This is a genomic window from Pseudoalteromonas rubra (assembly GCF_001482385.1).
In the GTDB taxonomy this organism is placed as follows: Bacteria; Pseudomonadota; Gammaproteobacteria; order Enterobacterales; family Alteromonadaceae; genus Pseudoalteromonas; species Pseudoalteromonas ardens.
The window spans coordinates 690,920-806,262 of record NZ_CP013611.1; the positions used below are offsets into that span (position 1 = coordinate 690,920).

The 115,343-nt window shown below is 46.6% G+C and carries 103 protein-coding genes, 4 tRNA genes and 2 pseudogenes (2 of these 109 running past the window's edge); 46 read left to right on the forward strand and 63 right to left on the reverse strand.

What is annotated here, in order from left to right; translation table 11 throughout:
- Positions 1-59, forward strand: the final stretch of a protein-coding gene (locus AT705_RS03070) for a putative manganese transporter (protein WP_058795447.1). Its footprint begins 1,108 nt before the window's first position; 59 of the gene's 1,167 nt are visible here — the last part of the coding sequence; its start codon lies off the left edge, out of view; its stop codon occupies positions 57-59.
- 472 nt (positions 60-531) lie between these two features.
- Here AT705_RS03070 and rmf read toward each other — a convergent pair whose 3' ends face one another.
- The 7 genes from rmf to lrp all read right to left on the reverse strand — a co-directional run bounded on the left by rmf (position 532) and on the right by lrp (position 8,123).
- Positions 532-702 carry a ribosome modulation factor gene (gene rmf / locus AT705_RS03075; protein ID WP_049864454.1) on the reverse strand — a complete coding sequence of 57 codons (171 nt, stop codon included), beginning with the start codon at positions 700-702 and terminating at the stop codon, positions 532-534.
- Between the two features lie 518 nt (positions 703-1,220).
- Positions 1,221-2,510 (reverse strand): serine--tRNA ligase, encoded by a 1,290-nt coding sequence (serS, locus tag AT705_RS03080; protein WP_010384605.1) that lies wholly within the window; start codon positions 2,508-2,510, stop codon positions 1,221-1,223.
- Positions 2,511-2,521: 11 nt separating this feature from the next.
- Positions 2,522-2,908: a fluoride efflux transporter CrcB gene (gene crcB, locus AT705_RS03085; RefSeq protein ID WP_417711866.1), complete on the reverse strand. Its 387-nt coding sequence runs from the start codon at positions 2,906-2,908 to the stop codon at positions 2,522-2,524.
- Positions 2,908-4,260, reverse strand: coding sequence for a replication-associated recombination protein A (locus AT705_RS03090; protein ID WP_058795448.1), 1,353 nt, complete (start codon positions 4,258-4,260; stop codon positions 2,908-2,910). Before AT705_RS03090 ends, crcB begins: the two co-directional genes overlap by 1 nt.
- Positions 4,253-4,906 carry an outer membrane lipoprotein chaperone LolA gene (gene lolA, locus AT705_RS03095; protein ID WP_058795449.1) on the reverse strand — a complete coding sequence of 218 codons (654 nt, stop codon included), beginning with the start codon at positions 4,904-4,906 and terminating at the stop codon, positions 4,253-4,255. Before lolA ends, AT705_RS03090 begins: the two co-directional genes overlap by 8 nt.
- A complete protein-coding gene (locus AT705_RS03100; protein WP_058795450.1) occupies positions 4,906-7,575 on the reverse strand; it encodes a DNA translocase FtsK 4TM domain-containing protein in 2,670 nt (889 codons plus the stop codon). Before AT705_RS03100 ends, lolA begins: the two co-directional genes overlap by 1 nt.
- Positions 7,576-7,643: 68 nt before the next feature.
- Positions 7,644-8,123, reverse strand: a complete 480-nt coding sequence (gene lrp, locus AT705_RS03105) for a leucine-responsive transcriptional regulator Lrp (protein ID WP_010384600.1) — start codon at positions 8,121-8,123, stop codon at positions 7,644-7,646.
- Positions 8,124-8,261: 138 nt separating this feature from the next.
- Between lrp and ald the strand changes: the two genes are divergently transcribed.
- From ald to AT705_RS25155, 10 genes are all read left to right on the forward strand, one after another.
- Positions 8,262-9,383, forward strand: coding sequence for an alanine dehydrogenase (gene ald / locus AT705_RS03110; RefSeq protein WP_058795451.1), 1,122 nt, complete (start codon positions 8,262-8,264; stop codon positions 9,381-9,383).
- 136 nt (positions 9,384-9,519) lie between these two features.
- A complete protein-coding gene (locus AT705_RS03115; RefSeq protein ID WP_058795452.1) occupies positions 9,520-10,356 on the forward strand; it encodes an HDOD domain-containing protein in 837 nt (278 codons plus the stop codon).
- Positions 10,357-10,527: 171 nt separating this feature from the next.
- Positions 10,528-12,402 carry a methyl-accepting chemotaxis protein gene (locus AT705_RS03120; protein ID WP_058795453.1) on the forward strand — a complete coding sequence of 625 codons (1,875 nt, stop codon included), beginning with the start codon at positions 10,528-10,530 and terminating at the stop codon, positions 12,400-12,402.
- Between the two features lie 85 nt (positions 12,403-12,487).
- Positions 12,488-13,081, forward strand: coding sequence for a PilZ domain-containing protein (locus AT705_RS03125; RefSeq protein ID WP_058795454.1), 594 nt, complete (start codon positions 12,488-12,490; stop codon positions 13,079-13,081).
- A 54-nt stretch (positions 13,082-13,135) separates the two neighbouring features.
- Complete coding sequence (locus AT705_RS03130; RefSeq protein ID WP_058797893.1) at positions 13,136-14,179, forward strand: agmatine deiminase family protein; 1,044 nt, start codon at positions 13,136-13,138, stop codon at positions 14,177-14,179.
- 5 nt (positions 14,180-14,184) lie between these two features.
- On the forward strand, positions 14,185-15,075 hold the full coding sequence (locus AT705_RS03135) for a carbon-nitrogen hydrolase (protein WP_058795455.1): 891 nt from the start codon (positions 14,185-14,187) through the stop codon (positions 15,073-15,075).
- Positions 15,076-15,190: 115 nt separating this feature from the next.
- Positions 15,191-18,664 carry a transcription-repair coupling factor gene (gene mfd, locus AT705_RS03140; RefSeq protein WP_058795456.1) on the forward strand — a complete coding sequence of 1,158 codons (3,474 nt, stop codon included), beginning with the start codon at positions 15,191-15,193 and terminating at the stop codon, positions 18,662-18,664.
- Complete coding sequence (locus AT705_RS03145; protein WP_058795457.1) at positions 18,661-19,506, forward strand: CsiV family protein; 846 nt, start codon at positions 18,661-18,663, stop codon at positions 19,504-19,506. Before mfd ends, AT705_RS03145 begins: the two co-directional genes overlap by 4 nt.
- Positions 19,507-19,517: 11 nt before the next feature.
- Entirely contained in the window at positions 19,518-19,766 is a 249-nt protein-coding gene (locus tag AT705_RS03150; protein WP_058795458.1) for a hypothetical protein, read from the forward strand.
- 215 nt (positions 19,767-19,981) lie between these two features.
- Positions 19,982-20,149, forward strand: a complete 168-nt coding sequence (locus tag AT705_RS25155) for a hypothetical protein (RefSeq protein WP_157576642.1) — start codon at positions 19,982-19,984, stop codon at positions 20,147-20,149.
- A 272-nt stretch (positions 20,150-20,421) separates the two neighbouring features.
- On the opposite strand, the gene AT705_RS03155 is transcribed toward AT705_RS25155, so the two are convergent.
- Together AT705_RS03155 and AT705_RS03160 are read right to left on the reverse strand one after the other, a co-directional pair.
- Positions 20,422-20,949 carry an efflux RND transporter periplasmic adaptor subunit gene (locus AT705_RS03155; RefSeq protein WP_237113774.1) on the reverse strand — a complete coding sequence of 176 codons (528 nt, stop codon included), beginning with the start codon at positions 20,947-20,949 and terminating at the stop codon, positions 20,422-20,424.
- Positions 20,950-21,024: 75 nt separating this feature from the next.
- On the reverse strand, positions 21,025-21,564 hold the full coding sequence (locus AT705_RS03160) for a GNAT family N-acetyltransferase (protein ID WP_058795460.1): 540 nt from the start codon (positions 21,562-21,564) through the stop codon (positions 21,025-21,027).
- Positions 21,565-21,664: 100 nt separating this feature from the next.
- On the opposite strand from AT705_RS03160, the gene AT705_RS03165 reads away from it, so the two are divergent.
- A complete protein-coding gene (locus AT705_RS03165; RefSeq protein ID WP_049865994.1) occupies positions 21,665-21,868 on the forward strand; it encodes a hypothetical protein in 204 nt (67 codons plus the stop codon).
- Positions 21,869-21,931: 63 nt separating this feature from the next.
- Here AT705_RS03165 and AT705_RS03170 read toward each other — a convergent pair whose 3' ends face one another.
- The 13 genes and pseudogenes from AT705_RS03170 to bioB form a co-directional block, all read right to left on the reverse strand.
- Entirely contained in the window at positions 21,932-22,276 is a 345-nt protein-coding gene (locus AT705_RS03170; RefSeq protein ID WP_157576644.1) for a hypothetical protein, read from the reverse strand.
- A 7-nt stretch (positions 22,277-22,283) separates the two neighbouring features.
- Positions 22,284-22,712, reverse strand: coding sequence for a hypothetical protein (locus tag AT705_RS03175; protein ID WP_157576646.1), 429 nt, complete (start codon positions 22,710-22,712; stop codon positions 22,284-22,286).
- A 163-nt stretch (positions 22,713-22,875) separates the two neighbouring features.
- Complete coding sequence (locus AT705_RS03180; protein WP_058795463.1) at positions 22,876-23,151, reverse strand: hypothetical protein; 276 nt, start codon at positions 23,149-23,151, stop codon at positions 22,876-22,878.
- Between the two features lie 207 nt (positions 23,152-23,358).
- Complete coding sequence (locus tag AT705_RS03185) at positions 23,359-23,763, reverse strand: DUF3574 domain-containing protein (protein WP_058795464.1); 405 nt, start codon at positions 23,761-23,763, stop codon at positions 23,359-23,361.
- A 140-nt stretch (positions 23,764-23,903) separates the two neighbouring features.
- Entirely contained in the window at positions 23,904-24,248 is a 345-nt protein-coding gene (locus AT705_RS03190) for a 2OG-Fe(II) oxygenase (RefSeq protein ID WP_058795465.1), read from the reverse strand.
- A gap of 52 nt (positions 24,249-24,300) precedes the next feature.
- A complete protein-coding gene (locus AT705_RS24785; RefSeq protein ID WP_237113775.1) occupies positions 24,301-24,456 on the reverse strand; it encodes a hypothetical protein in 156 nt (51 codons plus the stop codon).
- A gap of 33 nt (positions 24,457-24,489) precedes the next feature.
- Positions 24,490-24,708 carry a DUF7661 family protein gene (locus tag AT705_RS03195; protein WP_058795466.1) on the reverse strand — a complete coding sequence of 73 codons (219 nt, stop codon included), beginning with the start codon at positions 24,706-24,708 and terminating at the stop codon, positions 24,490-24,492.
- 68 nt (positions 24,709-24,776) lie between these two features.
- Positions 24,777-25,022, reverse strand: a pseudogene (locus tag AT705_RS25560) (Rho-binding antiterminator).
- Positions 25,023-25,026: 4 nt separating this feature from the next.
- Positions 25,027-25,452: a hypothetical protein gene (locus tag AT705_RS03200; RefSeq protein ID WP_157576648.1), complete on the reverse strand. Its 426-nt coding sequence runs from the start codon at positions 25,450-25,452 to the stop codon at positions 25,027-25,029.
- Between the two features lie 5 nt (positions 25,453-25,457).
- Complete coding sequence (gene bioD / locus AT705_RS03205) at positions 25,458-26,153, reverse strand: dethiobiotin synthase (RefSeq protein ID WP_058795468.1); 696 nt, start codon at positions 26,151-26,153, stop codon at positions 25,458-25,460.
- Entirely contained in the window at positions 26,150-26,905 is a 756-nt protein-coding gene (locus tag AT705_RS03210) for a methyltransferase domain-containing protein (RefSeq protein WP_058795469.1), read from the reverse strand. The genes bioD and AT705_RS03210 overlap by 4 nt, the downstream gene beginning before the upstream one ends.
- Positions 26,902-28,035, reverse strand: a complete 1,134-nt coding sequence (locus AT705_RS03215; RefSeq protein ID WP_058795470.1) for an aminotransferase class I/II-fold pyridoxal phosphate-dependent enzyme — start codon at positions 28,033-28,035, stop codon at positions 26,902-26,904. The genes AT705_RS03210 and AT705_RS03215 overlap by 4 nt, the downstream gene beginning before the upstream one ends.
- Complete coding sequence (bioB, locus tag AT705_RS03220) at positions 28,036-29,079, reverse strand: biotin synthase BioB (RefSeq protein WP_058795471.1); 1,044 nt, start codon at positions 29,077-29,079, stop codon at positions 28,036-28,038.
- Positions 29,080-29,193: 114 nt separating this feature from the next.
- Here bioB and bioA point away from each other — a divergent pair, with 114 nt between their 5' ends.
- A complete protein-coding gene (gene bioA, locus AT705_RS03225) occupies positions 29,194-30,483 on the forward strand; it encodes an adenosylmethionine--8-amino-7-oxononanoate transaminase (protein ID WP_058795472.1) in 1,290 nt (429 codons plus the stop codon).
- A gap of 173 nt (positions 30,484-30,656) precedes the next feature.
- On the forward strand, positions 30,657-31,994 hold the full coding sequence (locus AT705_RS03230) for a KamA family radical SAM protein (protein ID WP_010384549.1): 1,338 nt from the start codon (positions 30,657-30,659) through the stop codon (positions 31,992-31,994).
- A 68-nt stretch (positions 31,995-32,062) separates the two neighbouring features.
- Here the strand turns inward: AT705_RS03230 and AT705_RS03235 are convergent, their stop codons facing one another.
- The gene (locus tag AT705_RS03235; protein WP_010384547.1) at positions 32,063-32,497 is read right to left on the reverse strand and encodes an AAA family ATPase; all 435 of its coding nucleotides are present in this window, start codon (positions 32,495-32,497) and stop codon (positions 32,063-32,065) included.
- A gap of 361 nt (positions 32,498-32,858) precedes the next feature.
- Here AT705_RS03235 and asnS point away from each other — a divergent pair, with 361 nt between their 5' ends.
- Positions 32,859-34,256, forward strand: coding sequence for an asparagine--tRNA ligase (gene asnS / locus AT705_RS03240; RefSeq protein WP_010384545.1), 1,398 nt, complete (start codon positions 32,859-32,861; stop codon positions 34,254-34,256).
- A 53-nt stretch (positions 34,257-34,309) separates the two neighbouring features.
- Here the strand turns inward: asnS and AT705_RS03245 are convergent, their stop codons facing one another.
- A complete protein-coding gene (locus AT705_RS03245; RefSeq protein ID WP_058795473.1) occupies positions 34,310-35,530 on the reverse strand; it encodes a glycoside hydrolase family 18 protein in 1,221 nt (406 codons plus the stop codon).
- Between the two features lie 147 nt (positions 35,531-35,677).
- Positions 35,678-35,929 carry a cytochrome P460 family protein gene (locus AT705_RS24795; protein ID WP_167551972.1) on the reverse strand — a complete coding sequence of 84 codons (252 nt, stop codon included), beginning with the start codon at positions 35,927-35,929 and terminating at the stop codon, positions 35,678-35,680.
- A 137-nt stretch (positions 35,930-36,066) separates the two neighbouring features.
- Here AT705_RS24795 and AT705_RS24800 point away from each other — a divergent pair.
- Positions 36,067-36,985, forward strand: a pseudogene (locus tag AT705_RS24800) (helix-turn-helix domain-containing protein).
- 138 nt (positions 36,986-37,123) lie between these two features.
- Here AT705_RS24800 and AT705_RS03270 read toward each other — a convergent pair.
- The 16 genes from AT705_RS03270 to gyrA all read right to left on the reverse strand — a co-directional run bounded on the left by AT705_RS03270 (position 37,124) and on the right by gyrA (position 51,233).
- Positions 37,124-37,432 carry a hypothetical protein gene (locus AT705_RS03270; RefSeq protein ID WP_058795478.1) on the reverse strand — a complete coding sequence of 103 codons (309 nt, stop codon included), beginning with the start codon at positions 37,430-37,432 and terminating at the stop codon, positions 37,124-37,126.
- A gap of 57 nt (positions 37,433-37,489) precedes the next feature.
- Positions 37,490-38,107 carry an FKBP-type peptidyl-prolyl cis-trans isomerase gene (locus AT705_RS03275; RefSeq protein WP_058795479.1) on the reverse strand — a complete coding sequence of 206 codons (618 nt, stop codon included), beginning with the start codon at positions 38,105-38,107 and terminating at the stop codon, positions 37,490-37,492.
- Positions 38,108-38,274: 167 nt separating this feature from the next.
- Positions 38,275-38,649 (reverse strand): hypothetical protein, encoded by a 375-nt coding sequence (locus AT705_RS03280; protein WP_058795480.1) that lies wholly within the window; start codon positions 38,647-38,649, stop codon positions 38,275-38,277.
- A 51-nt stretch (positions 38,650-38,700) separates the two neighbouring features.
- Positions 38,701-38,791, reverse strand: a tRNA-Ser gene (locus AT705_RS03285).
- A gap of 131 nt (positions 38,792-38,922) precedes the next feature.
- Entirely contained in the window at positions 38,923-39,294 is a 372-nt protein-coding gene (locus tag AT705_RS03290; protein ID WP_058795481.1) for a hypothetical protein, read from the reverse strand.
- 184 nt (positions 39,295-39,478) lie between these two features.
- Positions 39,479-39,916, reverse strand: coding sequence for a nucleoside deaminase (locus AT705_RS03295; protein WP_058795482.1), 438 nt, complete (start codon positions 39,914-39,916; stop codon positions 39,479-39,481).
- Positions 39,917-40,209: 293 nt separating this feature from the next.
- The gene (locus tag AT705_RS03300; protein WP_049865353.1) at positions 40,210-40,623 is read right to left on the reverse strand and encodes a hypothetical protein; all 414 of its coding nucleotides are present in this window, start codon (positions 40,621-40,623) and stop codon (positions 40,210-40,212) included.
- Between the two features lie 222 nt (positions 40,624-40,845).
- Positions 40,846-41,556 (reverse strand): orotidine-5'-phosphate decarboxylase, encoded by a 711-nt coding sequence (gene pyrF / locus AT705_RS03305; protein WP_058795483.1) that lies wholly within the window; start codon positions 41,554-41,556, stop codon positions 40,846-40,848.
- Between the two features lie 35 nt (positions 41,557-41,591).
- A complete protein-coding gene (gene lapB / locus AT705_RS03310) occupies positions 41,592-42,755 on the reverse strand; it encodes a lipopolysaccharide assembly protein LapB (RefSeq protein WP_058795484.1) in 1,164 nt (387 codons plus the stop codon).
- Positions 42,752-42,976, reverse strand: a complete 225-nt coding sequence (locus AT705_RS26055) for a lipopolysaccharide assembly protein LapA domain-containing protein (RefSeq protein WP_420492115.1) — start codon at positions 42,974-42,976, stop codon at positions 42,752-42,754. The genes lapB and AT705_RS26055 overlap by 4 nt, the downstream gene beginning before the upstream one ends.
- Positions 42,977-43,030: 54 nt before the next feature.
- Positions 43,031-43,321 (reverse strand): integration host factor subunit beta, encoded by a 291-nt coding sequence (gene ihfB, locus AT705_RS03320; RefSeq protein ID WP_010384523.1) that lies wholly within the window; start codon positions 43,319-43,321, stop codon positions 43,031-43,033.
- A gap of 58 nt (positions 43,322-43,379) precedes the next feature.
- The gene (gene rpsA, locus AT705_RS03325; RefSeq protein ID WP_010384522.1) at positions 43,380-45,047 is read right to left on the reverse strand and encodes a 30S ribosomal protein S1; all 1,668 of its coding nucleotides are present in this window, start codon (positions 45,045-45,047) and stop codon (positions 43,380-43,382) included.
- 94 nt (positions 45,048-45,141) lie between these two features.
- Complete coding sequence (cmk, locus tag AT705_RS03330; protein WP_058795486.1) at positions 45,142-45,849, reverse strand: (d)CMP kinase; 708 nt, start codon at positions 45,847-45,849, stop codon at positions 45,142-45,144.
- Between the two features lie 214 nt (positions 45,850-46,063).
- Positions 46,064-47,341, reverse strand: coding sequence for a 3-phosphoshikimate 1-carboxyvinyltransferase (aroA, locus tag AT705_RS03335; protein ID WP_058795487.1), 1,278 nt, complete (start codon positions 47,339-47,341; stop codon positions 46,064-46,066).
- Positions 47,341-48,423, reverse strand: coding sequence for a 3-phosphoserine/phosphohydroxythreonine transaminase (serC, locus tag AT705_RS03340; protein ID WP_058795488.1), 1,083 nt, complete (start codon positions 48,421-48,423; stop codon positions 47,341-47,343). The genes aroA and serC overlap by 1 nt, the downstream gene beginning before the upstream one ends.
- A 146-nt stretch (positions 48,424-48,569) precedes the next feature.
- On the reverse strand, positions 48,570-51,233 hold the full coding sequence (gyrA, locus tag AT705_RS03345) for a DNA topoisomerase (ATP-hydrolyzing) subunit A (RefSeq protein WP_058795489.1): 2,664 nt from the start codon (positions 51,231-51,233) through the stop codon (positions 48,570-48,572).
- A 182-nt stretch (positions 51,234-51,415) separates the two neighbouring features.
- On the opposite strand from gyrA, the gene ubiG reads away from it, so the two are divergent.
- From ubiG to yfaE, 5 genes are all read left to right on the forward strand, one after another.
- Positions 51,416-52,126, forward strand: coding sequence for a bifunctional 2-polyprenyl-6-hydroxyphenol methylase/3-demethylubiquinol 3-O-methyltransferase UbiG (ubiG, locus tag AT705_RS03350; protein WP_058795490.1), 711 nt, complete (start codon positions 51,416-51,418; stop codon positions 52,124-52,126).
- Positions 52,123-52,770: an HAD family hydrolase gene (locus AT705_RS03355; protein WP_058795491.1), complete on the forward strand. Its 648-nt coding sequence runs from the start codon at positions 52,123-52,125 to the stop codon at positions 52,768-52,770. The genes ubiG and AT705_RS03355 overlap by 4 nt, the downstream gene beginning before the upstream one ends.
- 366 nt (positions 52,771-53,136) lie before the next feature.
- A complete protein-coding gene (nrdA, locus tag AT705_RS03360) occupies positions 53,137-55,422 on the forward strand; it encodes a class 1a ribonucleoside-diphosphate reductase subunit alpha (protein ID WP_058795492.1) in 2,286 nt (761 codons plus the stop codon).
- Between the two features lie 51 nt (positions 55,423-55,473).
- Positions 55,474-56,604, forward strand: a complete 1,131-nt coding sequence (nrdB, locus tag AT705_RS03365; RefSeq protein WP_058795493.1) for a class Ia ribonucleoside-diphosphate reductase subunit beta — start codon at positions 55,474-55,476, stop codon at positions 56,602-56,604.
- Positions 56,604-56,876 carry a class I ribonucleotide reductase maintenance protein YfaE gene (yfaE, locus tag AT705_RS03370; RefSeq protein WP_058795494.1) on the forward strand — a complete coding sequence of 91 codons (273 nt, stop codon included), beginning with the start codon at positions 56,604-56,606 and terminating at the stop codon, positions 56,874-56,876. The genes nrdB and yfaE overlap by 1 nt, the downstream gene beginning before the upstream one ends.
- Here the strand turns inward: yfaE and AT705_RS03375 are convergent.
- Positions 56,868-57,392, reverse strand: coding sequence for a YaeQ family protein (locus tag AT705_RS03375; RefSeq protein WP_058795495.1), 525 nt, complete (start codon positions 57,390-57,392; stop codon positions 56,868-56,870). The genes yfaE and AT705_RS03375 overlap by 9 nt on opposite strands.
- Positions 57,393-57,533: 141 nt before the next feature.
- On the opposite strand from AT705_RS03375, the gene AT705_RS03380 reads away from it, so the two are divergent.
- Positions 57,534-60,080 carry a TonB-dependent receptor gene (locus AT705_RS03380; protein ID WP_058795496.1) on the forward strand — a complete coding sequence of 849 codons (2,547 nt, stop codon included), beginning with the start codon at positions 57,534-57,536 and terminating at the stop codon, positions 60,078-60,080.
- Positions 60,081-60,337: 257 nt separating this feature from the next.
- Here AT705_RS03380 and AT705_RS03385 read toward each other — a convergent pair whose 3' ends face one another.
- The 3 genes from AT705_RS03385 to AT705_RS03395 all read right to left on the reverse strand — a co-directional run bounded on the left by AT705_RS03385 (position 60,338) and on the right by AT705_RS03395 (position 63,774).
- Entirely contained in the window at positions 60,338-60,886 is a 549-nt protein-coding gene (locus tag AT705_RS03385; RefSeq protein ID WP_058795497.1) for an NAD(P)H nitroreductase, read from the reverse strand.
- An 82-nt stretch (positions 60,887-60,968) separates the two neighbouring features.
- Entirely contained in the window at positions 60,969-61,670 is a 702-nt protein-coding gene (locus AT705_RS03390) for an HvfX family Cu-binding RiPP maturation protein (RefSeq protein ID WP_058795498.1), read from the reverse strand.
- A 142-nt stretch (positions 61,671-61,812) separates the two neighbouring features.
- On the reverse strand, positions 61,813-63,774 hold the full coding sequence (locus AT705_RS03395) for an FAD-dependent oxidoreductase (RefSeq protein ID WP_058795499.1): 1,962 nt from the start codon (positions 63,772-63,774) through the stop codon (positions 61,813-61,815).
- A 241-nt stretch (positions 63,775-64,015) separates the two neighbouring features.
- On the opposite strand from AT705_RS03395, the gene sppA reads away from it, so the two are divergent.
- A complete protein-coding gene (gene sppA, locus AT705_RS03400) occupies positions 64,016-65,887 on the forward strand; it encodes a signal peptide peptidase SppA (protein WP_082669058.1) in 1,872 nt (623 codons plus the stop codon).
- A gap of 89 nt (positions 65,888-65,976) precedes the next feature.
- Positions 65,977-66,987: an asparaginase gene (gene ansA / locus AT705_RS03405; protein WP_058795501.1), complete on the forward strand. Its 1,011-nt coding sequence runs from the start codon at positions 65,977-65,979 to the stop codon at positions 66,985-66,987.
- 68 nt (positions 66,988-67,055) lie between these two features.
- Here ansA and gndA read toward each other — a convergent pair whose 3' ends face one another.
- Positions 67,056-68,429 (reverse strand): NADP-dependent phosphogluconate dehydrogenase, encoded by a 1,374-nt coding sequence (gndA, locus tag AT705_RS03410; protein ID WP_058795502.1) that lies wholly within the window; start codon positions 68,427-68,429, stop codon positions 67,056-67,058.
- A gap of 319 nt (positions 68,430-68,748) precedes the next feature.
- Between gndA and pyk the strand changes: the two genes are divergently transcribed.
- Positions 68,749-70,182, forward strand: coding sequence for a pyruvate kinase (pyk, locus tag AT705_RS03415; protein ID WP_058795503.1), 1,434 nt, complete (start codon positions 68,749-68,751; stop codon positions 70,180-70,182).
- Between the two features lie 69 nt (positions 70,183-70,251).
- Here pyk and AT705_RS03420 read toward each other — a convergent pair whose 3' ends face one another.
- The 4 genes from AT705_RS03420 to AT705_RS03435 form a co-directional block, all read right to left on the reverse strand.
- The gene (locus AT705_RS03420) at positions 70,252-71,076 is read right to left on the reverse strand and encodes a LytR/AlgR family response regulator transcription factor (RefSeq protein ID WP_049864693.1); all 825 of its coding nucleotides are present in this window, start codon (positions 71,074-71,076) and stop codon (positions 70,252-70,254) included.
- Positions 71,077-71,080: 4 nt separating this feature from the next.
- A complete protein-coding gene (locus AT705_RS03425; protein WP_049864692.1) occupies positions 71,081-72,151 on the reverse strand; it encodes a sensor histidine kinase in 1,071 nt (356 codons plus the stop codon).
- Between the two features lie 164 nt (positions 72,152-72,315).
- A complete protein-coding gene (locus AT705_RS03430; protein ID WP_058795504.1) occupies positions 72,316-73,560 on the reverse strand; it encodes an amidohydrolase family protein in 1,245 nt (414 codons plus the stop codon).
- Between the two features lie 10 nt (positions 73,561-73,570).
- Complete coding sequence (locus tag AT705_RS03435; protein ID WP_049864690.1) at positions 73,571-74,953, reverse strand: amidohydrolase; 1,383 nt, start codon at positions 74,951-74,953, stop codon at positions 73,571-73,573.
- A gap of 617 nt (positions 74,954-75,570) precedes the next feature.
- On the opposite strand from AT705_RS03435, the gene AT705_RS03440 reads away from it, so the two are divergent.
- Positions 75,571-75,930 carry a DUF3718 domain-containing protein gene (locus AT705_RS03440; RefSeq protein WP_058795505.1) on the forward strand — a complete coding sequence of 120 codons (360 nt, stop codon included), beginning with the start codon at positions 75,571-75,573 and terminating at the stop codon, positions 75,928-75,930.
- Between the two features lie 104 nt (positions 75,931-76,034).
- Here AT705_RS03440 and AT705_RS03445 read toward each other — a convergent pair whose 3' ends face one another.
- Positions 76,035-76,727, reverse strand: a complete 693-nt coding sequence (locus AT705_RS03445) for a hypothetical protein (protein ID WP_058795506.1) — start codon at positions 76,725-76,727, stop codon at positions 76,035-76,037.
- 135 nt (positions 76,728-76,862) lie between these two features.
- On the opposite strand from AT705_RS03445, the gene AT705_RS03450 reads away from it, so the two are divergent.
- Both AT705_RS03450 and AT705_RS03455 read left to right on the forward strand, forming a co-directional pair.
- The gene (locus AT705_RS03450; protein WP_058795507.1) at positions 76,863-77,717 is read left to right on the forward strand and encodes a fructosamine kinase family protein; all 855 of its coding nucleotides are present in this window, start codon (positions 76,863-76,865) and stop codon (positions 77,715-77,717) included.
- Between the two features lie 78 nt (positions 77,718-77,795).
- Complete coding sequence (locus tag AT705_RS03455) at positions 77,796-77,999, forward strand: CPXCG motif-containing cysteine-rich protein (RefSeq protein WP_010384490.1); 204 nt, start codon at positions 77,796-77,798, stop codon at positions 77,997-77,999.
- 155 nt (positions 78,000-78,154) lie between these two features.
- Here the strand turns inward: AT705_RS03455 and AT705_RS03460 are convergent, their stop codons facing one another.
- Positions 78,155-78,796, reverse strand: coding sequence for a riboflavin synthase (locus AT705_RS03460; RefSeq protein WP_058797894.1), 642 nt, complete (start codon positions 78,794-78,796; stop codon positions 78,155-78,157).
- Between the two features lie 138 nt (positions 78,797-78,934).
- On the opposite strand from AT705_RS03460, the gene AT705_RS03465 reads away from it, so the two are divergent.
- From AT705_RS03465 to AT705_RS03495, 7 genes are all read left to right on the forward strand, one after another.
- On the forward strand, positions 78,935-80,290 hold the full coding sequence (locus AT705_RS03465) for an MATE family efflux transporter (RefSeq protein WP_058795508.1): 1,356 nt from the start codon (positions 78,935-78,937) through the stop codon (positions 80,288-80,290).
- Positions 80,262-81,251: a DUF3080 family protein gene (locus AT705_RS03470; RefSeq protein WP_058795509.1), complete on the forward strand. Its 990-nt coding sequence runs from the start codon at positions 80,262-80,264 to the stop codon at positions 81,249-81,251. The genes AT705_RS03465 and AT705_RS03470 overlap by 29 nt, the downstream gene beginning before the upstream one ends.
- A gap of 126 nt (positions 81,252-81,377) precedes the next feature.
- A tRNA-Val gene (locus tag AT705_RS03475) sits at positions 81,378-81,454 on the forward strand.
- Between the two features lie 41 nt (positions 81,455-81,495).
- Positions 81,496-81,572: transfer RNA gene (locus AT705_RS03480), tRNA-Val, on the forward strand.
- Positions 81,573-81,613: 41 nt separating this feature from the next.
- Positions 81,614-81,690 (forward strand) — tRNA-Val (locus tag AT705_RS03485).
- Positions 81,691-82,307: 617 nt separating this feature from the next.
- The gene (locus AT705_RS03490; protein WP_058795510.1) at positions 82,308-83,504 is read left to right on the forward strand and encodes a sugar ABC transporter substrate-binding protein; all 1,197 of its coding nucleotides are present in this window, start codon (positions 82,308-82,310) and stop codon (positions 83,502-83,504) included.
- Positions 83,476-85,698, forward strand: a complete 2,223-nt coding sequence (locus AT705_RS03495; RefSeq protein ID WP_058795511.1) for an ATP-binding protein — start codon at positions 83,476-83,478, stop codon at positions 85,696-85,698. The genes AT705_RS03490 and AT705_RS03495 overlap by 29 nt, the downstream gene beginning before the upstream one ends.
- Positions 85,699-86,016: 318 nt before the next feature.
- Here AT705_RS03495 and AT705_RS03500 read toward each other — a convergent pair whose 3' ends face one another.
- Positions 86,017-86,763, reverse strand: coding sequence for a type 1 glutamine amidotransferase domain-containing protein (locus AT705_RS03500; protein ID WP_082668905.1), 747 nt, complete (start codon positions 86,761-86,763; stop codon positions 86,017-86,019).
- Between the two features lie 290 nt (positions 86,764-87,053).
- Here AT705_RS03500 and AT705_RS03505 point away from each other — a divergent pair, with 290 nt between their 5' ends.
- From AT705_RS03505 to AT705_RS03520, 4 genes are all read left to right on the forward strand, one after another.
- Complete coding sequence (locus AT705_RS03505; RefSeq protein WP_058795513.1) at positions 87,054-89,132, forward strand: winged helix-turn-helix domain-containing protein; 2,079 nt, start codon at positions 87,054-87,056, stop codon at positions 89,130-89,132.
- Between the two features lie 197 nt (positions 89,133-89,329).
- The gene (locus AT705_RS03510; RefSeq protein WP_058795514.1) at positions 89,330-90,601 is read left to right on the forward strand and encodes an efflux RND transporter periplasmic adaptor subunit; all 1,272 of its coding nucleotides are present in this window, start codon (positions 89,330-89,332) and stop codon (positions 90,599-90,601) included.
- A 12-nt stretch (positions 90,602-90,613) separates the two neighbouring features.
- On the forward strand, positions 90,614-91,330 hold the full coding sequence (locus AT705_RS03515) for an ABC transporter ATP-binding protein (protein ID WP_058795515.1): 717 nt from the start codon (positions 90,614-90,616) through the stop codon (positions 91,328-91,330).
- Complete coding sequence (locus AT705_RS03520) at positions 91,323-93,737, forward strand: ABC transporter permease (protein WP_058795516.1); 2,415 nt, start codon at positions 91,323-91,325, stop codon at positions 93,735-93,737. Before AT705_RS03515 ends, AT705_RS03520 begins: the two co-directional genes overlap by 8 nt.
- 47 nt (positions 93,738-93,784) lie before the next feature.
- On the opposite strand, the gene AT705_RS03525 is transcribed toward AT705_RS03520, so the two are convergent.
- The 4 genes from AT705_RS03525 to AT705_RS03540 all read right to left on the reverse strand — a co-directional run bounded on the left by AT705_RS03525 (position 93,785) and on the right by AT705_RS03540 (position 98,399).
- Positions 93,785-95,341, reverse strand: a complete 1,557-nt coding sequence (locus AT705_RS03525; RefSeq protein WP_058795517.1) for a SulP family inorganic anion transporter — start codon at positions 95,339-95,341, stop codon at positions 93,785-93,787.
- 112 nt (positions 95,342-95,453) lie between these two features.
- Positions 95,454-95,912 (reverse strand): Lrp/AsnC family transcriptional regulator, encoded by a 459-nt coding sequence (locus tag AT705_RS03530; RefSeq protein WP_010387187.1) that lies wholly within the window; start codon positions 95,910-95,912, stop codon positions 95,454-95,456.
- Positions 95,913-95,966: 54 nt separating this feature from the next.
- Complete coding sequence (locus AT705_RS03535) at positions 95,967-96,608, reverse strand: MBL fold metallo-hydrolase (RefSeq protein WP_049865654.1); 642 nt, start codon at positions 96,606-96,608, stop codon at positions 95,967-95,969.
- The gene (locus AT705_RS03540) at positions 96,609-98,399 is read right to left on the reverse strand and encodes a M14 family metallopeptidase (RefSeq protein WP_058795518.1); all 1,791 of its coding nucleotides are present in this window, start codon (positions 98,397-98,399) and stop codon (positions 96,609-96,611) included. It lies immediately after the preceding gene.
- A 141-nt stretch (positions 98,400-98,540) separates the two neighbouring features.
- Between AT705_RS03540 and AT705_RS03545 the strand changes: the two genes are divergently transcribed.
- Positions 98,541-99,371, forward strand: a complete 831-nt coding sequence (locus AT705_RS03545; protein WP_058795519.1) for an SDR family oxidoreductase — start codon at positions 98,541-98,543, stop codon at positions 99,369-99,371.
- Positions 99,372-99,428: 57 nt separating this feature from the next.
- Here AT705_RS03545 and rplT read toward each other — a convergent pair whose 3' ends face one another.
- The 4 genes from rplT to thrS all read right to left on the reverse strand — a co-directional run bounded on the left by rplT (position 99,429) and on the right by thrS (position 102,755).
- A complete protein-coding gene (gene rplT / locus AT705_RS03550) occupies positions 99,429-99,788 on the reverse strand; it encodes a 50S ribosomal protein L20 (protein WP_010387194.1) in 360 nt (119 codons plus the stop codon).
- 15 nt (positions 99,789-99,803) lie between these two features.
- Positions 99,804-100,004, reverse strand: a complete 201-nt coding sequence (gene rpmI, locus AT705_RS03555; protein ID WP_010387195.1) for a 50S ribosomal protein L35 — start codon at positions 100,002-100,004, stop codon at positions 99,804-99,806.
- Positions 100,005-100,208: 204 nt separating this feature from the next.
- Positions 100,209-100,772 (reverse strand): translation initiation factor IF-3, encoded by a 564-nt coding sequence (infC, locus tag AT705_RS03560; protein WP_010387196.1) that lies wholly within the window; start codon positions 100,770-100,772, stop codon positions 100,209-100,211.
- 72 nt (positions 100,773-100,844) lie between these two features.
- The gene (gene thrS / locus AT705_RS03565; protein WP_058795520.1) at positions 100,845-102,755 is read right to left on the reverse strand and encodes a threonine--tRNA ligase; all 1,911 of its coding nucleotides are present in this window, start codon (positions 102,753-102,755) and stop codon (positions 100,845-100,847) included.
- Between the two features lie 237 nt (positions 102,756-102,992).
- On the opposite strand from thrS, the gene AT705_RS03570 reads away from it, so the two are divergent.
- The 3 genes from AT705_RS03570 (at position 102,993) to AT705_RS03580 (ending at position 106,588) form a co-directional block, all read left to right on the forward strand.
- On the forward strand, positions 102,993-103,997 hold the full coding sequence (locus AT705_RS03570; RefSeq protein ID WP_058797895.1) for an endonuclease/exonuclease/phosphatase family protein: 1,005 nt from the start codon (positions 102,993-102,995) through the stop codon (positions 103,995-103,997).
- Positions 103,998-104,072: 75 nt separating this feature from the next.
- The gene (locus tag AT705_RS03575) at positions 104,073-104,534 is read left to right on the forward strand and encodes a DUF3010 family protein (protein WP_058795521.1); all 462 of its coding nucleotides are present in this window, start codon (positions 104,073-104,075) and stop codon (positions 104,532-104,534) included.
- Positions 104,535-104,743: 209 nt separating this feature from the next.
- Positions 104,744-106,588: an ABC transporter ATP-binding protein gene (locus AT705_RS03580; protein WP_058795522.1), complete on the forward strand. Its 1,845-nt coding sequence runs from the start codon at positions 104,744-104,746 to the stop codon at positions 106,586-106,588.
- A 16-nt stretch (positions 106,589-106,604) separates the two neighbouring features.
- Here the strand turns inward: AT705_RS03580 and AT705_RS03585 are convergent, their stop codons facing one another.
- Positions 106,605-107,219 (reverse strand): TetR/AcrR family transcriptional regulator, encoded by a 615-nt coding sequence (locus tag AT705_RS03585; RefSeq protein WP_058797896.1) that lies wholly within the window; start codon positions 107,217-107,219, stop codon positions 106,605-106,607.
- A gap of 460 nt (positions 107,220-107,679) precedes the next feature.
- Between AT705_RS03585 and AT705_RS03590 the strand changes: the two genes are divergently transcribed.
- The 3 genes from AT705_RS03590 to AT705_RS03600 all read left to right on the forward strand — a co-directional run bounded on the left by AT705_RS03590 (position 107,680) and on the right by AT705_RS03600 (position 114,034).
- The gene (locus AT705_RS03590; RefSeq protein WP_058795523.1) at positions 107,680-108,855 is read left to right on the forward strand and encodes an efflux RND transporter periplasmic adaptor subunit; all 1,176 of its coding nucleotides are present in this window, start codon (positions 107,680-107,682) and stop codon (positions 108,853-108,855) included.
- 4 nt (positions 108,856-108,859) lie between these two features.
- On the forward strand, positions 108,860-112,033 hold the full coding sequence (locus AT705_RS03595) for an efflux RND transporter permease subunit (protein WP_058795524.1): 3,174 nt from the start codon (positions 108,860-108,862) through the stop codon (positions 112,031-112,033).
- 297 nt (positions 112,034-112,330) lie between these two features.
- Positions 112,331-114,034: an AMP-binding protein gene (locus AT705_RS03600; RefSeq protein WP_058795525.1), complete on the forward strand. Its 1,704-nt coding sequence runs from the start codon at positions 112,331-112,333 to the stop codon at positions 114,032-114,034.
- A 61-nt stretch (positions 114,035-114,095) separates the two neighbouring features.
- Here AT705_RS03600 and AT705_RS03605 read toward each other — a convergent pair whose 3' ends face one another.
- On the reverse strand, positions 114,096-115,343 hold the 3' portion of the coding sequence (locus AT705_RS03605; RefSeq protein ID WP_237113776.1) for a flavin monoamine oxidase family protein. It continues 174 nt past the right edge of the window; only the last 1,248 of its 1,422 coding nucleotides appear in the window; the start codon falls outside the window, past its right edge; it ends in the stop codon at positions 114,096-114,098.

Below are 115,343 nucleotides of genomic sequence, written 5' to 3' on the forward strand. Positions count from 1 at the left end.
ACTCAGCCATACCGGCACTTTTTGTGGGTTATGGGCTATATTACTTTGCCAGCTTGTAATTACTCGCGCCTTGCCCATTAGATTTGATAGACGGCACCCTGTGGTGCCTTGTCGAACGTATGCTCCCAAAGATCCCTGTCCTTTGCCTTGACTTAATGCAATCTCAGCGCCGCTGGGTTGGCATTCAATGCATATAGCCTTTACCCCTACTCCAACACTTCGGTTCATTGCTCTCTAGACGACTCCACAATCATGGTAATGAACTGCCTTATAACTTACACGCAAATTTACCCTAGTTTTGGCTATCATGGCTTCAGATCACAGGTGTATTGTAGACACTTTGCCCTGTTAACAGCGGTAAAGAGCGTTATGAAATTAACGCAGAGTAATACCTAGTCTAAACACGCTATTTTGAGGTCAATAAGGTGCAACGATACAAGAAGAGGTTAGTAGAAGGTCTTAACTACAAAAAAACAAAGCCCCATCGGAGGGGCTTTCGACCTTGCTTAGTCATTAGATATTTATAGGAATTTAGGTTTTGTACATGTTGCGGTTATCAATGGCTTCTCGCCAACCCCCCAACCATTCTGATCTGTGCTCTATTTGCTGATATGGACATAAATCTTTGGACCGACCCGCTAAACCTGCTTTGAATCCCTGGGCATGTGCTCTTTCTAAACGGTCTCTTTTCTGTCTCTTCATAGGTAAATTCCTCACCTTTCATATTTTTCGAGTTGCTTTCGTCTTAACGACATCCACATTTAATAAATAGTTAATAAATTCGTAAATATCAATCCGTACGAAACACGACAGGGTCCTCTGTACGCTTTGATTCAGTGCTTCGCCGCAGGCTGCCTAGCAGCCGATAGCTCGAATTTCATCTAACTACTAACATTTTTACTATTGCATATGGTTAAACAACGGCCGACTGTGAACGCGCTTTTTCGCCAGACACACGTCGACTAATTCAGGATTGGCCAAACCTTCAAAAACAATAAATCATATATCGTTTTCACATGCAACAAGCGAACGATGACTAGCAAGTAACAAACATGGGGAAAGGGAAAATTAATGCAGCAAACGAGAAAGCAAATTAAAAAACAATCTGACCAAGGTAAAATATTAGATTATTCATTAATAAATTGACGTAAAAAAACATTCATTAATTTGTAATAAAAAAGACCGCTAGAATGCGGCCTTAGATCAACACGTTAAGCGCTTTACTGGATTTTCTCAAGACCACCCATGTATGGCCTCAATACAGTTGGTACGACAATAGAGCCATCTGCTTGTTGATAGTTTTCCAATATTGCGACCAAAGTACGGCCAATCGCCAAACCTGAACCATTTAGTGTATGCAGCAACTCAGGCTTTTTCTCACCTGCACGGCGGAAACGCGCTTGCATGCGGCGCGCCTGGAAGTCCTGCATGTTTGAACAAGAAGAAATTTCACGGTAAGTGTTTTGCGCAGGCAACCAAACTTCAAGGTCATAAGTTTTTGCCGCACCAAAGCCCATGTCGCCGGTGCACAAGACGACTTTACGATAAGGCAGCTCCAGTGCCTGCAAAATGCCTTCTGCATGGCCTGTCAGCTCTTCCAGCGCAGCCATTGAGTCTTCAGGCTTAACCAGCTGTACTAATTCTACTTTATCGAACTGATGCTGACGGATAAGACCACGTGTGTCACGACCATAACTGCCCGCTTCACTTCTGAAACATGGCGTATACGCAGTCATGCGAACTGGTAACTCTTTTTCGTCGAAAATCTCGTCGCGCGCGCAGTTGGTCAGAGGTACTTCAGCAGTAGGGATCAGGCTGTAACCGTCCTGATCTTCGCTTAACGCTTCCGTATGAAACAAATCTTCAGCAAACTTAGGCAACTGTCCCGTGCCGTACAAGCTTGCTTTGTTGACCAAGTAAGGCACACACATTTCGGTATAGCCGTTTTGGTCTGTATGCGTATCCAGCATAAATTGCGACAATGCACGGTTAAGACGAGCAATACCACCACGCATTACTGTAAAGCGAGAGCCGCTGAGCTTAACGCCCGTTTCAAAATCCAGGCCCTTGCCCAACGCTTCACCCAGGTCAACGTGATCTTTAACTTCAAAGTCAAACGCTTTTGGCTCGCCCCATTTGCTCACCTCAACGTTTTCGCTTTCATCAGCGCCAACAGGTACATCTTCAGCAGGTAAGTTAGGTAAGGTGGCAGCAATATCTTGCAGCTGAGCCAATACTTCATCCTGCTCTGTTTTTGCGGCACTTAGCTGGTCACCCAGATCAGCAACGGCATCCAGTAATGGCTGAACGTCTTCACCTTTTGCTTTGGCCTGGCCTATCGCTTTGGAACGGCTGTTACGCTCACTTTGCAGTTCCTGCGTTTTGGTCTGAAGTGTTTTTCGTTTTTCTTCCAGCGCGTTAATAGCAGCCACATCGAGCTCAAAGCCACGCTTCTTCAAACGCTCTGCTGCTTCCTCAATGTCCTGACGTAAATACTTTGCATCTAACATAGTTTATTCTTTTAACCTTTTTGCATGACTAAGCACAGGCCTATCCAGGCCATGAAAATACACATCACGACATTCAACACTATATTCAGTACCATTTTCATTATCTGGCCTTGCTGAAGTAACAGCAAAGAATCCATAGAAAAGGTAGAAAATGTCGTTAAAGCACCCAAGAAGCCAATCCCGACCAAACTTTTAGCCGGAGATACTTCAATGATCTGCTTATCAATTAATCCGTAGAGAATGCCCATCAACAGTGAACCCAGAATATTAACGGTCAACGTACCAAAAGGGAATCCCTTACCCAAGAGTTTTAAGGTGATATCACTAATAAAAAAGCGCAGGCAGGCGCCAAATGCGCCACCGGTTGCAATCATCAGGTAAGTTTTAATCAAATCCATCAGTGATTATCTTCGTCTTGATAGCGTTTCTGAACACTTTGTTCATTCAAAGAACGCAAGTAACGGAGTTTTTCGGAAATTTGTTTTTCTAACCCTCTGTCACAGGGCTCATAGTAGCGACGCTGCTGTATCTCCGCTGGAAAGTAACATTCACCGGCGGCAAACGCCCCCGGTTCATTGTGTGCATATCGATACTCCTCACCAAAGCCGAGTTCTTTCATCAGCTTGGTGGGTGCATTACGCAGGTGCTCTGGCACCGGGAAGTCAGGATCGCTGGCGGCATCCTGCTTAGCCTGATTGAACGCCATGTAGACGGCATTACTTTTAGCCGAACTGGCCAGATAAATCGTTGCCTGCGCTATGGCCCGCTCTCCTTCGCTGGGGCCAACCCGGTGATAAATATCCCAGGCATTCAACGCCACTTGCATGGCACGAGGATCGGCATTGCCTATGTCTTCGGTCGCAATTGCCAGTAACCGTCTGGCTACATAGAGTGGATCGCCACCACCGGCAAGGATCCGACAATACCAGTACAACGCGGCATCCGGGTCGCTGCCCCGCACAGATTTATGAAATGCCGAGATCAGGTCGTAATAAATATCGCCACCCTTATCGTATTTCGCAAGGTGCGACGGTAAGACTTGTTTTAGCACTGCTTCATCGATTAACACTTGCCCTTCACCATTGGCACCCAGATCAGTGGCTTGCTCAAGCAGATTGAGCGCTTTTCTGGCATCGCCATCCGCAGCACGAGACAATGCATCTATCACGGCATCATCCAGTGTAATTTGCAGGCTTCCAAGCTCGCTGTCCTGCGCCAGTGCCTGACGCAATACCTGAGTAAGCTCGTCAAGGCTAAGCGGCTTTAGCGTATAAACGCGCGCACGGGATAAAATCGCATTGTTCAGGGCAAATGAAGGGTTCTCAGTGGTCGCGCCGATAAAGATAAAAGTGCCGTCCTCGATATGTGGCAAGAAGGCATCCTGCTGTGACTTATTGAATCGATGAACTTCATCGACAAACAAAATCGTGCGAGTGCTACTTTGACTCAGACGATTCTTCGCATCGAGCACTTGCTCACGGATCTCCTTCACACCTGCTGTAACCGCAGATAATTTGCACAGTTGTGCATTGGCATGGTGTGCGATGATCTCAGCAAGCGTGGTTTTACCCACGCCGGGAGGCCCCCACAAAATCAAGCTATGGCAACGCCCCTGAGCAATGGCCCGACGCAACGGACTGTCAGCACCAAGAATATGACTTTGACCAATATAGCCATCTAAGTTGGACGGGCGCATTCTCGCCGCCAAAGGCCTGACATCGGGCGCAAAATCAAAACCCAGGTTAGTCACTTTGTGTCTGGTCGTCGACGACCACCCCTTCAGGGATCACAAACTTAAATTGGTCGGCATCCACCGGACCATTTATCTGCGCATCGCTGAACTTAAAGCTGGAAATCTGACCTGAAGAATCTGTGACGTTCAACTGGCCAATTTTCAGACCGCTGTCAGCAAACAAAACATCCAACCGCTCCACCTGAGCACCGGATTGAATAGGCTCGATACGATAGCCGCCAGAAATTTCTGACACCTGATACTTCTGCCATTGCTTTGGGTCTTGTGTCGTCAGCAACACAAATGGCGTTGTATCTATCAGACCAAGTGTATTAAGGATAGTTGCTTGCTCAGCAAAGCTGTCAAAATAAACCGTACGAAGCCCATCTGAAACCAGCAAAGTTTCATCGGGCTCATTCTGTTGCCAGCGTATTTTAGCGGGATATTGCAGTACTATTTCACCCTTACCGGATTGGATAAGGTGTCCGTCCTGATCAATCACACTTTGCTCAAACTCGGCCCGGAAGCTCTCCAGTGCTTTTAACTTATCTTTCAAAGACTGTGCAGCAACACTCTCTGTTTGCGCTTCATTCGCTTGTGTTGCATATACTGCCGGATTAGCCCCGACTATACATAAAGCCAGAATAAGTGGTTGTAACTTCATTAATTCGCTCCACCTTTAGGCACCAGTACTTCTCTGGCACCATTGTGCCCTGGCGCACTCACGACGCCGGACATTTCCATTTGTTCAACCAGGCGAGCCGCGCGGTTATAACCTACGCGTAACTTACGCTGAACGCTAGACACAGAAACCTTACCAGTTTCAATGACAAACGCCACAGCTTCATCGTAGAGTGGATCTGACTCCTCGTCTTCCCCCTCACTTGCCTCACCTGGCAGTAAAATATCTTCTGTGGCTTCACCACACAATATGTCATCGATATAGTTGGGTTTACCACGGACTTTCCAGTCACTGACGACCGCATGCACCTCATGATCATCAACAAATGCGCCATGAACACGTATCGGTACACTGGTGCCTGGTGGTAGATACAACATGTCACCCATACCCAACAGGTTTTCAGCACCTTGTTGGTCCAGTATGGTACGCGAGTCGATTTTACTCGATACCTGGAACGCCATTCGGGTTGGAATATTGGCCTTGATCAGGCCAGTAATCACATCCACCGAAGGGCGCTGCGTCGCTAGCACAAGGTGGATCCCTGCTGCACGCGCTTTTTGCGCGATACGGGCAATTAACTCTTCCACTTTTTTGCCCACAATCATCATCATGTCGGCAAATTCATCGATCACAACAACAATACTCGGCAGCTTATCCAGCTCTTCGGGTTCGTCTGCCATGCCGTCCGTGTCTTTGAACAAGGGATCCAGAATTGGATAGCCGGCTTCTTTTGCATCCAGGATCTTCTGGTTGTAGCCCTTCAGATTTCGTACGCCAAGCGCTGACATCAGCTTGTAACGACGTTCCATTTCGCCCACACACCAACGCAACGCATTGGCTGCTTCTTTCATGTCCGTGACCACTTCACACAATAAATGCGGAATGCCCTCATACACCGATAATTCAAGCATTTTAGGGTCAATCATAATCATGCGTACGTCTTCAGGTGGCGATTTGTACAACAAGCTTAAGATCATAACATTAACGCCGACTGACTTACCTGATCCAGTTGTACCGGCGACAAGTAAGTGAGGCATTTTGGCCAAATCGGCCACCACCGGCTGCCCGGCAATGTCTTTGCCCAGTACCATCGTCAGTGGCGAAGCATTCTGCTCAAACTTAGGGGCGTTTATCACCTCTGATAAACGCACGATTTCTCGATTTTTATTTGGTAGTTCCAGACCCACAAAAGTCTTGCCCGGAATAACTTCAACCACACGCACACTAACAGCTGACAGAGAACGCGCCAAATCTTTTGCAAGGCCTGTGATCTTAGCGACTTTAATCCCTGGCGCCAGATCCAGCTCAAAGCGCGTAACAACCGGGCCCGGATAAACCCCCATAACCTTAGCCTGAATATTGAAATCCAATAGTTTTGACTCAACTAGACGAGATACTGCTTCGAGCTCTTCTTCGGAGATCGGGTTTTTCGCTTTATCTGGTCTGTCTAACAAATCGAGTGACGGCAAAGGATCTTTCGGAGGTTCAGCTTCCAATAAAGCTTCAAATTGCTCTTTGGCGCTTGGTGGTGGCTGATAACCCGATGTAGGCTTTTCTTTAGGTTTTAATGGCCGTGCGGGTGATACCACTTTGGTTTCAACGGGCGCAGGTGTATCGTCCAGTGCATTCAGCGCCGCTACCGTATCAAACGCTTCATCGTCGACCGCAGAGAAATTGATTTCCTGCTCAAGAATGTCATCCAGTTCATCGAACACACTGGGTGCTACGGCGATGTCATCGTCATTAGCCAGCGCTAAATCGCTTGCCTCAGAGTGACGTATCTCAGGCTCAGGCAAAGACGCAGGTTTTGCGCCAAACAACTTATCTTTCAGCTTTTGGGGCTTACTCTTGTTGGACTGTTGTAGGGCATCCGAAACATGCTCGACCGTATCAGACGTTGTGGCCTCAACCCCATCTTCAATGATATGCTCAATGGGTTCGACTTCAACTTGCGCAGCTGCTTGATTGTGCTCTGTACTTTCGACCGGCGCAGCATCGTTCAGCAGATCAGCGTCTTTGCTATCTTCATTACCATCATTTAGTGTGACAGCTGCCTTGGGTTCGCTACGATGTTTTATTTTGGCGAAACACCATTTACAGAATGCAACTACTTTCTCGCCAATATAGTCGACAAATTCAACCCAGGATACCCCTGTCAACAGTGTCAGGCCCGCAAAGAAAAAGCATAATAATAAGATTGTGGTTCCTGTAAAGTTAAATGCAGGCATCATGGCACTGGCGACCACATCCCCCACTACCCCACCGGAAGAAAAGCTATAAATATCGTCAAAATTGATGCTGCTGATGGCGCTAGCTGATGTGATAAACAAAGTTCCGCCTATCAGTCTCAGTCCCAAAGTTGTGTAGTCTAGCTGCAGTAGTTTGTGTGGTTTTTTGAACAACAGATAGCCAAACAACTGAATGACTGCCGGCACTAAAAATGCCAGCCAGCCAAAACTGAGTAATAAAATATCAGCAACCCAGGCACCAGCTGCACCTGTGATATTGTTTACCTTGATAAACTCGCCTGTTTGCGTCCAGGCTGGGTCTGCCGGGTCAAAACTGATAAGTGCGCACAGCGTAAATATCGCTGCCGCGGTGCTGACGATCAGGCCAGTCTCCAGCAGGCGCTGAATACCATTTAAGCGCATTATGTAATACCTAAATACTGTTTCGTTAATTCTAACATGACTTTTTGCACACCTTAGCAAGAATTTCCCTAGGGTGCACAAGGTTTTATCACTTCGCCTTGCTCCCCTTTTACTTCTTCCATTACAACATAGGTACGACTTTCACTAATGCTGGGTAATTTTAAAAGTATCTCACCTAAAACGCCGCGATACTCAGACATATCCGTTACCCGGGTTTTTAACAGGTAGTCAAAGTTACCTGACACAAGGTGACATTCGATAATTTCATCATGTTGCTTTACAGCCTGATTAAACTGATCGAATACATCAGGCGAATTTTTATTGACGGTGACCTCAACGAATACCAACAAGCCCTGACCCAGTTTCACCGGGTCAACAACGGCCTTATATCCTTTTATATAGCCTTCGCGTTCAAGTTTTTTTACCCGCTCCAGACAAGGCGTAGCGCTCAGCCCTATTCGTCTGGCTAATTCTACATTAGAAATTCGTCCGTCTTTTTGCAGTTCAACTAAAATCTTTCTATCGGTTCTGTCTAACTGAGTATGCATGATAAGTTTTATATCCTGAATATTTACTTAATACAGTATTATCAACTAATCATTATACTAAAAAAGGTAGGACATACTAGCAAACCATATCTATAATGGTCGAAAATTTTACCCCGTTCTTAATTGAGGCGAATTGTTATGATTATTGGTGTACCTAAAGAGATAAAAAACCACGAGTACCGTGTTGGTATGGTTCCAGCGAGTGTTCGTGAACTGATTAATCACGGCCACCAGGTAATAGTTGAAACAAATGCAGGTATCGGCATTGGTTTCACTGACGAAGATTATGTTCAGGTTGGTGCAGAAATCCGTGACACAGCGGCACAGGTTTTCGAGCAAGCTGACATGATCGTTAAAGTAAAAGAGCCACAGGCTGTTGAGCGCGCAATGCTACGTGAAGACCAAATTCTATTCACTTACTTGCACCTTGCACCTGATTTGCCTCAGACAGAAGATCTGGTTAAGAGCGGCGCAATCTGTATCGCATACGAAACGGTTACTGACAACCGTGGTGGTTTACCATTATTAGCACCTATGTCAGAAGTTGCTGGTCGTATGTCAATCCAGGCAGGTGCGCAGGCACTTGAAAAGTCAAACCTGGGTCGCGGCATGCTATTAGGTGGCGTACCAGGTGTTGAACCAGCGAAAGTTGTTGTGATCGGTGGTGGTATGGTTGGCCGTAACGCAGCACAAATGGCTGTTGGTATGGGTGCTGACGTAACAATCCTTGATCGTAACATCGACGTTCTGCGTAGCCTAAACGCACAGTTTGGCAGCCAGGCTAAAGTTATCTACTCAACAGTTGATGCGCTAGAGAAGCACGTTGTTGAAGCCGACCTAGTGATCGGTGGTGTTCTAATTCCAGGCGCAGCTGCTCCTAAATTAGTTACAGCTGAGCACATCAAAGCAATGAAGCCTGGTGCAGCAATCGTTGACGTTGCTATCGACCAGGGTGGTTGTATCGCAACTTCTAAAGCAACAACACACGCAGAACCAACTTACATCGTTGACGATGTTGTTCACTATTGTGTAGCAAACATGCCAGGCGCAGTACCACGCACTTCTACGTTTGCTTTGAACAACGCAACACTGCCTTACATCATCAAGCTTGCAAACCAGGGCTACAAAGAGGCGCTATTGTCTGACGAGCACTTCCTGAATGGTCTGAACGTTATTAAGGGTCAGATCACATGTAAAGAAGTCGCTGAAGGCTTTAATATGGAATACGTTGAAGCACGTGCAGCGCTTGCCAACGCATAATTAAACACTTGGTGTTTACAAAGCCTCGCTTATGCGGGGCTTTTTGCTTTTTTTACTCCAGGTGCGAAGAGAGTTGCCTGTACCGCTTTTTATTGTCTATCTTTTTATAATAGTCAGGTAGTAAAGGTAGCGTTACATGGCCATATCTCTCACCCAGCAAGAAAAACTCATTTTAAAAACGGTCAATATTCCTCCAAGACCACAAGCACTGTTGCAGTTTTCAGAAGAAGCTAAGCTCCAGGAACCCAACATCACCAAAATTTCAGATATATTACAAAGCGATGTGGCGATCAGTGCTGCTATTTTACAGGTGGTGAATTCAGCCGCCTTTCGTCGCAGCCGCGAAATTGACTCCATTGAACAAGCTGTCATGGTCCTGGGTTTAAAGCGGCTCATTCCGTTAGTTAAAGCTGTGGCTTTAAAGTCCTCGGTTGATTTACCTGCTGCACTAAGTGATTTCTGGGAAACGCAATCCGATATTGGTCAACATGCTTCTGCCATTTGTAACCGCCTTAACCGGCCTGCACTGGCAAATCACGCGTACATGCTTGGTTTATTCCATGGTGTTGGGATCCCCATTTTATGCCAGCACTTTGATGACTATCAGAACGTGCTGGATAAAGCACAGACAGACGGCTGGACCGAAGCCAGTCAATTTGAGTTTGCCCAGTATCACACCAGCCATGGCACCATAGGTGCGTTGCTCGCTCAACAGTGGCGCCTGCCAAAAATCGTGATTAACGTTATTTACTACCAACATGACGTAGACGGTATACTCACGTCCGGGGAGTTGGATAGCATTGGTAATGACCTGCTGTCTATTTTAAAAATCGCCCGCCATAAATCCTATTTAGCAACAACCCCAGTAAGTGAACAGAATCCGGAGTGGCAAGTGATCAAAGACGATGTCATGGATTATCTGGATATTTCTGACGAAGAGCTCGACGAGTTGTGGGGTGAATCATCAGAGTAGAGATAATCCACAGCCAGCACCTACAAATAGGCACACGATAGGCCAAGATAATTAACCACAGCAGATCTGTTGCGGATCCGCTCAAAACTAATAAAAACTGCATTTAAATGCCTAAATAATTGAAAGTTTCCCTCAATGATTTACCTTTATAAAGGGAAGCAGTTAGGAGATATGCCTGTGAAGTTCAAATTTAAGGTAATAGCCGTTTCAGCCTCAGTGCTCTTTCTGGCCCTGTTATTACTATCACTTAAACAGTATTTTTTACTGAAAGATAATTTACAACAACAAGTCAATGATAGTGTAGGAGAAATCATTCAGGGGATCAGTAACACTGTGACCTCGCAGATGCAAGGTGCCATTAATTTGGCGGTACTGACCACCGGGCTGGTGGAACAAAGCGATTCACTTAAACAAGCCCTGCCCTTGATCTCGCAACCAAAATTAAAAGAAACATTTCTGTTGATTGGCTATGGTGAAGATGCTACCGGAAACTATGTTGCAAGCGATCCAGGGTGGGATCCAGGACCAACCTGGGATCCTCGAGTGCGTCCATGGTTTGCCGGTGCTAAACAGGCTAATCAACTGATTGTGACTGCACCTTATGCCGATTCAGTGAGTAAAGAAATTGTGGTATCTGTCGGCACACCCGTTAAAAAAGGCAGCCGCTTCCATGGCGCTATCTTCTTTGATGTCAGTCTCGCCAAACTCGGTAATATGATCAATTCTTTTGAACTATTTGACTCCGGCTTTGCGTTTATGGTGAGTAAAGATGGCACCATTATTTCGCACCCGGATACCAAGTTAAATGGCCAGCAAGCAAGTAAATTTTTAGGTCGGACCCAGGTGTCTCAAACAGTGCAAGAAATCAGTATGAATAACCGCACCTATTTGATCACCTTTAAGGACGTCGAAGGTTTGGACTGGTATGTGGGTGTCGCACTCGAAAAAGACAAGGTATTTGCTGCTGTCAATACGATGGCTCAGGATGCCACTTTGTTCTCACTCATCGCGGTAATTGCAGCCATTGTTGTATTATCCTTGGTTATTAACTTGCTTCTTAAGCCCCTTGAAGACATCAATGTTGCGATGGCTAACATTGCCCAGGGGCACGCTGATTTGACAGTTCGCCTTGAGGCCTCTAACGAGCCCGAGTTTGCATCACTGGCTGAAAACTTCAACCGCTTTACTTCCCGGCTGCAAACGCTCATTGCCGATATTCAGCAGCTTGGACACGAGGTATTGGAAGATGCCCGACAAACTTCGACAGGGGCCAATCAGGCCACCATGGCCATAGAGCAGCAGCTTAACGCACTCAATACTTTAACGACTGCCACAGCGAACATGTCAAGCACAGAACAACAAGTTGCAAACACAGCACAACAGGCAGCCGACGCTATTCAAAACACCGACAACCTCGCCAGCAACGGAGAAACCATAGTGGCAGAATCAACCGACGCCATTACGGATTTATCGGCACAAATCAAACGCGCTGTGGATGTTGTCGCTGAACTCGAAGTATCGTCTTCAGGCATAGAGCAGATATTATCCGTCATCAATGGGATTGCCGAGCAAACCAACTTGTTAGCGCTCAACGCTGCAATTGAAGCCGCACGGGCTGGCGAATCTGGTCGTGGTTTTGCGGTGGTTGCCGACGAAGTAAGAACCCTGGCACAACGCACACAAGAAGCAACAACCGAAATCAAAGCCATGATAGATCAGCTGCAAAGCGGTGCTCAAAGTGCGGTTGGTGTTATGAACCAAAGTCAGACCATAGTTGAAAAATCGGTCAGCAAAGCCAATGACACCCGGGAAGCACTGGACGCTATTCGTCAGTCTATTGCCAGCATTGTCGATTTAAATGTCAGTATCGCTAATATGATCAGCGAGCAGAAACACGTAGTAGAAGAAGTCAATAACAATGCTTCTCAAATCCGTAACCTGTCTGACACTGTGTTTGATGAAGCCAAAGCAGTTGATCACACAATGCAGTCTCAGGTAGAAAAAATTGCTAAGCAGGAAAATATGTTAGAACAGTTCAGAGTGTAAACTTGCCACTGATGTAACACTAGCGAGTGAGGTTAAAACTCGCTAGTATATGGATATAAAGACAGTATAAGTAGCAATTCGGCACATGCATAGCGACCTTAAAGACACTTTCGAGCAATATTTTCAGATTGCCGAATCTAACCAGATTAACCTGTACCCTGTTGACGCCAACATGGTGCCCAAAAGTCAGGCTCAACTAGAAGCTGCCATTCCGCCTCTGTTCAGACTCGCAAACGAAATTAATGAACTGGACCTAAACGCGCTTAGACCACTGCGAAACCTGGGTGATGTCGCCAGCGATCTGGCTGCGTATCTGCAAGCACAGTCACGTAAAATCGACCTGATCATGAGTCATATTCTGGCCACGGAACAACCTGAAGATGAACTACTCAGATGTGACAGTTATGGTGGTGGTGGCATCATAGCCACACTAGAACAAGACTACGACCTTGGCCAGAATTTCAGAACCAAAGTATTCTTACAACATGAAGCCAGCGCCATATTTTGTTATGCCCGGGTGATTGACAAAGAAGCGCTTGATTCGGGCTTTCGTTATACCCTGGCCTTCACTCAAATTCGCGATAACGATCAGGAACTGTTGGTTCGCGCCAGCTTGCATGCCCAAACCCGGCAGCTAAAAAAGCGTCAGTCACCTGACGAAAATGAACAAAATAGCTGACAGCTAAGCTGTCAGTGCTAAACTAGTCGTCTACTATTTTTGATTGATTACACCATGAGTTTTACACTTTTACCCGAGTGGGCAACACAAGACGCCGTGATGCTCACCTGGCCACATCAAAATACTGACTGGGCAGACATATTACCCCAGGTTGAACCCGTTTATATCGCCTTGTGTCAGCAGATCACTCAAGTTGAGAAGGTCGTTATTGTTGCGAACAATGTCGAGCTGAAAGCACATATAAAACAGAAGCTAACAGAAGCAGATGTCGACATGACACAAATTGTGTTCGTGGATGCCCCCTGTAACGATACCTGGGCGCGTGATCATGGACCACTGACTACGCAAGACGCGTCAGGTCGACTCTCCATAAAAGACTTCACCTTTAATGGTTGGGGTAACAAGTTTGCAGCTGAGCTTGACAATCAGATTAATGCGCACCTGCACGCTAAGGTGGTTAATCCCCAAAATCACTATGAAGCTATTGACCTGGTGCTTGAAGGCGGTGGGATTGAAATCGACGAAGCTGGCACTTTGTTAACCACGTCTGAGTGCTTGCTTAACCCAAATCGTAATCCGCACCTGACTAAAACCGAGCTAGAGCAAAAACTGAGCGAGATTTTAGGTGCCAAACAGTTTCTCTGGGTAGACCATGGCTTCCTGGCCGGTGATGATACCGACAGTCACATTGATACACTGGTCCGCTTTGCCCCTAATAATACGTTGGTGTACGTCAGCTGCGACGATCCAAAAGATGCGCATTATGAAGCCCTCAGTGCGATGGAGACACAACTGAAGTCATTCCGTACGCCACAAGGCCAGCCATATAACCTGATCGCCCTGCCCTGGCCTAAAGCCGTATTCAATGATGAAGGCGAGCGTTTGCCGGCCACATACGCAAATTATCTGATCATCAACGATACCGTTTTGATGCCGCTTTACGGCGATGACAACGACGCCCGCGCACTGACTCAATTGCAAAGCGCACACCCGGAGCGCACCGTCATTGGCATTGACTGCCTGCCTATTATTCATCAGTTTGGCAGCCTCCACTGTATCACAATGCAGCTACCCGCCGGATTTTTAAAACAGGACTAATTTTAATGAGTAACAACACGTTGAAAGTCGCACTGGTTCAGCACAGTAATAGCGCCGATTTACAAAACAACCTGGATAAGTCCATTGCCGGGATCCGCGATGCAGCGGCTCAGGGCGCGAAACTCGTGGTATTACAAGAGCTGCACCGCAGCCTGTATTTTTGTCAGACTGAAGACACCGACCTGTTTGACCTGGCTGAGACTATTCCGGGCCCAAGCAGCGATGTATTTTGTCAGCTTGCCAAAGAGCTAAACCTGGTAATTGTCGCTTCGCTTTTCGAAAAACGTGCAACCGGCTTGTATCACAATACAGCAGTTGTCTTTGAAACCGATGGCAGTATTGCCGGTCAGTATCGAAAAATGCACATTCCTGACGATCCGGGCTTTTATGAAAAATTCTATTTTACACCAGGCGACATGGGCTTTTCGCCTATCCAAACCTCTGTAGGTAAACTGGGTGTATTGGTATGTTGGGATCAATGGTTCCCGGAAGGCGCGCGCTTAATGGCCATGGCCGGTGCTGATATGCTGATTTACCCGACTGCAATAGGTTGGGACCCTCGCGACGAGCAGGACGAACAAATTCGTCAGCGCGACGCCTGGATGATCGCACAACGCGCCCATGCCGTATCTAACGGTTTGCCCGTTTTAAGTGTTAACCGTGTTGGCCACGAAGCCGACCCAAGCGGCCAAAGTGAAGGGATCCAGTTCTGGGGTAACTCCTTTGTCGCAGGGCCACAGGGCGAGCTACTAGCACATGGCAGCGAATCTGAAGAACAACTTTTGGTGGTTGAACTTGATCAGAGCCGCAGTGAGTCCGTCAGACGAATTTGGCCATACCTGAGAGATCGTCGTATCGACCACTATCAGGACCTATGCAAAATTTACCGGGATTAATCTATCCCAAAACGGCCTCGACATGGCGTCAGGCCGCTTTGCTTTATTATCGCTAAGCGCGAGTCGAATTACATTAAGTGCAATAAAAACAACATGCAGTAACAGGAGTATATGAATGGCAACAGCGCAGTGGAACAAACTTCCCTGGGTCAAATCGCAAAAGGATAAAATCCATTGGGGCCAGCTGGTCGGTAGCAGTATGTCCATTGCCATCAGTGAAGGCGTCAGACAACATGATGCATTGGTTGTGGTGGTGACACCTGATACGCCAAGCGCATTGCGCCTTGAGACTGAGTTAGGTTACTTACTGGGTGAAGACAAAGTTCATGTTTTCCCCGACTGGGAAACCTTACCCTACGATCACTTTTCACCCCATCAGGATATCATTTCGCAGCGCCTTGCCAGCCTGAATTCCCTGCGTCATCAGCATCAGGGCGTATTATTACTGCCTGTGTCCACGTTAATGTTGCGCACTGCACCACCTGAATTTATTTATGGCAGTGCCTTACAGTTTAAGGTTGGCGACTCACTGGATGCGCAAAAGCTCAAAGAAACGCTGGCTCAGGCCGGATACCGTAACGTACAGCAAGTGATGGAACACGGCGAATTCGCTGTCAGAGGCTCTATTATCGACCTGTTTCCAATGGGCAGCACCACGCCATTCCGGCTCGACTTTTTCGATGACGAACTGGACAGCATTCGACTCTTTGATATTGAGACGCAGCGCTCCAGCGAACAGATAAAGTCCATCGATTTATTACCCGCTCATGAGTTCCCAACCAACGACGAAGACATTGAACGTTTTCGTATTGCATATCGGGAAACCTTTGGTGCGAGCAGCGAACAAGACTCCGTTTATATGCAGGTAACCAGGGGCAACTGGCCTGCCGGTATTGAGTATTACCTGCCGCTATTTTACGAAGAAATTGCGACCATATTTGATTACCTCCCAGAACAAGCCGTGTTTATGCACCTGGGTGACATCGAACAGGCTGCCTCTGAGTTCTGGCTGGACGTCAATAATCGCTATGAAAACCGACGAGTTGACCCACTACGACCCCTGCTAGAACCAGTGCGCCTTTATCAAAACGTCGAAACCCTGTTTGAAGGGTTTTCGCGTTACCCCAGAATTCGCCTGAGTGAAGCAAGCCTGGGCACCAAGGCCGGGCATACCAATCTCAGCGCCAGTCTGGTGACTGATGTTCGTGTTGACCATAAACAGACTGACCCCTTTAAGCCACTGCTGGATTACATTACCGTACAGAAAAAGAATAAAGGCCGGGTGTTATTCAGTGTTGAGTCGGATGGTCGCCGCGAATCTCTGATGACCTTACTCAAACCAAGTGGCCTGAAACTCAAAGAATTTGATAATTTTGCTCATTTCGCCAGTGCGCGCAACGATGTAGGCCTGATCGTCAGTCCGCTTGAGCGCTCTGTCATGCTCGACGGAAACAAGCCTTTAAGTATTCTGACTGAGCAAGAATTGCTGGGTATTAAAGTTTCACAGCGCCGCCGTCGTAAACACAAATACGATCAAGGCCAGGATGCACTTATACGCAACCTGGCAGAGCTCAAAGAAGGCCAGCCAATTGTCCACCTGGACCATGGTGTCGGTCGATACCTTGGCCTGCAAACCATTGATGCCGCCGGTGTTGCCACAGAGTTTGTGACCATCATCTATGCCAATGATGCCAAGCTCTATGTGCCCGTATCTGCACTACACATGCTAAGCCGATATTCCGGAGGCGAAGAAGCCTCAGCTCCGTTGCATAAACTCGGCTCAGACGTCTGGGAAAAAGCCAAACGCCGCGCCGCCGAAAAAGTCCGAGATGTTGCTGCAGAGCTGCTGGACATCTACGCTAAGCGTCAAAGCAAGCCAGGTCATTTATTCAAACTCGACGGCCAGGCCTATCGCGAATTCAGCGATACTTTCCCGTTCGAAGAGACAGACGACCAACGTAACGCCATTGACGCCGTACTGGGAGATATGCAAACCCCACTTGCAATGGATCGGTTGGTGTGTGGTGACGTTGGTTTTGGTAAAACAGAAGTGGCCATGCGAGCAGCCTTTGTTGCGATAAATGACAACAAACAAGTTGCCGTGCTGGTGCCCACTACTTTGCTGGCACAGCAGCACTATGAGAACTTCCGCGACCGCTTTGCCTCCTTGCCCATTGAGGTTGGCGTATTATCCCGCTTTAACAGCACGAAAGAGCAAAAAGACACCCTCGACAAGCTTGAAAACGGCCAGCTTGATATTGTGATCGGCACCCACAAGCTGCTGCAACAAAGCATCAAGTATAGAGACCTGGGCTTATTGATTGTCGACGAAGAGCACCGCTTCGGGGTAAGACAAAAAGAAAAGATCAAACAACTGCGCGCCGACGTAGACATACTCACGCTAACAGCGACGCCCATTCCACGAACCCTGAATATGGCCATGAGTGGCATGCGTGACCTGTCTATTATTGCTACGCCACCCGCAAAACGCCTGGCAGTGAAGACCTTTGTGCAGGAGCGCAACGATGAGGTGATCCGCGAAGCCATTCTGCGGGAAATTAAACGGGGTGGTCAGGTGTACTTCTTACACAATAATGTCGAAACCATAGATAAAACGGCAGCCGACATTGCTGCACTGGTGCCTGAGGCCAGCATTGCCATCGCACATGGCCAGATGCGTGAAAAAGAACTCGAACAACTGATGAGTGACTTTTATCATCAGAAACACAATGTGCTGGTGTGTACCACCATCATAGAAACCGGTATAGATATTCCGTCTGCTAATACCATCATCATGGACCGTGCCGACAAACTGGGTCTGGCACAGATGCACCAGTTACGTGGTCGGGTTGGTCGTAGCCACCATCAGGCTTATGCCTACTTGCTGACCCGCAACAGCCAAACGCTGACCAAAGATGCCGTGAAACGGCTTCAGGCCATCGAATCACTTGAAGACCTCGGCGCCGGTTTTGCCTTGGCGACGCACGATTTGGAGATCCGGGGCGCAGGTGAACTACTGGGTGACGAACAGAGCGGTCAGATCCAGACCGTGGGCTTTACCCTCTACATGGAAATGCTTGAGCAGGCTGTACAAGCGCTCAAAGACGGTAAAGAGCCAACCCTGGAGAATCTGCTACAACAGCAAAGCGATGTGGACCTGAAAATTCCAGCGCTGCTGCCTGATGATTACATCCATGATGTGAACATGCGCCTGAGTATGTACAAGCGTATTGCCAGCGCCAATGATGAAGACACGCAGGACGAGCTGAAGGTCGAGCTGATTGACCGCTTTGGATTACTGCCGGATGCCGCGAAAAACCTCTTTAGCATTCAACTTTTGAAATCAAAAGCGGCTAAACTGGGGATCACCAAAGTGGAAGCCAACCAAAAAGGCGGCTACTTTGAGTTCAGTGCCAGTACCACGGTTAACCCGACATTCATCATTGCTCTGATACAAAGCAACCCGACTGTGTACCGCATGGAAGGTGCCAGCAAATTGCGCTTTAATATCGAAGAGAAAAATGGTCAGGAACGTTTAAAACTGGTAAATGCAATGATTGACGACTTTCAGAAAAAGGCGGTGGCATGATAAGGACAGCCCTTTCCCTGACATTACTGAGCGCTGCGCTATTGGCCTCTGCTTCGGCCAGCGCAAAACGCTGGTATGAAGTTGAGCTGATCGCCTTCGCTCAGCAGGATAACGAGCAACTGCAAGAGGATTTTACAATTGAAAATCCCGAGCTGAATTTAAACCGAACACTGGACCTGCTCACTAAAGGCTACAACAGTGCCGGCCAGCAGGCTTGTCTCAATGGTGACAGTCGTTTTGATCCGCGCCCGGTTACCAGCCGCTTTGTGCAGCAAGATGCGTCCTGGCACTGCGCCGATGGCGTAGACTATATGGCACAGTATCAACAACTCCCGCTAACGCCCCACGCAGAGCCACAGGACCATAAGCAAAACATTTACTTGCTCAACGAGGAGCAGCTTAAGTTTGACAGCGTGCTCAATAAGTTAAAAAAGAAAGGGCTGAAGCCAATTCTGCACACTGGCTGGCGCTTTCCCGACCAAAGTAAAAAGCGCGCACCAAACATACTCGTATATGGTGGACAAAAGTTCGAGCAACCCGCCAGCTATGTGGCCCGTTTAGGTGCCCCGGACGATGGCTTTATCAGCCTGCTGGGCGAACCTAAACAGGTTGCGCAAAAGGAACAAGATCCGACACTGTGGCAGCTACAGGGTTGGATGAAAATCCACATACGGCATTATTTATATGTTACCAGTAACTTTGACTATCATTACAAAAGTGATGAAGGCGACCTACAAAGCGCCAGAATGTCTCAGTTTACCCGGGTATACAGCGGCGACATTCATTATTTAGATCATCCCAAAATGGGGATCATCTTCCAAATCAGAAAATACAGACACTGACGGAAACTACTATGAAAAAAATTTTAACCCTGACTCTGCTCCTCGGCCTGGCTGCCTGCTCTAAAGTAAGCATGGAAAACTACGACAAGATCGAAGTGGGTATGGACAAAACTGAGCTGGAACAAATTCTGGGATCTGCGGATCAGTGCGAAGAAAAAACCCTACACACTAACTGCACCTGGGGCAACGATAACAAGCACATAAAAGTGACTTTAGTTTCGGATAAAGTGACGTTGTACAGCAAAAAAGGGCTGGAATAATACTCGCAGGCAAACAGGTTTCCTTACCTGTTTGCCTCTTATATTTGCATTTTTTCACAGCTCGCCTCCTCTCCTTTAAACCCCCTAATTATTTGAGCACAACCATTCCCCTTTAAATTGAGCATTTGTTGCTCACTTAGGATTGACAATAGGTACACAGACATGTTTTGATACTTCACGAAATATATTGAATACAATATACTTAAGGAGAAAACATGAACCATTTAAATCTTAAAACGAAGAAACTCAAAAATTTGACCAGCAACGAAACGCTTGCCAAACAAGCAACACGATTTATCGCGGGCGGCAGTTCACATACGAATGTGTGCATTAACTCTGTACAACAATGCAGAACCGATGGTACCGACGGTATGCCTGGTTAACAGCTACAAGTAAGAGCGCCCCCGTGTGCTCTTTCCAATCCTGCATATAAAAAATAACAGACTAACGATTTATATTCCCTTTAAACTAAATAACACATCTGCACCAATCATAGGGGCCCCTACGTAGACCAAGTTGATTCGCTCGTTGATTAAGGATGAGAAAAGCTGGGCTCAAGCCTAAACCGACAGCGACCGATACCAAACGGTAAATGCCGGCCAATGTCTGTAACCATTTTCTTGAGCGACAGAACGATATAGTTTAGTGGGGTAAATTAATAGGGTTTACTGTGTGTTTTGTAAAATAGCAAATAAAACACAGGTAGAAGAACCATAGTTAAAATTGTGCCAAATGAAAGACCAGCCATAGCGACGCCTGACATGCCAGGCAAAATATCAATGCCTGGAGGTGGATCCATGATTAATCTGACATTATATGTTCTGGTTGTTTGAGACGCTTCGCTGCTAACCTCTTTAATACGTGCCGGAATTTCAATGTCCGGAAAAGCATCAAATACGACTCTAGGTTTTTTTACATATGGCAAGTTCGAAATATGGTTTTCCGAAATGCTGATGTCCATCTCCATTTTTGATATATCAACCAATCGGAAGGTTGGACTATTAGCATTGATATCCTGGTAATTTTCCACATAGCGTTGAACCACTACACCATCGAATGGTGCTTTTAGCGTTGCGTAGCTAAGCCTGTCCTCAGCGGCATTTAATTGGGCCATCGCAACGGCATAACTCGCCTTCGCACTATTGTAGGCTGTATGACGAAGGTCAACGGTTGAATGACTCACAGCGCCTGGTTTTCTTTGCTGAATACGAGTAACTCGATCATATTCTATTAAAGCATTATCATCGTTAGATGATAGTCACGAACTGACAAAGGCGGCATACTCATCAAAGTAACCTGCCTCTTCACTCAACGGACAAAACGCGAAGATGGCAATAGCACCACCTCTGACTTTTCGAAACCCGTAATGCTTCAACAAACGCTGACATGCTAAATTATTGTGCTGAACCTTGCCCAATACGAGTGACACCTCACGGCCGGGCACCAGTATATCCAATGCATTCAAAGCCGCGCTGAGTGCCTCAGAGGCCAGACCCAAGCGCCAAAACAGCGGAGCGAGCTCAATTCCCAGGTGAATGTGCTTTGTATTGACGTCGTAATCGTACAACCCCAGCGTGCCTATGAATTCACCGTCGTATTCTATGGCAAAGCGCCCGCCTCGCCCTTCGTAGAATTCTTCAAGATCAGCCTGCAACATCGCCCTGACTTCTGGCTGGGTCAGCTTATCGCCATAATCATTATACTGGCTTACCAAGGGGTCGTTTAGCAGCGCCACCAGCGCCGGTACATCACGATAATTCACCGGCCTTAGCAGCAATCTGGGTGTCTTAATTTGCATCAGGTTCCATCATCTAAAAGCTTTCAATAAAGCCCTCTCTTTTTCGCTAAATTAGTATAAACTATCGGGCCTTAAGTAACAGCCGTCAGGAGTCGTTAAGATGAGCGAAGAGTATATTGTCATTCCCCCCACCACTAAAGTATGGTGCCCGGAAAAAGGCGAAGGCTGGACACTGACCGGGATAACCGGCATTGAAGAAAACACTTCAGTAATGTTCAGCGGCGTGCGTTACACTATTCCGGCGCAGAAGATTGTAGAAGAATTACTGCCAAATTATCAGGCAAGAGAGAAAGAGCAAGGGTGAGCTCATCAGCTCACCCGCACAATATTAACTAAGAAAGGTACGCCACTACCATACCGAATATCTTCATTCTGTATAACTGGTAATTCTCATTAATCTGATTTCCGTACCTTCGTATACAACGCGACGATTTTCTTTCAGTATGTCCAGACAGAAAGTAGCTGTGATGTGATTTTCGCCCGATAAAATGCGCGCATAAAGCCCTGTAGGTAACGCCTCCGGGCTTGGTCCTTCTCCCGCTTCTTCTACACCATATATATTGCCATCCGCTGTACCCGATATCCTTAAGCTCGGAGGGTGTCCGTTCCAAACCGATAATGTACCAGATACATTTTTACAGGGGTTTGCTTCTACCGATGCAGATTGACAGAGCGCACACATAAGTGCCAGAAGGTAGAGTTTTTTACGCATTAATGTGCTAAACATAAAATCGAACTTTGATTTTCCTGAAGAACCATATGCAAAGGTAGCTAAACAGAAACACGACCGCGCTATAGGCCGCTGCAAGATAAGGCGTTAACAAGTAGCCAACCACATTTCTACCGCCATCAGCAACTCGCATCTTTCTTGCTTTTATTTCCTCTTCAGTCCAGGTTGACTCTTCAACAAGACTGATGGAACCGTTTCTATCTCTGTCTAATTGTACAACTATTAAATCCAGCTGAGAATTTAGGTTATACAAAGGCACCACAATAACGAGGTACATCAGTACAACGCTGAGCACATACTTAGTCAAAATCGGCAAAGGTTTTCGACTGAAGCCTTTAATGAAAAGCATGATCATCGGCAATACTAAAAAAATCAGATAGCCTACCATTCTCAATAAAACAGCAGTTTCTACACTCATGCTAATCATAATAGACCTACAGCTAACCCCCTCACTAGTTAACTATTTTCATCGACGATTTGAGACATACCGCCAGCCATAATTTCTTCCTCAAATTCATACCTATCGCGCTCTTTGCAAGATAACTCTACCAGGTTCACAACAGGGATTCCGAGCTTGACGATCATCCTTTATATTTCCCTTGGCATATAAATGTGATTGCCTCTTGAGATATTGCAGTAGTTACGCTTTGCAAGTAGGCATCATCTTCATTTGAAGGGAGCCTGAGAACAACCGCCGCGCCAGGGTTTATACAACGCCCAATATACTTATCGGCATATTCGTAGTTAAAATAAACAGGCTGATACTCTAACACACGTGTTTCTTTTTCAGGAAAGTGAAAATTAAGATAGTCAAATCTTCCCTGTGGCTCAGGTGAGAAAACGCCTGATTTAACCATCTGATTAACAACCTCTTGCCCCTCTACCGGACTTTCTTCAAGATACGTTAGCTCTATTATTAAAGAAGCCTCGATACTGATTTCTCTTTGGCTGTATGACAGAGCTGACCAGAGGGCACAACTAACAAACGTGTAAGCTTCATCTTAACTGCAAAGCGCTTAAAGCAAGATCGAAAATATTTCATTCCTTTTCACCCAAACCAAAAACTATTGCTCGTGAGTAGCGCTTTTATAATCTGGCCCGATAAAATCCCACTCAGCAACCGGAACTTTTACCAGCATTACCGAGTCCTGGCCAAAACGGCGGGCATATAAAGACGCCAGCATCTTGGCCTTTTCAACGCCCTGCTCGTCCACAATCACGGTCACCACTTTCGAGCGCTCTGGTTTACCTTTGTAGTAACCTATCGAATCGACAACATTAAAACCATCAAACGCCTTTACTATCTCATCGTTTTGAAACGCCTGCCATTGCTCTAGCGACACCCCACCACCACCTGGCAATGACAGACCAAAGAACAGCCTGAGCCGATAGACTTCGTCTGCATAGGCGTGGGAAGTACTGAGCAGCAGAGTAAGTAATATCAAACGATTTGCGAATTTTACGACCATGCATTTTCCTTATTGAATACGCGAAAATTAAATTGGTGACCAACATCCCTTAAAGCTGAGTCATTAGTGGTTCTTTGCTTTACACGATTCAAATTGACTTGAGGAACAAAGAGCTGGCTGACCAAACAATATGGTAACTATTATTCTCTCACCCAACCAACACTTAACACATAGCGGCTGCCTAGCGTAACTTTACTCACGGCATGGGCTTCTATGTCGGGTCTGAACAGTTTAATCCTTGTCCAGTTTACAAGGGTATTTTGGCAGATAAACTCTCCACCTTGTTTAGCGTGTTTAAGGATAATATTGAGCCGGTAGTGTTTGCCAGAATCGACCTGATCCACATGCTGTTTAATTTCACTGCCCGCCGGGAAATGGATCAGGTAACAGTCGAATTTAATGGGCCAGATTGCGCCGCATAACAGCATTTTATCGTAGCCCGAGTCTTGTCTTCCCGCTTCCCAGCGCCATAACTTATTCAACATACCTGCACTCTCTTGACGCCTGCGCAGAGATCGTCTTGCTGAAACTGCGCCTTTAGTCGATTTTAAAATTGTCCATCGTGCGTTGCAGTGTATCACTGTTTAGTTTCATGTCATCAAAGAGTTTTTTCAGTGCCTGAGCGGTTCTAAGTTCTTCATTTGCCGCATCTAATACCGCAGTGGTATTACTGGAGATATCCTGTGCAACCACAGACTGCTGCTGTGCCGTCGTGGCGACGCCCCCTTACCCAAGCGATATCACCCTGGGATAGGCTTCTGAAGAGCGTTCGTGATAAATATCATCAAGATATAGGGCCAGTTCGGATTCACACAGCTCAGGTGGGATCACGACATCATATACTCTGGCGCGCATGCCCGCGTCAGAATCATTAAACAGCTGCCATTGTGCCCCAACCCGGCTTACTGACATGCGTTTGCCAAATACATTAAACCTGATTGTCATCCATACTCCCAAAAATAAAACAAAGCATAACAAGCAGTTTTTACTATTTGGCCAGGAAAGTCGACAGGCTAGCTAAAGTACTTTTCATTAAAGTGTGGATTGGTAATATTGGTTGTCAATTTGGTGATTTGGGTCAGTTGCACTAGGCTGGTTTGGTCCCCCACACTCAGCTTTAAACACTCATTCTTGTGCGTATCACGGCACAAGTCCAGGGCCACACCTGAGAGCTATTCACCGCTGCGCAGATTGATAGTCACCGAATAGTGAAACAGGCAAACAATCTCAAAATAGTCGTAGTCGCTACAACTGATCACGCGCTTATGCTCCTGTTTCAAGTTTGCCCATGACTATCCTGTTTACTGAGTGAAGTCGGAACAAGTTTGACGCCGTAATGACATCTTCCACTGTCGCGTCTGGTGATATATACAACCAAACACTTTGTGTTGAATCCTCTACACGTAACTTATCTATTAATTCACCGAGCCTACGAACTTCTGCCAGAGGATAACTGATCTTTTCATACATAAAGTATAGATGGCCACTCGCTAATAGTTGCACTTTAATCGCTCTGTCGTGCGCACAACGGTAGTGGCAATGGTTGATTGCCTTTCCTTGAATAACAGGCACAGCCTGAATAGGTGTTTCTCGAGGAATAACAAACAGTAGTAACAGCAGGGCCAAACTCAGACCCGCGTAACTCAGTATAGAAAATACCGAGTTATCGCTGCGGTGCTGTTGACGCAAGCGGGTCACGCATTTGCGCTGTGCTGAAGGCCCAATAAATCGAGCAAAGCACTGTGAATTTGCAATTTAGGTGTCCCTTCGCTATACGGCGTTACCCCAAGCATAGGTGCATTTAATCGTTGTTTTAAGGTCTCCAGATTAGCTTCATATTCCTGCATGGCAGGATCAACCTGGTTGGCCACCCACCCTACACAGTTCAAACCGGATGCACTAATGGCTTGCTCGGTCAAAAATGCATGGTTCAGACAACCCAGTTTCATACCAACAACCAGGATCACAGGCAGTTGCTCCTGTTTAATCCAGTCGTACAAGAATTGAGTGTCGTTGATAGGTAACGCCCAGCCACCGGCGCCTTCAACAAGCGTATACTCTGCACCTAAGGTACTTAACTCACGATATTTTTCACTCAATGCCTCACAGCTAATGGTCACCCCGGCACGCTGCGCAGCGATATGAGGTGCAATAGGTGGCTCAAAACAAAATGGATTGATCTGCTCATATTTGCCGTGCACAGAAGCCGCTTCCATGAGACTCAGCGCATCTTCGTTCACAAGCTGGCCAAAGGCTTCTTCAGCGCCTGCTGCAAGCGGTTTAAAGCCGAGCGCTTTCTTGCCTCTTTGCGCCAATAATTTAAGCAGCAGCGAAGACACATGGGTTTTGCCCACTTCAGTGTCTGTACCAGTGATAAAGAATGCACTCATAATTTAGTTAGCTCCATTAAGGCGACCTGATAACTCAACTGTGCCCGACCATTAGAAAGCGGGTACCCTGCCAATAATTTACGATATTGTGCTTTCCCCAGCAAGCCACGACGCTGGCCTTCATGCTGTAATTGGTTGGCGCCAATCGCCTTTACTGATTTAAAGGCCGCCTGAGCCGTGCTAAAGGTTTCTTTCAGACACATCAATTCAGCATCATCAATGTCAAACCCTGCGTCATCGGCGTATGTCAGTAGCGCATCAAATGGGGTAAAGCGATTAACATGACAGTGCGCGTCTACGCTTTGCCAGGCCTGCTGTATTTCATACAAAGAGCCATCGGCTACAATACTCAGGTAGGCTTTCCCCCCGGGCCTTAAAATCCGCTTTAGTTCTGTAAATAACGTAGCGTGATCCTGACTCCATTGAATCGCAAAATTACTAAAAATAGCATCAACGCTGTTATCCGCGAGCGGCAAACTGTCCATATCCGCACAGATTTTAAGTGCGCCTTCAGGGCCTTGCCCTAACATACCAGCGCTCAAATCCAATGCTACTAATTGCGCACAACGCTGACTTAACGCGTCGTAATGCTGCATGGGACCTGCGCCTAAGTCTAAAATTCTGTTACATCGCTGAGTGATTTTCTTAAGTAAGATCTCTGCGGCCTGTTGCTGAACATTCGCATGCTGCACGTAAACCTGAGATGCACGCGAAAAACGCGAGGCAACCTGTGCTTTTACTGAAACACTCATATCGCCTCCTTAAGTGCATTGAGCAAGGTATCTATGTCTGCTGAGGAGTGCGCCGCAGTCAGGGTGATACGTAACCGGGCTGCATTTTGCGGTACTGTCGGTGGCCGGATGGCAGTCAACCATATTCCCTGCGCTTTCAATTGCCGTTGGGCTGCAAGCGCGTTATCTGCCGAGCCAAGCACGACAGGCTGTATGGCCGTTGTCGATGGCAGAACCGGAATACCCAGTTGCGCTGCTGTTTGAGTGAAATAGACAATGTTATCTTTTAATGCTGCTCTTTGTGAGCTGGCACTGCGTAACTTAGCAAACTGCTTTATTGCAAGTTCTGTCAGCATTGGTGACATTGCCGTGGAGTAAATGTATTCGCGGCTGAATTGCAATAAATACTGCTGCACGCGCTGACTACATAACACCGCAGCGCCCTGACAAGCCATCGCTTTACCAAAGGTGATCACCAACAACTCTGGTTTAACACCACCGTCGATACTGCCAAGCCCGTTATCACCCACCACGCCCAGTGCGTGGGCATCGTCAACCATCAGCCAGGCATTGTGCGTCTTTGCAAGCTGAGCGATATCCACCAAAGGCGCGCAATCACCGTCCATAGAGAATACACCTTCAGTCACGATCAGTTTGTTTTTTGCTTTAGACTTTTCCAGTCGCGCACGCAAATGAGTGACATCGTTGTGATTGAACCGCGTCAGCTTGGCCTGACTGTGTAAAGCACCATCCAGCAAGCTGGCATGATTAAGCTTGTCCTGAAACAACTCAGATTCACGCCCTACAGCAGGATCATTAAATAGCGCCTGGATCACGCTGGTATTCGCAGCAAAACCACTGGCGAACAGCAATGCCCTGTCGTAACCAAAAGCATCACACAACTGTGCCTCAAAAGCCGAGTGGACTGATTGAAACCCCGTCACCAGCGCCGAGCTGCGACTGCCAGGTTGTGCCGTCAGACTTAACGTTTCATCGGCCAGCGCAAGATAATCATTGCTGGCAAAATTCAGGTAAGCTTCGCCGTCGACTTCGATTTCACGGGCTGACACTTTGCCTATACACTGACGATGGCGCACTAAAGACGCCGCAGCCCGGGTTTGAAGGGCTGCATCGATGAACTCAAAAGCCATTTAGTTGGCTTCGTAGAACAATTCAGACGTTGCTTTATCTGCAATTGCAGAATTCAGAGACGCTTCATAGGCCTCATCTGAGTAATCCTGACGTTTCTCCGGTTGCATGCCTAGCTTTTTGAGCAGGTTCATATCTGCATCGGCTTCCGGGTTTTCTGTGGTAAGTAGCTTATCGCCGTAGAAAATCGAGTTTGCACCGGCAAAGAAACACATAGACTGCATTTGCTCGTTCATTGCTGTACGACCCGCAGATAAACGCACATAGCTGTACGGCATCATAATACGTGCAACCGCAATGGTACGGATAAACTCAAAATGGTCCAAATCATCAACGTCTTCAAGGGGGGTGCCAGCCACTTTAACCAGCATGTTAATTGGCACACTTTCTGGTTGTTTAGGCAGATTCGCCAGCTGCATAAGCAGACCGTAACGGTCAGAGGCTTGCTCGCCCATACCCACAATCCCGCCCGAACAGACTTTCATACCGGCATCGCGGACGTGGTCGAGTGTATCCAGACGGTCCTGATAAGTACGTGTAGTAATGATCTGTTCATAATACTCAGGTGACGTGTCCAGGTTGTGGTTATAGTAATCTAAGCCTGCTTCTCTGAGCGCATGTGCTTTATCATTATCCAGTTTACCCAGCGTCATACATGTCTCAAGGCCCAGCTCTCTGACCTCACGCACCATCTTTTCAATATAAGGCATGTCGCGATCTTTTGGATCAGACCAAGCAGCACCCATACAAAAACGCGTTGCGCCCTTTTCTTTGGCCACCTTGGCTTGCGCAACCACTTTTTCGACTTCCATCAGGCGTTCACGTTCCAGATCGGTTTTATAGTGGCCTGACTGAGGACAATATTTACAATCTTCCGGACAAGCGCCTGTTTTAATAGACAAGAGTGTAGAGATCTGTACTTCATTGGGATTAAAGTTTTTTCTGTGGATGCTCGCGGCATGAAACAATAGATCGTTGAATGGCATTTCAAATAGTGCTTTAACTTCTTTATGCGTCCAATCGTGACGTACTGTGCCCAATTCCATAATTATTCTCTTCTTTTGACTGACATTTTTTAGTCAGTTGTTATGACGGTGATTGGCTTAGTCTACTTCTTGCTTTACCATTGTCAACACAGACCACTTAAGCAAGGTTTACAAGTGAGCAATAATAACACAATTGATTTAGCCTTTGATAAAGCACATATCTGGCATCCCTATACCTCCATGCTGGATCCGCTGCCCGTTTATCCGGCCAGTCATACACAAGGTAATCGCATTCATCTGGAGACTGGCGAAGAATTGATTGATGGTATGGCATCCTGGTGGAGTGCTATTCATGGCTATAATCACCCTGATATTGTGACAGCAATCACTGAACAAGCAGGCAAGATGAGTCACGTAATGTTTGGCGGACTTACGCACGCTCCGGCTGTTGAGTTATGCAAAAAGCTGGTAGCAATGACCCCTGAGCCACTGAACAAGGTGTTTCTGGCTGACAGCGGCTCGGTCAGTGTTGAGGTGGCAATTAAAATGGCCCTGCAATACTGGCTAAGCAAAGGGCATACGCGCAAAACTAAACTCATGACCGCCCAAAAAGGGTATCATGGTGATACCTTTGCCGCCATGAGCGTATGCGATCCGGTCAATTCCATGCACAGTATGTATCAGGGCTTTCTGCCGGAGCATATTTTCGTGCCAGCACCATCCGGGCGCTTCAATAATCAAGCCTGCGAAAAAGAGTTACAGCAGCTCGAAACGTCGTTTGAGGCCCATCATCAGGATGTCGCAGCATTTATCATTGAACCAATAGTGCAAAACGCCGGTGGCATGAACTTCTATCATCCGGACTACCTGAAAAAGCTCCGTACACTGTGCGACAAGTATGATGTTTTGCTGATCCTCGACGAAATAGCCACTGGTTTTGGCCGCACCGGAAAATTGTTCGCCTGTGAGCACGCCGACATCAGTCCAGATATTCTCTGCCTGGGTAAAGCCCTGACCGGTGGCACAATGACACTGTCCGCAACCCTTACCACCGATGAAATAGCCGTTGGGATCAGCCAGGGCGAAGCCAAAGTACTGATGCATGGCCCTACTTTTATGGGTAACCCACTGGCCTGTGCTGCCGCTAATGCCAGCCTGTCACTATTGCAAAGCAATGTCTGGCAACAGCAAGTGCAGCGTCTGGAGCAAAGTTTACGGATGCTTGAACGATGCAAAGCGCTGGATGCCGTGCAGGATGTCAGAGTGCTCGGCGCAATTGGTGTTGTTGAATTAAACCGTACAATTGACGTAGCGAGAATACAGCGTTTCTTTATCGAAAAAGGCTTATGGATCCGCCCGTTTGGTAAACTAATTTATCTCATGCCCCCCTATATCACATCAGATGAAGATATTGCACACCTGGCAGGCGGCATCTATCAGGCCATCGAACAGGACGCGTATTAATTCAAGCCCACACCGCAATAAAGTTCGACAAATAATGCAAAGTTGGTAAATTTTTTGCCAATTTTGCAATTATTTACGATATTTCATCGATTGTACCTGAAATCATTTCACGGCTTTGTTAGACTAGGCGACTTTGATTGTAAATTCCGAATAAAGTCGAGAATCGAGCTACTATGCAACAAACCGTCAAATTGCAGCCAGCTGAAGCTTATCAGCCGCCCCGCTTTACTGTTTATCAACACCGTCAGATTGATAAAATTGAGCAACTTGAAAAACTGCCTGAGCACCTGCGCTTCCAGATGAAGGTGGTTGCAAACGTTTTCCCTTTCCGCGTTAATAACTATGTTATTGAAGAACTCATTGACTGGGACAAGGTGCCCAATGATCCCGTTTTCCAGCTTACTTTCCCGCAGCGTGGTATGCTGGACGATGAGTCTTATGAAGAAATGGCAGCGCTGCTAAAGCGCGAGCATACGCCAGAAGAAGTCTTCGAGCTGTCGACTAAACTAAGACAAAAGCTCAACCCGCACCCGGCCGGTCAGATGGACAAAAACGTCCCGACCTTTGACGGAGAGCGTGTAGAAGGCATTCAGCACAAGTATAAAGAAACCGTCTTGTTCTTCCCGGCACAGGGCCAGTACTGTCACTCTTATTGTACTTTCTGTTTCCGTTGGGCACAGTTCGTAGGTAAAGCAACACGCTTTAACAACAACGATGAAGAGCTGCTGCACAGCTACCTGGAAGAGCATACCGAAGTCACCGATCTTCTTATGACAGGTGGCGACCCAATGGTAATGCGTACAGTAAAACTGCGTAAGTACCTAGAAGCGCTAAAAGAGCCGCGCTTTGATCACATTCGTACTATCCGTATTGGGACCAAATCTCTGACTTTCTGGCCATTCCGTTATGTCACAGATCCAGACGCACAAGATTTATTGGCACTGCTCAAAGAGCTGGTTGATGCCGGAAAGCATGTGTCAATCATGGCACACGTTAACCACAAGCAAGAACTGCGCACTGACATTGCCAAAGAAGCGATTAAGCTGCTGCGCAAAACGGGTGCCCAGATCCGGACGCAGGCCCCGCTACTTAACCACCTCAACACCGACCCTGAAATGTGGTCTGAGATGTGGAAAGAGCAAACTCAGATGGGCATGATCCCATACTACATGTTTATTGAGCGTGACACCGGCGCCAAGCGCTACTTTGAGTTGCCGTTGTATAGGACCTGGGAAATTTTCCGTGATGCTTATAAAGAAGTTTCGGGTGTGAGCCGCACGGTGCGCGGACCTTCTATGAGTGCGGGTCCAGGTAAAGTCGAGGTCTCAGGAGTGACTGAAATCAACGGTGAGAAAGTATTCGTGTTGCGTTTCATTCAGGCACGTAACCCAGATTGGGTGCAAAGACCTTTCTTTGCCAAATATGATGAAGAAGCGACCTGGCTGGACGGCCTCAAGCCGGCATTTGGCGAAGAGAAGTTCTTCTGGCAGGACGAATACGACGCCATGTAAGGCATCAATGCATAAAAAAGCCGACATTCATGTCGGCTTTTTTTTATTTGGTAAACCACTGTTTATGTTTACCATTCAAACATATACGCCATTTTGCTAATGGTTCTCAAAGCGACGCCATGTGTGTTGCGCTTGGCATACAAATGCTGCATCGACTTATCTTTAACTTCACCAACAATCACTTCTTTAACTTGATATCCCATCGCCTGTGCGGCACTGGCATAGGCCACAAACTCCCAGCGTTTGATATTGGGGTTATCAGCTATCACCAGCGGGATCCCCTCAGCCAGCGCATTGATAAAGCGTGCCAGGTTCAGATTATGATATTCCGGTAACCTGAACTTCTCAAAATGGTACTCGCCTTGCTCATTATGAAAGTAATCATCTGTTGCACAAATGACAAATTGTGTCTCGTCACCCGCCACCAGCTCGTCTGCCAGCGCATAGGCGTAATGTGTTTTCCCAGAGCCAGGTAATCCCCGTAATATAAATGCCTGTTTCATCTATTGAACGACTTATATCCAGTTTTTCTTAGTAGTAGAGTGACATAATGCCATAATTTTCGCATTTAAGTAATTCATCGAGTACCTGCAAGCTGTTTTTTAGTATCAAATCACCAAACCACTCTCTATCTCCAGGAAGGAACGGATCAAATGGTCAATTATCGAGCTTGCATTCCCTTTCAGTTGCTATTAGATGTAAAAAAGCCCAAAGAAATTACCCTACTCTGGCATTTGATGGTTTTTTTATGTGTCTATCGCAGGTAAGATACGACATAGCTGACTGCGCAAAAAGCGTGGTCATGGCAGTGAGTTAAACAACACACGCAACAGACTAATTATAAATAATCATTTTGGAGTAAAGATGAGCCACACAGCGATAACGGAGCTACTAGCAGGCACCGTTGCGGTAGACAGCCAGGTTACTGTAAAAGGCTGGATCCGTACACGACGCGATTCAAAAGCGGGTATTTCATTCCTAGCCGTCCATGACGGTTCTTGTTTCGATCCTATTCAAGCCGTAGTCCCTAATTCGCTTAATAATTATGAAGAAGTGACTCGTCTTACCGCAGGCTGCTCTGTAGCCGTTACCGGCGTTCTGGTAGCCTCTGAAGGTCAGGGCCAGGCATTTGAAATTCAGGCTAACAAAGTTGAAGTACTGGGTTGGGTTGAAAATCCGGATACCTATCCAATGGCCGCTAAGCGTCATAGTATCGAGTATCTTCGCGAGCATGCTCACCTGCGTCCGCGCACTAACGTAATTGGTGCGGTTACCCGTGTTCGTAACTGCTTGTCACAGGCTATCCACCGTTTCTTCCACGAGCGTGGCTACATGTGGATCAGCACGCCTATCATCACAGCAAGCGACTGTGAAGGTGCCGGTGAAATGTTCCGGGTTTCTACACTGGATATGCAAAACCTGCCACGTACTGACAAAGGTGATATTGATTACAGCGAAGACTTCTTCGGTAAAGAAGCGTTTCTGACTGTATCTGGTCAGCTAAACGGTGAAACCTATGCCAGCGCAATGTCAAAGATTTATACTTTCGGCCCAACATTCCGTGCTGAAAACTCCAATACATCGCGCCACCTGGCTGAGTTCTGGATGGTTGAGCCAGAGGTTGCTTTTGCCGATCTGGACGACATCGCTGCCCTTGCTGAAGATATGCTCAAATATGCCTTTAAGGCCGTATTGGATGAGCGCCGTGATGACATGGAGTTCTTTGCCCAGCGTATCGAAAAACAGGCTATTACACGTCTTGAGTCATTCATCGACAAAGACTTTGCACAGGTTGACTATACCGATGCTATCGAGATCCTGAAAAACTGTGGTAAGAAGTTTGAATTCCCGGTTGACTGGGGCGTTGATCTGCAATCGGAGCACGAACGTTACCTGGCTGAAGAACACTTTAATGCACCAGTCGTTATCAAGAACTACCCGCGTGATATTAAAGCCTTCTACATGCGTCAAAATGAAGACGGAAAAACCGTTGCGGCGATGGACGTTGTAGCACCGGGTATTGGCGAGATCATTGGTGGCTCTCAGCGTGAAGAGCGCCTTGATGTTCTGGACCAACGCCTTGAAGAAATGGGCCTGGATAAAGAAGATTACAGCTGGTACCGCGACCTGCGTAAGTACGGCACAGTGCCACACTCGGGCTTTGGTCTGGGTTTTGAGCGTTTAGTTGCTTACGTAACAGGTATGGGCAACGTCCGTGACGTTATCGCCTTCCCGCGCACAAAAGGCAGTGCAACCTACTAATCTTATTGAGTGTTAAAAAGCCCCTTCCGGGGCTTTTTCATGTCAGCTGAACCTTATCGGGCTGCCACATAATTCTGACATGCACCCAATTCGGTATATCTGTGTGCATGACCTTCCGTCATGGGTGCAACACCATGTAATGGACCACCATTAACACGCCAGTTTTTCCCTTCAAAACTCACAACATCCCCTGTTTGATACACACTGGGGTATGGTTGCCAAGCGTCACTGCAAGGCTGACACTTAGGTAGCACCTCACCAATGGCATCTAACAACTTATTCTTGTCTCCGCGTGCGTCCTGATGGAGCTCCCAGATAAAAATGCCGGGATAGCCATTGTCGGCAACAAATTGCGACTTTGTGCGGACCAATTCAAGGGTTTCCCAAAAGTGCAGATAATTATCCATTTCATAGAATCCTGCGTTGTAGTCCACACCTAACCCGTCAACAAAGGTTTCTACAATCTCACGCGCTGTGTACGTTACCACCGGGCCACTGACGCCATCAGGGAATGATTTGTTATAAAAAGGGATCCCCAGACTGGTTTTACTCACGTCGTACTTAGTGATCATGCTCTGGCTCCATTGCGCAGGATTCACCAGACCATCATGGATATACGACCAGGCTGCGTGATGGTTTTTCGGTGAGCCACCCCAGCCTCCGGTGTAGTCGTAGGCCATAAAGCGAATATAATCGGCATGCTCATCCAGATCTGGATGAAAATTAATGCCAGACCAACCACCAGCCTGAACATCTACGCTCACTTCAAGGTGTGCGGGTAATGCAGCTCTGAGGTCTTTGACCAGATTAAGCAAATAACCACTCTCAACCGGGTTTGGCTGGTTGTAGGTACTCCAGTCTTCCCAGTCGACATCGATACCGTCCAGGTTGTGTAGCTCAGCGTAAGCAACCAGGTTTTTTACCAGGTTCGCTCGCGCCTGTTCGTCCATTGACAGGAAGTCAACCCCGGCACCGCCGACTGAAATCATTACACCAGTATTGTTAGCGTGCGCGTGTGCCACAATGTCATCAATATAGCGGTCGGCCTCAAGCGTGTTCAGCGTACCATCGGCATTAGGATAGGCAAATGCCACTATAATATGAGTGAGTTTATCAGTGGCCAGATCCTGAACATCCAGCTGACCACCCGCAGGGTAATCCCAGGTGGAGTAAAAGCCTTCCACCCTTGGGCAAAATGAATCTTGTGCCCAGGCCGTCTGCATTGACAGACCAGATATAGCCACAGCTAAAGTTAGACAGGTTTTCTTAAACATAACGTGCTCCATGTTGTATAAATATCAAACACAACAAATATCACGTTAACAAAAAATTTAAAAATGAAGATTTATAATAATGCCTTATGCCCGGGCGCGTACTGCTACGCATTTTAGCGCGCCCTTGTCAGTGTAATACTCAATTATTCACTTACTCTTTGAATAAAAGTTCGCAAAAATGTAATCCCGCTCTTTGATACTTTCGTGGCAGCTGGCACACACTTTTTGTATCGCACTCTCCGTACCTTTACCCGCTAGCAGTACTTTCCCTTGCCTATCGAACTGCACATATTCCCAATCACCGTGCTTAGGCGAGTAGCCTGGCTGACGTTTAATCATCATAGTGATTGTCAAAGCTTCATGGGGCGACCCCGACTGAGAAGAGAAATTCTCTTTCAAAACAATCGTGCCCGGTGAATAGGACGTAAAGTGAATTAGTTCCGACCAGACCTGACATTTCGATTTGAAAAATTGAGAGTTACCCGTTTTGATAAAGGTGTCTAATCTTTGTTCAAAACAACTAAGGAGTAACTCTCATATTACATACTAACAATCCAATCATTAAACACATAGCTGGCTTGCTCAATCTGGCTGAAGAGCTTGGAAACGTACCTAAAGCCTGCAAAATGATGGGAGTTTCGCGAGATACGCTTTATCGCTATCAAGAGCTCATAGATGAAGGCCGTATTGATGCACTCATCGATAAATCGCGCAGAAAACCAAACCTGAAGAACCGTTTAGATGAAGAGACTGAAAAAGCAGTTTGAATTTCCAGATCACGGGCAGGTCAGAGCCAGCAATGAGTTAAGAAAACAAGGCGTGTTTGTTTCTGCCCGAGGGGTCTCGGTCAGTTTGGTTGCACCATGACTTGGAAAACTTTAAAAAGCGTTTGAAAACGCTAGAAGCTAAGGTCACGCAAGAAGGTATTATTCTCACGGAGTCCCAAGTGACAGCCCTTGCGAAGAAAAAGCAGGATGATGAAGCCTGTGGAGAAATTGAAACAGAACACCCCGGATATCTTGGGTCACAGGATACTTTTTATGTCGGAAGCCTAAAGGGGGTTGGCCGTATTTATCAACAAACTTTTTTGATACATACTGCAAAGTCGTGTTTGCAAAGCTCTACACCACTAAAACGCCGATTACAGCAGCGGATCTATTGAACGACAGAGTTCTGCCTTACTTTAAGTTGCATGAGCTGCCTTTGCTAAGGATCCTCACTGACCGCGGAAATAAGTACTGTGGCAAGGTCAAGCACCATGACTATCAGTTTTATCAGGTGACATTTCGCAAAAAACTATATAGCTCTCTGGAAAAGCTTCAAAAGGACCTGGACGAGTGGATAAATTACTACAATAATGACCGAACTGATCAAGGAAAAAAATGCTGTGGCAGAACGCCAATTGAAACATTATTAGATGGGCAATCGCTCTGGGCTGGAAAGAATTTAGCCTAAATCTGGACTGACAATCACCGATTGAAAAACGGGTAACTTTCAGGTCAAGTCTGAGATAGTAAACCTAATGCAGTATCTCACAAGGTCTTGTATTGATTGTGGATACTGCTCAAAAAAGCGTAAAAGAAGCTACACGCTTTAATCATATATCTTCATGTTTACTAGCTTATAAGCATTTCTGTAAGGGTAACCCGTCTGACAGTCACCAGCACCATTGGCCCAAACCTTCTTTCCGGACATTTGTGCTGCCAGTAGCATAGAAAACAGCGCCTTTTCATACTCAGAATTTAGCGGCAGATAGTAACGTGAACCACAACTAGAGTTTGGTTTGCTAAAATCAACTAAAATGGTGTTGTTAGCGCCTGACAGCGTAACGGTACCAGACGTTTCCTTAGAAGCGAGTACAAGGTTAGGTAAGAGCAAAAGTAGTAGCAATAGTTTTTTCATGGTTATCTCTTTTAAATATAAAAGAGGCTGCTAAACTAAGCAGCCTTAGTACTGAAATTAAAGAACTTCCAGTAATTCAACATCAAAAATCAGAGTTGAGAATGGTGCAATTGAAGCACCTGCACCGCGCTCACCATAAGCAAGGTCATGCGGTACGTATAAACGCCACTTAGAGCCAACAGGCATTAGCTGTAGTGCTTCAGTCCAGCCTTTAATTACGCCGTTTACCGGGAATTCAGCTGGCTGACCACGCTCGTAAGAGCTGTCAAATACAGTGCCATTGATCAGTGTGCCATGGTAGTGAACACGAACTGTAGAATCAGCAGCTGGCTTGTCGCCCTCACCGGTTTCGATTACTTCGTACTGCAGACCAGACTCAGTTACAGTGATTTCTGCGCGCTTTGCATTTTCTTCCAGGAATGCAGTGCCTTCAGCAGCCAGTACTTTGGCTTCTTCATCACGACGCTTTTGAATTTCTGCATTGATTTTTTCGAATGCAGCCTGGATCTCAGGGATTTCTACACGGAATGCTTCACCGGCGTAGGCATCTTTCATGCCTTCGAATACCGAGTTCAGGTTCAAACCTTCAAATGGGTTAGACTTAAGCTGTTCACCCATTTGTAAACCAATACCATAACTTGCCTTTTCAGCATCTGTGTTGAATAAATCTGACATATTAGATCCACTTATTTATCAGTTTAAAAGAAGCGGCAGTGTATCACAGCGTACTGATGACTAACAGGGAGGTGAATAACTTTATAAAACAGCGCGCAAAGGCGCTGTCAGTCAATTCAGTGGAAAAGCCACACTTACCATGCATCCTCAAAGCTTGATTGGATAGCCTAGTCTTGCTGGGCTTTATCTTGGTTTTTAAGCTTAAACTCTCTGACGATGAAAGTGGCAAACGGTAAGCTCAATGTCAAACCAATAATTAATTCGTTGCTGTAGCCTGCCAGCCGCTCTGTAAAATAACAACCAAAACCGACAACCCCAAACGCAGCAATCACCACACTGGCAATCATAGGCAGCAACTTTTCGTACTTGGTGATGATATGGCCGACTAACAAATTAAAAGCGAAGGTATATAGCAAAGTAATCCAGATACTGGGGTACGTTTGCCCGTCAATTGCCAGCACCAATGCAGCCTGCAAGCCGCTCAAATAGAAAAAACTGAAGATCACCCATAACGAACTATGAATAACAACCTGTTTAGTCATCACTGCCTCCGAACGAAAAAAACCGCCGTATAGGCGGTTTTGGGAATGAGGTGGCGGAGAGATAGGGATTTGAACCCTAGATACGCTATTAACGTATGCCGGTTTTCAAGACCGGTGCTTTCAACCACTCAGCCATCTCTCCGTTGTTGGCGCGAATTCTAAGGTGCTGAGATAAAAAAGTAAAGTCCTAATTCAGTTTTTTGCAAAACTCGCATGCCAAACGATCACTTTTCATACACCCAAAGAGGTGTCAGCAGTATTATTGAGCACTCATTAATAGTATTGCTTTGGTCTTCTCGCAACCCAAGCACCTATGATGCTTAACCCAACACACATTAGTATTACCAATGCCATGTCAACAATACCCTGTGTCAAGTCTATCACCGGGTAAAGATGCTCCAACAATAAGGGGATCACTGACATAACAGCAACGCAACTGAGCACTTTAAACGCTCGACTAAAATCAAAGCGCCGACTATAGTTCATCCAGCTGGTTAAAACGAGCAGAAAACAAGCAGGTGATAACAGTGCCAGCCAAACTTCACTGATGTGAGGCAGCATGATACCTGTTGAAATACACCCTAATACACCCCAAACAATCCAGGTCCACCAATTCTCCCGCTCTTTTAAAAATAGATTGCCCATTACTATTCTTCTTATAATTGTGTTCTGAGACTGCCAGACACTAGCCTAACAAAGAATCAGGTCACAAAACAACCGCAGGACGAATAATTAGTGCACTAAGCTTCCTATTTAACAACGGATATCATTTTATCGGTCCGTGGACGCAACTAAGCGATGTATCTATTTCGTTTCATGCACAAATAACTCACTCACCGATATCTTCATTCCATAAATCCGGACGGGCTTTAATAAACTCATTCATCATATTGATACATTCAGCGTCCTGACGAATTTCGAGTTTAACGCCATGCTCTGCAAGCAAGGTCTCGCTCCCCATAAAGTTCTTATTTTCACCAATCACAACATGAGGAATGCCATATAACAAGATTGTTCCGGAACACATGGGGCATGGTGACAGTGTCGTATATAAAGTGCATTCTTTATATACGGATGCACTGAGGCGCCCGGCATTTTCTAACGCATCCATTTCACCATGTAAGACAGTGCTGCCTTTCTGAACCCTCTGATTGTGGCCGCGTCCGATTATCTCACCTTTGTGAACCAGAACAGAACCGATGGGGATCCCACCTGTATCAAGCCCTTTCTTTGCTTCTTCAATGGCTGCAGCTAAAAACTTGTCCATCATTGTACTCCTGATGTTGGCCATACCAATCCGCATACATCACGATGTCAGTCTAAAAAACCTGTCGCTTTGATGCCACACGCTGTGGCCAGCGGTTTGCGCTCGCCGAGACCGTTGTTCTCCATAAACGACTGGCCATGCATCTAACTCGTTCGGTCATATCCAGATTGCTGTTACTCGGTTTAAAAACTGTGTAGCTAACACAGTATTAATTAAATTAGCACGCAATTGAGGATAAAATAAGAATGTTCTAGTCCAGACTAATCCCCGTAATTGTTAGGCTGGTATGCCAGTTACCTTGGAGTCTGGTATCTATACGCTTGGTTAAGCTGCTGAGCTTGAAAATCATCTATTACACCCTGTTTATTCAATACTGCAATGATTGAACCCGGCTTACGAGCCAGGGTAATAGCGATTTTATCAATCTCTACGCTCCCTTTATATTGCTCAAGTACCTGCTTTATATCTTCGTCAGACCAGGGCAAGCCATAATTCTCGGGCAACCCTTTATCCAGGTTATCCTGCTGCTTTTGAGCCAGGGTTTTCTTTACCTTTTTCTGTTTTGGCTGCCATTGCAAAGACTGAAAAAGGGCTCTGATCACATCGGGGTGGTTGTAAGGCGACTGTGCTGGCAGGATTTCTCCTGTGATAGGGTCAATGCCATTGGCGAGGCCATACACTATATTGGCAACTTGTTGCTGGTCCATATCTGCTCCTTGATTATAAAAAACAACAATACGTCAACTTTTTGTAACAATATGAGTGTAGCAGGTATGTTTAAGTAAGGCTGTTTTTTCCCCAATTTGTAGCAACCCAAAAGGGTGTAGAGACGAAAAGTGAGAGTAGAAAGTATTACTGCAACCGAGTCCAATTAGTTAAGGCTGCGAGACCAGCTAGCAGGCACAAGCTGGTCTGAAATGCGACAAGGTTTACAAACCTTTAATTGATTCGTTGATAGCACTCAGGGCCTGAACTGGATCAGCAGCCTGAGTGATAGGCCGGCCAACAACAAGATAATCACTGCCTGACTTTATCGCCAATTCTGGCGTCATGATCCGCTTCTGATCTCCTGCATCACTGCCAGCAGGTCTTATTCCTGGAGTTACTAAACAAAAGTCACTGCCTAACTCGGTCTTAAGTGTTTGCGCTTCCTGTGCTGAGCATACTACGCCATCGAGGCCTGACTCTTTAGCAAGCTTCGCCAAATAAACCACCTGCTCCTGAGGGGTCTTATCTACACCGAGTTTGCTCAATTGTGCCTGATCCATACTGGTCAACACAGTAACCGCAATCAGCAGAGGGGCTTTATCACCGTAGGCTTCCAGTGCTTGTTTAGCTTTGCTCATCATTTCAGTACCACCGCTGGCGTGCACATTGACCATCCACACACCTAACTCTGCAGCAGCTGTGACCGCCTTCGCAACTGTATTTGGAATGTCGTGAAACTTCAAATCAAGAAACACGTCAAACCCTTTGTCAATAAGCTTAGAGACAAACTGAGGGCCGAAATAGGTAAACATTTCCTTTCCGACTTTTAAACGACATTCATCAGGAGAAAGCTGGGATACAAACGCCAGCGCAGCAGCTTCATTGTCGTAATCCAGTGCAATTAGCACCTTTTTCATTTCTGTGTTTGACATAGTTGATCTATTTCGCCTTATAAAATATCGATGTTTTAATACCCGTCCACACCCTGGCTTGGCAAAATGGATTCCCAAGACTTACAGGAGGGACATAACCAATAAAGTTTGTGACTGGTAAACCCACAATTGCGGCACTGGTAGTCTGGCTTTGTTTCAACGTAGGCAGATACCAGATTGTCGACTTCATTTAATACCGACTGAAACTTATCCTGCCTGGTCGCGAGTAACTTTAATAGAAAACTGAAGCCCCTAATTGAAGGTTCTCGCTTCAAACTGTCGGTAAGATAATCTACTGCTTGCTGAGTATGCCCTGCTTCCACTAAGCCCTCACAATGCTTTATTTTTACCAGCACCCCACTGGTTTTCAGTAAATCATTAACTAGCATATGAAATTCATGCTCGATGTTGAGACGTTGATAGCATACGTGCAAGTCTTGCAACACTAGCGGGATGGCACAGGGAAACTGTGAAACCAGCTTACGCCAGTAGTAAATAGCTTTGACATTATCTGCTTTTCCAAGCGCATCATGCCCTAGCTCATAGAGCGGCCTGATCGTTGTTCTCGGCAATTTAAGTGCGCGCTCAAGGTAATCAGTCAGATAATCTTCAGAGTCTTGTTCAGCTGTCTGGTTTTCTAATGCGGCTTCACAATAAAAGTTAGCAATTGCAGCGCAGTAAATCTGTTCAGTAAATAGCTCGGCGTGACTCTCATACATATTCACGCCCTTTTTCCATTCCCGGGTTTGCGAATAAAGCTGTATGATGGGCGTCAAAGCCTCTTCATAATCCGCTTTAACCAACTCGACCAAATGCTCCTCTGCACTGTCCAGTAAACCCGCCATAATGTAATCTTCGGCGAGCGCTAATTTACAGGATTGAATAATCTGCATGTCCAGACTTGGTTGTTTTAGAAGCAGTTCATGGATCCGGATAGCTCGGTCGAGCTCACCTCTTTTGCGGAATAAGGTGGCGAGTATGAGGTAGTGTTCAACAGAATCAGCACTCACCTCTAGTAACTTAATCAGGTGTTCAAGGCCCTGATCTTCTTCTCTATCTAAAAGAAACTTTAACCCTTTGCTGTATTCTGAGGTAATTTTCCGATTTTGTTCATGGGCTTGATTTTTAGCACTGTTTTTCCCCATGACATAGCCATAAGCAGCTGCTACCGGAAGCAATAGGAAAAGTAACTCAATCATCTACTGCTTTGCGCTTGTATCGATTGATTAACTCTCTGCTGTTGGCGAATTTGCCTCTTTAACTGTGTTATCTTGCCAATGCTCAGTAACAGCCCTAACACTAAACCAAATACAACACATAAGCTTATTAAACTGGCCAACGGTACCTCTGAACTGGCGATGATATAGTCAACTTTTACTATGGCTGGATTTTGAGTACCCAACACAAAAGCGATTATCACCAGTATCAAAAATAATCCTTTTCTTACTACCTGGATCAAACGTTACCTCATTAATCAGTTTTCTAGACTGGCGTTCACGCGGTCACGAAGCTCTTTACCAGGCTTAAAGTGAGGTACGTACTTCCCATCCAACTCAACGGTTTCACCTGTTTTCGGGTTACGACCAGTACGAGGTGAGCGATAGTGGAGAGAAAAGCTGCCAAAGCCGCGGATTTCGATACGATCTGAGCTTGAAAGTGAACCTGCCATCTGCTCTAAAATCTCTTTTACCGCATTCTCAACGTCTTTGACTGGGACGTGAATATGTTGCTCAGCAAGTTTTTCGATTAGTTCTGACTTTGTCATAGCGTTTCCTTTAGATAAAAAAGAAGGGCAAAAGTGCCCTTCTATTCAAGACTGAATATTAGTCTTTTTGAGCGTTTTTGAAAGCTGCAGCCATTGCATTTTCAAATGCTGGCTCTTCTTTCTTCAGCTTCTCAAGCGCTTCTTTCTCTTCAGCTTCGAAGATAGCTTTAACAGATAGGCTGATAGTACGGTTCTTACGATCAACACCTACAAATTTAGCTTCGATTTCGTCGCCTGCAGAAACAACGCTAGTTGCGTCTTCGATGCGCTCTTGTGCGATGTCAGCAACACGGATGTAGCCTTCAACGCCTTCGATAAGCTCAACAGTTGCGCCTTTCGCGTCAACGTCTGTCACTTTACCTTTAACAATAGCACCTTTTTTGTTTGCGTCTAGGTAGTTATTGAAAGGATCAGCTTCGATTTGCTTAACGCCTAATGAGATACGCTCACGCTCTGGGTCAACCTGAAGAACGATTGCAGAGATCTCGTCGCCTTTCTTGTATTCACGTACAGCTTCTTCGCCAGGCGTGTTCCAAGAAATGTCAGACAGGTGTACAAGACCGTCGATACCACCGTCAAGACCGATGAAGATACCGAAATCAGTGATAGACTTGATCTTACCAGTAACTTGGTCGCCTTTGTTCTGTAGACGAGCAAATTCCTGCCAAGGGTTAGCTTTACACTGCTTAAGACCTAGAGAAATACGACGACGCTCTTCGTCGATTTCAAGAACCATAACTTCAACAGTGTCACCTAGTGAAACAACTTTTGAAGGGTGGATGTTCTTGTTAGTCCAGTCCATTTCAGATACGTGTACCAGACCTTCTACGCCTTCTTCGATTTCAACGAAACAACCGTAGTCAGTTAGGTTAGTAACACGACCAGTTAGCTTAGCGCCTTCTGGGTAACGACCAGCGATAGCTGCCCAAGGATCTTCGCCAAGTTGCTTAAGACCTAGAGAAACACGAGTCTTCTCTTTGTCGAACTTAAGTACTTTAACTGCGATCTCGTCACCAACATTTACGATTTCACTTGGGTGCTTAACGCGCTTCCAAGCCATGTCAGTGATGTGAAGTAGGCCGTCAACACCGCCCAGATCTACGAATGCACCGTAGTCTGTAAGGTTCTTAACGATACCTTTAACTTCTTGACCTTCAACAAGGTTAGCCAGCAGCTCTTCACGCTCTTGTGAGTTTTCAGACTCAATAACAGCACGACGAGAAACAACTACGTTGTTACGCTTCTGGTCAAGCTTGATAACTTTGAACTCAAGCTCTTTACCTTCAAGGTGTGTTGTGTCGCGTACTGGACGAACGTCAACAAGTGAACCAGGTAGGAATGCACGGATTGAATCAACTTCAACAGTGAAACCACCTTTAACTTTACCGTTGATGATACCAACAACAGTTTCTTGTTCTTCACAAGCTTTCTCAAGGCGGATCCAAGCTTCGTGACGCTTCGCTTTCTCACGAGAAAGGATAGTTTCACCGAAACCATCTTCGATTGCGTCAAGTGCCACATCTACTTCGTCGCCAACAGCAACTTCTAGTTCACCAGCAGCATTTTTGAATTGCTCTGCAGGGATTGCACTTTCAGACTTAAGGCCAGCATCAACAAGAACAATGTTGTTCTCGATTGAGATAACAGTACCTTTAACGATAGAGCCTTGCTCTGCTTCAAAACCCTTTAGGCTTTCTTCAAATAACTGCGCAAAATTTTCTGACATACTAAATACGTCTCATAAATAAACATTCCAATTAGCAACCATGCTGCATGGGGTGGTTGATATAACGTCGGCCTCCTGCCAACGCAGTAAAAATCTAGTTTGATGCAGGTAACTTGCCAGCAACAATGGTGTCCTGAACTAAAGCCGTGACTTTCGCAAACACCTGTTCCGCATCTAATTTCGTTGTATCGAGCACGATAGCATCGTCTGCCGGCACCAAAGGCGCGACCTCACGGTTCATATCTCGATCATCGCGAGCTTCAATCTCGCTTAAAAGACCATCTAGTGTAACATCCAGCCCTTTATCCTTCAACTCCAGATAACGACGTCTTGCACGTTCTTGCGCGCTGGCTGTTAAATAAATTTTTAGTTCAGCTTGCGGGAAAACAACCGTTCCCATATCTCTGCCATCCGCGATCAGGCCTCTTTCGCTACGGAAAGCCCTCTGGCGACGCAATAAAGCTTCTCGAACCCGAGGCAATGCAGCGATTTTAGACGCTGCAGCACCGACCTCTTCGTTACGGATCGTGTGGGTGACATCCTCCCCCTCAAGGATCACTCTGATTTTTTTCGTCTCACCGTCTATCGGAAACTGAACGTCCAAATTTGCGGCGAGAGGCACTAAAGCCTCTTCATTATCGAGTGCAATATGATGATGAATAGCAGCCAAAGACAAAACGCGATAAATTGCGCCGCTATCCAACACGTCCCAATCAAGCTTTTCAGCTAATAAACGACAAACCGTTCCTTTGCCCGAGCCGCTTGGGCCGTCTACGGTGATTACTGGCATGACAGCCTGCATTTAAACCTCCCGAAATGCACACCAAAAATTAACTGCAGTATTATACGCAAGTTTGCTGAATAGATCCTTATTGACATGTAACTTTTTGTTTGGTTGAAAATTTACGCAGGAACCAGGCAGGAACTTAAAGGGCAGACAGCTAGACTAATCAAGCGCTGCGTGCCCTTAACGAATTACGTAGCTCGATAGGAAACTCCACTCGAGCTAGCAGCCATTACTGACTGACGGAAGAAAGAACGTCGAAGTAAGTCGGGAAGGTTTTTGCGGTACAGCCAGGGTCATTAATGATCACGTCGACACCACCCACAGCTACCATAGAAAAACACATCGCAATACGGTGATCATTATAGGTATCGATCTCCGCCAGGTTGAAAGTCTCAGGCGGAGTAATTTCGATGAAATCATGCCCCTCTGTCACCTCTGCACCTACTTTTTTAAGCTCCGTTGCCATGGCATACAGGCGATCAGTTTCTTTAACACGCCAGTTGTAGATATTACGAATAACCGTTTTACCTTTTGCAAACAAAGCAACAGTTGCCAGTGTCATCGCGGCATCCGGAATGGCGTTGGCGTCAATATCAACCCCGTTTAGCTCACCCTTACGGACAACAAGCTTTTCATCATGCCAGTCAATATCGGCACCCACCTGCTCCATCACAGAAGCAAAACCAATGTCGCCCTGGACACTCTTACGTCCGACACCATTAATTTCAATCTCACCGCCCGCTATGGCTGCTGCGGCAATAAAATAGGAAGCCGATGAGGCATCACCTTCAACCATAATGCTGCCAGGGGAAACGTACCCTTGCTGACCTTTAACATGAAATACCTGATAGTTATCATGACTAACAGACACACCAAACTGCGCCATAACACCGAGTGTAATATCAATATAAGGCTTGGAAACCAACTCCCCTTTTATGCGGATTGTGCTGTCTTTAACAAACAAAGGGGCAGCCATCAGCAATGCGGTTAAAAACTGGCTTGATATACTGCCGTCAATTTCTACTTCGCCCCCCTCGATTGCGTCACCATTAATCTGTAACGGTGGATAGTCCTTATTTTTTAGATATTTAATATCTGCGCCCAACGCATGTAGCGCATCAACCAGATGGCCGATGGGTCGTTCTTCCATTCTGGGTTCGCCAATCAGGGTAAATTGACCCTGACTTGCTGCTAGTACTGCGGTTAGTGGTCTGAAAGCTGTACCAGCATTACCCAGAAACAACGCTTCCGATGGTGTTTTAAAGCGCCCACCTTGGCCATAAACATGGGCTGACGTTTTGTCTTCGTTCAACTCAACTTTTACGCCCATTTCTGCAAGCGCAAGTAACATATGGCGAATATCATCACTATCGAGCAAGTTATTCACTTGCGTAACACCATCGCACAACGCGGCCAGCAATAACACGCGATTCGACAAGCTTTTCGAGCCCGGCAGCGTGACACTGCCATTGATTTTATCTATGGCGCTTAATCTAAGCTGTTCCATTAGCTGTTCTCCTTGGCAAACTTATCCATGAAAGCTATCAATGCTTTAATGCCTTCAATGGGCATGGCATTGTAAATACTGGCACGCATGCCACCTACGAAGCGGTGACCTTCTAAAGCGATCAAGCCATTGTCCTCGGCTTGTGCCAAAAACTGCTCGTTAAGAGATTCATCGTGTAGCCAAAACGGTACGTTCATCAAAGAACGACAGTGTTTAGCCACCTTGTTGAGGTAGAATGAGGAACCATCTATGTAATCATATAAAAGCGCGGCTTTTTCTTTGTTATGTGCTTCCATAGCTTTAACGCCACCAATTGATTCAAGATACTTGAATACTTCAGCAGCCAGGTACCAGGCAAAAGTGGGTGGCGTGTTGTACATACTCTGCTGCTTTGCTTCAATAGCGTAATCAAGGATTGCAGGCCTTGGCAGTCCTTTACGCTCAAGCAATGTCTTACGTACAATCGCAATACTCAGGCCTGACGGACCGATATTCTTCTGTGCGCCCGCATAAATTAAATCAAAGTCATCCACGTTCATTTCGCGCGACAAAATGTTTGATGACATGTCCGCAACGATTGGCGCTGTTGGGTGCTTTGGCACATCAAACAACTCAATACCATCAATGGTTTCGTTAGGACAGTAGTGAATATATGCAGCATTTTCGGGTAAGTCCCACTGTGAGACAGGCAAGACATCAAAGGTGCCATTCTGATCCCGACGTATATCAATGGACTCAACTTGTGTGAACTTCTGGCCTTCTTTAGTCGCCCCGCAGGACCAAATACCGTTCTCGATGTATACACCGGGCACATCGTCCTGATGCAGGTTTAACGGGACTGCGGCAAAGTGGCCACGACCACCTCCGTGCATAAACAGGACCTCGAACTCATCCGAGATATTCATCAGACGGCGCAAGCTCGCCTCGCATTCTCGCGCTAGCTCTAAAAACGGCGCAGAGCGGTGACTGATCTCCATCACAGAGACCCCTAAATTTTGCCAGTTAATAAATTCCTGTTGGGCTTTTTTCATAACAGCAGGTGGCAACATCGCAGGTCCTGCACAAAAGTTATAAACGCTCATAGTTTCCTCATTCCAGTTTTTATACTGCACCAGGCAGTGTGCTTATTTATTTTTAACGGACACGCATTGTGTGATGTTGTGCGCCCAGAATATATGCGTCGGAGAATAAAAAAGCGGCCTAAGCCGCTTTTTTATATTGAACCAGATTACTCTGGTGCCTGTTCATCAGTGTCAGGCGTTTCAACAAGCTCTGCTTCCCCTTCCAGGGTGTCGTCAATTTCAATCTCTTCGATACGTTGTAAACCAACTACCTGCTCGTCGTCAACCGTTCTGATCAGGATAACACCCTGGGTGTTACGTCCAACCGTCGAGACCTCATTGACGCGGGTGCGAACCAGAGTACCACGATTAGAAATCAGCATGATCTCGTCGTTGTCCTGAACCTGTACTGCACCAACAACTCGACCGTTACGGTCTGTGACCTTGATTGAAACAACCCCTTGCGTTGCACGGCTCTTAGCCGGGTACTCTTCAAGTGGTGTACGCTTGCCGTAACCATTTTCAGTGACCGTCAGAATAGCGCCGTCATTCTTAGGTACAATCAATGACACCACTTTGACGTCATCCGGCATCTTAATACCACGCACACCGGTTGCGGTACGACCCATAGGACGTAAGGCCAGCATTTCTTCACCCGTTTCAGGGTCAATTTTTATTTCACCGGTTTCTGAGTCGCGCAGCTTCTCATTGAAGCGTACGACTTTACCATGATCGGTGAACAACATGATGTCGTTATTACCATCTGTGATGTCCGCACCAATCAGATTATCACCGTCATTCAGATTAATGGCAATAATACCGCTTGCACGCTGACGGCTGTAGGCGGTTAATGGGGTCTTCTTCACAACGCCATTGGCCGTAGCCATCAATACAAACTTATCGTCTTCGTATTGTTTGACCGGCAATATAGTGGTGATACGTTCATCCGCTTCAAGCGGTAATAAATTTACTATCGGCTTACCACGCGCGGCACGAGATGCCAGCGGCAACTGGTACACTTTCAACCAGTACAAACGTCCTGATGTTGAGAAACACAAAATTGTATCGTGGGTATTTGCAACCAGCAGACGTTCAATAAAGTCTTCATCTTTCATCTTAGTTGCTGCTTTACCTTTACCACCACGACGCTGTGCTTCGTAATCGGACAGAGGCTGATATTTTACATAACCTTCGTGTGACAAGGTGACAACTACGTCTTCTTCGTTGATCAGATCTTCCAGGCTAATATCATGTGCTGCTGCTGAAATCTCTGTACGGCGCTCGTCACCATAGTTTTCTTTGATCTCAGCCAATTCGTCGCGGATCACTTCCATCAGACGATCAGGTGAAGACAAAATCAAGAGTAATTCTGCAATGAGATCCAGTAGCTCCTGATATTCGCCCAGAATCTTTTCGTGCTCCAGGCCTGTTAGCTTGTGTAAGCGTAAATCTAGAATAGCCTGGGCCTGTTGCTCAGACAGATAGTACTGACCATCGCGGATCCCCAGCTCGGCATCGAGCCAGTCAGGACGCGCGACGTTTTCTTCACCGGCACGCTCGAGCATTGGACGAACTGAACCCAACTCCCACGGACGAGCAGTCAATGCAGCTTTCGCTTCTGCTGGAGTCGGTGACTTACGGATAAGCTCAATGATTGGGTCAATATTGGCTAACGCAATTGCCAGACCTTCCAGCGTGTGCGCGCGATCGCGTGCTTTGCGCAAGTCGTATACCGTACGGCGAGTTACAACTTCACGGCGGTGGACAATGAAGGCCTCAAGCATTTCTTTAAGGTTGAAACACTTCGGCTGATTGTTATCCAGCGCAACCATGTTAATACCAAACACAGTTTGTAGCTGAGTCTGAGCATACAGGTTGTTCAGTACCACTTCGCCCACTTCACCACGCTTGATCTCAATAACAATACGCATACCGTCTTTGTCAGACTCATCACGTAGTGCACTGATCCCTTCGACCTTTTTGTCTTTCACCAGCTCCGCGATTTTTTCAATCAAGCGTGCTTTGTTGACCTGATATGGGATCTCATTGACGATGATGGTTTCTTTGCCGGTTTTTTCGTCGGTTTCGATTTCAGCACGAGCACGGATATACACTTTACCACGACCGGTTTTGTACGCTTGCTCTATGCCTTTCTTACCATTGATGATGGCCGCAGTCGGGAAATCAGGTCCCGGAATATAATCAATTAGCTCATCAATCGTAATATCTGGATTTTGGATCACAGCCAGACAGCCATTGATCACTTCAGTCAGGTTATGAGGTGGGATGTTTGTCGCCATACCAACCGCGATACCCGAAGAACCATTCACCAGCAGGTTAGGTACTTTTGTCGGTAACACGTCAGGAATTTGCTCAGTGCCATCATAGTTTGGCACATAGTCTACGGTTTCTTTGTCCAGATCAGCCAGTAGCTCATGAGACATTTTTGCCATACGTACTTCGGTATAACGCATTGCCGCCGCGGAGTCACCATCGACTGAACCAAAGTTACCCTGGCCATCCACCAGCATATAACGTAGTGAAAACGGCTGAGCCATACGAACAATGGTGTCGTAAACTGCGCTATCACCGTGTGGGTGGTATTTACCGATCACGTCGCCCACAACACGGGCTGATTTTTTATAAGGTTTGTTCCAGTCGTTACGCAACTCGTTCATCGCGAATAGCACGCGACGATGCACAGGCTTCAGGCCATCACGGACGTCTGGTAAAGCACGTCCAACGATGACGCTCATCGCGTAATCAAGATAGGAATTTTTCAATTCGTCTTCGATATTGACCGGGAGGATTTCATTGGCAAGATCAGTCATTTAATACCACTTTCCTTCAGAGTCTTTTCCTTTTGTGTCACACTATAGACATCAAAAGGTTCAATTATTATTAGTTCGACTGGGGATACTATCATAGTTTCTGGGCTAATGCAGTGGCTAAATGACTCGGAAATTTCATCCAATACCGATAGAATGCGCTCAGTTCAACGAGGAAGTTTTTTATGACCGAACATCAAAATGTAGATTTAAGTGAAATTGCAAAGTTTGAAGAGATTGCTGAACGCTGGTGGGATCGCGAAGGTGAATTTAAACCGTTGCATGACATTAACCCATTACGACTAGACTTTATCAACGATCGGTGTGGCGGTTTGTTTGAGAAAAAAGTGCTCGATGTCGGTTGTGGTGGCGGTATTCTGACAGAAAGTATGGCAAAAATGGGCGCCAAAGCGCATGGTATCGACCTGGGGCAGGAACCACTGAATGTTGCTAAACTACATGCACTGGAAGCGGGTGTTGCCATTGATTACCGCAAGGTATCAGCAGAAGAATTTGCCGCACATCATAGCGCACAGTTTGATGTCGTCACTTGCATGGAAATGCTTGAGCACGTGCCCGATCCAGCTTCTATTATTGCAGCTGTTGCAAAAGCAGCAAAACCGGGTGCCGACGTGTTCTTCTCTACATTGAACAAGACTCACAAAGCATTTTTGCTTGCCGTTGTTGCGGCTGAGCGAGTGTTGAAGATAGTACCTCCGGGCACCCACGACCACAACAAGTTCATCCGCCCCTCTACCCTGATAGGCTGGGCCGAAGCTGAAGGTTTGAAAGTGCGCCGCGCTGCCGGTATCAATTATAACCCCTTTGGTAAAACCTTTACGCTGACTAATGACGTCAGTGTCAATTACCTCCTCCACTTTGAGAAGCTCGCATGACACAGGCTGTAATATTTGATCTCGACGGCACCCTGCTCAATACCAGTGATGATTTGGGCGCCGCACTCAATCACGTTTTACAACAGCACGAAATGGCCGAGGTACCGCGTGCGGTATACAGTCCGGCTATTTCCAATGGTGTAAAGGCGCTGCTGGAAGTCGGCTTTGGAGAGCAGCTCAGCAAATTCGACTTTTCAGCTTTAAAGCAACAGCTGCTGGATTATTACGAACAACACATCGCTGTTCACTCTCGCTGCTTTGAAGGTATTGAAGCTTTGCTTCAAGCCTTACAGAGCAGAGAAATTAAAATTGCGATTATGACCAATAAGCCCACTTTTCTTACCCTACCCCTGCTGGCCCAGATCGGCCCGCTTAAGGGCATTGAGGTTGTGGTGTGCGGTGACACCCTGGAAGTTGCTAAACCACACCCTGAGCCACTATTACTTGCCGCTGAACAATTGGGCGTAGATCCCATCAGATGTACCTATGTTGGAGATGCTGAACGCGACATTGCAGCGGCAAAAGCGGCAGGAATGCGGTCAGCCGCCGCCTTGTGGGGCTTCATTCCATCCCTGGAAGAGGCACAAAGTTGGTCTGCGGATCTGAATCTTACTAACCCAGAATCACTCATTTCGTATATTTAGTGGCATTGAATAAAAAATGCCACTATATGTAGTGTTGTGGACTATATTGAGAACAATTTTGCACAGAAAAAAAACAGTCGTGCAGTTTGCAAAATTTTCTTAAAAAAAGAGAAAAATCGATTGTCGTGAGTTGATTTTTTTTTGCTTGCAGCCATGTTGGATAGCAGAAGGTTAGTGTTTGCTAACATAAAAATATTATCCCTATGTTATCCACAATCCATAGAAAGTTGCTCTATTGCAAAATAGCGATAACCCCACTATCTTGTGATCCTCTTTCTAGCGGACACCATATATAGTGGTGAAATGCTAAGCAATTATGAATATGCGATGACAATTACCGCATTCCGGGGGAATACAGGCGTAGCTATGAACCAACAATTATCTGTCAGTAAACGTAACGGCCGTAAAGAGCCGCTTGATTTAGATAAAATTCATCGAGTGATAAACTGGGCTGCTGAAGGCCTGAATAATGTGTCTGTTTCTCAGGTAGAGCTTAAATCTCACATTCAGTTTTATGATGGTATTCGCACCGAAGACATCCATGAAACCATCATTAAAGCCGCCGCTGATCTAATTTCGAAAGATACGCCAGACTATCAATATCTGGCTGCGCGCCTGGCAGTATTCCATTTGCGCAAAAAGGCTTACGGCCAGTTTGAGCCACCGCATTTGTACGATCATGTGACTAAACTGGTTGAAGACAAGCGCTATGATGCAGGTTTATTGACTGATTATACTCGAGAAGAATATGAACAGCTAAACGACTACCTTGAGCATGATCGTGATATGTCGTTTAGTTACGCCGCCGTCAAACAGCTAGAAGGTAAGTACTTGGTGCAAAACCGGGTGACTGGCGAAATCTATGAGAGCGCTCAGTTCCTGTATATTCTGGTTGCAGCAAGCTTGTTCTCAGATTATCCGAAAGAAACGCGACTTGATTATATCAAGCGTTTCTACGACGCGGTTTCACAGTTTAAGATTTCACTGCCAACGCCAATTATGTCGGGTGTACGTACACCGACTCGTCAATTCAGCTCATGCGTACTAATTGAAACGGCAGACAGCCTTGATTCTATTAACGCAACATCGTCTGCTATTGTTAAGTACGTTAGCCAACGCGCCGGGATCGGTGTCAATGCAGGTCGGATCCGTGCTCTGGGTAGCCCTATCCGCAATGGTGAAGCATTCCACACAGGCTGTATTCCATTCTACAAGCACTTCCAAACAGCGGTGAAAAGCTGCTCTCAAGGGGGCGTTCGTGGCGGTGCTGCGACACTATTTTACCCTTTATGGCACCTGGAAGTGGAGAACCTGCTGGTTCTGAAGAACAACCGAGGTGTTGAGGAAAACCGTGTAAGACACCTCGACTACGGTGTTCAGTTCAATAAAACGATGTACTCTCGCTTAATCAAAGACGATTACATCACTTTGTTCAGCCCGTCAGATGTACCTGGTTTGTACGACGCGTTCTTCGAAGATCAAGAAAAGTTCGAACGTCTGTATGTACAGTATGAGCAGGATGATTCAATCCGTAAGAAGCGCATTAAAGCACTTGAGCTATTCTCTATGTTTGCTCAGGAACGCGCGAGTACTGGTCGTATTTATCTGCAAAACGTTGACCACTGTAATACGCACAGCCCGTTTGACGCAAAAGTTGCCCCTATTCGCCAGTCTAACCTGTGCCTGGAAATTGCACTGCCAACTAAGCCGCTTAGTCACGTCAATGACGAAGAAGGCGAGATTGCATTGTGTACTCTGTCTGCGTTTAACCTCGGCGCTATTAGCAGCCTGGATGAGCTTGAAGAGCTTGCTGAGCTGGCTGTTCGTGCTCTGGACAACTTGCTGGACTTCCAGGACTACCCTGTTCCAGCGGCAAAAAATGCCACCATGGGACGTCGCACCTTAGGTATCGGTGTCATCAACTTTGCTTACTATCTGGCAAAAAATGGCGTTAAATACTCAGATGGTAGCGCCAATGGTCTGACCCACAGAACGTTCGAAGCCATTCAGTATTACCTGATGAAAGCTTCTAACAAGTTAGCTCAGGAACGTGGTGCTTGTCCTAAATTTAATGAGACAACCTACGCAAAAGGCATCATGCCTATCGATACCTACAAAAAAGATGTAGACGGTATCTGTAACGAGCCTCTGCACCTGGACTGGGACGGATTACGTCAGGACGTAATGCAATATGGTATGCGTAACTCGACTTTGTCTGCGTTGATGCCATCTGAAACCTCTTCTCAGATCTCTAACGCAACGAATGGTATTGAGCCTCCACGCGGCCACATTAGCGTTAAGGCCAGTAAAGATGGTATCCTAAAGCAAGTAGTGCCTGAGTACGAGCGACTGAAGGACAACTACGAGCTATTATGGGATATCCCTTCAAACGATGGCTATTTAGGCCTGGTCGGTATTATGCAAAAGTTTGTTGACCAAACTATTTCTGCAAATACCAACTACGACCCGACTAAGTTTGAAGGTGGCAAAGTACCTATGAAGCTGTTGCTTAAAGATTTACTTACCGCATACAAGCTGGGCGTAAAAACCTTGTATTACCACAACACCCGTGACGGTGCATCGGATGCCCAGGACGAAATGAAGCCTGAGGCTGAAGACGATGATTGTGCAGGCGGCGCTTGTAAAATCTAATCATAGTTAGCGGGTAATTTACCCGCTCTTTTTTGGTGTCGAGAATTATCTATGTCGTATTCTACGTTTAACAGAACCCACAACAATCAATTGCAGGAGCCGATGTTTTTCGGCCAATCTGTTAATGTCTCCCGTTATGATCAGCAAAAGTATCCTATTTTCGAAAAGCTGATCGAAAAGCAGCTGTCTTTTTTCTGGCGCCCTGAAGAGGTCGACGTCAGCAAAGACAGATTGGATTTCCAGGCATTACCAGAGCACGAGAAACACATATTTCTGAGCAACCTAAAGTATCAAACACTGTTAGACAGTGTACAGGGACGCTCTCCCAATGTTGCTTTGCTCCCTATTGTTTCAATCCCAGAGTTAGAAACCTGGATTGAGACCTGGGCTTTCAGTGAAACGATCCACAGCCGCTCTTACACGCATATCATTCGTAACGTCACTAAGTCACCTGAACTGGTCTTCGACGACATCGTCGAAAACGATAAGATCAGTGAGCGTGCAGAGGCAGTTACTAAACATTATGACGCATTGATCGAAAAGGTCTCTTTGTATAATCTGTACGGCGAAGGCAAGCACGAAATCAACGGCGAAACAGTGCACATTAACCTGTTTGAGCTGAAGAAAATGCTTTATCTCTGCATTATGTCGGTGAACATTCTGGAAGCGATCCGCTTTTATGTAAGCTTCGCCTGCTCATTTGCATTCGCAGAACGTGAGCTCATGGAAGGTAACGCCAAGATCATTAAGCTGATCGCCCGTGACGAAGCACTACACTTGTCTGGCACTCAGCACATCCTCAACATTATGCAAGATGGCAAAGATGATCCAGAAATGGCGATTGTGGCTGCACAATGTCAGGAGCAAGCGATCCAGATGTTTGTAGAAGCCGCTGAGCAGGAAAAAGAGTGGGCAGAATACCTGTTTAAAGATGGCTCTATGATTGGCCTGAACAAAGACATCCTGTGCCAGTATGTGGAATACATCACCAACGTACGCATGACCGCTGTCGGTTTACCGGCACAGTTTGAAAGCAACAGTAACCCTATCCCCTGGATTAATGCCTGGTTAGTGTCTGACAACGTTCAGGTTGCGCCACAAGAGGCTGAGATCAGCTCATATCTGGTAGGTCAGATTGATGCAGAAGTCGATGCGTCTGACTTTGGTGACTTTGACCTGTAATGACAGACAGGCCAGTCAAAAAAATCTTTCTTGATCCTGACAAAGAGCCGCTCCTCCACGCGGCTCACTCCCCTTCACTCCTTGCAACGCTTGAAGCCAATCAGGTTGAAGTTGCCTATCAGTGCAGAGAAGGGTTTTGTGGTGCGTGCCGCGCTAAGCTCTGCCGGGGAAAGATAGCCTACAATCAAGAACCTTTGGCGTTCGTCCGTGACGGAGAAATTTTGCTCTGTTGCAGCCAGCCAGTTACCGATGTGATCATTAAGCTAGTGTAGTTTAATGATCTCACTTTGATAGTAATCCACTTTGTCACTCACGCTGATCACCCCATTATCTATGATCACGTCCCAATGCAAGCTACGCGATAAAACACCGGCCAACTGACTCACAAAATCTGCGGATAGTGAAAAAATACTGATACCCTGTACCGCTATCAGATGAGGTGCCAGTTCTGCATACCAAGCATCTGCGTCAGACACCAGAAAAACCACCTTATTCGCTTGTTTACGATACTTTTGCAGTTCACTCAGGCTATGTACTCCAGCATAAAGTGCAACGTCTACTTGCCCCTGCGCATTCTCTAGCCAAACGTCTGGCTGATGCTTCTCTCTCACTCCCAGCCAGTGCACATTGTCTAAGTAAGACAGACCGCAAAACCCTATCAGCTTTAACACAAAATGCTCCAGCGTTTCGGCTTTTTGCAGCGCTGCGGTGAACACTTCCTGATGATGTGAGCGATGAAACAAGTCTGCAATATTCATTCGCACCTTAAAAACAAAGAGATCAGTCATGATATTTGTACCTGAACCTATCAAACTAACTATATTAAGCCGTCAAAATAATGCAAACTTAAAGAGATAGTATAACATCATTGATACCGTAATAATGCGGTGTTATATTATTGCAAGTATAAACAATTCAGAATGAGTACTATGTTTAAGCAGTCTTTGATTACTTTTGCCATAACCAGCGCAATTTTTTCCTCGCAGGCCTCTGCCGCACAATTAAAAGGTAAAGTGCTGGATACCAATAACCAGCCCGTTCCTAATGCAACGGTGCATCTGCACGGTAAATCTCAGTCCGTTAAAACCGATATTAACGGTCAATTTAGCATTAACGTCGATCAAGCAGCTCAGCTGCATGTCAGTAAAGACAACTTTATCAATGAGCGCATTGATGTCACTCCGGAATCGCCTTATGTGACCGTTAAGCTAGCACCAAGTTCAGTTGAGAGCGTAGTGGTATACGCCTCTGCGCTGCACAAAAGTAACATCGAAATGGCTTCTCCTGTCGCCGTTTTAAGTGGTGATGAGCTGAAAAACAGCGCCAAGCCAACACTCGGTGAAACACTCAAACAACTGCCAGGCATTAACGCCAGTTATTTTGGACCTGTATCATCAAGCCCAATCATTCGTGGTTTAGACGGTCCACGCGTTAAAATTACCCAGAACGGTCTGGACAGCAGTGATGCATCTCGTGTCGGGCCTGACCACGCCAATACCAACGATTCTCTGGCTGCACAGCAAATTGAAGTGCTGCGCGGCCCTGCTACATTACTCTATGGCTCAGGCGCTATTGGTGGTGTAGTTAATGTGGTAGATAACCGTATCCCGACTGATGTGATTGAAGGAGTTCAGGGCGCAGCAGAGTTCAGCCACGACACCAATTCAAATACCAATACAGTCGCTGCATTATTTGAAGCAGGTAACAACGGCTTTAATTTCCACTTTGATGGCGTAACGCGTAAAGGCGGCGACTATGAAACACCGCGTTTTGCCCTACCGGGTGAAGAACATGACGACCATGGCCACGATGAGCATGATCACGACGAACATGGTCATGATGAGCACGGTGAAGACGAGCATGGGGAAGAAGCAAACGGCGAAACTAAGTACGCAGAACGTGTTGCCAATACCTTTATCGACTCTGAGCAATTTAATATTGGTACCAGTTTCGTTGGCGATCACCTGACGGTTGGCCTATCTTACGGCCGCATTGAAACAGACTATGGGATCCCTGCCCACTCTCATGAACATCACGACCATGGCGATGAACATGACCATGAAGAACATGACCATGAAGAACATGATCATGACGACCATGATGAGCATAGCGAAGACGAGCACGACCATGCACATGGCGCAGAAGAAGAAGCCGTCTTCGCTCGTGTTAAACAAGACAGATGGCAGGCACTCTTTAACTACGCATTACACAACAACTGGATCGAGTCTATCCAAGTGCGCGCAGGTTTTACCGATTATGAACACTCCGAGATTGAACATGGTGAAGTTGGTACAACATTCACTAACGAAACAACTGAACTGAGAACCAACCTCGAGCACAGATTAGGCGAATGGCACGGCATTATCGGTTATCACTTCTCTGACAGTGACTACGCCGCTGAGGGCGCAGAAGCGTTCACCCCAGCGACTAACACAAAAACACATGCATTCTACGTGCTTGAAGAGCGCCGTTTTGGTGATGTAACTTTAGAGCTGGGTGCACGTGTTGAAGACTTCGCATTGTCTAGCAACTTTACGTCAGGCCACGATGACCATGACGAGCATGATCATGATGACCACGGTCACGACGAGCATGAAGGTCATGAAGATGAACACATGGCCGAGGTAATCGACTATACACTGGATACTACTAACTTTAGTGCCTCAATTGGCGCTGTGTATGATTATGCTGAAGGTCACAATGTTGCCGTTAACCTGTCTCGCTCAGAGCGTGCACCTCTGACAGCCGAACTGCTGTCAAATGGCCTTCACATCGCCACCTCTACTTATGAGCTGGGCCTTGGCTACCATATCGAAGGTGATGAAGTTCACTTCGAGCCTGAGCACATTGAACAGGAAAGATCGACCAATCTGGATATCAGCCTAAGACGTTTCATTGGCGATTTTGGTTACACAGTAAACTTCTTCTACAATGATGTCTCGAATTACTATTATCAGCGTAATACCGGCTACATGTATACCGGTGAACACGGCATTGAACTGGCTGACCACCATCATGATGGTGCCCTGCCCGTTTATCAATTTGAAAGTGCCGATGCTGAACTATATGGGTTTGAATTTGACGCCCACTATCAGATTGATGCGCGTAACCGCATTAAAGTCTATGGTGACCACCTAAGAGCTGAACTAGATTCAGGCGAATATCTGCCACGTATTCCAGCTAATAAGCTGGGTACGAGCTACCGCTTTGAGCTTGAAGATTTTGCAGCAGAGCTGAGCGCCACGCACTACATGACACAGGACAAATTAGCGCAGTCAGAAACGAAAACCGACAGCTATACTTTACTAAATGCCAGCTTCAGTTATGACTTTAGTTTGTCAGGTGTAGATCTGGTTGGTTATGTGAATGTCGACAACATCACCGATGAACTTGGCTTTGTACACAGCTCATTTATCAAAGAGCAAGCCCCGTTGCCAGGACGTAACTTCAAGTTAGGGATCCGTGGTTACTTCTAAGTTTTTAGGCGCTGTTTTACTTGTTAGCTAATAGCAAAAAACAAACAGTTCCTATCTGAGCCCAATGCCGCTGTAAAGCGGCATTTTCTTTTTTAGCCCTACCATAATAATAAGTACCGTTAGAACCGGTTAAAAAAGCCTGCACACTCACACAGTTTAATGCGACTAATCCTCACCAGACAGGCCCTATCAAGCTGTGCATCAAACCAGTCAACTTAGAACTAAAAACGTTAAGAGAATTCAACTGGCTGCAAAGGTTACAACTGGGTAAAAAAGTCTTCAGGCTGGTGTCTGACAGGTTTAGTACAGTGTACGGTTGGTGTACCCAGATACAGATAACCGACGATTTCATCCTGCTCATTCAATCCCAGTTGGCGCTTCACCGAGTTGCTTTGTGCAAAGTAACCCGTTCTCCATACGCCAGACAGTCCCTGAGCAAAGGCCGCCTGCTGCATAGCAAATACGCTGCAGGCTGCACTCTCTACCTGCTCAATTCTGGGTACTTTTGGATGTTCCATATAAGGAGAAACCGCGATAACCAGCATAGGGGCACGCTCAGGTAAAGACTTCGCACGGTCGATGATACGTTGCTCTTGTTGCTCCTCAACCGCAGCCTGATAAAAGATCTCGCCCAGCTTCTCTCTGCCGTGCTCCTCAACCAGAATAAAGCGCCACGGCTTTAATCCTCCGTGATCTGGCACTTTAAGAGCTGCTTTTTTTATTACTTCCAGCTGAGCCGCATCAGGGCCCGGGAATGACAAGTTGCTGTCAGATTGTCGCGTCGTTAATAGTTCAATGGCATCCATTTGTAATTCCTATAATTTCTGTTAGTACCCTATTCTAACGCGACACCGGCGCAAAAGTTTAGTGTCTGCTTTCAAAAACCGCTTACGGCAAGTAATTTTGCTCAGGTTCCAGTGGCTTTCGAACCCAATAGTCCACACTAAAGTAGCGCCCACCTCCGGTAAACAACAGGCTTATCAGCATAGCAAAATAGATAGCCGCGAACTCAATACCATTGTTCAGGATCACCGGATTACCATACTCATAGAGATATTCTGGTAGGCCATTCGCTGCAACGATCTCTTTGATACGAGATAACCGCTCAGCTACTTCTATACTGGCTTCCAGACTCTGCTTCGCAGCATCGCTGCCCAACCAAGCAAAAACCTGTGCTGCACTGGTATCAGGATTACTGGGGGCGACGGAAAACCAGCCGTTATGCCAATGCACCTGAGTTGCAGCGACGAACATGGTCACAGCAAGTGGGATGGACACCAAACGTGTGGCCAGTCCAATTAACAGCAACCAGCCGCCGAGAAACTCTGTCCAGCCCGCCAGAAAGGCCAGCAAGTCGGGTGCCGGTAAACCAAGCCCCCAGTCTGAATTACCAAACCAGGCCACCACATTCTCATCGGCCAACAAGCGTGACAGACCAGTAATATCAGGATTGGCGAGGTTTAGTTTGCTATAACCAGCTATGATCATGACCGGAGCCAGGATCAACCTGAGCATCAATGGCGCCAGACCGTCGAGCAAGGCTAATCTATTAAGAAAGGTACGATAAAAGGAATAGAGTGATTTATACATAAATAAAGTCTGTTATAACTGATGTTATAGAGTGTAGACCTTAAATCACCGTTTTTTATTGCAAATAGCGTGGTTTTAAATAGCACAAAACACGGGTGATATGCCCAATAAGCATGCCCGTGCTTTGTCTGTCCTGGAACGATTATATTTTTCTGGCAACCTGAAGGGCTTCAAAGATAGCCCGTTTAGCATCAATGGCTGATGCCAATTTAGCTCCGCCGATCACATGCTGATTCGCTGGCATAGCCTCTTTGTCAAACAACGCATCGTTAGAGGTTTGTCCGATACAGGCCACAACCGTGTCCACGTCCAGTACACGCTCTTTACCTGCTTGCTTAACCAGCAAGCCTTTGCTGTCAAACGAGATATACTCGCACTCGGCAATCTGCTCAACATTGTGATGTTTGGCAACAGCTCGGTGGATCCAGCCTGTTGTCTTACCTAAGTTACTACCAAAACGCCCTTCACTGCGTTTAAGCATGTAAAGCTTTTTCCCAGTTGCGGTGTCTGACGGCTGGCATTCAATCCCCCACTGCGCTTTGAACTCATCGATACTCTGATCAGCCTGCTCAGCGAGAAAAGCAACCATGTCGAAGCCAATACCACCAGCACCCAGGATCGCGATTTTGTCTCCGAGTTCCACTTCTTTGCGGATCACTTCATCGTAAGCAAAAACACGTTTGCCATCGCTGCAAGTAATTCTGGACTGTCTGGGGCTAACGCCTGTCGCGAAAACAATATCATCATAAGACTGGGCCATAGACGACTCGTACTCGCAACCCAGCTTCATAGTCACGCCCAGACGCGCTACTTCCTTCAGGAAGTAATTTAGGGTGTATTTAAAGTCTTCTTTACCTGGTATGCGCATTGCCAGATTGAACTGACCTCCGGCATGTTCATTCTTATCAATCAGTGTAACTTTGTGTCCTTTCTTAGCCAGATAGCAGCTGACAGACAGGCCAGCAGGTCCAGCGCCCACAACCAGAACTTGCTTAGGGCTGTTGGTGCGCTCCAGTGGATAATCCAGCTCATAGCCGGCCTGTGGGTTAACCAGACAAGTTGCCCGCTTACCTTTAAACACATGGTCCAGACAGCCCTGGTTACACCCGATACAAATATTAATTTGCTCGCTCTGGTTTTGTGCATACTTGTTGAAAAATTCAGGATCCGCGAGTAATGGACGAGCCATGGAGATCAGGTCAGCCTCGCCCTGGCTCAGAATGTCATTTGCCAGCTCTGGTGTGTTAATGCGGTTCACAGCCACGACTGGAATGTCGACCACGTCTTTTAGCCGTTTTGATGCTTCACGAAACGCCCCGGCCGGAACCATACTGGCAATCGTCGGAACACGTGCCTCATGCCAGCCGATTCCGGTATTCAGGATGTCGACACCGGCTTCTTCCAAAGCTTTGGCCTGGAGCGTGACTTCTTCTGCTGTCGAACCATTCGGGATCAGATCCATAACAGACAGTCGGAACACGATAATGAATTTAGCGGATACTTTTTCTCTTACAGCGCGTACCACGTCAACCGCCAAGCGCATGCGATTTTCCAGCGTTCCACCATATAAATCCTGGCGCTTATTGGTATGCTCAGCCATAAATTCGTTAATCAAATAACCTTCAGAGCCCATGATTTCAACCCCATCATAGCCCGCTTTTTCTGCCATTTTGGCCGATTTAGCAAAGTCTTTGACGGTATTGCGGATCATACTCAAGGACATCGATTTTGGCGTGTATGGATTAATGGGCGCTTTAATATCACTGGGTGCAACATTAAACGGGTGATATGCATAGCGCCCTGCATGTAACAACTGAAGGCAGATTTTACCGCCATGCGCATGGACTGCATCGGTATAAGCGCGGTGCTTAATGATGTCATAGCGACTATTAAATGAAGAAGAAATCGGCGTGAGTTTGCCACGCAGGTTTGGGCTATACCCACCGGTGATGATCAGGCCTACCCCGCCTCTCGCGCGCTCTTCATAAAACGCTTTGAGCCGTTTCCTGTTGTGCCACCCCTCTTCAAGGCCTGTGTGCATCGAGCCCATGACCAAGCGATTTCGCAAATCTGTGTTCTTCAATTGTAATTTTTGTTCTAACATTGCGTGCCCCAATGTAACTGGTCTTACCTGTGAACATTAACGATTTTATATTTTTTCGCAAGCAAAAACCGCGACTAATTTCTGTTAAATACGATTCAATGATAGAAAAGTGATTGATTTTTGGCCCATCATCGCCAAATAAATACTTAGTTACGTTTTTGTTCTAACGACGCTGCGGCAACTAAGTTATGATTGACATTGAGTACATTCCACTAAGACATTCAGAGGTATAGCTTTGAAATTGATCGGTAAATTTTTTCTTGGGATCTGGCACGCGATAAACTTTTCTCGTCGCCTGATCCTCAACTTTTTGTTCTTCTTCCTGATCATTGCGGCAATGATCGGTATTTTCTCAACAGAGGAGCAACCTCAGGTAGCTCAGGACAGCGTATTGCGCCTGAATCTGTCTGGTAAACTGGTTGAGCAGCTGACTTATGTTGACCCAATAGACGCAGCGATGGGCGACGTCTTCGGTAAACAAGACCTGCCCAAAGAAATGCTGGTCGACGATGTTGTCGACACCATCAATACAGCAGCCCGCGACCCACGCATTAAAGCACTGTACCTGGATTTGCGTCATATGCACTATGCACATCTGGATAAGCTACGTGATATTGCAAGTGCTATTGAATTATTTAAAGAGTCAGATAAAAAGGTCTTTGCGCATAGCCCTTATTTTAGTCAGTCTCAGTATTACCTGGCAGCTCACGCCGATGAGGTATCTGTTCACCCGTACGGCGGCATTAATATCAGTGGCTATGGCTCCTACCCTATGTACTTTAAAGAAGCACTGGAAAAGCTCAAGGTCACCCAACACATTTTCCGGGTAGGTACCTATAAGTCAGCAGTTGAGCCATTCATTCGTAATGACATGTCTGCGGCTGCGAAAGAAGCAAACAAACTTTGGCTTAACACTTTGTGGTCTCAGTACAAACAAGACGTGGCAAGCAAGCGCGGATTTGAACTTGCTAACTTTGACGAAACGCTCACGCAATATGCAGATAAAATGGCCTCGGTTACCGGCGATTCTGCGCAATTTGCCTTAAAATATGGCTGGGTTGATTCACTCGAAACAGATCAGGAATTCAACCAAAAAATGGTTGATCTGGTGGGCACTCAGAACAATGGCAAGCGCTTTAAGCAAGTCTCGTTTGAAGACTACTATGCGAGCACCGCATCACACGATTTTGGCCCAAATCCATTTACCGAAAAAGTCGCTGTGGTGGTTGCGAAAGGCACGATTGTCGATGGCAAACGCAAAGCCGGTATGATAGGCGGTGACTCAACAGCGGCTCTGCTGCGCAAAGCACGACTGGATAACAAAGTTAAGGCTGTGGTGTTGAGGATTGACTCTGGTGGTGGCAGTATGTTTGCTTCCGAAGTCATTCGTAACGAAGTACTGGCCATCAAGGCTGCCGGAAAACCTGTAATTGCATCTATGGGCTCGGTGGCAGCGTCAGGCGGCTACTGGATTGCGGCATCTGCTAACGAAATCTGGGCCTCTCCCAGTACCATTACCGGGTCCATCGGTGTCTTTGGGACCATTTTAACTTTTGAGAATTCGCTGAAAGAATTGGGCGTGTATTCAGATGGTGTGGCAACAACTGAACTTAAATCGTCCTCTATATCCCGTGGCCTAGATCCTAAGTTTGCGGATGTACTGCAAATGGGTGTGGAAGATGCCTATAACAAGTTTATTTCAGTGATAGCAGATTCCCGCAACCTGCCAGTCTCTGATGTTGATGATGTCGCGCAAGGCCGGGTTTGGCTTGCTACTCAGGCGCATGAATTTGGGCTTATCGACCAGCTTGGTACTAAACAGCAGGCGATTGAAGCGGCAGCAAAAATGGCTAACCTTGAACATTACGATGTCTATACTGTTGAGCAGACCTTGTCGGAAAAAGAGCAGCTGCTACAGGATATTTTCGGCTCGGCGACTGTTCAGTCATTGCTTTCAGTATCAGACGATACCACGCTGTCATTAAATCCGATTACTCATGAAGGACTCAATCAGCTTTTCTATCAGGTAAAGCAAAGTGCTGCGATGATCACACAGTTTAATGATCCTAACAATATCTATACCTTGTGTACCACCTGCATCGTAGGTGAGTAAGGAATGTCTCAATGATTTGACTGCATTGTGATGCTGCAGTTGATATAATTAGCCCGGACTAGGATCCGGGCTTTTTTTTAGGTACCAGAATGAAAAGAAAAAAAATCTATATTGCCTATACAGGCGGCACAATTGGCATGAAGCAATCCAGCCGGGGGTACGTACCTGTTGCAGGATATTTGACCGAGACGGTAAAAAGTAATGCTGAATTTACCCGAGAAGAAATGCCCCTGTTCGACATTCATGAATACTGCCCACTGATCGATTCATCTGACATGTCGCCACAACACTGGCAGCTGATAGCCGACGACATTAAAAGTAAATACGAAGAGTACGATGGGTTTGTCGTGCTACATGGTACAGATACCATGGCCTACACGGCTTCGGCTCTTTCGTTTATGTTCGAAAATCTGACCAAGCCTGTCATTATCACAGGTTCACAAATTCCGCTGTCCCAACTTCGCTCTGATGGCCAGGTCAACTTGCTTAATGCAATGTATCTCGCCGCCAACTACCCCATTGCTGAAGTAAGCCTGTTTTTTAATAACAAGCTATTTCGGGGTAATCGTGCCATCAAAGCACATGCTGACGGCTTTGACGCCTTCGCCTCTCCCAATATGGCCCCTTTGGCTCAGGCTGGGATTAATATCCAATTACTCGAAGGTCAACTTAGTCCATACGTGGATCAAGCCTTGCGCGTCACGCCCATTGCATCACAGCCCATCGGCGTGCTGCACCTGTATCCAGGTATCAGTAGTACTATGGTGACCAATGTCCTGCAGAGCGATATCAAAGCCCTTATTCTGCTGAGCTTTGGTGTCGGCAATGCGCCTCAGCAAGAAGACATTCTAAATGCTCTTAAAGCAGCGTCGGATAGAGGCGTCGTGATCGTTAATTTAACCCAGTGTATTCAGGGTCAGGTTAATATGGGTGGCTATGCGACAGGTAATGCCCTGCTCAACTGCGGCGTCATTAGCGGCTACGATATGACGTTGGAAGCCTGTCTGACAAAACTACATTACTTGTTCAGCCAGGGCCTTGAACTGGAAACTGTACGCCATCTGATGCAAGACAATCTACGCGGTGAGCTGACTCGGTAAATCACATACTCGTATATATTAAAAAAGCCCGGGCTTATGTCCCGAGCTTTATTATTTGATCAGACAAATTATCTGACTTTCGCGTCAATTTCAGCTAAGTCGGTCAGGTGACAAGACTCACCACTGTGGGTCTTAATCCCGTGCTCACCGAAATAATCTCGCTGCGCCTGAACTAAATGGCCATTACTTGGCGTGCTCAGTGTAGCGATGTAAGTTTGAGTTGAAGCCAGTACAGGGAACGCCAGGCCACTCTGAATTGCCTGGCCAGCAATTTTACGTAAAGCATTGGCAGGCCCTTCTTGTGTATCGAGGAACTCAACACCTTTAGCAATATCGTCCAGATAATCAGCTCTGATGATACAACCCGCACGCCATGTCTGAAGTGTTTTGTCCAGGTCAACTTTCCACTGATGGGATCTGGAAGCGCCTTTGATAAGTGCCAACCCCTGACGATAACAAAGCAAGCTGGCAAAATAGAAGGCTTCTTTAAGTTCATCCAAATCCAGATCAACACTGTTAGTTGCACGCTGGGCATACGTCATTTCTTTCGCTGCTGGTGTATCTATAGTGTTGGTTAGGTGTCTGGCTTGCACGGCGGCAACCAAAGAAGGAACGGCAATCCCAAGTTCAAGCGCATTTTGTGCTGTCCAGAGGCCCGTTCCCTTTGCGCCCACTTTATTGTCAATTAGATCAACTACAGCTTCATTCTGATCGCTCTCCAGACTCAATATATGGCTTGAAATTGCGAGCAGATAGCTGTTAAGCGTCCCTTCAGACCAGCTCTTAAATACCTCTGCAACCTGAGCTGGAGAGCGGCCGGTACCGATGCGTAACAACTGATACATCTCTGCAATAAGCTGCATCAAGGCGTACTCGATGCCATTGTGAACCATCTTTACAAAATGGCCACTGGCCGACTGACCAACACGTGCGAAGCATGACTCACCATTATGCGTAGCTGCTACTTTTTCGAACCAGGGTATTAAGCGCTCCCAGCCGCCTTCTGAACCACTGGCCATCATAGCAGGTCCGTGTCGGGCCCCTTCTGCGCCACCCGAAATTCCCATCGTGGCAAATTCGAACTTGTTCTGGTACTTAAGTTTGCGGGCAATACCATCTTTGTAGTTACTGTTGCCACAATCAACAATGATGTCGCCTTTTTCTACACCCGCTTCAATTAAATCCTGACACACCTTATCGACCAGCTCACCAGCCGGTACCAGAAGCAAAACAGACCTTGGCGTATCCAATCGCTTAACCATGTCAGCAAGATCGGAAACAATGTGAAGGCGCTCGGCAATCCCCGACGACTGCGCGCAACTCAATAGCTCCGCACCCGCGTCCGGGTTTTTATCATAGGCAACTAATGTCATGCCCTGTTCTATAAGATTTAGCGCGAGGTTTTTCCCCATCACACCCAAACCAACTAATGCAACTTGCATTAAGTTTTCCTCCTCGGTAACAAATTCAATAGTCTTTCGGTAGCGTACCGTCATTATACCCAAGCTGAGTCGGATATAAAGCGTTCAACTGACCTCACTGATCCCGTCTACCTGATTGTAAATCAATCAATTTTAGATAAGTACGGCATGTTCTTGACAAAAAGTCGTGATTGACGCCACCTGACACCGGTGTCATAATCAGTTCATATAGATCATATAATTTAATTTGCATGTTAAAAAGGGCTATAAGATATTTCTTTCTTAAAACCCAGCAAGTTATCCAGATAAAGTCACCGAGACAAGTCAACAGGAGAACCTGATGCTTAGACGCACAAAGATCGTAGCAACACTAGGGCCAGCTACAGATAGAGATAATAACTTAGAAAAAATCATTCGCGCAGGTGCAAACGTTGTTCGTTTGAACTTCTCCCATGGTGTCGCACAGGATCATAAAGACCGTGCGGAAGCCGTCAGGGAAATTGCAAAAAAATTGAACAAGCACGTCGCAATCCTGGCTGATTTGCAGGGACCCAAAATTCGTGTTTCCACATTCAAAGACGGCAAAGTTAACCTGGACGTAGGTGCAAAATTCACTCTGGACGCTGAACTTGAAAAAGGTGAAGGCACCCTCGAGTCTGTCGGTATTGATTACAAAGAACTACCAAATGATGTAAATGGGGGCGATTTACTTCTGCTGAATGATGGGCTTATTCAGTTAACGGTAGATAAGGTTGCAGGCAATAAAGTGCACTGTACAGTTACCGTCGGCGGAGTCCTGTCAAACAATAAAGGGATCAACCGATTAGGCGGTGGTCTGACTGCACCTGCATTTACCGAAAAAGACAAAGAAGATTTACTTACTGCGACTGAAATTGGTGTTGACTATATTGCCGTTTCATTCCCGCGCAGCGGCGAAGACATGCGTTACGTTCGGGGCCTTGCTGAAAAAGCAGGATCAGACGCACAACTACTGGCTAAGATTGAACGTGCAGAAGCCGTTGACTCAGTTGAAGCGATTGACGACATTGTGCTGGCCTCAGACGCTGTGATGGTTGCACGTGGAGACCTGGGTGTCGAAATTGGTGATGCTGCCTTAGTCGGTAAGCAAAAGCAAATCATTAGCCGTGCACGCTCATTAAACAGAACGGTTATCACTGCAACGCAAATGATGGAATCTATGATAGATAACCCGATGCCAACCCGCGCAGAAGTCATGGATGTGGCGAACGCCGTACTGGATGGCACTGATGCTGTTATGTTATCAGCAGAAACAGCGGCTGGTGACTACCCAGAAGAAACCGTCGCAACGATGGCGCGTGTTTGTCTTGGTGCTGAATCACAGCCACAAACCCATATTTCAAAGCACCGTTTGGACAGCATGTTTACCGACACGTCAGAGACACTTGCCCTGTCTGCTATGTATGCGGCAAATCATCTGACTTCAGTAAAAGCCATCGTCGCACTGACTGAGTCGGGGAACACATCGAAATTGATGTCAAGAATTAGTTCTGGCTTGCCAATCTATTCACTTTCACGACATGCCAGAACATTAGGCCAGACAGCGCTTTATCGGGGCGTTTATCCGGTATATTTTGATTCTACTCGGTGTAATGAAGAATCAACCGTTCGCGATGCGCTAAATACTCTGGTCGAAACAGGTGCGCTGGAACAAGGCGATACAGTGATCCTGACTCACGGTGACGTAATGGAAACCATTGGTGCGACCAATACAATGAAAATTGTCACCGTTTAGAAAGTCAACATCCGGGTGGCATCGCTGCCCGGATAATCCTTCCCTCTCAATTAAACAGCAAAGAAGTGATTAGCTGGCCAATGCGGCTTTTACTTTATCACGATAACTTCGGCTTACTTTGAGCTCCTGGCCATTTTCTAGAACCAATAAATACTCACCACTACTTTGTGTAACCAGTTTACTGATCTGCTTGGTATTGACGATGGCAGAGCGATGAACACGCACAAACAATTTAGGGTCTAATTCCTGCTCCAGCTCCTTCATTGTTTTACGCAAAATATGAGTTTGTCCGTCAGAGCAGTGCAAGCACATATAATCTCCCGCAGCATCAATCCACTGGATAGAAGCGGCAGAAACACGAATAATTTCCCCCTGCTCTTTTACCGCGATCGACTCCGGATACTTTTTGTCTTCAATGGTGTCACCAGTGGCCAATTTACGCAGAATTTCTTCACAGTTATTGCCTGTGATACCGGCAACGAAGCTGGCGAGCTTTTTCTTGTGAGCATTATCTTGTTGTGTTTTCAAATAGCTATGCACTTTTTCAACCGCCTGTTTTAGTCTGTTGTCATCTACGGGCTTTAGGATGTAATCTAAAGCATGAATTTCAAAGGCTTTTACTGCATAATGATCAAAAGCAGTGACAAACACGATGGCCGGCAATGGCTTAACACTCTCACTGAGCGCTCTGGCCACTTCAAACCCATTCATGGTTGGCATTTGAATGTCGAGGAATACCAGATCGATTTGTTGACTGGCGCACAACTCAAGCGCTTGCTCCCCAGAGCTGCACAGCTCGATAACATCTATGTCTTCTATCTGTTTTAAGCGCACAGCCAGGCCTTTTCTGGCTAGGGACTCATCATCTACTATTAGCGTTCTGATTTTGCTCATTACTTTACTTCTCAGCCTTTTCAAAAGGAACTCGTATATTCACCTTCAATCCAGAAGGCGTATTGTGCGCGAGCACAAATGAATAATTGTTTTCGTATAATGTTCTTAGTCTGTCCTGGGTATTAGCAATACCAACCCCCTGAACATTGCTCAACTGGCCGTTTTCTATGGACGCACCAGGCCCGTTATCACACACCTCTAACAATAGCTCATTAGCAAAAACCTGAGCTCTTATTTCGATTTTGCCACCACTGGCCATATGCGCAATAGCATATTTGATAGAGTTTTCAATTAACGGTTGCATGATCAAACTAGGCACCAATGCTTGCTTTGCTTCTTCAGTGATATCGAAGGCCACTTCCAGACGCTCATCAAAGCGCACCTTCTCTATATTCAGATACAGCTTGAGTGCATGTAACTCCTGTTCAAGCGGTACTTTTTTTATCGGATCTGTATTTAGCGTATAGCGCAGGAAATCACTCAGCCTGGACACCATTTGGTTAGCGTCTTTGTTCTCTTCAACCAATACCAGTGTTGAAATTGCGTTGAGTGTATTAAACAGAAAGTGAGGGTTAAGCTGGTAACGCAGCATTTTAAGCTGTGCTTCATGTGCCATTGTATTGGCTTTCAGTGCCTTTTGTCGTTCACTTTGCAGTAGCTGATAGTACTTAATACCAAAGTACAAGCCACTCCAACACAAAATGATGTAAACTGAGTCTAAACCTTGCTGAAGATAGTAATACCACTCTTCGGGCCTGTATCCATGCCGGTAAATCTCCCACATGTTAAACTTCTGAACGACAGACCACAGTGTTCCCGTCAGATAAGAGGTGCTAAAAACCACAAAGATAAGCAATAATGGCTTTGCGTTCCATACTTTACGATAGAGATAACGCAATGGTACTGTCATCAAACAACCGGCATAGGCGTTGAGCACGATCACAAAAACGTAAATATCGCGCATTTCGAATACTTTTGAACCTATGTAGTTTACCAATGCATAGCCTATCCAGCCTGCAATTTGTAAAACCCAGAAAAATCGCTGTCGATTATCGACCAGAGCTTGCCACTTCAAACGTTTATAACCTCTTAAGACTTAGCCAAATTATATCCTATGGCAGCCCCATTCAACAGCGCCAGCGGTCTTACTTTTTTAACGGTTAAACGCAAATTGACAGAGCAAAAATTGGATTTTTAGGCAATAAAAAAGGCCCTAACGGGCCTTTGTCGATATCTTGATTACTTAGTATACGCGCGAGGCATATCTGAGTCAGTGGTGTAGCGGTCTCTTAGTTTATCGTGACGAGATTCTGTACTCACTTCTTCACCATTGATCCAGAGTTTATCTAAGGTAGTAGTAAACTCAAACGGGTCGGCGCTCCAAAGCACCAAATCGGCACGCTGACCTGAAGCAATCTTACCGCCATCCAGGTCAAATACATCTGCGATATTGCTACTGACCGCTTTTAGCGCCCCTTCGTAACTCATACCATGTGCAACGGCGATGCCCGCATCAAAGCGCAACTGATACAAATTGTGCGCCCCCTCAAATGCAAACCCAGACAACAGCACTTTTACGCCAGCACGCTCAAGCTCACCCGCATTGGTTAGATCTGCATGTAATGAACTAAAGCTGGTTGGCAAGTTAGACACTGCACTGATGACCACAGGAACATTCGCTTTCGCGATTTCCTCTTTGACCAAAACAGCATCATTCACGCCCCAAAGAACCAGGTTAAGGCCAAACTGCTCTTTCACCTTTAATACTTCAAGAATGTCAGACGCGCGCTCTACTTCCACAACAACTGGCATTTCACCTTTCAATACTGCGGTCAGTATCTGCTCTTCCTGACTTGGCTTCTTCGCCGCTTTCTTGTCGTCTTTCTTGCCCTTCTCAGACAGCTTTTGCTGTTGGCCTTCAAGCTTCTCTTTCAGAGTTTTGTATTTCATTGCACGCGACCCGCTGCCGCTTGCATCCATGTCCACCAACAACGCAGTACGCGTTTTCAGTACACTGTTAAACTCACCGGATAGGTCCACTACAAAGGCTAGCCCTTCGAAAATGCTCTTCCCGCCATGTGGCACAACCACATTTTGGGTGATGCCGCCTTTGCGACCATATGGGATCAGTGACGAACGCGGGTTGAATGCCGGGCTGGCATCAAAGTCCACGTCAGCTTTATCATCACCTGCATCTCTGGAGCCAGCCACAGCGCTCACTTCAACCAGTCCAAGCTGGTTCATTGAGCCAATAAAACCAGGCGTCAAAACTCGGCCTTTTGCATCAATCGTCACATCGGCCTTGACACTCGCTGGGTTAATCGCAGTGATAGTGCCATTTTCAATTACCACAGTCGCCCCTTCCAGGGTACCCGCGTCAGTCAATGTATGAACCTTAGCATTGGTGATCGCCGTAATCTGAGCAAATGCTGCGGAAGAAGCCAGCAGTGCACTGGTCAATAAAGAAATCTTAAACTTATTCATCATTTACTCCTTAGCGCTGACCCAGCATAAAATCACTCACCGCCTGATATTTCTCATCGAAGCGGTCATATACTTTGGCACCGTCGATATATACGGTTTCGGCTTTAGAATAAACGCTAAATGGATTGCGGTCCCAGATAACTATATCCGCTTGCTTACCTTGTTTTACCGAACCGGTTTTCTCTTCAATACCGAGCGATTTAGCCGCATTATAGGTGATCCACTTAATTGCATCTTGCTCTTTAAGCGAGAATCCGGCCTGGTTCGCAGTATTCATGATTTTGGCAGCTTCATGATTCAAACGTTGGATTGTAGTGTCTGAATCGGAGTGAACAACGGCACATGAGTTTTTAACAGCATCCACGATTGCAACGTTTTCCGGCACCATGTCGTATGCTTCCATTTTGAAGCCCCACCAATCCGGCCACAATGCGGCACAGTTACCATTCTCTGCGAGCAGATCGGCGACTTTATAAGCTTCAATACCATGATGGAAGGTACCCGAATGATAATTGAACTCTTTAGAGAGGTCGATCATCATTGCCATTTCTTCTGCTTTATAACAGTGATTGTGGATCAGGATCTCGCCGTCCAACACACCACGCAGCGTATCCAAACGAATGTCACGTTTTGGTGCATCCGGGTTCAGCCCTGCCGCATAAGCCGCGTCATACTGCTCCCATGCCTGTTTGTATTCGGTCGCCTCAGCCCAGGCGGCACGATACCCCGCCATGTTACCCATGCGCGTATAAGGTGCGACACCCTTACCACCATAAACACGTTTCGGGTTTTCACCACACGCCATTTTCAGACCATAGGGTGCATCTGGAAACTTCATGCCTTGCATCGTTGGTGATGGCACGTTCTTCAGCGTGACACTGCGACCACCAAACAGGTTGGCAGAACCAGGCAGGATCTGTAATGTGGTGATCCCGCCTTCACGCGCCCGATTAAAACCCGGATCCTGTGGCCAAACTGAGTGCTCAACCCATACCTGGGCAGTATTCGGCTTGGTGATCTCGTTACCATCGGCATGAGACTCTACAGAAGGGCTTGGATAGGCACCCAGATGTGAATGTACATCGATTATACCTGGTGTGACCCATTTGCCCTGAGCATCTATGGTCACATCAGCCTGAGCAGACAGGTCTTTCCCTACCTGGCTGATTTTGCCGTCTTTAAGCAATACATCCGTGTCTTCCAACAGCTCGCCTGTACCAGTCAGTACAGTTGCATTGGTAATTAAAGTAGAGCCTGAACTATGAGGCTGGTAGGTGCTTGGATATGGATTTTTATCAATGGTGACTTTTTCTTTCTGAGGGCCCTTGTCCTGGCACCCTAAAAGAACTGTACTTAATGCAAGTACAATCGCCGTCGGCTTGAATTTTTGCATCATATTTCTCTTATTGTTCTGCGTGATTGATCACCCCGCAGAGTATTGGCTTACAATTGACGTAAAATTGCAACTAAGTTTCGACAGTTCACAATATAGCTCGGCCATCTGCACATTTCGAGTTTCCTCTCTGTAATAAAGGCTAAGCTGACTTTAATACACCTGCAGTGGGCTGTAATGTCATTCTGGGAATCAAACATATCCGCTTGATCAGCAGCTATTTTTTACATCAATGCAGCGAATCCAAGTTTTACTCTTAGAAATGTTGCAAACTTACTGCGGAGCATATTGTAGGCAGCATGCAATGTCGACAAACCTGTATTGCAGTCACAACCAGAGACGTATCGACACACTTTTGACACAGGTATTAATCTAAGCTCAATTAAAGGAAAACATCACTATAATAAAACAAAGAAAAATAGTTAATCGAAAAAAATTGCCCTGACAAAACATATTATTCTCTTACGTCTGAAACAACTATAGCATTAAAATCAATTTGTTACTTAGCATTTTTACAACAGACAAAGTTACTTACATTCGGTTATTTCAAGGTTACAGCATTTTGCAACATTCCCATCAATACTTGTTGTGAGCTTTGTATAAATCTGGAGAAGATCATGAAACTTGCCGCGACTTTAATGCTTTCCCCCTTATTTTTGGCCACCAGCCTGACTGCCAGCGCAGGAGAAGTAGAATTAGTAGGAGCAGACAACAGCATCGCGACACAGCTATGTGTTGCAGTGGGAACTAACCACCGCCTGACTTTAATTAAAGAACTAACGGAGCATCGGATCAGTCGCTCCGTTGTTGCCAGTAAACTCACCTGCAACGATATGCCAGTGCCTCAGTTCGCCAAGAAATTTGGCCTACACAAAACAGCAGGGCTGCTTAATATCGACTTTACGACTGACACATCAATCACAGACATTGCGATGACCGATAACACACAGACAATCGTCGTTTCTGGTTCCAAATAAGTGTCAGTCTTTCATTTGGCGCATCGTGAACTGCTATGACCTAGCAAGATGCGCCCATATAGATGGTTTTATCCAATCTAAATGACTCAACACAACTTTGGCCTTTAAACCAAAGCTGCAATGAGCCCAAACAGACCACCGAAGACACCACCCCAAACCACTAACCAGCCAAGGTGCGTGTGGATCATATCCTGAACAATACTTTTGACCATCGCAGGTGTGAGTTCTTCTAAACGCTCTTCAACCGCATGTTCAATGGCTACTTTCACAGCATCAACCGACTGCCCGCTGCTCAGCAATCCAGACAGTTGCTGTTGAAACTCGTCCCCTTCACTGATTTCAAACAAAGCTTCTTTCATTTTATCGGTGAAGCTGTCTTTCATCGGCTCAATCGCTTCTTTACCGCCCACCATAGCCAACATAGCACCAAACTGAGAAGCCTCTATCACCTGTACCAATTTATTGAATGCAGGTGACAGGTCGGTTTGCGTAATAACTGGCTTCAAATCCAGCTGAATCTCATTCTTTTGCGCGAAACTACGCAATTTATCTTCGTTAAAGAACTCTTCGAGTATCAGTTTACGGATAGCACTTTTAAATTCTTTAAATTTAATGGTGATCACGCCCGACCCATAAAGACCCGGCACTTTCTCAAACAACATGTGTATTGCAAGCCAGTTTGTTACAGCGCCTGACAAGGCAAACAAGCCCATAGTCCACAACACATCGTTCTCTAATAACCAGCCAAGCAGTACAACCACTGCGGCCAGGATATTCGTCGCTAAACTTTTACTCATCAGTGCCTCTTATGATCTGAGTGTTTTGCCCGGCCGCATATTGTAGTGAATTTAATTCTCTCCACAAGTATTTGTGTTATAGCAAAAATCGGCCATAGTTTAGACTATGTGTGGTACTCAAACCTTGGCGGGACTATGTGGAATCTCGTAAACCAGTATATCAGTGATGCAATTCATGAACATTTCGAGTTTACCCGTAAAACGCAATTGCCCTGCAATGCGCACGCTCGGTTGTTTAAAATCGAGAATGATCATCACTGCTACCTGGTTAAGGTAGATCATATTCAGGCGCTGGAACGCTTTGAGTGCGAAGTCCGCAATCATGACACACTGATCCGGGACAGCGACTTTCTTGTTGCCGACACCATCACCATTGGCTCAAGCATTGAGTTTTGCTTTTTGGTGCTTGAATGGCTTGAGACGTCAGGAGAGCTCGAAGATTGGTATACCTGTGGCGCCACACTTGCCAAGCTCCATGCTCGCCACGAACAGAAAATGTATGGGCTAGAAGAGGATAACTACTTTTTCGATTTGGCTCAGCCAAACCAGTGGCATAAAAAATGGGAAGTGTTTTTTGCCGAAGAGCGGATCGCCTGGCAATTACAGCTATTGGCAGAAAAAGGGATCAAACTGGTCGATATCGACCTGTTTGTTGAACTTATTAAACCCATGTTGCCACATCAAGTTGCGCCATCTTTATTACACGGCCACTTTTGGCGTGGCAATATCGCTTTTTCCCAGGGTAAACCCTGTTTATTTTGTCCCTCTTGTTATTATGGCGACAGAGAAATAGATCTCGCATCCAGCGAGCTCTTTGCGCCTCTGCCACATGCATTTTATGAAGGGTATGATAGTGTTTACCCCAGAATGGAAGGGTATGAAGACCGTCGACGTATCTATCAACTCTACCCTTTGCTATGCCACGCAAATATGTTCGCAGGGGATTATCTTAAGCAGGCTGCCAATCACATCGACGACCTTTGCAAATAACTGCAACTTTACTGTAATACTCCACAATGCTGCTATAGTTATTAATGTAAAAAACGGAAAACTCGTTGGAGTAAACTCATGAAGCAGCTGTATGACCAACGTATTAGTTGCCCGCATTGTGGCCACCATATTTTTGTTAGTCTGGACGCCAGCGAAGGTGATCAGGACTACTATGAAGATTGCGCAGCTTGTTGCAACCCGATCCACCTGAACATGCATATAGATTACGCAATTAACAAGCTTGAACTGAGGGTTGATGCAGACGACGAACAGGTCTTTTAATGGGCACTGACAGTGCCCACATCACCATATGCTAAAGAACAACACCTGTTACTCACTGTATTCAATATCTCTTCAGATACCAGCGCCACAACGATAACAGGGTGCAACAGTGGTATAATCCCTCAAGATCAACGACTCGCACCACCGGGAAGGTATCACAATGAGAAATTGCCCCTGTTTTTACGCAGGTAATGCTCTACCGTGTTCACTGTCGTGTATGTCTGCTGGTCAACTTCAATGTTAAACAGATCGCCAACGTGGGCTGTACCAATATTGGTCAGTGCCAGTGTTTCTGGAATAAGATGAAGCCAGAAGCCATCCTCTTCAAGTTTGCCAACAGTCAAACTTGCACCGTTAACACTGATAAACCCCTTATAAAGAATGTATTTTTTCCACAGCTCAGGAATGGCAAGTTTAATCCGGCAATTATCAGCTTCCTGGATATATGCCATGATGGTTGCCTGACAATGCACATGGCCGGACACAATATGCCCACCCAACTCAGTACCAAAGGTCACGGAGCGTTCAAAGTTAACCCGACTGCCCTGTTGTAGTATACTCAAGTTGGTCAACTGGAGCGTTTCGTCGATCACATCAAAAGACACCTGCCCCACGACGTCTGCACCTCTTACTTCAAAATCTGTGACGGTCAGACAACATCCATTGATTGCGATACTCGCACCATGAGTCAACTTTTCCAAATATCGGCTGTCAACCGACAACACCAGCTTCATGATCCCTTCGCGCAACACAGCACTAACCACTGTCGCTTGAGTCTGTACAATTCCGGTAAACATAACACTCAGATTTTCGAGAATAATGCCGCGCAGTGTAACCCAAACACTCATCAGATTAAACTGCGCTTTTATCAGATAAAAGTGGTAAGTTTTAAAGAAGTTTTTTAAGATTAACGTTTTAGGAAGTCCAGACTCAGTATGAAATTTGCTTTATGGGAAGCAAAGCGCCTGGTGCGTCTTGCCACCCCCGTCTTTTTTGCCCAAATCACGCTGGTACTTATGTCGGTTGTCGACACCATGATGGCGGGACAAGTCAGCGCCGAAGATCTCGCTGCACTGTCAATTGCAACCGGCACCTGGAACCCGATGATCTTTTCTTTACAGGGTATTCTATTAGCAATCACCAGTATGGTTGCATACTGCGATGGGGCCAAACAACGTGATGGTATTAAAACGTACTTTCAGCAGGGTATCTACCTTGCACTAATACTCTCTTCACTTGGGTTTATTGCCAGTGCCTTCACTCCTTTGGTCTTTGCACGTATCGGGGCTGCGAGTGCTATCACAGACTTAGCACAACAGTACATTGATTTCGTAAAATGGGGGCTACCTGCTTTTTTATTGTTTTCAGTCTACCGTAATGTCACAGAAGGCGTAGGTAACACAAAAGCAGCCTTGTACATAAGTTTGCTTGGGCTAGTCGTCAATGTTTTTGCCAACTATGTATTTATCTATGGCAAATTAGGCATGCCAGCGCTGGGCAGCGCGGGATGTGGACTGGCAACTACCTTAGTATTTTGGGTCATGGCCATCGCTCAGTTGATTTACAGCTTCAACAATAAATATCTCAACGGACACTGGTTGATCACAGCCTTCGCACGGCCGCATGCTGCAACCTTGTTTCAAATAGTCAAACTGGGCCTGCCCATTTGTCTCGCAACGTTTTTTGAAGTGACCTTATTCGCCTGTATTCCGCTATTCATTGCTGATCTCGGGGCCATTGCTGTATCCGGGCACCAAATCGCAGCCAGCGTAACGACCATTCTGTTTATGCTCCCTCTTAGCCTTTCCATGGCGATCGCAATACGTATTGGAACCTTGTCGGGAGAAGGCAATTACCCCAAACTGGTTAATTCGGTCTACACCAGCTTTATCTGTGCCGTGGTAGTGTCAGTGATTGTTGCGACCTTTACTTACGTGATCCGAAATGAGATTGCCTGGGTATATACACAAAATGCTGAAGTGGCGTTACTGGCCTCTGGGATAATCGTGCTGGCATGTATTTATCAACTGCCAGATGCCTTGCAGGTGGCTGCAAATGGTGTACTGCGAGGATTAAAGTACACCAGCCCTATTACTATAGTCACCTTTGTGTCCTACTGGCTGATTGGGTTCAGCCTCGGCTTTGTGCTGGCAAAAACCGACATACTGACATCGGCCATGGGTGCCAGAGGGTTCTGGATAGGCATTATTGTCGGCTTAACATGCGCCGCTATACTACTTCTTTATTTTGTGAGGAAACGGCTTGATACGTTACGCCCCGATCCTGTTTAGCCTGCTACTGGCAGTGGCCTGTACACCCACTGCAAGTGACATCAACCAGGAATATGCCAACAGGCTGGCCAATGTGCTGGACATCCCTCCGCCCAGCATTGATAAACTATCCCCTATCGCTGAATACACAGCCAGCAGACCTGAAGCCTCGTTTAAACTCTCTGTGTTGCAGCTGGCCAACCTGGGGCACTGTGCGCTGGCCCATAACGTCGCACAACACAATAACCAACTCGGTAGACTGGCCGTCCCCAGCGAGGTATTCAAATATCAGGTTCGCTTTATACAGCTAGCTGCAAGCTGTATTCAGGATACCAAAACTCAGGATCCGGAAGTAAAAAACATTCTTCGTCAGGCGACGGAAGAAAAACGCACGGCACTGGCTCAGTATTTCGCATTCATGCTCTCAGCAGAGCCCGAACTAAACCAATTTAACCGGCTGACATTTGAAGAAACAGACAAGAGAGGCACAGACAATGAGATCCAGGCGAATGAGGGCCTGGCTGCGCTTGCTACCGTAGCAAACAGTTTACTTGCCCCTGAAAACATTGACCCACGAAAAATAACGCCAGCTTTAAATAAATTAAATAATAACAGCTATGTCCAAACTTTAATGACCAGTGCGCGCAGACAAATTAGCTGGAACCACAGCCTAACAGCATGGCTGGCGCAAATTGATTTGCAAGAAACGGTCTGTCCTGAAGGTAAAAACAAAAAAAAGGCTCAGGTGTTGCATAACATTTTCAATAAATACGCTATTTCACAATTACAACCATACCAGTCTCAGCTCAGTATTCAGTTACAGGAACTGAGTAACTCATTCGCTCAAATTTCTCAAGCCATCCCTCACCCGTTATACCCGGACCATGCAGCGGCACTGATGACAGAGCTGAAGTTATCGAGCAGGCAGCATGCCCAATGGTGGCAAGGCTTCTACAAAGTGTGTAAAGTTGCACCGGTATGAACGAAAAAAGTGCAAACAAACATTAATTTAGCAAATTTACTTGATCCCTTCGAACGCTCGCTATATATTAGCGGCCGTTGGCAAGTGACGCAATGCAACAAAACAGTCATAGTTGTTCAACATTGTACGACCGTAGCTCAGTTGGTTAGAGCACCACCTTGACATGGTGGGGGTCGGTGGTTCGAATCCACTCGGTCGTACCAATTAATCTTGATAGATTAATTTCTAAAATGCTTACTATTGTACGACCGTAGCTCAGTTGGTTAGAGCACCACCTTGACATGGTGGGGGTCGGTGGTTCGAATCCACTCGGTCGTACCAATTAATCTTGATAGATTAATTTCTAAAATGCTTACTATTGTACGACCGTAGCTCAGTTGGTTAGAGCACCACCTTGACATGGTGGGGGTCGGTGGTTCGAATCCACTCGGTCGTACCAGTCTACTTTTTTCATAAGTTAACCCCTCAATTGTAAAACCGTAGCTCATCTATTCAGAGCACCACCACTCTCTATGCCCCGGTCCAGAGGTCGGTGGTTCGAATCCACTCGGTCGTACCAGACTACTTTTTTCATAAGTTAACCCCTCAATTGTAAAACCGTAGCTCATCTATTCAGAGCACCACCACTCTCTATGCCCCGGTCCAGAGGTCGGTGGTTCGAATCCACTTGGTCGTATCAATCTACTTTTTTTATAAGTTAACCCCTCAATTGTAAAACCGTAGCTCATCTATTCAGAGCACCACCACTCTCTATGGCCCGGTCCCGAGGTCGGTGGTTCGAATCCACTCGGTCGTACCAACTCATGATCCTTTAAGTCTGTATATTGTCGCAACCGTAAGAATCGTAATACCTTTTTAATTCAACTACCTCTGAGTCTACTGGTTTCACCTCGCCTCTACGCCACTCTATATCCCGGCAGCCTATCTCATAGTTGTCACAACCGTACGCTATCATGACGCCTTATCAATTCGTATTGGTTTTCACACACGCCTCAGGTTGCCCTGGCCATAGAATTTGCTATACATTAAATAAACTATCACTCACTAAGGAAGGCCATGTCTGGCAGGTTAAGTTTGACTCTTCTACTCATGCTGATGACGAGCCTGCTCAGTAGTGTGGGGTATACCAGTCAAAAACCACAGCAATCATTGACCATTGCTATCGGATTGGAAAATTACGACTTTAAGCCCCTGTTTGCCGAATTCACCACAAAAACCGGTATCCAAGTCAAAGTGGTTGAATTTGAAAATAACACACTCAAATCGGAGTTATTACTCAGAGCAAGTAATAATGCGTTACCGGACGGCATCATAGTCCCTGCGGACTACATGGGACTAACAGCACTCAACTTATCCGAAGTACCTGACGACTGGCTGTCCGCACACCTAATAGAACAAGTAAAATCCAACATCAAAGCCAATGGCACCACACTTGGCGTACCAATCGTATTTGGCAATCACCTGATGCTTTACTATAACCGAGCACTGGTAAGCCAGCCTGCCCAAAACTGGCAACAGCTTCGTACACAACAACAGGATCAGGGTGTTGAGATCAGCTGGAATTATTATGAAATGTATTGGTTTAGGGCATTTTTGGGCACCTTTGGTACGCCACTGATTTTGAACGGCCACGTGAACCTGGACACACCGGCGATGATTCGCGCTCTGCGATGGTACAAATCGCTTAAAGAAGAGCGCTGGCTTGACGTAGAGTGTAACTACGAGTGCACGGTTAACCGATTTTTGGCAGGCGAAGTTGCGTACACCATCAATGGTTCATGGATGTTTCAGCGCTTCTCCGAGCATTTTGCTGACAAATTAGGGGTCGCACAATTACCCAGCCTGGGTGGTGCACCTATGCGCTCTTACTTTTCATCACATGTCATGGTCTTTCCCAATAACGCCCTGTCGGGCCCCAAAAGTGCAGAGCTTAAAACCTTATCTGAATTCTTACAATCTCTGCCGGTACAAACTAACTTTTGGTCGTCAATTAATGCTCTGCCTGTCGACAAGCGAGCATTGGACACGTTAAAAATACAGGGCATTACGCAGGTTGAGGCGCTTATCACAACACTGGAATATACTCAGCCGATGCCCAACGAGGCGCAAATGGCCTTTGTGTGGGAAGCAATGTTAAAAGGCCTGACACGCCACCTAGCTGGCGTGCTGGATGAACATCAGGCCGCCCATTTCATGCAACATATCGTAGAAAAGTCGATTAGCTATGAGCAAGAAAAAAAACCTGGTCAGTGAATTACAGCTTAAAGTCGGCACTATGGTCCTGGTCTTGTTAATCATTGCCCTGGCCCATTTCGCCTATAGCGCCTGGACACAAGCCAATAAAATCGCATCAGATACCGTTGCACAACGCGCAACCAGCCTGTCTTTGGACATAAAAAACAGACTGGCCGAACTGACATTTCAGGTCGCACACTACAGCGACCACCGGATCCTGGCAGAGTTGCCTTTAAACCTTTTGTATACACAATACGCGCTTAAGGAGATCCGAGAGCTGGTATCCAAATCTCCATTGGTCAAAAGTGTGATGATCAGTGATGGCTCCCCTTACATTGTTGAAGGGTACCCTCTTTATACTTTGCACTGGGCAACTCCTTCTATCATAGAGCACACCGCTTCTGTCATTAACGAAAGTGCGCGCGAGCTGATGGTCAGAAAGCTCTTGATCAGCAACACAGAGCTAGGGTTTAACGCTTCCCCCGGTGGCACGCTATTTATTGCCGTGCCATTGCGTCAGACGTTACCATCTCTTATCGACCCATTTCGCTATACCGGCGTGCTTTTTTTTGAGTTAGATGTCAGTCAGATGGCAATTGAACTGGCGGATTATGAATCACTGACAACCTTTTCAGATGAGCAAATGTGGTTTCATGAGGGGCATCAACTCGACGCGGGGCTCAATGCAACCTACCCCATTTATGAGCGTAACACCGAAGGCCTGAACTTATCGCTATCCCTGTCTCATCAGCACAGCGCTTATACCCAGGAGATACTGTATGCCATCATCAGAAGTGCAATGCTGGCATTGGGCGTATTGATCATACTTTTCTGGTATCTGGCCTACGTCAGCCGCAAAGTCACGACGCCCATGAAACAGCTTGAAAAATACTGTATGTCACTGACATCAGGCAACTATGAACAGAATAATGCGAATCTCGAATATGAAGAGCTAAAAACACTACAAAAGACCCTTAACAAACTGGTCGGCACCGTCAATACACAAGTCACACAGCTTAAGCAGGAGAAAGTGCGAGCCGAGCAATCAGAACTGGCCAAAGCGCAATTCCTTGCCACCATGAGCCACGAAATTCGCACTCCGATGAATGCGATTCTGGGCGTTTTTCAGCTTTTAAGACAGGAGGACCTTCATGCACAAGAGCGCTCCCTTGTTGAACAAGGCTATACCTCTTCACAAACCCTGCTCGGCCTGGTGAATGACATACTCGACTTTTCTAAAATGGAAGCAGGTAAACTCACACTTGAAGTTCTGGCTGTGGACATTCCACATTTATGCCAGGAGATCATTCAGGAATACCAACATGTGGCCCGTGACAAACAGGTTACGCTGGAGCTGGACTCACAGTTAAAGCCGGACTTTTCAGTCAGGCTCGCAGATCCCCTAAGGTTAAAACAAATTCTCCGTAACCTGCTATCAAATGCAATCAAGTTCACAGAACAAGGCCTAGTAATTTTGAGAGTTAAAGGAGACAGCAATGGACTCACGATAGAGGCCTGCGATAGCGGAATTGGTATGACCCCTACCCAGCTTTCCAACCTGTTTAAACATTTTCATCAGGCCGACAACTCAACCACTCGAAAATATGGCGGTTCCGGGCTGGGACTGGCTATCGTCAAACAGCTGGTGGAACTCATGCAGGGAGACGTGACGGTCACAAGTGTTGCAGGAGAAGGCAGCCAGTTTACGGTCACGCTCCCGCTGAAAAGTGTTAAGCCCACAGCTAAGTTTGCGCTCGCAGATAGACAAACGCAACCTGAAGTCCCAGATTTGCGCGGTGTTAAGGTACTGCTTGCAGAGGATAACCTGATTAATCAGCAAATATTTTCAGCCATGATGAAAAAGACCCATGCCACACTCGTTATGGCGGGTAATGGTAAGCTCGCCATGGAATGCTTTAATGAAGCTCGACCTGATATTTTCTTTGTTGATATTCAAATGCCTGTGATGGATGGTATAGAGGTTTGTCAACAGGTAAAAAGCACCGACTATCACAATCCACTCATAGCCATTACAGCGAACGTACTCCCGGAAGATGTCAACCGATATCTATCGCTCGGATTTGACGATTTTGTCGCGAAGCCAATTGATATGCAGACCCTGTTCGATACCATTACCCGCGTATTGGACAAGCAAGCACCGGTACAACCAAACACTGCAAAGTCGAGTATATCAGCATTAGACAACAAATAACCCGTTAGTACGATATAACCCTCTCGGTGCTGAACCTTCAATTACACTTTATACCACAGCAATAGGTTGAGATTGGTTTTACCCTAGCACCTCAATTGCAGCACAATGGGATAGCAAGGCGGCACTTAGGTTATTACTACCCCATTTGTTTCCTAAGTACGATATTCACCGCTGACCGCCCAGGCAAATACCCGAGACTTCCTTGTCCAAAAGTTGCGACAAACACTGCATTTTCGAGTGAAGCTCCATTGTATAACTTCAAAGGCAGCTGGGTAGATGAGTACAGATATGCGCTGTTGCACGATGAGTATCGTCAACTCACTCCTGCAAAGCGATCAATAGCGCTTCTGCCATAGGTATTGCTGACACCGGATTCTGCCCGGTTACAAATTGGCCATCTACCACAACATTCACCTCACCTTTTTTTGCAGCAACAAATATCGCGCCAAGCCTGGTTGCCTCATCTTCAATCAAAAACGGATAATGCGTTCGAGCAAACCACCCCTCTTCGCTATTCGCTTTGCCTGTAATACGCCTGTTCGAGATCAGCCGATGACCACTCTCATTCTGTAAGTTCAGCAAGGCAACAGTACCATGACAATCCGCAGCTATAATGCCACCTGCTTTGTAAATGGCCTCTGTAAGCACCTTTGCAGGGGCATGCGCCGTCAAGTCAAACATCGGTCCGGCCCCACCCGCATAATAGACAGCCAAATAGTCCCGGCTATCGCGTGTTTCAATGTCATTTGGTTCGCTAAGTTGTTGTTTAAGCAGCGAACTATCCAGCCAGCGTAATTGCGCCTCTTCCAATCGCCCTCTGGGGTATCCAGGCTTGCCGGTACTACTTGCGAGCTCAATCTCATATCCAGCATCGTGTAGTACCCGGTATGGGCCAACGACTTCAGGTAACCAAAAGCCGTGCTTGTCCCCAGAGATAATAAACAGAACTTTGCCTTTACGCGCTTCTGCAGATAAAACGGGCAAGGAGAAAGTCACTATCAAGGCCAACAAAACAAGCCTTTTCACTAATACCAGAAAGTGGGCACGATGAAATTTACACATCATAAAGGTCCTTATTTGAGTTTAACTTCCGCTCACCTTATCGACTCGTGCTCACTGACACATGAAGTATTGCTGATTTAATAAGGAATTTTCAGGATGGAATAGTGACTTCACTGTGACCAATATTTTATTACTCTATATTTTAATAGGTTAAAAATAAAAAACTGGAGTCAATAAAAAGACCTGGATTTACGTCAGCCTAAAAACTAGCGTATTATCTGAATTAACCAACTCTCACGTTGGCGTGTACAAAGATAATAACAAGACCATACAGTACCAGGCAGGAGCCTATTTTGAGATACCTGAGATTTGAACACCTGATCATTGACACCCATAACCAGCTCCTAATCCGTAATGGTATCTCAGTAACGCTGGCACCAAAGGTGTACGATCTCCTCTATTACCTGGCGCGCAACCAGCAACGTGTAATTAGCAAAGATGAATTAATGGATGCAGTATGGCAAGGTACACTCGTAACGGATAACGCTATTAGCCGAACTCTGGTCAAGGTGCGTAAAGCACTGGGGGATGACCCCAAATCCCCCAATTTTATTTTGACCGTGCCGCGCAAGGGATATCGCATGATCTCTGCGTTTGAAGAAACAGACCAGATCCCCGTGCAGATAACAAACACCGACAATGCTGCTCCAGTTAATCACCAGCTTACTTTGAGCGCAGTCAGAATTAAGCGGACTATTTTATCTGCTATTGCCTTGTCGGCAGCCACTTTTATTGCAGGGGTGTTTCTGTATTATCCTTATTCGTCGCCTGAGCTGAGTATGAACAAGCAAGTCAAACCATTTACGCGAGCACAAGGCGAGGAGTTATACCCCCGCCTGTCGCCAGACCTCAAAACGCTCGCTTATGTCAAAAAGACGAAACAGCTGAGTACACTCATCATCGAAAATGTCAGCACACATACCCAGCAACAGCTATCAATCCCCCTTGCGCGATTTAGTCGACCAAGTTGGTCACCAGATAGTGAACAGCTTGCATTTGTCATGCATACACCGCAAACATGTGGTATTTACCTGACCCGTCTGGCGCACTTGCGTACGCAGTCACGATGGCAGAAACTCAGCACATGCGGCAGCAAAAGCGAGCCCGCTTTGGTATTTTCAAAAGACGGGAAAAAACTTTATTTCAATGACCGCACATCAGAAGAGTTCGGCTATCAGGTTTTCCAAATTGATTTAACTCAGGGACATAAGTCAATCGTCAATCAACCTATTACCAACGGTCGTGGAAACTATGCCTTTGACCTTTCACCAGACGGTCGTTCGTTGGTTATGTTAAACAGTGAGTTTGGGCCTAAAACACGCATTTACACGCTTGACCTCGCCTCATCAAAACTCACCCAAACCGCACAACTTGACTACCTAATGCGCTCAGCCATCTGGCATCATGACAGTCGCAGTTTGATTCATCCGGCCCCACACCCGGCTTATGAGTTGTGGCAAAGTACCGTGCAAGGCGATAAATTGGCAACCGTCATTAGCAACACGGCGCGTGTCAAACACCCAGCCAGAATAAACAATGGGACAGATTTTACCTTTGTATCTTACCTTTTGGACCGGGATATCTATTTACAGCGCAGTAAAGACAATGAAGTGCAACCACTGGCAAACTCGTCGGTTATGGATTATCTGCCCACGATGACAGATACGTCATCACATTACGCCTTCGTTTCTAAGCGTTCAACACACGCCCAGGTCTACCTGGGTGATATTACTCAGCCGCAGGCGGAGCCTGTTCAACTGACCTCCAGTAAAACCTCTGGTCGCTTTTACCAGCTCGTATTTTCTCCCGATGGAAATCGCTTGCTCAGTTTGGGTGATAATCAGCTTCTCATCACAAATATTACCACGTTAAAAACCGACTCCCTGCCCGTCACCGATATGGCTATCAGGGGGGCCAGCTGGCAGTCAAACAATCAATTATTGTTTTCCACGACCAGAAATAATCGCTGGCGGCTGGTACGTTTCGATCTGACAACACTTGAAGCCGAGCTTATTTTTCCCGACTTTATGGGTGGGATCTACAGTAAACACGATGACGCTTTTTACCTGTTACACCGTAAGACAGGTCAGGTATTCAAGCACACGGAATCAACCTCCGAAACCGTAGCGTTACCACTATATTGTACAACGTACCTGCCCAATCGAATGCTTACTCTGCAACGCGGAAAACATGGATTACATTGTTCAAAGGACGATCAAAGCCATGTATACCTCCCAATCACATCGACAGATAAAGTAACCTGGCCACAGCATATTGATAATGCAGATTATCAGCTTTCAGCACATGGAATAATCTATACACGTCTGCAACGTACCACTGCAGATGTCATGAGAACACAAAATATACAGTAAGACGTTTTCCGAATGTGATATTGCCTCAACATCACGCCACCTGTTAAACCATTAATTATATTGATTTTAGTTATGACCACTTTGAGTGGTCATCACTTTTCCGCTAGCCATCACACCTTTTCCTAGTTTGTTCCTGACTCCTCTTTGCTGCTCAACAATACTGAGCTGAGTTTTTATTCACAGGATCAGGAGCCAATATGGATAAACCCATCCAACCCAAACTATTGAGCAAACGACGCGTCGTTATTACTTCACTTGTCACTGCTTTTATTGTGGTTTCAACTACAAGTATTCAGGTGTTCAGTGCTCGCTTTCAGACGTCAGGGAAAACCTATAACGTCAGTCAGAATACACTTGAATTCAGTACGGCGCACCGCACCAACTTTACTCACTACCTGCCATTGCGTGGTGTTGTAGAACCACAAGATACCGTCTTCATAGAAGCAATCGATGGCGGACGTGTTGACGCCTTGTACGTTCAGGAAGGTGAGCGGGTTACTCAAGGGCAGCCATTGCTCAAGCTCAGTAACACGGACCTGCAACTCAGGGTGTTAGCTCGCGAAGCAGAAGTATCCGAGCAGATTAACGACATGCGCAACACGCGCCTGGCTGTTGAGCAAAACCAACTTGCGTTAGCACGAGACATCATCGAACTCGATTTTGCCGTTCTTAAATTGGAAAAAGAGTTGGCGCGCCAACAAAAGCTATATGAGCAAGCCTTAGTGCCACGGCGCACAGTGGAAACACTCAGGGATGAACTTAACTATCAAGTGACATACCGTGAAACAGTAAAACAAAGTCAGCAAAAAGAAGCATTATTACAACAACAACAGCTCACCCAACTTTCTCAAAGTATTGCGACCTTGCAATCTAACCTCAAGATATCGCAATCCAGCCTCGACAAACTCACTATCCGTGCCCCACGCGATGGTCAGCTGACATTTATGAACGCCCGGATTGGTGAATCCATAACCCCCGGTGAACGACTTGGTCAGGTCGACCTGATAGACAAATTCAAAATCAGTGCGCACATCGACGAATTTTATATAGACCAAATCTCGATGACACACGTTGCTATGATGAAAGTTGGACGAGCAACCGTCCCGTTGACTGTAGCCAAAATTTTCCCAGGTATCGAAAACGGTCGATTTAAAGTTGATTTTCATGTCCAAAACCACACTGAACTGTCCGCATTAAGACTCGGACAAAGCCTGTCACTGGAGCTAAACCTAAGTTCTGAGAACACTCTGCTAGTCGTTGATAATGGCGCGTTTATTCAGTCTACCGCAGGAGCCTGGGCATTTGTTGTAAGTCCAGATGGACACAGTGCGTCCAGGCGCCAAATCACACTTGGCCGTCGTAACCCTGCACAAGTGGAAGTCATTTCAGGCCTTAATGCCAGCGAGCGACTGATCACCTCTTCATATAACCGCTTTGCTGACGCAGAGCACCTTTCTCTCATCCCTTAAGGTATAACAATCATGATCATATTGAATAATGTCAGCCGCTCATTTATTGCGGAACACATCGAGACCGTCGCGCTGGACAAGCTCTCCCTATCGGTCAGCCAAGGTGAATTCATCACGATTTTAGGACCATCAGGTTGCGGTAAGTCATCTTTGCTCAATATTTTAGGCATGCTGGATGACATTGATGAAGGCAGCTTTGTGTTCAAAGATACTGAGTTAGCTTCTGCATCTTCATCAACAAAGGCACAATTGAGGAAAAAACACATTGGGTTTATTTTTCAGAATTTCAACCTGATAGACGAGCTCACCGTAGAGCAAAATATCGCCCTGCCACTGCATTATCAGCAACTCAATAAAGCACAACGAGCCGCCCGAGTTGAAGAGGTGCTTCACCGCCTGGATATCGCTCATCGCCGTACTCACTTGCCAGCTAAGCTCTCAGGAGGCCAGCAACAACGAGTAGCGATTGCACGCGCCATTGTCACTCAGCCAGATTTGATTCTGGCCGATGAACCAACGGGCAATCTCGATTCCCAAAACTCAACACAAGTCATGGAAATACTTCGTCAACTCAACTTGATGGGAACAACCATCATTATGGTGACGCATGCTCAGGAGCAAGTTCAGTACGGCACTCGGGTTATTCGACTTATGGATGGCAAAATACAGCAAGACAGCCCGGTTTCTGCTCAACGCACATTGAGCAAACAGGAGGTATTAAGTGATTAGCCTTTTATTCACCATGACATGGCGTAATATGCTACGCAGCAAACGCACTACGGTCATCCAACTACTCAGCTTAATCATCGGCCTGACCTGTTTTATGTTGATCCAACTGTATGTCGCCCATCAACATAGTTTTAATTCACACTTCAAAGATGCAGACAATATTTACCGGATTAATCTGCTTAGAGATGATAATAGACCTCAAACGCTGACTCCACTTCGGCTTGCAGAGGAACTTACCAGTAACTTCCCGGAGATCACAGACACAACTCGTATTTCGGTCAGTACGATATCCGTCAGAAATTCATCTGGTGTATTTGCTGAGCGTGCACTTTTCGTTGATGAGAACTTTTTCTCATTTTTTGATTACAGCCTGATTGAAGGAGATGTTCACACAGCACTCCAGGCACCAGATAAAGTGGTATTACATGAAGCACAAGCGCTGAAGTACTTTTCGCGCAGTACTCAGGTTATTGGTGAACAGCTTAACATTAACGGTAAATCGTATCAGGTAGCCGCGATAATAAAGTACTCAGCTGCCCCAACCACCATCCCTAGTGAGATAATCTTACCTATCCAGAACTATTTTCAACAGCTGCCAAATGAGCGCTGGCGAACATTGTGGAACTTCAATGCGACCATCACATTTGCAAAAGTCACACAAGCAACAGCAATAAAGTCACTGACTGCAAATATTAGTGACTATTATCAGCAACGCGTTGAGGGGTTATCATCTTATAAGCGTTACCGAGTCATGTTCGAGCCCTTACTGGATGTCTACCTAAACGCTACTGCGACGCGCAGTCTGATCCCTCCGGGCAGTCGTGAGATGGTAGACACCTTTGTGCTGATATCTATTATGTTATTAGTGCTGGCCTGTATAAACTTCACCAATTTGGCCACCGCTACTTCTTTACGGCGAGCAAGAGAGGTAGGAGTAAAAAAAGCACTCGGAGCGAGTCCAAACCAGCTGGCTTTACACTATTTGATTGAATCCTTATTTATCACTCTATTTGCCCTGGGAGCGGCACTCGCTTTGACCGCGATGCTATTAGGCGCATTTAATCAACTGATGGGGTCGCAAATTGCACTCATCCTCTCCTTCAAACATATTCTCACGCTAATACTCACTTTATTATGCGTCACGTTTCTTGCGGGAGGCTATCCTGCTGTATTTCTTAGCCGCATGAACGCTGCTTTGGTACTCAAGGGAGTGATAGATGCAGGAAAGGGAGGAATACTGTTTCGCCGCATTCTCATGGTCATACAATTTATCATTGCCATGTTACTGTTGATCGCCAGCACAGTGGTCAGTCATCAGATGCACCACCTGAGTACAATGGCACAAGGCTATGACAGAGAAAATGTCCTCATCATCAACCGTGGTGCTGCTGTCTATCAGGACTTCAAGCGTCAGGTGTCAAGATTTGCTGATGTTGCCTCCCTGAGCATGTCGCATACTATCCCTACCAAAGCTACACGTACATCAGCGGTTGTAAGAACGCAAGAAACGCCCGGTAATGAGATATGGGTTGGTAATAACCCGGTTAGCTATGATTATTTCAGGACGATGGGTATTACGCTTCTGAGCGGCCGGGTTTTTCAACGTCAGTTCCCCGGAGATCCCTACTTTGAGGATAACCAGAATACAGGGAATACCCGCGGAAACTTAATAATCAATGCAACGCTGGCAGCCAAGCTGGATGCTGATCCCAACGAAATCATAGGCCGCTTTTTGACACTCGGCAGTGCCAGCGAAGGGTTACACCGCCATCAGGTCATCGGCGTGGTCGAAGACACCCATCATGTAGACGCCAGCCAGCGTGTACCTCCTATGATATATGTTTTGTCAGAAAGCCCTGAAGACATGGCACTTCGGTGGATAGCAATCAGGCTGAAATCCGGGTTCAATCAAGCTGTGCTTCGACAGCTGGAACAGACTTGGCTCGCGTTAGACAGCAACAGAGCCTTTAAGTATGAGTGGTTGTCAGGCTTATTTGATGCACAATATCATAACCAGACACAGCACCTGCAATTACTTGAGCTATTTACACTGATCGCACTGGTCATGTCTATTGCTGGGTTATACGCAGTGGCTGCTTTTACCCTATTACAAAGCCTAAAGGAAATAGCCATACGGCAAATCATGGGCGCAAAAAACTGGCAAATTTATGCGTTGTTCCAATTTCGTTTTGGCATTCTGGTACTGTTTGCAACGCTTGTCGCATTACCGATCGCGTTTATTTTACTCAGCGACTGGCTGAATCAGTATATCTATCGAATTGAATTACCTGCGAGTGCCTTTGTTATGAGTTCATTTGCCTGTTTGGCAGTGGCAGGGGTAACCGTCCAGATGGTGGCTTTAAAAGCAGTACGAAGTCGCCCTGTTGACACATTAAGACGTGAATAGCTCGACTATAATGAGAAGCCCCTCAAAAGGGGCTTCTTAAAATAAAGTTACGCTAACTTGTCTGACGCAACTTTATATTTTGGATCTTCTATCACATTTACTTCCACCAAATCTGCCGCTTTTGCTAATAACTGCTGACAATCCTGACTCAGGTGACGCAAATGCAATTTTTTACCAGCCTTAGTGTACTTTTCTGCAAGTGCATCAATGGCTTCAATTGCGCTGTGGTCTGCAACTCGGCTATGTTTGAACTCAATGATCACATCAGCCGGATCATTTGCCACATCAAACAACTCAGCAAAGTTCTTTACAGAGCCGAAGAATAATGGGCCATGTAACTCGTACACTTTTGAGCCCTGCTCATCAATGTAATTGCTGGTGTAGATGTGTTTAGCGTGCTCCCAGGCGAAGACCAGCGCCGATACAATCACACCGACACATACTGCGATAGCGAGATCGGTCACCACTGTGACACCAGATACCAGAACAATTACGAACGCGTCGCTCTTTGGAATGCGCTTCATCAGGCGGAAGCTGGACCACTCAAAAGTGCCCAGTACAACCATAAACATCACACCTACCAAAGCAGCCAGTGGGATCATTTCAATCAGGCTGGCAGCAAACAGGATAAAGGCAAGAAGTAATATCGCAGCAGTAATACCAGACAGACGGCTACGACCACCTGAATTAATGTTGATCATCGACTGACCGATCATTGCACAGCCACCCATTGCACCAAATACACCACAGGTCATGTTTGCAGCCCCCTGGCCAATACACTCTTTGTTCGAATGGCCACGGGTTTCAGTGATCTCGTCAATCAGGGTCAATGTCAGTAATGATTCAATCAGACCAATTGCGGCAAGGATAAGTGCATATGGGAAAATAATCGTGAATGTTTCCCATGTCCAGGGCACCTGAGGGATATGGAATTCAGGGAAACCACCAGCAATGGTCGCATCCAAATTACCACTCATATCTTTGAGGTAATCCAGGACGTTACGCGTATCCAGGTCAAGCCCAATCACCAAGCCTGTAACCACCAGAATGGCCGCCAGACTGGAAGGTACAGCCGTTGTTAGCTTTGGTAGAAAGTGGATAATTGCCATCGTCAGTGCCACCAGACCAGCCATGATATAAAGCTGCTGCCCCTGCATCCACTGCAATGTGCCCGCTCCATCCATCACCTTGAACTGGCCAAGCTGAGCCAGGAAGATCACGATGGCCAGACCATTTACGAAACCGAGCATCACCGGGTGCGGTACCATACGAATGAACTTACCAAGCTTAAATACGCCTGCGAGGATCTGTAAAACCCCCATCAGCAACACTGTCGCAAACAGGTATTCGACACCATGCTCAATCACCAGGCTCACCATAACGACGGCAAGCGCACCGGTTGCACCAGATATCATACCTGGACGACCGCCAAAAATAGACGTGATCAAGCCCACGATGAACGCGGCGTATAAGCCGACTAATGGATCGACATGTGCGACAAACGCAAATGCGACAGCTTCAGGTACCAACGCCAGAGCGACGGTCAATCCTGACAGTATGTCGTTCTTAGCAGAGCTGGGCGCTTTGCCTATTAGATTAAACATTTAAATCCCCAAGATTATTACTACGACAGAAAAGCGCTGGATCCTAGCAAAATCCAGCGCTTTTAACAAATGAGATACATTATAGTTGAGTTTCAGGTCTGATGTATGACAATCAGATTGGCAGGGCTGTGGTCCGCTTAACGCACGTCATTGTGACGTTTGAATGAACTTCCTGAACATATTCCAGGTTGAGCAGATTATCTCTGACAAATTGCTCGTACCCTTCTATACCGCGAGAAATAATGCGTAACATGAAGTCCATAGTGCCTGCCATCGTATAGCACTCAGTGACTTCGTCATAGCTCATGATCAATTTTTCGAACTCAGCAAGGTTATTACGACCGTGGTTAGATAACTTAACATGAGCATAAACAAGCATATCAAAACCAAGCTGTTTCTCATCCAGCAAAGCAACTTTTCCTTTGATATAACCATCTTGCTCGAGTTTGGCAATGCGACGCCAACAAGGCGACTGGGACAGCCCTACTTTATCGGCTATTTCTGCCGTAGATAAACTCGCATCTTGCTGTAATAGCGCTAGTATTTGACGATCAACCTGATTTAATGACATATTTTTCTTAATTTTTAATTAGTTAAATGAATACAGTGCCGATAGACTCAGTTATCAGCCAAACCGCCCGCTCATAAAAGGATTATGTCGCTGCTCATACCCTATCGACGTATCTTCACCATGGCCACTCATCACCCGAGTCGCCTCTGGCAAAGTGAATAGCTGAGTTTCGATAGAACGTTTTAGCAGTGCAGCATCTCCCTTTGGAAAATCTGTTCTGCCGACTGAACCTTTGAACAAAACATCACCAACCAATACAGTTGCACTCTGTGGCTCATAAAACACGACATGGCCAGGAGTATGTCCGGGACAGTGGCGCACTTCTAGTTTCAGCTCGCCAAGTTCAATGCATTCGCCGTCTTCAAGCCAACGTCTGGGAAAAAACGCAGCTTGCGGTGCAAAGCCAAACATCTGAGCTTGCATTGGTAATGCATCAAACCAAAACTTATCTTCGCGCTGTGGCCCGACAATATCAACCCCTAAAGCTTCAGATAACACCTCACTGGCACCAACATGATCGAGATGCCCATGAGTAAGTAAAATCATTTCAACTTTAAGTGTACGTTCCTTTATAACAGACAATATTTTATCAACATCGCCTCCCGGGTCAACCACTGCGCACAGTCCTGTGTCAGGACAACAAATGATCCGACAATTCTGCATAAACGGAGTGACGGGAATGGTGATTACCTGCATTTATTTTTCCTTAAAGGACATAAGTATCGGATACTTCAGATAAGCCTGATCGTAGTAAGGCGTACGCTGATATAGCCACTCCATTCTCGCTTTTGGATTTTTCGCAAAAGCTTTATCCCCGCTGATTTTTTTATCAAACGCCAGCGCCATTGCCGGATTGTCTTTTAACATTTTCCGGGCAAAAGGTTCAAGCGCATAATTTTCAACGTACTCAGTGCGCTGGAACACGCCAGGAAAATCCCCCCAGGCGAAAAACGAGTCTGGCGCTTTAGGATGAAGCAAATGGGTTACCAGCTCTCCATTGGCTTGCTGGGTTGGCACTCTATACCAACCTGACAGACTCAGGGAGGTCGACACAGCCTGCTGTTCAAATTCGGCGCTGACACGAAAACGCCCTTCAAATGGGGTGTCTGCAAATTGATAGGAAGTTATCGCAAGTTGAACCAAGTCATCAGCCAGCACATCTGTGTTCAGCTGTTCAACCGTGACCCCATGGAGTTTGAGTTTTTCCACTGTGCTTGTGTAGGCAGGCGGAATGTAAAACGCACTCGGCACTTTTACCTTAACTTTTGCTACTTTTTGCCAATATACGGGGAGTTGCTCATACAACTTAGGTTCGCCAAGATATTTGGCTTCCATTTGACCAGATAGCGCACTTTCGAAGCGCTTGTAGGCAATACCTTTAAACGAGATCAGCGCCGGTTTTTCGGCATAACTGCGCTCGACAATCAGCTCATCCGGCACAAAATGTTTCTCTGTCTCGACAGCTTTGGCTAACGCCTGATGATGCTCAGACAGTGCATCAATAACGCCATCAACAAATACATAAGTACCCAATACTCGTTGCTTATATGGTTTCAGAGAGTGATTTTCTAACAATATACTAGGAAGTGCCTTAATATCTGCCCAGCCATTTGAAAAACGCGGACCAGCCACCCAACCCGCGAGTCCTTTTTTAAAGTCCCGTTTGTCCATTACAAACACCAAAGGACCCGGTTCATGGCCTTGCTGGCGAAGTTTTTCGTCTATCATAGGAGTAAAGTGCTGCTCCAACACTTTAGCAACAGCGGGCGACTCACTGGCAAAGCTGGGATTAAACCCATAGGTGATATCATATTGATAGTCAGCGCCATCGGTCACATGCAAATCAAGATACATAGCGGGCTGGTACTGATTGATCACTTCCATAACAGCCCTTACACCCGGCGTGTCAAGCTTAGTGTAGTCACGATTGAGGTTCAGGTTGAGCCCGTTGGTTCGGTAACCCATAGTCGCTGGACCACGCTGATTAATGCGGTTGTAGGCGCTTCTTCTTTCGTGACCATCGACGTTCAGCACAGGAATAAACAGAATATTGACTTTGTTAAGCACATCACGTCGTTTGCCTGTCGCTATGTCGCGCAAAAGCATAAACATGGCATCTTTGCCGTCTATTTCGCCTGCGTGGATCCCAGCCTGCACCAGCAATGTCGGTTTGTTATTATTTTTCAACATAGCTGGACTGAACTGATTTACCTGAGACGCAATCAGCATTTTGATATCGCGGCCCGCATCACTCTGTCCTATCGTAACTGCCTTAAACTGAGTTGGGTTCGCCGCGACCAGACGGTCGATAAATGCCATCGTTTTTGCATAGTCCGGACTTTCCAGACCCTTGCTCAGTTCAAAATCTGTCGTGAGTGGTCCCTGCTCCTGCATCAGGTCGACACTCTTTCCCTGCCAATCTTGCAGCGGTGGTAAATGACTATTCAGATTTACTGTTGCACTTAGCAAAACAATGCCTAAATTCATAAACAATCTTTATTTCTATCTATCAATATAATGATTATATCAATATTTAAATTAACAACTTACAATGTGCGGTGATTCTACAAAAATTCACAGTTAATCGCGAGCTAACTTTTAACGCTGCGAAAAAACATGGATAAACACATGAAAAAATCGATATTAATCACAGGTTGCTCCACCGGTATTGGCTATTACTGCGCCAAAGCGCTTCATCACGCCGGGTTTCGCGTAGTGGCGTCGGTGCGCAATCCTGAACACTTGACGCGCTTTGAAGCTGATGGCATACCCTGCATCCTGTTGGATTTGGCGGATGAAGCGTCTATCAAAAAGGGATTTGATGAGGCTGTTGCGCTGTGCGACGGAAAGCTCGATGCGCTGTTTAACAATGGCGCTTATGGTCAGCCCGGCGCGGTAGAAGATTTACCAACCGAGGTATTACGCGCACAATTCGAAACCAATTTTTTCGGCTGGCATACTCTGACGCGCCTGGCAGTTGCCCATATGAGAAACCATGGCGACGACAGCCGCATCATTCAAAACTCATCGGTGCTGGGACTCGTCGCTTTGCCCTATCGCGGCGCCTACAATGCCAGTAAATTCGCGCTTGAAGGGCTTACGGATACACTTCGTATGGAGCTAAACGGGTCAAATATTCAGGTAAGCCTGATAGAGCCGGGCCCTGTCTTATCTGATTTTCGTCGTAATGCGCGCATTGCGTTTGAACAACATATTGAAATAAACAGCAGTGCACATAAAGCGGAATACGAAGCACAATTAGCCCGCCTGAATGCGCAGTCTGCGCCACAAAAGTTTACCTTAGGACCTGATGCTGTCTACGAAAAACTAGTGCATGCACTGACAGCAAGCCGTGCAAAGCCCAGGTATTATGTCACCTTCCCGACCTACTTAATGGGATACCTTAAGCGGCTACTTAGCTCAGTCTGGCTGGACAAAATTTTACTCAAAAATAGATAGGATCAAAAAAAGGAGCCATAGGCTCCTTTTCTTTCAATCGCTTAACTTAATATAGAATTAAGCTGCAAGACCTTCTTTTGCTTTAGCAACAAGTGCTGCAAAAGCTACCTGGTCGTATACTGCGATATCAGCTAGGATCTTACGATCGATTTCAACAGATGACTTTTTAAGGCCATTGATGAAACGGCTGTAAGAAAGGCCGTTTTGACGTGCAGCAGCGTTGATACGTGCAATCCATAGTTGACGGAAAGTACGTTTCTTAGCGCGACGGTCACGGTAAGCGTATTGACCTGCTTTAGTTACTGCCTGGAAAGCTACGCGATAAACGCGTGAACGCGCTCCGTAGTAACCTTTAGCTTGCTTTAATACTTTTTTGTGACGTGCACGTGCGATAACACCGCGTTTAACTCTTGCCATTTCTGATATCCTCTATTAAGCGAATGGTAACATACGATTGATAAGACCCAGGTCATTCTTATGAACCATAGTCTTGTTACGTAGGTGAAGTTTACGCTTAGAAGATTTCTTAGTCAGAATGTGACGAAGATGCGACTGTTTACGCTTGAAACCGCCAGAAGCAGTTTTTTTGAAGCGCTTAGCAGCACCTCTGTGTGTCTTTAGTTTGTAAGACATTGCAATAACTCCAAATGATATTGCGTTAACGTTATGCAAGCAGGCGGATGATAAACATCACTTTGTTGGCCTGGTATGCACCCTAATTCCGGTGAAAGGCCACATGTGACCTTTACTTAGGTACCGGTTAACTCAGGTGGCTTAAGCACTTTAAACCTGAGTTAAATTCTGTCGATCGTTAAATCGGCGCGTATTATGCCTTGCTTAAGACTTTTTCGCAATAGGTGCCATCATCATAATCATTTGACGGCCTTCAACCCGGTTCGGGAATGACTCTACCTGAGCCACCTCTTCCAGGTCGGCTTTCAAACGATTAAGCATTTCAATGGCAATTTCCTGGTGAGCCATTTCACGACCACGGAAACGAATGGTGATTTTCGCTTTGTCGCCCGCTTCAAGGAATTTGCGAAGGTTACGCAGTTTAACCTGATAATCGCCTTCGTCCGTGCCAGGACGGAATTTGATTTCTTTAACCTGGATCTGTTTTTGCTTTTTCTTTTGTTCTTTTTGTAGTTTTGCTTTTTCAAAAAGGAACTTACCATAGTCCATTACTTTACAGACTGGTGGCTCTGCATTTGGACTGATCTCAACCAGGTCCAGGCCGGCTTCTTCTGCAAGCGTTCTTGCTTCTCTAATAGAAACTACGCCCGCCTGCTCGCCCTCAGCGTCAATTAAGCGAACTTCTTTTGCTGATATTTCTTCATTGATACGATTTTTCTGAGCAGTAGTTTGCCCTTTTTTGCCGCCTCTAATGGTACGTTCCTCCAAAAAGTCAAAAATATATTGTGCGAAAAGCGATTTGAATTAAGTGATAGGCCTTTCGCACAGGTTTACTATAAATTAACGTCTGTCTTTAATCTCTTCGCTGATTTTAGCGATGAAATCATCCACAGAGAACTTGCCCAAGTCTTCACCTTTGCGCGTTCTTACCGCTACTTCTTGTTGTTCAACTTCTTTGTCACCGACAACAAGCAGATAAGGGATACGTTTTAAAGTATGCTCGCGGATTTTAAAGCCAATCTTTTCATTTCTCAAGTCAGCACAGGCTCTTATTCCCAGTTTATTCAGTTTTTGTACAACTTCCTGCACATAGTCTGCCTGTTTGTCGGTGATATTCATGATCACCACTTGCTTAGGTGCAAGCCAGGTTGGGAATAACCCTGCGTACTCTTCGGTCAAAATGCCGATGAAACGCTCTATTGACCCTAACACGGCACGGTGGATCATCACCGGCGTTTTACGTTCATTATTTTCCGCTACATACGTCGCGCCTAAACGGCCCGGTAAAGCAAAGTCTAGCTGCACTGTGCCACATTGCCAAGCACGCTCAAGACAGTCATACAAAGTAAATTCGATCTTAGGGCCGTAGAATGCGCCTTCGCCTGGCAAATAACCAAATTCGATATTATTTGCTTTTAGTGCATCAGCCAGTGCTTCTTCAGCCTTGTCCCACATTTCGTCATCACCGATACGTTTCTCAGGACGCGTTGATAGCTTTACAACAATTTTCTCAAAGCCGAACGTCGAATAGGTATCATAGATCATATTGATACAGGCGGATACTTCATCCATAACCTGTTCTTCGGTACAGAAGACGTGCGCATCATCCTGAGTAAAGCCACGCACACGCATCAGGCCATGCAATGCACCTGATGGCTCGTTACGGTGACAACAGCCAAACTCTGCCATACGCAGCGGCAGATCACGGTATGACTTCAGACCTTGGTTGAAGATCTGGACATGGCCAGGACAGTTCATTGGCTTTATTGCATACTCACGCTTCTCAGACTCAGTGGTGAACATCGCATCCGAGTACTTGTCCCAGTGACCTGATTTTTCCCACAGGCCACGGTCCATCATCAGCGGACCTTTAACCTCTTCGTATGCATATTCACGCAGCTTTTCACGCACGAAATCTTCTAATTCACGATAGATACTCCATCCATCGTTGTGCCAGAAGACCATGCCCGGCGCTTCTTCCTGCCAGTGCCACAGGTCAAGCGCTTTACCAATTTTACGGTGATCGCGTTTCTCGGCTTCTTCAAGGCGTTTCAGGTAAGCTTTCAGCTGCTTCTTATCAGCCCACGCTGTGCCGTAGATACGCTGCAGCATTTTATTTTCAGCATTACCACGCCAGTATGCGCCAGCCACCTTCATGATTTTGAAGTGGTGGCAGAATTTCATGTTTGGTACGTGTGGACCACGACACATATCAACATATTCTTCGTGATGATACAGGCCCGGACGATCATCTTTTTCAATGTTCTCATCCAGGATTTCCATCTTATAGGTCTCGCCACGCGCTTCAAACGCATCACGCGCTTCTTGCCAGCTTACTTTCTTTTTAATAACTTCGTAATTGGTTTTGGCTAGCTCAAGCATACGTTTTTCGATGGCATCGAGGTCTTCCTGGGTCAGCGAGTGCTCCATATCGATGTCATAATAAAAACCATTATCTATGGTCGGGCCGATCGCCATTTTCGCTTCAGGGAAAAGCTGTTTAACCGCATGGCCGATCAGGTGAGCACAAGAGTGACGAATGATCTCTAAGCCATCTTCATCTTTGGCTGTGATAATTTCTAATTGTGCATCCTGTTCAATCGGATCACAGGCATCAACACGCACACCGTCTACACGACCTGCAATGGTGGCCTTAGCCAAACCAGGGCCGATGTCTTGAGCGACTTCTAAAGTGGTAACCGGGTTTTCAAATATACGCTGACTGCCGTCAGGGAGAGTAATTACTGGCATGATAATTCCTACTTACAGTGGTGACACCTACAACGCATCACATGTACTAGTTTAAGTTAATTGTTTTAAATTTGATGCCCATCAACACTTTTACGAATAAGCATTGGCTGAACAGTGGTATACTGTCGGTGTCCGGGGACTTTCAAACGCAGCGCCCATTGTGAACGCTCACGTGACGAGTTGCAAGGAAAAGACTAAGATTAAGCAGGGATTTTGGCTAAAATGACGGGGAAAACCATGGCACAGAAACACTCATACAAGTTTGCATCTTTTAATTTGCTGAACTTTGCTGCGCCGCCCTATTCTTTTTACCAGCTGGAAGAATCGTATAACGACACTCAGTGGCTGACCAAAACACAGTTCATTACGGGCCTGATCCAACATATGGACCCCAGCGTAATTGTGTTTCAGGAGGTATTTAGCCCCGAGACACTGGCCACCTTGTGTGAAGATCTGGGACTGCCTTATTTCGCAACTGTTGACACCCCAAAACCGGACTTAGTTTACCCAAATGTGCTGTTCAATCCCATTGTCGCCATTGCCAGCAAATTCCCGTTTAAGAGCTTTACCCCGTTGGAGCCATGCCCCGAATTACTGGAATATCTCAACAATCAGCATCAATTTAAGTTTAACCGGACCCCTATAAAATGTAGCTTCGAGCTGCCTGGCTTAGGCCTGACAACCGTTTATGCCGTACACTTTAAATCCCAGCGGGTTCACTCAATGGCCCATATGCTAGGCAACACTCCTCAGGAGGACCCTCTTCTGACTTTATTGCATCAAACGGTTGGCACCATGCAATCACAAATATCCCGCTCACTCGAAGCCTCTATTGTCTATTATGATGCACTGAAGACACAGCGCGAAAAAGGCGCCGCGACACTGGTGATGGGCGATTTTAACGATCACATTGCCAGTCCTGCGCTGTCTTTTATGACACAGCAGTTCCCAACCAGCGCCATCCACCAGGACTTTAACAGCGTCGGGTTGTTCGACAGTTTTTTTCTGGCCGACAACCAACTCAGTTTCGGACAAAAACCCCCCACACATTATTATCAGGGAGTGGGCAATACGCTTGACTACATTCTCGCCTCCAAAGAGTTCAATCCAAACCTGGAACAAAGCAAGGTCAGGCGTCTCACCTACCATAATTACGCGTCGCACTTGGACCCCAAACGAGATGAAGAAGACATTCGCTATTCCGATCACGCGGCCATCGCTATCGAAATGATACTGCAATAAGTTCTCGGTCATGATGAGCTGTGATATGATCCTTACTTATAACGATTTATTTGACCAGTTAATGGGAAACCAACAATGAGAACACTCGGTGTAGAGATTACCGGCAGCGAGGCCCTGCTGTGCCTTCTGAGCAAAGAAGAAGACGTTTTTGATATTCGCGATATTCGCCAGACTCGTTTTACACTTGGCAATATTGGCCAAGACACAGACGCAATGCGCAAATTCCACTTCGATTTTGCCAAACTGGTAGAAGATTACAAAATTGACTCTATAGCCATCCGCCAACGTGCCCACAAAGGCAAATTTGCTGGCAGCGCAGCGGGCTTTAAAATGGAAGCAGCGCTCCAGCTTATTGACGGCACTGATGTGAAGTTATTGTCTTCCACGGAAGTGAAAGAACAGCTTAAACGTAACCCTGTGCCGGTTGACTTCGCTGATACTGGCCTGAAGAAGTATCAAGAACAAGCGTTTCACAACGCCTACGTGTTCATTATGCGTAAAACTTACGGTCATGAAGACGCCGAGCAGGCAGAATAATTATTGGCCCGGCGAATGTGCCGGGCTTTTTCTTTGTATAACCAGCTAACATATTCTCCCCTTTCACTTTTTTCCAATTGTCACTTGGTTTTCTTACAGGTTCTGAGTTATAAAGTACGTTTGGTGTGTGCTTTTTATGAACAAGCTAGGTTTGCACACCCCATCGACTTGCAGGGTCATTTCGGCACTGTCATTATGCAGGAGGCACTATGCTTAAGTTGTTTGAACGATTCACCGTACCGTTCCCGTCACGCCCGGCAACACAGCCGCCCCAGGGATTACTGGCATTTTGCCGGTTTTACACCAAAGGAATGGAGTTGCCACTGCTGCTAATGTCACTGAGCGCTGCTATCTTGGCCACACTGGAGGTCATGTTATTTGGCTTTATGGGCACGCTGGTTGACTGGATGCAGACATATCCGCCTGCAGAGTTATTCGAAGTGAAACGTCAGGAGCTCACCATGATGGCCGCAATTACGCTCATTGGCCTGCCCTGCCTGGTATTTTTTCACAGCGCAATATTGCATCAAAGTTTGTTGGGTAATTACCCAATGGCGATTCGATGGCTGGCACATCGCTATCTGCTCAAGCAAAGTGTGTCTTTCTATCAGGACGAATTTGCCGGACGCATCGCAACCAAAGTCATGCAAACAGCGCTGGCTATCCGCGAAGCAGTGATGAAACTGCTGGATGTGCTTGTTTACGTCGTTGTGTACTTTGGTGCCATGCTCGCACTGGTCAGCGACAGTGATATGAGAATGATGATCCCCTTACTGATATGGCTGGCTTTGTATATCGGCATGCAGTTTTATTTTGTTCCCCGACTCAAACAGGTAGCCAGCAAGCAGGCCGATGCACGTTCGCAAATGACCGGCCGCATAGTGGACAGCTATACCAATATCACTACAGTTAAACTGTTCTCGTATAACAAACGGGAAGAAACTTATGCCCGTGACAGCATGAATTTGTTTATTGAACCCGTCTATGCCCAAATGCGACTGGCAACGCAACTGAATGTCAGCATACAAACACTGAACTTCTTACTGGTCTTTAGTGTTGCGGCCGGCTCGCTCTACCTGTGGTCACTCAGTGCGATCAGCAGCGGCGCCATCGCGATTACCATTGCCCTGGCATTGCGCCTGAACGGTATGTCCCAGTGGATCATGTGGGAAGTATCCAGCCTGTTCGAAAACATCGGTACCGTCATCGACGGTAAAAATACTTTATCCAAACCACTGGATGTCCAGGATCAGCCCAATGCCCCGGCCTTAAGCGTAACTCAGGGCGAAATCCTATTTAACGACCTGCACTTTGCCTACAAACGCCAGCAGCAATCGGAGCAGCATACCGTTATTCAGGGGCTAAGCTTGAAGATTGCACCGGGCGAAAAAATCGGCATTGTGGGCCGCTCGGGAGCAGGAAAATCGACTTTGGTAAACTTACTACTGCGCTTTTACGACGTTCAGCAAGGCACCATCAAAATAGACGGACAAGACATTTCGCAGGTCGACCAGGAAAGCCTGCGCGCGCACATAGCGATGGTGACACAGGATACTGCACTGTTACATCGGAGTGTGCGGGACAATGTACTGTATGGCCGCCCCGATGCCAGTGAAGAAGACTTACTCAAAGCCATCGACAAAGCCGAAGCGAGTGAATTCATAAAATCGCTTGAAGACAACGAGGGTAACACGGGGCTTGATGCTCAGGTCGGTGAGCGCGGTGTTAAACTCTCGGGGGGACAACGCCAGCGCATTGCCATTGCCAGAGTACTACTTAAAAACGCCCCGATTCTCATTCTGGACGAAGCAACTGCGGCTCTAGACTCCGAAGTAGAAGCGGCAATTCAGGGTAGTTTAGACAGTCTGATGACGGGCAAAACCGTGATTGCAATTGCACATCGCCTGTCAACCATTGCACAAATGGACCGACTGATAGTGATGGATCAAGGCCAAATTGTTGAACAAGGTACACATGATGAGCTGCTCTCACAGAATGGCATTTACGCCAAGCTGTGGGCACATCAAACCGGGGGTTTTATTGGCGTTGAATAAACAACAGCCTGGTGGCTCAGGTCGGTTGTTGCGTGACATATTTTATGCCACCACAAAACAACTGACAGGCCTGATCGACAAAAGCATCCAGATCCGCTTCAGCCAGGGGCGCCTGCCAGCGGATCGCCTGATCCCAAAACGTCAGCCGCTTTAATGCGCCCCAAAAAAAAGCAGCCGCAAAAGGCGCTGAGAAAGTACCAAGACAACCTGCCCTCGAGGCCTCTTCAAACCACAGACTCATGGCTGCTTCACATTGACTGAACTTACTATTGAGTCTGTCTGCCTGTGCCTGGCAACGCATAGACTCGATCATCACTATGCGGGATAGCTTGATGTAGTCTTTATCCGACAGTAAAGACACGGCACTGTCAGCCAGGTGTCTTAGTTGCACTTCAAAATCATAGTTAGGGATAAACTGAATGGTCGTAATAGGTTGTATTCTTTCAATTAGCGAAATAACCACGGCATCAAATAGGGCTTCTTTCGTTGCGTAATGCTTATATAAAGTGCGTTTGGATACCCCGGCAGCACTGCATATCGCTTCCATTGTGGTCGCCTGTAGACCCCGTTGTGCAAATTCTTCTACCGCTGCGCTTAATATTGCTTGTTGTTTTTCAGTAAGCTGGGTCATTGACTCGGTCATCAGTTTAAAATTAACAGCAGTTTAACTTAAAAAGGTCCAATATTAAAGTAAACACATGCGTATACACAACTTCAAAAAAGTACACGGTATCGTTTACCTTAAAACAAATAAAGTATACACTTGCGTATACTTGCACTATTGTCGAACTATCTCAGCACTGTGCAGCCTGCTGATAAATCACGCATCATAGGCAATAAACGGTGCGTTTTATTCATTCGGTTCGTTCTGTTTTGGTGTAAACAGTGCGAAGCACGACAAGGTATTCACTGGCATTAAAGCAAAATCTCGCAATGACGATGCGGCACACGCAAGTCGAAAAGCAGTGCTACACTTACTTGAATGGTTTTTAACCACGCCAGCGAACAAATGCAAAAGAAAACCCAATAAAAGAGAGGCATACTCGCCTCTACTCAGGAATAAAAAATTTTAATCAGGATTTGGAGTGTACATGTATCCAGCCCATAACAGCAGTCGTGTGGTACACCTGGCAACAGCGGTATTGTCTGCACTAGCTATTTCTGCCTGCTCAGAGGCACCGCAAAGCCAGGGTGGCCCATCCATGCCATCTGCGCAAGTGAGTATCAACAAAGTCACAACCCAGAGTGTGCCGTTCAATATCGAACTGCCAGCCACTCTGGCCGGTGATAAAGAAGTTGAGATCAGAGCGCGTGTATCCGGGCTTGTTGAGTCGCGTAACTTTGAAGAAGGCCAGTACGTTAAAGCGGGACGTTCTTTATTTACCATTGAGCTTCGTCCCTTACAGCTGGAACGAGACAAAGCAGAAGCCGACCTCAATGCCGCAAAAGCGAATGTGGCACAGGCAAAACGTGAGAAAGACAGGCTTGAACGACTCAAAGATGAGCGTTCAGTTTCAAAACGCGATTTTGATAACGCCGTTTCCGCCTATGAAATTGCCATCGCCAATCTGGACTCTGCCAAAGTGGCACTCAGTGAAGCACAACTGGATTTAGAGTATGCGCAGGTTAAAGCGCCTGTCTCAGGGATCATGGGTCGAGAGTTCGTTTCTCAGGGCAGCTATGTCTCCGGGCCGACCGTACTGTTAAGTGAACTCACCGATACCGGCAAGATGCGGGCACGGTTTGGGTTTTCTGAACGAGAGCAGCTGGCTATGCGACAGGATGTTGAAAATGGCACACTGAGCCTGCCTAAGAATAATGAGTTTAATGCCACCATAGTGCTTCAGGATGGTTCTGTCTATGCGCATTCAGGCAAAGTCGATTTCTCGGATGTCCGGGTAAACCGCTTTACTGGTACCAGTGAATTACAGGCCCGGATCAGCAACCCGGATGGTGAGCTGCGTCCTGGTCAGTTTGTCCGCGTTCGTTTGTCCGGTGCTGTGCGCAATAACGCCATTGTGCTGCCGCAACGTGCCGTATTAGACAACGGCACAGGTAAATTTGTCTATCTTGCTACTGAAAACGAACAAGGCATGACCGTTGCCCTGCCTGCGCCAGTTGAGGTAGGTGAATGGGTCAACCTGGATGGCAAAAACATGTGGGTGATTCGACAGGGCCTGACCCCTGGCCAGCCCGTGATCGTTGAAGGTATGGCGCGCATATTCTTCCCAGGAATGCCCGTTAGCGTGAGCGGCGAAGGAGAATAATCGTATGTTCTCTAAGTATTTTATTGATCGCCCGATCTTTGCTTTTGTGATCTCTATTGTTATCGTACTGGCAGGTCTGGCCGCAATGCGCACCCTGCCTATCGCTCAGTACCCGGAGATCGCACCGCCTCAGGTTCAGGTAACGGCTTTTTACCCTGGTGCATCTGCCGATGTCCTGGAGCAGACAGTGGCAGCCCCAATAGAAAATGCCATCACAGGCGTTGAGGGCATGATGTACATGGAGTCAACCAGTACCAGCTCTGGCACAACCACTATCACAGTGACTTTTGAAATAGGTACGGATATTGACCAGGCTGCCGTCGACGTCAACAACCGGGTAAAACAGGTTGAGGCGCGTTTACCGGAAGAGACACGCCGTCAGGGTGTGGTTGTTGCAAAAGGCTCATCCAGCTTCTTGCAGGTTCACGCCTTCTATTCACCGGACGGGACTCGTTCCAGCTTGTGGACATCAAACTATGTCACCATGAATATCCTGGACCGTATTAAACGTATCCCCGGCACCACCAGTGTACAAATATTCGGGGCCAAAGATTACGCCATGCGGGTCTGGATCCGCCCTGACCTCATGAGTCAGCTTGGTGTCACTGTTGAAGAGGTCACCGCAGCCATTCGTGAACAAAACTCACAGTATGCGGCCGGTACCATAGGTGCCACACCAACCAGTAGTCAGCCTCAGGAGCTGGTTTACAGTGTAACTGCTAAAGGTCGTTTATCTACGCCTGAAGAATTTGAAGCCATTATCATTCGCGCAAACCCGGATGGCTCAACCTTGCGCCTTAAAGATGTAGCGCGAGTTGAGCTGGGCTCCAAAGATTACAATTTTGCCGGCACCTTTAACGGTAAAGAGGCGGTACTTCTGGGTGTCTTTTTACAACCAGGTGCCAATGCGCTGGATGTAGCGAACGAAGTAGAATCCGTGATAGCAGAGCTTCGTCAACAGTTTCCTGTTGGCCTGGATCATGGCATTCCGTACGACACCACACGCTTTGTGGAAGTGTCCATTCGTGAAGTATTGATCACCCTGGTCGAAGCCATGGTATTGGTATTTTTGGTCGTTTACCTGTTCCTGCAAAACTGGCGCGCCACCTTAATTCCGACTCTGGCAGTACCCGTTTCTTTATTGGGTACATTTGCCGGACTTTATATGCTCGGCTACTCCATCAATACCCTGACACTTTTCGGTATGGTGCTGTCTATTGGTATCGTCGTTGATGATGCCATCGTAGTACTGGAAAACGTCGAGCGGATCATGCACGAGCAACACCTCAATGCTCGTGAAGCGGCTATTAAAGCGATGCAGGAAGTAAGCGGCCCTGTTGTCGCTATTGTACTGGTATTGTGCTCAGTGTTCGTCCCTATCGCGTTCCTGGGTGGGTTAACGGGTGAATTGTTCAGACAATTTGCGATTACCATCTCGATATCTGTCAGTTTATCAGGCGTGGTCGCGCTGACCATGACTCCGGCGCTGTGCGTCATGATCCTCAAACATGAACACAAGCAAACCGCGGGGTTCTTCTTATGGTTCAATAACTGGTTCCAGCGCGTCACCGGCCGTTATGTGGGCTCCGTGAGCTTTATGATAAGACGTGGCTTGCTTGGTGTGGTGCTGATGGCCTCTATGGTCGGCGCAACCATGTTTATATGGCAAAAAACCCCGGGGTCTTTGGTCCCGGATGAAGATCAGGGCTTCTACATCGCCGCAGTGTTCCTGCCTGATGGGTCGTCACTGGAGCGCACCGCTGCAGTGGTTGAAGAAGTTGTCGCTGCCGCCCAGTCAAATCCGGCCAATGAAAACGTAGTTGCTTTTACTGGGTTTGATTTTATTGGTGGCGGTTACAAAAACAGTGCTGCGACGCTGTTCATCACACAGAAACACTGGGATGAGCGAGAAATCGACACGAAATCACTGGTTGGCGAGTTGTTTATGAAGACCGCCGGGATCAACGAAGCGCTGGTTCTGGCCTTCAATCCCCCAGCTATATTCGGCCTGGGCACCACCGGCGGCTTTGAGGTTTACCTACAAAACAAAGCGGGTACAGACCCTGAACGTCTCAAGCAAGGCATGCAAATGCTAATGGGCGAAGCACAAAAGAGTCCGGTACTTGCGGGTATTCAGACACTGTGGCGTCCGGATGCACCGCAGCTTAAAGTTCACATGGACCGGGAACAGGCTCGTGCTATGGGCGTGAATATCAACTCAGCATTCAACGCGCTGGCTGCCAACCTGGGTAATTACTACGTCAATGACTTCAATAAGTTCGGTAGAGCCTGGCAGGTGCTGCTATCAGCCGAAGCTGAGTTCCGTATGACACCAGAAGACGTTGGCCGCATCTATGTGAAAAACAACCGTGGTGAAATGGTCCCTATCTCAGCATTCACTGACATAGAGTACAGCCGTGGACCGGAAACCCTGCAGCGCTACAATAATCTGTCGGCAGTTAAGCTAATGGGTAATGCAGCCCCTGGATACAGCTCAGGTCAGGCCATTGCAGAGTTTGAGCGTATCGCAAAACAAGTTCTGCCACCGGATATGACCTTTGAATGGACAGCCTCCGCTTATCAGGAAAAGCGCAGCTCAGGCACAACCAGCCTGGCACTTGGGCTGGCTGTTGTGATGGTATTTTTGATCCTGGCGGCACTTTATGAGCGCTGGTCTCTGCCTATTTCGGTGTTGCTGGCGCTGCCGTTTGGTACCTTTGGTGCACTTATCTCCATCTGGGTTGCAGGCTTAACCAATGATGTTTATTTCCAAATTGGCCTGGTCACCTTACTTGGTCTGGCCAGTAAAAACGCCATTCTGATCGTTGAGTACGCGCTGATGAAAACACAGCAAGGCTGGAGCCCGGCTGCAGCAGCACTGGAAGCGGCACGACTGAGGTTTCGCCCTATCATTATGACTTCGCTGGCCTTCATTTTGGGCGTAGTACCTCTGGTATTGAGCTCAGGCGCAGGTGCGGGTGCACGTCATAGTGTAGGCACCGGGGTCATGGGTGGTATGCTTGCAGCAACCTTCCTGGCAGTGTTCTTCCTGCCCTTATTCTTTTACTGGTTAACGGCAAGGCGTGTTTCTGAGAAACGCTCTAAACAGGAACTAAGTGAAGAAATTGCACAGCAGCACAAAGCTGAGCATGTAGATACCAAAGAAGATCTGGCTTAACTTTTCAGGTCGAATACAAGCGCCGTTCACTCCATGAGTGCCGGCGCTTTTTTGTTATCAACCGTAATAACCTTCCTAAACTCATCCGCTTACTTTTGATAACAGTATCTTTGTTGGCTGCTCACCCTATTCCCTTAGCCATTAGTCTAATTTCCTGCCGATTCATCGGCTCTCGCTTGCAATAGGGCAAACTTTGTTATTTCTTTGAGCTATAGCTTATTACCATTTTAAGCTCCCTGATTGGTTTCATAGGTGTGCCGGGTAGTAAAAAGCAATGACAACAACAAGGAATAGATCATGACAACATCAGCAATGAACCCGACCCTCAGTTATCACCGTGGAACCTCTGGCACGCCTTTACTTGATCAAACCATTGGCGACTTTCTGGCGCGCATTGTCGAACAGTTCGGCGACCGTGAAGCAATTGTTGTTTGCCATCAGCAACAGCGCCTCAGCTACCGGGAGTACCTTAAGCGTATTGATGAACTGGCAGCCGCCCTGTTACATTGCGGGATCCAGCCAGGCGACAGAGTTGGGCTCTGGTCGCCCAATAACCTTGAGTGGTCTCTGGTGCAATTTGCCACAGCGCGGATCGGTGCCATTATGGTGTGTCTGAATCCGGCTTACCGCCCTGCCGAGCTCGAGTTTTCACTCAATAATGCGGGTTGTAAGATGCTCATTATGGCCACCCGGTTCAAACACAGTCACTATGTCGATATGCTTAAAGAGCTCGCCCCGCAGTTGGAAGAGTATACTTTTGGTGAGCTGTGTGCTCCTAAACTGCCTGATCTGACCCATGTTGTGGTGATCCCCCAGCAAGGAGAGTCAACCCCAACAGGATTGTGTGATTTCAATCAGTTACTTTCAATCGCGTCAGATCAAGATTACAACACCCTGCGCACTATCGGAGCCAGATTAAGCCCCGACGACGCCATCAATATCCAGTTTACCTCAGGAACAACCGGCAACCCCAAGGGCGCCACATTAACCCATCGTAATATTCTCAATAATGCCAACCTGGTTGCGCAGACCATGCAACTTACAGAGCAGGATAAGCTCTGTATTCCGGTACCGCTGTACCACTGTTTCGGTATGGTGCTGGGCAACCTGGTTTGTCTCAGCCAGGGAGCGTGTGCAGTGTTCCCCAACGATGCTTTCGATCCGCTTCTGACACTGCAAACCGTCGAGGCCGAACAGTGTACTGCGCTACACGGCGTGCCCACTATGTTTATCGCACAACTGGAGCACGAGCAGTTTAATCAGTTCGACCTGAGCTCACTCAGAACCGGCGTCATGGCAGGTGCCACTTGTCCGGAAAAAGTGATGCGTGATGTGCAAACCAAAATGCACCTGACAGACATCTTAATTGGCTATGGCCAGACCGAATGCAGCCCCATTAATCATATTACTGAAGTGTCGGCTCCATTGATTAAACGAGTGACTACTGTCGGTCGTGCCATTGCCCACACTGAAGTGAAAATCATTGATGAAAGTGGTGAGCTTACTCCCAGGGGCGTACCCGGCGAGGTGTGTGCACGTGGCTACTGTGTCATGCAAGGCTACTGGCAGGATGATGCCAAAACCCAGGCAACCATAGATGCACAAGGCTGGTTGCACTCAGGCGATCTGGGTGTAATGGATGACGAAGGGTATGTCTCCATTGTGGGGCGCATCAAGGACATGATCATCCGTGGCGGCGAAAATATTTACCCACGAGAGATCGAAGAAGTTTTGTATCATCACCCTGACATTCAGGATGCTGCGGTATTTGGGATCCAAGATGAGAAATACGGTGAGGAAGTTTGCGCCTGGCTACAGCTAAAGCCGGAGCACTATGTTGACGAGCAAGCCATTAGAGCTTACTTACAAGATAAACTCTCCTACTTCAAAGTCCCCAAACATATACGCATCGTAGATGCCTACCCAATGACGGTGACCGGGAAACTACAAAAGTTCAAAATGCGTGAGGCAATGGAAAAGTCACTCAACGGACCGGCTTAAACAAGGGCTAAAACACACGTTTAGCCCCTTGCATCAATGACAAAGTCATCTACAAATGAGATTACAGGCTAAGCAGCTGGTGATCCAGTGCCTGAGCAGCCTCTTCCGCTGCCCGATACCCTGAAGCAACCGCACCTTCCATATAACCTGTCCAGATGTCTGCCGTTTCTGTTCCGCAGAAATGAAAAGACCCGAGCGGTTTTTTCAGGTTATCAGCAAACTGAGTGAGCTTTCCAACCGCAAGAGGAGATTCACACCCCCTCTGATAAGGTGCTGCCTGCCAGTCTGTCTCCACATAATCCACAGCCTCAAATGCCTCATCGCCAAAGAATTGGCTCAGAACTGCAAGTATCTGTTCCTTGCGTTCATCCAACGACAACGCGCGCATTGCGTCACTACTATTTACAAATACGGTAAGTAAACCCGGTCCATTGCTATTACGGGAACAGTCAAAAGTACTGGTCAGCACATCGTTTGGGATGAATGAAATACCACTCAAGCCCTGCGCACGCCAAAATGGTCGGGTATATAACAGGTGGGCCTTGATGCTGCCTTCACTCGTATCCCATTGCTCAATAAGCTGCCTTTTATTCGATAACAACGGCGGCTCGAACTGAATATTACCGAGTAAACTGGGTGCCATGGCGAATATCACACGCTGACACAAAATAACTTGCCCGCTCTGGCAGCTGACCAGGCAAAATTCGCCGTGATCCTCTACTTTGGTCACAGCATCAAATTGCACATGTTCTGACAACTGCTGTTGCAGCGCCAGACAAATCGACTGTGCTCCCTCTTTGATAATACGGTCCTGCGCCCCCCCGGTGATGACTTCTAGTTGCTCAATACTGCCAGCACTTCGTATATAGTAGAGCAAAAATAAAAAGGAGATTTGTGCGATCGAAGCTGCTAAAAATGAGCGGACGGAATAATCCAATTCTTCTATTGCATTGGCGGAATAACCTTGGTCCACACACCAATCATAGGCAGTTTGACCATCCCAGGCCTGAGCGCTCTGGGCCAACCAGGGTGCGTGTATGGGTAAGCTTGCCGCCAACCGATTAAGGGTTGCACGTATTGTAGCCAATTCATTTTGCACTTGCGCTGGGAGATCATCTTGCGATATCAGCTCCCCCTCCTGTGGCGTTGCAAAGGTCGAAAGTCCCAACTCGGCAATTAGAGATTGCATATGAATATGTGTCGCACCTACCCACTGTGCACCACCATCCACAATATGGCGCTCACCGCCTGTTGTTGTCAGCTGTTGATTCAAGGTCCGCCCGCCAACCCGGCTTTTTGCTTCAAGTAA

Excerpts from the sequence above, each read along its gene's own strand:
- AT705_RS03245 (WP_058795473.1), bottom strand. The coding sequence starts at position 35,530 with ATGTTTAAGAAAACCTGTCTAACTTTAGCTGTGGCTATATCTGGTCTG.
- AT705_RS03455 (WP_010384490.1), top strand. The coding sequence starts at position 77,796 with ATGAAGCAGCTGTATGACCAACGTATTAGTTGCCCGCATTGTGGCCAC.
- AT705_RS03130 (WP_058797893.1), top strand. The coding sequence starts at position 13,136 with ATGAGTTTTACACTTTTACCCGAGTGGGCAACACAAGACGCCGTGATG.
- crcB (WP_417711866.1), bottom strand. The coding sequence starts at position 2,908 with ATGGATTTGATTAAAACTTACCTGATGATTGCAACCGGTGGCGCATTT.
- AT705_RS03230 (WP_010384549.1), top strand. The coding sequence starts at position 30,657 with ATGCAACAAACCGTCAAATTGCAGCCAGCTGAAGCTTATCAGCCGCCC.
- AT705_RS03145 (WP_058795457.1), top strand. The coding sequence starts at position 18,661 with ATGATAAGGACAGCCCTTTCCCTGACATTACTGAGCGCTGCGCTATTG.
- AT705_RS03270 (WP_058795478.1), bottom strand. The coding sequence starts at position 37,432 with ATGAAAAAACTATTGCTACTACTTTTGCTCTTACCTAACCTTGTACTC.
- AT705_RS03235 (WP_010384547.1), bottom strand. The coding sequence starts at position 32,497 with ATGAAACAGGCATTTATATTACGGGGATTACCTGGCTCTGGGAAAACA.
- AT705_RS03280 (WP_058795480.1), bottom strand. The coding sequence starts at position 38,649 with ATGACTAAACAGGTTGTTATTCATAGTTCGTTATGGGTGATCTTCAGT.
- AT705_RS03115 (WP_058795452.1), top strand. The coding sequence starts at position 9,520 with ATGGCCATATCTCTCACCCAGCAAGAAAAACTCATTTTAAAAACGGTC.
- AT705_RS03510 (WP_058795514.1), top strand. The coding sequence starts at position 89,330 with ATGGATAAACCCATCCAACCCAAACTATTGAGCAAACGACGCGTCGTT.
- gyrA (WP_058795489.1), bottom strand. The coding sequence starts at position 51,233 with ATGACTGATCTTGCCAATGAAATCCTCCCGGTCAATATCGAAGACGAA.
- AT705_RS03120 (WP_058795453.1), top strand. The coding sequence starts at position 10,528 with ATGCCTGTGAAGTTCAAATTTAAGGTAATAGCCGTTTCAGCCTCAGTG.
- AT705_RS03515 (WP_058795515.1), top strand. The coding sequence starts at position 90,614 with ATGATCATATTGAATAATGTCAGCCGCTCATTTATTGCGGAACACATC.
- AT705_RS03135 (WP_058795455.1), top strand. The coding sequence starts at position 14,185 with ATGAGTAACAACACGTTGAAAGTCGCACTGGTTCAGCACAGTAATAGC.
- AT705_RS03525 (WP_058795517.1), bottom strand. The coding sequence starts at position 95,341 with ATGTTTAATCTAATAGGCAAAGCGCCCAGCTCTGCTAAGAACGACATA.
- mfd (WP_058795456.1), top strand. The coding sequence starts at position 15,191 with ATGGCAACAGCGCAGTGGAACAAACTTCCCTGGGTCAAATCGCAAAAG.
- AT705_RS03100 (WP_058795450.1), bottom strand. The coding sequence starts at position 7,575 with ATGCGCTTAAATGGTATTCAGCGCCTGCTGGAGACTGGCCTGATCGTC.
- AT705_RS03440 (WP_058795505.1), top strand. The coding sequence starts at position 75,571 with ATGAAACTTGCCGCGACTTTAATGCTTTCCCCCTTATTTTTGGCCACC.
- AT705_RS03355 (WP_058795491.1), top strand. The coding sequence starts at position 52,123 with ATGACACAGGCTGTAATATTTGATCTCGACGGCACCCTGCTCAATACC.
- AT705_RS03210 (WP_058795469.1), bottom strand. The coding sequence starts at position 26,905 with ATGAGTGTTTCAGTAAAAGCACAGGTTGCCTCGCGTTTTTCGCGTGCA.
- AT705_RS03585 (WP_058797896.1), bottom strand. The coding sequence starts at position 107,219 with ATGACCCAGCTTACTGAAAAACAACAAGCAATATTAAGCGCAGCGGTA.
- AT705_RS03545 (WP_058795519.1), top strand. The coding sequence starts at position 98,541 with ATGAAAAAATCGATATTAATCACAGGTTGCTCCACCGGTATTGGCTAT.
- AT705_RS03375 (WP_058795495.1), bottom strand. The coding sequence starts at position 57,392 with ATGACTGATCTCTTTGTTTTTAAGGTGCGAATGAATATTGCAGACTTG.
- AT705_RS03215 (WP_058795470.1), bottom strand. The coding sequence starts at position 28,035 with ATGGCTTTTGAGTTCATCGATGCAGCCCTTCAAACCCGGGCTGCGGCG.
- AT705_RS03580 (WP_058795522.1), top strand. The coding sequence starts at position 104,744 with ATGCTTAAGTTGTTTGAACGATTCACCGTACCGTTCCCGTCACGCCCG.
- rmf (WP_049864454.1), bottom strand. The coding sequence starts at position 702 with ATGAAGAGACAGAAAAGAGACCGTTTAGAAAGAGCACATGCCCAGGGA.
- bioB (WP_058795471.1), bottom strand. The coding sequence starts at position 29,079 with ATGGAATTGGGCACAGTACGTCACGATTGGACGCATAAAGAAGTTAAA.
- AT705_RS03500 (WP_082668905.1), bottom strand. The coding sequence starts at position 86,763 with ATGATGTGTAAATTTCATCGTGCCCACTTTCTGGTATTAGTGAAAAGG.
- AT705_RS03290 (WP_058795481.1), bottom strand. The coding sequence starts at position 39,294 with ATGGGCAATCTATTTTTAAAAGAGCGGGAGAATTGGTGGACCTGGATT.
- AT705_RS03540 (WP_058795518.1), bottom strand. The coding sequence starts at position 98,399 with ATGAATTTAGGCATTGTTTTGCTAAGTGCAACAGTAAATCTGAATAGT.
- nrdA (WP_058795492.1), top strand. The coding sequence starts at position 53,137 with ATGAACCAACAATTATCTGTCAGTAAACGTAACGGCCGTAAAGAGCCG.
- thrS (WP_058795520.1), bottom strand. The coding sequence starts at position 102,755 with ATGCCAGTAATTACTCTCCCTGACGGCAGTCAGCGTATATTTGAAAAC.
- rpsA (WP_010384522.1), bottom strand. The coding sequence starts at position 45,047 with ATGTCAGAAAATTTTGCGCAGTTATTTGAAGAAAGCCTAAAGGGTTTT.
- AT705_RS03575 (WP_058795521.1), top strand. The coding sequence starts at position 104,073 with ATGAGAACACTCGGTGTAGAGATTACCGGCAGCGAGGCCCTGCTGTGC.
- AT705_RS03160 (WP_058795460.1), bottom strand. The coding sequence starts at position 21,564 with ATGCAAATTAAGACACCCAGATTGCTGCTAAGGCCGGTGAATTATCGT.
- gndA (WP_058795502.1), bottom strand. The coding sequence starts at position 68,429 with ATGCAAGTTGCATTAGTTGGTTTGGGTGTGATGGGGAAAAACCTCGCG.
- serS (WP_010384605.1), bottom strand. The coding sequence starts at position 2,510 with ATGTTAGATGCAAAGTATTTACGTCAGGACATTGAGGAAGCAGCAGAG.
- AT705_RS03395 (WP_058795499.1), bottom strand. The coding sequence starts at position 63,774 with ATGTTAGAACAAAAATTACAATTGAAGAACACAGATTTGCGAAATCGC.
- AT705_RS03385 (WP_058795497.1), bottom strand. The coding sequence starts at position 60,886 with ATGGATGCCATTGAACTATTAACGACGCGACAATCTGACAGCAACTTG.
- AT705_RS03435 (WP_049864690.1), bottom strand. The coding sequence starts at position 74,953 with ATGCAAAAATTCAAGCCGACGGCGATTGTACTTGCATTAAGTACAGTT.
- AT705_RS03495 (WP_058795511.1), top strand. The coding sequence starts at position 83,476 with ATGAGCAAGAAAAAAAACCTGGTCAGTGAATTACAGCTTAAAGTCGGC.
- AT705_RS03125 (WP_058795454.1), top strand. The coding sequence starts at position 12,488 with ATGCATAGCGACCTTAAAGACACTTTCGAGCAATATTTTCAGATTGCC.
- bioD (WP_058795468.1), bottom strand. The coding sequence starts at position 26,153 with ATGAGTGCATTCTTTATCACTGGTACAGACACTGAAGTGGGCAAAACC.
- cmk (WP_058795486.1), bottom strand. The coding sequence starts at position 45,849 with ATGCAGGCTGTCATGCCAGTAATCACCGTAGACGGCCCAAGCGGCTCG.
- lapB (WP_058795484.1), bottom strand. The coding sequence starts at position 42,755 with ATGATTGAGTTACTTTTCCTATTGCTTCCGGTAGCAGCTGCTTATGGC.
- nrdB (WP_058795493.1), top strand. The coding sequence starts at position 55,474 with ATGTCGTATTCTACGTTTAACAGAACCCACAACAATCAATTGCAGGAG.
- AT705_RS03150 (WP_058795458.1), top strand. The coding sequence starts at position 19,518 with ATGAAAAAAATTTTAACCCTGACTCTGCTCCTCGGCCTGGCTGCCTGC.
- aroA (WP_058795487.1), bottom strand. The coding sequence starts at position 47,341 with ATGGAACAGCTTAGATTAAGCGCCATAGATAAAATCAATGGCAGTGTC.
- AT705_RS03590 (WP_058795523.1), top strand. The coding sequence starts at position 107,680 with ATGTATCCAGCCCATAACAGCAGTCGTGTGGTACACCTGGCAACAGCG.
- AT705_RS03175 (WP_157576646.1), bottom strand. The coding sequence starts at position 22,712 with ATGAGTGTAGAAACTGCTGTTTTATTGAGAATGGTAGGCTATCTGATT.
- AT705_RS03390 (WP_058795498.1), bottom strand. The coding sequence starts at position 61,670 with ATGTATAAATCACTCTATTCCTTTTATCGTACCTTTCTTAATAGATTA.
- AT705_RS25155 (WP_157576642.1), top strand. The coding sequence starts at position 19,982 with ATGAACCATTTAAATCTTAAAACGAAGAAACTCAAAAATTTGACCAGC.
- AT705_RS03295 (WP_058795482.1), bottom strand. The coding sequence starts at position 39,916 with ATGGACAAGTTTTTAGCTGCAGCCATTGAAGAAGCAAAGAAAGGGCTT.
- AT705_RS03535 (WP_049865654.1), bottom strand. The coding sequence starts at position 96,608 with ATGCAGGTAATCACCATTCCCGTCACTCCGTTTATGCAGAATTGTCGG.
- pyrF (WP_058795483.1), bottom strand. The coding sequence starts at position 41,556 with ATGTCAAACACAGAAATGAAAAAGGTGCTAATTGCACTGGATTACGAC.
- AT705_RS03195 (WP_058795466.1), bottom strand. The coding sequence starts at position 24,708 with ATGACAATCAGGTTTAATGTATTTGGCAAACGCATGTCAGTAAGCCGG.
- rpmI (WP_010387195.1), bottom strand. The coding sequence starts at position 100,004 with ATGTCTTACAAACTAAAGACACACAGAGGTGCTGCTAAGCGCTTCAAA.
- rplT (WP_010387194.1), bottom strand. The coding sequence starts at position 99,788 with ATGGCAAGAGTTAAACGCGGTGTTATCGCACGTGCACGTCACAAAAAA.
- AT705_RS03460 (WP_058797894.1), bottom strand. The coding sequence starts at position 78,796 with ATGTTTACCGGAATTGTACAGACTCAAGCGACAGTGGTTAGTGCTGTG.
- serC (WP_058795488.1), bottom strand. The coding sequence starts at position 48,423 with ATGAGCGTTTATAACTTTTGTGCAGGACCTGCGATGTTGCCACCTGCT.
- asnS (WP_010384545.1), top strand. The coding sequence starts at position 32,859 with ATGAGCCACACAGCGATAACGGAGCTACTAGCAGGCACCGTTGCGGTA.
- yfaE (WP_058795494.1), top strand. The coding sequence starts at position 56,604 with ATGACAGACAGGCCAGTCAAAAAAATCTTTCTTGATCCTGACAAAGAG.
- AT705_RS03450 (WP_058795507.1), top strand. The coding sequence starts at position 76,863 with ATGTGGAATCTCGTAAACCAGTATATCAGTGATGCAATTCATGAACAT.
- ihfB (WP_010384523.1), bottom strand. The coding sequence starts at position 43,321 with ATGACAAAGTCAGAACTAATCGAAAAACTTGCTGAGCAACATATTCAC.
- lolA (WP_058795449.1), bottom strand. The coding sequence starts at position 4,906 with ATGAAGTTACAACCACTTATTCTGGCTTTATGTATAGTCGGGGCTAAT.
- ald (WP_058795451.1), top strand. The coding sequence starts at position 8,262 with ATGATTATTGGTGTACCTAAAGAGATAAAAAACCACGAGTACCGTGTT.
- AT705_RS03530 (WP_010387187.1), bottom strand. The coding sequence starts at position 95,912 with ATGTCATTAAATCAGGTTGATCGTCAAATACTAGCGCTATTACAGCAA.
- AT705_RS03430 (WP_058795504.1), bottom strand. The coding sequence starts at position 73,560 with ATGAATAAGTTTAAGATTTCTTTATTGACCAGTGCACTGCTGGCTTCT.
- AT705_RS03180 (WP_058795463.1), bottom strand. The coding sequence starts at position 23,151 with ATGGTTAAATCAGGCGTTTTCTCACCTGAGCCACAGGGAAGATTTGAC.
- AT705_RS03445 (WP_058795506.1), bottom strand. The coding sequence starts at position 76,727 with ATGAGTAAAAGTTTAGCGACGAATATCCTGGCCGCAGTGGTTGTACTG.
- AT705_RS03185 (WP_058795464.1), bottom strand. The coding sequence starts at position 23,763 with ATGGTCGTAAAATTCGCAAATCGTTTGATATTACTTACTCTGCTGCTC.
- AT705_RS03595 (WP_058795524.1), top strand. The coding sequence starts at position 108,860 with ATGTTCTCTAAGTATTTTATTGATCGCCCGATCTTTGCTTTTGTGATC.
- AT705_RS03420 (WP_049864693.1), bottom strand. The coding sequence starts at position 71,076 with ATGAGCAAAATCAGAACGCTAATAGTAGATGATGAGTCCCTAGCCAGA.
- AT705_RS03165 (WP_049865994.1), top strand. The coding sequence starts at position 21,665 with ATGAGCGAAGAGTATATTGTCATTCCCCCCACCACTAAAGTATGGTGC.
- AT705_RS03170 (WP_157576644.1), bottom strand. The coding sequence starts at position 22,276 with ATGCGTAAAAAACTCTACCTTCTGGCACTTATGTGTGCGCTCTGTCAA.
- AT705_RS03275 (WP_058795479.1), bottom strand. The coding sequence starts at position 38,107 with ATGTCAGATTTATTCAACACAGATGCTGAAAAGGCAAGTTATGGTATT.
- ansA (WP_058795501.1), top strand. The coding sequence starts at position 65,977 with ATGAAAAGAAAAAAAATCTATATTGCCTATACAGGCGGCACAATTGGC.
- AT705_RS03490 (WP_058795510.1), top strand. The coding sequence starts at position 82,308 with ATGTCTGGCAGGTTAAGTTTGACTCTTCTACTCATGCTGATGACGAGC.
- AT705_RS03570 (WP_058797895.1), top strand. The coding sequence starts at position 102,993 with ATGGCACAGAAACACTCATACAAGTTTGCATCTTTTAATTTGCTGAAC.
- AT705_RS03465 (WP_058795508.1), top strand. The coding sequence starts at position 78,935 with ATGAAATTTGCTTTATGGGAAGCAAAGCGCCTGGTGCGTCTTGCCACC.
- AT705_RS03190 (WP_058795465.1), bottom strand. The coding sequence starts at position 24,248 with ATGTTGAATAAGTTATGGCGCTGGGAAGCGGGAAGACAAGACTCGGGC.
- lrp (WP_010384600.1), bottom strand. The coding sequence starts at position 8,123 with ATGCATACTCAGTTAGACAGAACCGATAGAAAGATTTTAGTTGAACTG.
- ubiG (WP_058795490.1), top strand. The coding sequence starts at position 51,416 with ATGACCGAACATCAAAATGTAGATTTAAGTGAAATTGCAAAGTTTGAA.
- AT705_RS03380 (WP_058795496.1), top strand. The coding sequence starts at position 57,534 with ATGTTTAAGCAGTCTTTGATTACTTTTGCCATAACCAGCGCAATTTTT.
- pyk (WP_058795503.1), top strand. The coding sequence starts at position 68,749 with ATGCTTAGACGCACAAAGATCGTAGCAACACTAGGGCCAGCTACAGAT.
- AT705_RS03300 (WP_049865353.1), bottom strand. The coding sequence starts at position 40,623 with ATGGACCAGCAACAAGTTGCCAATATAGTGTATGGCCTCGCCAATGGC.
- AT705_RS03600 (WP_058795525.1), top strand. The coding sequence starts at position 112,331 with ATGACAACATCAGCAATGAACCCGACCCTCAGTTATCACCGTGGAACC.